Raw genomic sequence first — 115,343 nt, 5'->3', positions numbered from 1 at the left:
TGATGCGTACGTTCGATAAGCTCTACAAACTCTTCTAGCCGACGTTCAGGGTTTATCGCTAAGTCAGGGTTTACATCATAATAGTCTTTAACAGCATAAGGTGAACCTGCTCGGCCTTTTACAACGTCAGGATCATCTTGCGATAAGCCGTAGTGTGTATAGTCAGTCACTAACGCATGACGTGGTACGCCAGTGTACCAAATGTGGGTAGTACCAAGCTCTTTTATTCCCTTTAATGCTGCGTCATCAAAATCAGCAAATTTACCCACTCCGTTTTCTTCAAGCGTCCCCCATGGTTTATTTGTGGTGTTGGTATTACCAAATAAGCGGGTAAACACCTGATATACGACGGGCTTCGACACTGTTGCATGTGTTTGCTGTTTTTGTGTGTGCTGTTGTGTTGTTGCTTCATTACCACAGGCTGCTAAACCTAAAATAGAAGCCACGACTAATGCAGTTAATTTATATGTTGTCATCACTACTTCATTATTCTGTAAATATCAGTTAATACTAATGTTAAGGGCTACTCACGGACAGTAAATGCATACGTATTCACCCTAAAACTCACAATTATTCAAGTTCAATTAAGCGTGCTTGCATGGCTTTTAAGCGAATAGGCACAGTTAAAGTAACTGATTCGTTACTCATTAAGTCGACCCCCGTTTGAGTGTTTTTAAGTACTTCTTGCATATAACTGACATCCCACTCAAGGTCATGTTGGTTTTTATTCAATAACACCACAACTTTTTCACCATTGTGCTCGCGCACATAGCTGTAAACACCTTGCTTAGGTGAAAAATGCATTAAACTCCCTTCACTAAGCGCGGGCTTTTCTTTGCGCAGCTTCAGCAATGTTTGCATTGTGCTTAACATGTCTTTTTGGTCTTTAGAGAGTCCTTCACCGGTAAAGGCATTGACTGTATGTGCTCTAAAACCACCCGGGAAATCAATTCGAATATCACCATGGTCGTTACTTGGGGTATTATCTAATAGCACCTCTGTGCCGTAATAAATTTGTGGAATTCCGCGTGTAGTCAACAGTAATGTCATTGCCAATTTTGTTTTAACTAGATTTTGACCCAGCTCTGTATAGACACGGCTCATATCATGATTGTCGGCAAACACTAAAATATTATCGGTATCTGCATATAAAAAATCATTCGCAAGTGATTGGTATACCCTGACCCAGCCCGTGTTCCAGCTTTCTTGTTCATTCAGTGCTTTAATAAGCGCCTCTTGCAATGAAAAATCCATGACACTGGGTAAGTCTGAGGTATAACCATCTTGATTTATTTTTCCGCGTTGCCAGTACGATGCAATTGCAGGATTACTTGTCCACTCTTCACCCACAATATTAAAATTGGGGTATTCGGTCATAATCGCTTTAGTCCAATCTGCTAAGAACGCTTTATCTGAGTATGAATACGTGTCGACGCGAATGCCGCTCAAGTTAGCGTATTCAATCCACCAAATGGCATTTTGAATAAGGTAAGTCGACAATAACGGTTGACGCTGATTTAAATCAGGCATCGACTCAACAAACCAACCATCATTAAATTGGCGCTTATCGTATTGGCTCGCATGTGGGTCTTGAATTGTTTGACGGGCATGCGTTGTGGCATTTTTACCTTTTTCAAACTGACCATCAAAGTTAACCCAATCAGCTGTTGGCATATCAGACATCCACTGGTGCGATGAACCAAAGTGATTAAGAACCATGTCCATCACTAAACCGATACCATGCTCTTTTGCTTTCACTGATAGCGTTTTATAGAGCTCATTACTGCCCATACGCGGGTCGACCTTGTAAAAATCTGTGATTGCATACCCATGATAAGAGTAACTTGGCATATTATTTTCAAGTACAGGTGTTAGCCAAAGTTGAGTGACGCCTAAATTTTCTAGGTATTCAAGACTATTAATCACACCTTGAATATCACCGCCATGGCGACCGCCCTTAAACTTAGGGTTTGCTGCCTCTTGCATTGAAGCGATACTATCGTTCGTTGGATCACCGTTAACAAATCGGTCAGGATTTATTAAATACAGTGTGTCTTTATTTGTAAATCCTGGGCGCTTTGCACTGTTTTTATTGCGGGTATTTAACCGATATGTAAAGACAGTTCCATTTGACGCTTTAAAGCTAAGTTCACCTGCTTTTGCATTATCGCTGATGTTTAAATTCAGAAATGCGTAGTTAGCATTATTCGTTGTTGTAACCCCTTTAAACTCAACGCCTTTGTAAGGCAACATCTGCCAAGTTTGTTTCGCAATGTTGCCCTCGTGAAGCATAACTTGTAACGATTCGTTCTGCATGCCCACCCACCAGCTTTCTGGTGAGGCAGTGATTGCATAACTCGCTGTCGAATTTAAAAGCGTTAATACGGTGCTTACTGCAAAAATTGTATGTGTTTTTTTCATAATTAATTTTGTATTTTTTCTAAAAATTCACTGTGGCTGGGCAGCTGCTCAACCGTGCTATTAATCAAGGTTTTTAAATTGCTAAATAGATCATTAAGCTGATTATCTGTTAAGGCATTTGTTAAAGGATGATAATCTTCAGCAATCAGGCCTTGCCCTATCAACACTTGTTGCCACGCGACTTCGGCAAATAACTCATCGTCTTCACGCACTAGCTTACCGCTGGTTTTATATAGTGCTATTTTCTTAGCAAGGCTGCTTGGAATATCCATGCCCTTACAAAGACGCCAAAATGGACTGTCGTCTCGCTCTGTAAGTTTGTAGTGGAGAATAATAAAGTCACGAATTCGCTCAAATTCTGTTTTACTTTGTTTGTTAAATTCATCCACTAAGTTTTGCGTAATACCTTGATGTGGAAAAAACTTAATCAACCGGATAGCTGCACTTTGAATTAAATGAATACTGGTTGACTCTAAGGGCTCTAAAAAACCACTCGATAAGCCAATCGATACTACATTTTTATGCCACTGCTTTAAGCGTCGACCCGTTTTAAATTTAATAATTCGTGGCTCAGTTAAGGGCTTAGCTGGCAAGTTGTTTAGCAGCTGCTGTTTTGCATTTTCATCTGATAGATATCGACTTGAATACACCAAGCCATTACCAACACGATGTTGGAGTGGAATTTGCCATTGCCAACCTGACTCTCTAGCGATAGAGCGGGTATAGGGAATGGCGTTGCTTGCAGACTCACTTTGGACAGCTACAGCGCTATCACACGGTAACCAGTGCGACCAATCTTCAAACCCCGTATTCAGCGTTTGCTCTATAAGTAATGCTCGCAGGCCGGTGCAATCAATAAATAAGTCCCCTTCAATCAGGCTACCATCTTTTAGCTTTAACGCATTGATAGACCCTGTTTGATCGCATTGACTTATCGTTTCTATTTTTCCTTCAATGCGATTAACCCCCCGCGATTGGGCTAATTCTTTTAAAAATTCACCATAGCGTGTCGCATCAAAATGATACGCGTAATGTAAGCCCGCTAATTGGGTATTAGGAATGTTTTTGAGATGGGCAAATTTATGCGCTTTTGCAGCTTGGTAGTTGAGAGAGAAATCCCAAAAGTCAGGGGCGTTTTGTGTTTGGTTTGCTTTCAACCAAAAGTGATAAAATTCGCAAAACGGGAAGTCCTTACCTATTTCGCCAAAAGCGTGCATATAACTGTGCCCTTGGCTACGCCAGTTTTCAAACTCTATCCCCAGTTTAATGGTTGCACCAGTCGCCTTGATAAATTCTTTCTCTGAAATACCAAGAGCCCCATTTAAATGCGAAATAGGGGGAATACTTGCCTCACCAACGCCAACAGTGCCAATTTCGGCAGATTCAACGAGAGTAATATCAAGTGATTTTCCAAGCACTTTGTTGAGTAGTGCGGCGGTGATCCACCCAGCAGTTCCACCACCGGCAATCACAACTTTTGTTATTTTTTTTGCTTCCATAGTACACCTAACACCAATTTCAATTCATTGAGTGTAGCCCACTGATATAAAAAAGCCCTTGTAAAACAAATCACAAGGGCAATTTTCTATCGCTGTTTAAGCTAATTACAGCTTGTAGCTGAAACCTAACAGGAATGTACGACCGTAGTCTTGGTAATCACGTACTTGCAGTGCGTTATCACCTTGTAGAGACGTGAACGGCTCTTCTGTGATGTTTTGCACTTGGAAAGTAACACTCAAGTTTTCGAGACCTTGGATACCAGCTTCTGCAAAATCATAGCCGATTTGCGCATCCCAAATTGTTTCGCCTTTGATATCAACTTGCGTTGTTGCAAAGCCTAAACCATAAACATCGCCCTTAAAGTCGCTACGTTTACGCATGCTAGTACGCGCTTGGAAACCATTACGTTCAAAGTACACGGTCAAGCTATCGATTTGGTCCGATAATCCAGGTAACTCATAATCATTACCATTTTGGTCTGTAATATCCTGCTCAACACCAGTATGGCTTGCGATTAAACCAAAACCATCCAGTGAATCACTAAACATAGTGAACGGTAGTGTTAATGAAAGCTCATAACCCCAAAGATCACCTGACCCACCATTAACTTTACCAGAACCTGTACCTGTAGATGAAGCTGGGATTTCACCCGTAGATGGGTCCGCCACACCACTCATGTCGATTTCATATGTACCATCAAAAATCCACTGAGTGATATCTTTGTAGAAAAATGCTGCTGCAAAGTACCCTTCTTCATGGAAGTAGTTTTCGTAACTTAAATCAAAACCTGTTGCCTCTTTTGGCTCAAGTTTAGGATTACCACCTGACACATTCCAAAAGTTGCCATTTTCATCTGGCTGTTGACTGTAAGATGCGTTCACTGATGCGTTCATTTCATCTAGACGCGCACGAGAAATCGTTTTCGCAGCACCAAAGCGTATTGTTTGCTCTTCATCAATTGCAAACGATAAGTTTAAGCTTGGTAAGAAATGACTGTAGTCATGACTGATGTCTGTTGGCGTAACAACAACGAGTCCATCCACCGTGTTTGCAGCAAAACCTTGCGAAGATTGCTCGGTTCTTACATAACGAGCACCAATATTACCTGTTACAGGAATAGAGCCAAGTTCAGCATTAATGTCAGCTTGCGCAAAAATGGCGGTTACTTCTTCTTGCACTGTCCACGATTGTGTTTTGTGTTTTTGATCCGTTAAACTTTCTTGTAAAAGGTTATAATAACCATCATTTACTAAGCCGTTCGTATCGTAAGCAACCATGTTACCCATGCCGATAAAATCAAGGCTTGCACTTCCTAAACGATACTGTTCAGGAATTGATAACATACCTGGATTGTCTAAAGAGAAGTCTTTTAATGTCATGAAGTAACCTTCAGACACTTTACTCTTCTCACGGTCACGGTAAGACATACCAAATGAAACACGGCTGATATACGCGTTATCTAACACCTTGCTTGCAGCAAGTTTTAGTGTGCTTAATTCATCGTTGATTTCTGGTGCATTGATAAAACCATCTTGGGCTGTATTCTGATATGGCGTATCTGTCAAACCATACTTGTCATTCAATGCAGCGCTTGCACCCCATGATAAAGGACCACCTAATTGAATTAGATCATAATCACTGTAATCAAGATTATGTGAGAACTGCGCTCCGGTATTGCCACCGTCAAAAACATAACCAATCGTATCAGCAACACCATTTGCATCACCGCGGCCTGTACCTGAATAACTCTCGATACTCCAAATTTGACGCTCAACTTCTGAACGACTCGCATCAAACTCAACTGACCATTCGTCATTAATATCGTATTTAGTATTGAAACCAAACTGGGTTAGTTCTGCATTACGCTCTTCATAGTCGTTACGAACAACAACACGCTGGCCTTCTGTTACTGCACTTGTGATAAAACCAGAATCTGCATCTACAACTGCAGAGCTAGGATCGATTGTTCCTTGACCCCAAGCGAATGGTACTTCAATACCACGAAGGATTTTCTCGTCAGAAAAATCTACGTAAAGAGCATCAAATGTCATATTAAGGCGGTCATTCGGTGCTGCTTCAATAACGAGCATTGCTGAATCACGCTCAAGCGTTGATGAACGTACGAAAGGCTTTGCCCCACCTAAAATAGAATAAGTGTTACCATCTTCACCCGTAAATTCTGGATAACCCCATGAATTCCAGCGTTTCTCTTGGTTAGGTGAGCTCATTGTGTTGTAAGCAAATGCAACACCGATGGTGTCATCAGCAAACTGATCAATGTATGAAACCGTACCACGGAAACCTTTATCGTCACCGTCTGGGTTTAATTTATCAAAACCTGTTTGCTCATATTGACCATTAAACATGATAACTTGCTCGCCTTTACTTAAAGGCTTAACAGTTTGCATGTCGATTACACCAGCAATACCTTCCGCTTCGATACCTGCGCTTGGTGTTTTGTATACCGTTACGCCGCTCATTATTTCTGATGGGTAAAGGTCAAACTCAACACCGCGGTTATCGCCAATTGATACTTGCTCACGACCGTTAAATGTTGTTGCACTTTCGTTTTCACTGAAACCACGCACACTTACGCGACTAGCACGACCATCTAGACGTTGTGCTGTAAGGCCAGGAAGGCGTGCGATTGATTCTGCAATTGATGAATCAGGTAATTTACCGATATCTTCTGCTGAGATTGACTCAACAACTTCAGGAGTGAAGCGTTTCGTGTTAATAGATTCTACAACACTGCCACGAAAACCTTTTACTTCGATAACTTCAACGTTATCGTTTTTTGTTTTTTGGTCTTCTTCTGCAGCATACGCTACAAAGCTATTTAAACCTGCGGCTGTTAAAGCCAGAGTTAATATACTTGGTTTGAACATAGACATGATGTTTTCCCATTACCCAAATTGTAATGTCAACGCCTTGCAGTTATTCATGATAGCAATAGCTGTTAATCGCTGACTGATTTTGTTGTCAACACGAATATTAACGCTCAGATTATTTTCTTAACAAATTTATGCATACGTATTCAGACTAGACGATGCAAACAAAAATTAACAACAAATTTACACGCAGATGTTGTAATGCATTGTTTATTAATCGTTTATTTATAAAACAGAGACGTCAGATGTGAATGAAACATTTTTTATCCAACGTCGTATTGTATTGGGCACAAATACGTATGGAGTACGCCTCTACCTAGTTTATATAAAAGTTGAATGTCATTTAAAAAAGGTAAACGAACGCAAAGTGTTAATTGGTCTTACCAAAAACATTTTGCACCTTTATGGTGAAAGCCAATTAAATTATGCACCACGTAGGCGCGTTGTTTGGTATCACTCTAAACGGCAAAAATTGGTAAATAATTTACTCTTAAAAATAATCGCTGTAAAAGTGGACTCAATCCCTTAGTTTTACAACGCTGGCAGATGAAATTACCGTGCATACGTATGCAGAGTTTTTACAGCATCCCACCCTTCACGTATGCTTTTGACATTCTGGCAACATATTAATACGCGTTGCCCTAGGGTTTACATACACTGAGTGTCACGATGGAGAAAAACATGGCTCAAAAGCAGTGGTATAAAGGTGCGGTTATTTATCAGGTTTATCCGCGCAGTTTCCAAGACACCAATGGCGACGGCATTGGTGATATCAAAGGTATCATTGATCGCATTGATTACATTAAAAGCTTGGGTGTGGATGCTATTTGGGTTTCACCTTTTTTTAAATCACCCATGAAGGACTTCGGATACGACATTAGTGATTACCGCGATATCGATCCTATTTTCGGTAACCTAGACGATTTTGATGAATTAATTGCCCAAGCGCATGAGCGCAATATTAAAATCATCATCGATCAGGTATTGAGCCACACTTCAGATCAACACCAGTGGTTTCTCGATAGCCGTGAAGATAAAAATAATGATAAAGCTGATTGGTACGTGTGGGCTGACGCAAAACCTGACGGTACTCAACCAAATAACTGGCTGTCTATTTTTGGTGGTCCTGCATGGCAATGGGAGCCACGTAGAGGGCAATATTATTTACATAACTTTTTTGCTGAACAGCCTGATCTAAACTTCCATAACCCTGAAGTGCGTAAAGCCGTCCTTGATAACGTTGAGTTTTGGCTGAAAAAAGGCGTAGATGGCTTTCGTTTAGATGCCATTAACTTCTGCTACCATGATGCATTATTACGCGACAACCCCGCTAAGCCACCTGAGAAACGTCAAGGTCGAGGTTTTAGCGAAGACAATCCATATGCATTCCAGTACCACTATTACAATAATACACAACCTGAAAACTTAAGCTTTATGCAGGATATCCGTGCGTTATTAAATAAATACCCTGGCACAGTAGCCCTTGGTGAAATTTCATCTGAAGACTCACTAGCAACAATGGCTGAATATACATCGGGTGGCGATAAGCTTCATATGGGATATAGCTTTGAATTACTAACAAACGATTACAGCGCTGAGTATATTCGTAACACAGTAAGTACACTTGAAGAACGAATGACAGAAGGCTGGCCATGTTGGGCGTTTAGCAACCACGATGTTGAGCGTGTTGCGAGTCGCTGGAGCAAAGGGGATAACATCAACCCTGACCAATGCAAAATGTTAACAGCACTTCTTGCATCACTTCGCGGTAGTGTATGCATGTATCAAGGCGAAGAGCTTGGATTAGGCGAAGCAGACGTTGCATTTGAAGACCTACAAGACCCATACGGGATAACTTTTTGGCCTAATTTTAAAGGTCGAGATGGTTGCCGCACCCCTATGCCATGGGATGCAAGTGATATAGAGCAAGCGGGGTTTTCTACAACAAAGCCGTGGTTACCTGTGGGTGAGCAGCACAAAGCAGTTGCTGTAAGCGCACAAGATAATGACAACAACTCCATTCTAAATGCATACCGTGAGTTTATGGCTTGGCGTAAAGCGAAAGATGTACTGCTAGAAGGAAGCATCGAGTTCATTAATACTGATGAGCCAGTACTTGCATTTTATCGCAGCCTCAACAGCACTAAGATGCTATGTGTGTTCAATCTAAGTGCACAACGCGCTGAATTTACAACTACTGATGTAATAACGCAGCAGCACAATGAACTATCACATCACACTGCTGAATTAACAGATAATACAGTTACTCTGCCCGGGTTTGGTTGTTTTTATGCAACTCTGAGTTAATCATCAGTTGTATTGTGCGAAGGCCCTGCATTATGCAGGGCCTTTTTTCTTAATGATTTGTTGTTTTACTATTAATATAATCTGTCAGCGCGAATAGCACGCCCGAAACAACAAAAGTAACATGTATTAAAACCTTCCACAGTAATTCATCCGTTGAATGATTGGCCGAACTTATAAACACCTTTAAAAGCTCTACTGCTGATATAGCCACAATAGCGCTTATTAATTTCATTTTTAGGCCAGAGAAGCCCACTTTACCCATCCAAACGGGTCTGTCTTCATGGTTATCTATATTGAGTTTAGAAACAAAATTTTCATAGCCACTAAAAATAATGATTAATAATAATCCCGCTAATAAAGCGGTATCAACCAGTGTCAAAATACCAACCAAGAGTTCCTGATTGCTCGCTGTGAATGTATTTAAGGCCATGCTGTATAAGTATTTAAAAAACTTTAATAGTAGAATCACAACCGCAACTAACAAACCGATAAAAAACGGGGCTAACAACCAACGAGAGCGGAAAATAAAAGTTTCTACGACTCGCTCTAGTGTTGATGGAACTTTTTTAGGTTTTGTTTGCGACACTGACTCTGACATAACTACACGCTCATTTTATTTTTAAAATTATGTGGATAATACGTGGTTTACAATGCCAATGACTAGTTTCTACAGACAAAAAAATGATTATTTTTTGCTTATCTTAACGATAAAAATATTTCGTTATCTTTTTTAGATATTTAGTTTATAAATTCACTCAAGCAAAGTGGATAACAGTTTGCGTTCCATTACTGCGCTTTTCGATGGCAGTAACTATTAATTATGTTGATTAGGAATAATTAAATGAACAAAGCATTGCTAGCACTAATTTTGGCACCTGTATTAAGCGTGTCAGCGTCATACGCAATCGCTAACGAAGCACCTGAAGCGTCACCAGAAATGATCAAAGAATTCACTGAAATGTGTTTAAACTGGGCAAAGGACGACGATATCAGCAATGAAGAATTAAAACCATACGTATTAAAATGTGTTAACGATGAACTTGAAGCTGAAGGCTTTAAGAAAGTAAAAGACGTACAAATCTAATTTATCGTTGATAGCTAATAAAAAACCGGAGTTGACACAATGATGTGCGCTCCGGTTTTTTATGTTCAGCTATTCTATTGCTTTAACAGACAGGCTACTTTTTAGCCTTTGTTGCAGCTTTCTTTTTAGCGGGGGCCTTCTTCTTACTTTCTTCGACCCATTTTCCACCTTGATAATGAGCTGTCCAGCCTGTTGCTTTGCCGTCTACCTCTGTCATCACATACTGTTCTTTATTTTTACGGCTATAACGAACAATTGATGGGTTACCATCTGGATCATGCGTAGGAGCATCTGCTAGGTAATAAAACTTCTCAGAAATACGGTCTCTAAAACGTTTTAATTCTTCAACTTTAGGAGCTCGCGTTTCCCGTGATTTCGGGAATGTATTCGCCGCTAAGAAAATACCCGACGCACCGTCACGCAGCACAAAATACGCTTCTGACTTTTCACACTCTAATTCTGGTAAATGAACAGGATCTTCTTTTGGTGGCGCAGCTTCACCATTTTTAAGTAGTTTACGGGTATTTTTACAATCATCGTTACTACAACCAAAATATTTACCGAATCGGCCAGATTTTAGTTGCATATCAGCACCGCATTTATCGCATTCGATTATTGGGCCGTCATACCCTTTAATTTTAAACGTGCCTTGCTCAACCACATAGCCTTTACAGGCTGGGTTATTACCGCAGACATGCAGCTTACGGGTTTCATCAATTAGGTATGAATCCATAGCTGTTTCACAGATAGGGCAACGCTTCATTTGCATCAACGTTTCTGTCTCGACGTCTTCAACATCGGCAGCAATGGCTTCATCACCAGATACAAGATTCATTGTCGTAGTACAGCGCTCTTTGGGCGGTAAGTTGTATCCTGTACACCCTAAGAAAACACCAGTCGATGCAGTACGAATCCCCATTTTACGGCCACAGGTTGGACAATCTATATCTGTTTCAACCATTTGGTTCTGACGCATACCACCTTGTTCTTCATCTCCTGAAGCGATTTCAAGCTGTTTTGAAAAGTCTGCATAAAACTTATCGAGTACTTGCGTCCAGATGCGCTCGCCTTCAGCGATATCATCTAGGCGACCTTCCATTTTTGCTGTGAAATCGAAGTTCATTAAATCTTCAAAGTTTTCAACTAAGCGGTCAGTAACGATCTCTCCCATTTTCTCAGCAAAGAAACGACGGTTTTCAACTCGCACATAACCACGGTCCTGAATGGTTGAAATAATTGAGGCATACGTTGATGGACGCCCAATACCTCGTTTCTCAAGCTCTTTAACCAAGCTTGCTTCACTAAAACGAGCAGGTGGTTTTGTAAAATGTTGTTTCGGGTCAAGCTCAACTAAGCTCAGAATTTCACCTTGCTTTACAGCGGGGAGAGACTGATCTTCTTCATTTTTCTTACGCACAGCAGGCTGTACTCTTGTCCAACCATCAAAACGAAGGACACGGCCTTTTGCTTTTAATTGGTAATCACCCGCGCCAACCGTTAAGGTTGTTAAATCATATTCAGCTGGCACCATTTGACACGCGACGAATTGACGCCAAATTAACTCATATAATTTTTTCGCATCGGCTTCAACACCGTCTAAATGACCCGACAATACAGAAACACTTGAAGGACGAATCGCTTCGTGCGCTTCTTGTGCATTGCCTTTAGAGCTGTAGCTAATAGGTGCTTTTGGTAGGTACTTATCACCAAACTGCTCAGCAACATAGTCACGGCACATTTCAACCGCATCTTTTGACAAGTTGGTTGAATCAGTACGCATATAGGTAATATGACCTGCTTCATACAAACGCTGAGCAAGCATCATGGTCTTTTTAACACCATAGCCTAAGCGAGTGCTCGCGGCCTGTTGCATTGTCGATGTAATGAAAGGAGCACTCGGTTTGCTTTTACTTGGCTTTTCTTCAACGCTTACAACTTCATACTGAGCTTTCTCAAGGTCACGAACCGCAGACATTGCTTGCTGCTCGTTAACAGGCTTAAATGCCTTATCAGCGTGTTTTGTAACTTCAAGGCGTAAGGCAGACTCACTATTTTTAACATCGGCATGCACATCCCAAAACTCTTCAGGAATAAATGCTTTTATTTCACGTTCACGTTCTACCAGCAAACGAACAGCAACAGACTGAACACGGCCTGCAGAGAGACCGCGTGCAACTTTGGCCCACAACAACGGCGAGACCATAAAACCCACTACTCGGTCAAGGAAACGGCGTGCTTGTTGCGCATACACCATATCGGTGTTTAATTCACCGGGTGTTTCAAAAGCTTGCTGAATCGCATTTTTGGTAATCTCGTTAAAAACAACACGCTTATATTTCTCTGGCTCACCACCGATAATCTGTTCAAGGTGCCATGCAATCGCTTCCCCTTCTCTATCCAAATCGGTTGCGAGATAGATTTTATCGGCATTTTCTGCAAGCTTCTTTAATTCTTGAACGACTTTCTCTTTGCCAGGCAAAACTTCATAATGGGGTTCCCAGCCTTTCTCAGGGTCAATTCCCATACGTGCAACAAGATTTTTGTAATCTCGTTGTTTTTTATACGCAGCTTTTTCTTCTGGTGACATTTTTCGAACCTCAGCAGGGGTTTTCGTTGCTGCTGTTTTCGTTTTGCCTGAACCTGAAGTCGGTAGATCACGTACATGCCCAACACTGGACTTGACGATAAAATCGTTACCTAAGTATTTATTAATTGTTTTAGCCTTTGCTGGAGACTCTACAATTACAAGTGATTTGCCCATAGCTGCCTATTTCTGACCAAGAATTTTAAAAGTTTTTTGCCCTTATAAATGTATATCTATCACATCAAACAAATTAGTATGATTTATTAACATCGGAGCACGAATATTTATAGGTATATCTACAAACACCAATTGTTACAAGCTTTTAATCGAAACTTTTAACCATTGACTGAATAATTGAACAATTTTTGCTGCTAAATTAGCCAAAATGATAATTTGCTGTATTTTTATGGGGAATATATAGAACAGCAACAAAAATGCCAACCTTCTGGTTGGCATTTTTTTAAATTTAAACAATTAAATACTTGTTAACCATCATCACTGATTGCGATTTGAGCTGGGGTAACTAAGCCTTTACCTGTGGTAAATTGAACAACTAGGTTCCCCTCTGCTTTTTTATTTGCTTCAGCCTCTCTACTAATTGTTAAACCAAAAGACATGGCTGACGTTTGACTAGTATTAGGCAGCTCAAAGCCAGATGTTCCACTGTAATCACCATTATCAGTGCTCACTGAAACCGCCGTACTCGCTGGTAATGGGTTATTGTAAACATCTGAAAAATAAAGCTCGAAACTTAAAGCAGCCAATTGGTTGCCAACCATCGCTGTGGTTATATTTATTGAACCTAAATCACAGTAATCAGTGTTATCTGTAGGTTCTAAGTCCAAAATAATGGGAGTTGATGAGTTACCAGCTTGACGATAAATCGTATTACACTGCGCTATATCAACCCCTAATTGCATTGCATTGTCAGTAAAAACTGTTGGGTCTGCTGCAGTTTTTTCATTGAGAGCCGAAGCAAATCGATTACGTAACTCAGCTTTCGTAACGACAAAACGAGTGTAGGCTTCACTGCCTGACATAACAATTTCAAAAGTATCGCGAATATCAATGACTTCTTTGGTACATAAACTTTCAAACGTTGCTCCCACGGTTGGGGTAGTCGCGCTTTCAGTACACACTAAACCATTGTATTTACCATCAGCAAGCGTATGCATTCCATTTAAGTCAATATCCCAATTTTCCTCAAATTGTCCTGCATTGGTATTTGTTGGGCTACAGGGATCAGTTGCATCACCTTCTTGGCAAAATTCAGCTGACTTCGTCACAGTGCCACTCACTGGGTCGTAAATAGCTGCTAAACCGTCATAGAAACCATTTTCATTATGGTCGATAAAAGCTTCTGGTAAGTCATAGCCACTGTAATATTCATTAGTATCAAAGCGGCCATTCCCATTAATATCAATATATGATTCTTGACCCTTTGCTGTCACCAACACCGTCGAACGTGCGCCTAATGGTACACCATCGTCAAAAAACGCAGCGTTTCTAATTCCAGCCATACAAGGGGCTGCGGAACCAAAATAAAGGTCACAATTGATAACACCTGTTTTCGGGTTGATACTGTTGATTTTATTGCCCCACTTATCCTCGGTAAATGGCTTTGGATTCTGTGAACGCCACTGCGCAACACATTGACCATCAACTGTATTACACTCAAGCTGAGGGTTAAATTCACCACCTTCAAGAGTGCCAACCGCCCCACCTTCTGTTGTTAAATACACAGCCGTACCATCTGGTACAGGGTTATTAAAGTGATCAGCTAAATAAACAGAGATATCCGTGGTATCACCAATATAATTAAGTGCTTCTATGTTAATTATAGTAGGGCCGGCTGTGAAACTATTACCATCGGGTAAACCTGAACTAATAGAGACTAAATCTGATACACTCACCACTTGCTCATCAAGTGACACTAATGTTAACTCACCTGCAGGACACGATACATTATCATTACGTTCCGCTTCTGCTTTTTGACATTCTAAATACAACTCCTGCCAACACGTGACATTATTATTTTGATCAGCAGGTATGAGCTCTTCAGGTATATAACACGCCTGTACACGGACTGCTTGTGGCACAAAGCCAGCGTTTACTTGAATGCGAGCAAGCCCTTCAGAATCGGTAGAGACACTTGCATGTGAATAGCCACCCGCATCTGTTACCTCAGATAGTGAAATACCACCGTTGGTTGAGCTTAAGCGGAAATCCATTCGCTTTTGTTTTGCAGCATTACCGATTTCATCCGTTAGCTTAAATGTTAATTGACTGATTTCCTTACGAGATACGCCACCAGTTCCTTTTAACGCTAAAACATTTTCAGTGGCTTCAATAAATTCTATAGAGCTAACTTCTGCAGCAGAAACGGGTACATTCACGCTAACCACTTTGGCTGTGCCACCGGTGAGCACTGTGGCTGTCACAGTATCTCCTTGCGAAGTATTACATCCATTGGTTCTGTATGTAGCCGTTGCAACCCCGCTAATACTGGTTGCTTTTGAGTCCATTACAGCCAATCCCGACTCTACGCAACCAGACGTAAACTCTACATCAAGCGGTGTTACAATCGGGTTTCCGTTGCTATCAAAAATCGAAACGGTGATCACCGTAGTTGCACCAGCAGCCAATGGAACATATTCACCGTCGATTGGGTTACCTGATGCATCAAGTTTGTTGTATAGGCCATTGGTGATTTCAACATTAAGTTCTGCGGTGGCGATTTCAAATGCTTTTGAAAGAGTCACTGACTTTGCTGTAACCGACACTTCACCTGCACCACTGTTTGCGCCTGGTTGTAGTTTTAAAACAGCGAAACCATAAGGATCCGTTAATGCTTTGCCAGACTCAGGTAATAAACGACCTAGGTCAGTAGATAACTCAGCAATAATCCCTTCGATTCCATCACCTGAGCTGGTATCAGTAATTTTAACCAAAACGTCAATGAGTTGATCAGATGAAAACTGATTAACAACAACACAGCCCGATGATAAATACGTTGTTTCTAATGAAGTCGAATAGCGATTAGCATCCCAGTCTGCCGCACAACCTTTTAAAAGCTTAATATCAAGTGCGGCTTCTGCATTTTCGATTGGGGCATCATCACCGCTCGAAATAAAACCGGCGACTTTAGTAATTGTGTTACCACTTTCATCAGTGTATGTAGCTACAACTTGACCCGCGCCTTTTGAATTACCGCTACTTAAAGTAACAAATGCTTCGCCGTTGGCGTCTGTAAGCGCCGTCCCTAATACAGGCGTAATTTTACCTGTATAGTTGGTAGAGAAAGAAATCAGTTGACCTGCTAAAGGCGTCTCATCGTCTAATAGAGTGGCTGTTACTGTTCCTTTATTATCTTTACTTACTGGGTTTTCTACACTGAATGGGAGGCCTGAGGCATCAACAATAGAAACACCCAACGTCACTGTGCCACTCACACTTGAATCATCTGACTCAGAACCGTCTGATGTAAATGCAAATGTATCAAAATAGGTTTCGCCACTGACAGTATAAGAGGCTGTCACAATACCCGCACCGGCAACATCACCCGCTGTAAGCGTCATGAGTGCGTTACCATCGTTATTTGTTAATGCTGTACCTGATGAAGGCGTTAGCGATCCAATATCATCGGCAAGTGTGAATGTAACTCTTTGACCCGAGATAACTTCATCATCACGTTTTAAAGTAGCAATTAGGTCTAATGGTGCACCAGCGGTTACTTCATTATTGCTAGTTTGAGTTCCTTTAACAAAACCATTTAATGTAACCGTGAAAGTTTGATCGCCTGTTTGCGCATTGTCGCCCGCTGTTGAAAAGCTAAAACTACCGGAGAAAACAGTGCCTGAGCTTGAGGTAAAACTGGCAATAATTTCATCTGCGCCAGCTTGGGTGCCTGCGTTTAATTTAACTTCAGCATTACCTTCACTATTCGTCAGCGCTGAGGGTTGATCTAAAGTCCCCAAGTTATCCGCTAATGAAAATGTTATTTTTTTACCTGTTACATCTGAATTGCTACTCGTTAAAGAGGCGCGAATCATTAAGGGCTGATCGGCTGTTACATTATTCGATTCAGTACCATCAGCGCTATACCCTTGCACTGTTATTGTATAAGTTGGGTTATCAGTAGTATTCCCACCGTCTAATGAACCCCCTTCTTTCTCAAGTGATCCACCACCGCCACAGGCGACTAAAAGTGAGCTGAAAACTATAACACTTAGCCATCGCAATAAAGGCATTGACCTCTCCCTAGTTAGCTATTTTCATATTTACATTATTGTTTACCTGATATTAACCTAAAATCTGGACGAATATCATAATTATTTTATCTGAATTGCATCGAATTAATTCTAATATTTATCGAATTTTTCTGTATAAAAATCTTCATGCTGGTAGGCTATGGCAAAATTTATAAAAATATAGATTAGGTGTATGTCAAAAGTCCGTTCATTGAGTCTCACATCTCGTATCATGATTGGTATGGTCTTGGGTGTGATCGTTGGTTTTATCTTCCAAGCAATTTTAGCGGGTGAAGACGATTTCCTTATTCCACTAGGGTTATTCTCTTTGCCAATTAAAGCATTTTTCGTTGATGGTATTTTCCACATTGGTGGTCAAATATTCATTGCCAGTTTAAAAATGCTCGTCGTGCCCCTCGTATTCGTTTCCTTGGTGTGCGGTACGTGTAGTTTAAGCGATCCAAAAACACTGGGCCGTTTAGGGGGTAAATCAATTCTACTTTACTTGGTTACAACAGCGATCGCGATTACTGTTGCGATCACACTTGCGCTGTTATTTAATCCTGGCGAGGGTATAAATTTACCGTCAGATGCAACCTACAGTGCGAAAGAAGCCCCGACTCTTGCGCAAGTTATTATTGGGATGTTCCCAACCAATCCAATTGATGCAATGGCAAATGGAAATATGCTACAAGTTATTGTTTTTGCCCTTCTTTTTGGTGTGGCAATGGCTTTAAGTGGTAAAGCAGGTAAGCGAGTTGCTAGTGTATTTGAAGACCTTAACACTGTTATTTTAAAGCTTGTAACACTGCTAATGAACATTGCACCTTATGGCGTGTTCTTTTTAATGGCGAAACTATTTACAACCATCGACTTTAAACTGATTAAAAGCTTGGCACTGTATTTTAGTATTGTGATGCTGGCATTATTTATCCACGGTTTAGTGAACTACAGTATTCTTTTAAAAGTGTTAACAGGACTAAACCCAATAACGTTCCTAAAGAAAATGAAAAATGCGTGTCTGTTTGCATTTAGTACATCAAGTTCAAGTGCAACGATGCCAATCACTCTGGAAACTGCCACTAAAAAATTAGGAGCTCAGAACTCAGTAGCTTCATTCACGGTCCCATTAGGCGCGACTATTAATATGGATGGCACCGCTATCATGCAAGGTGTTGCGACTGTATTTATTGCGCAAGTATTTTCTGTTGATTTAACTATATCAGATTACTTAATGGTTATTTTAACTGCGACTTTAGCCTCAGTTGGTACTGCAGGTGTACCCGGTGTTGGTCTGATTATGCTAGCGATGGTGTTAAATCAAGTAGGCTTGCCTGTAGAAGGTATCGCTATCATTATCGGTGTTGACCGTTTACTTGACATGACGCGAACAGCTGTCAATGTAACTGGTGACTGTATGGTGACATGTGTGGTAGCAAAATCGGAAGGACAGTTCGATGAGAAAGTCTTTAACGACCCTGACGCAGCCAAAGACCTAGAAGATTATCACAAATCAATTAAATAAATTTGGTCAATAAAAAACCCGCTCCTGAAGCGGGTTTTTTATTCGCTGTCATGCAAATAAATTTAAGGATTCATTCCTTTAAAACGTGACATTAAACTTACCCCTGCTTGACTGATACTTGAGCTCAGACCCACCGCGAGTTTATCCGTTAAGTTCTTTTTAACTTTGTACTTTACTTTATAGATTTGGCGTTCATCTGCTTGGTTTAGCAAGATATCATCACTGGTTTCAATTTTGTCCACTAAGCCTCTATCAAAGGCCTGAGTTGCAAACCAATGTTCACCTGTGGCAACCGAATCGATATCAAGTGAAGGACGTTGTTCACTCACGAAGGTTTTAAATAAACCATGTGTTTGTTCTATTTCCTCTTTAAACTTCTCACGGCCCTTCTCTGTATTTTCACCAAAGAGTGTCAAGGTGCGCTTGTATTCACCAGCAGTGATTTGCTCAAAATCCACATCATTCTTCTTCAAAATTTTATTGAAGTTGGGTATTTGTGCAATAACCCCTATAGAACCGACAATTGCAAATGGCGCAGCAACAATTTCGTTGGCAACGCACGCCATCATATAGCCACCACTGGCTGCAACCTTATCAATTGCTACGGTTAAATGAATACCAGCATTGCGTAAGCGTTGCAGTTGAGATGCAGCAAGCCCATAGCCATGAACCACTCCACCACCGCTTTCTAAGCGTACCAATACTTTGTCTTTTTCTTTGTCAGCAATAGTAAGAATTGCAGTGATTTCTTCACGTAAGCTTTCAACTTCATGGGCATCTATACTTCCATTAAAATCAATCACATATAATCTTGGCTTAGGGTCTTTATCTTGCTGCTCTTTTGCCTCAGCTTTTTGTTGTTTAAAGTAGGCCTTAAGCTCTTTTTTAGAGAGCGTATTTTCAATAAAGTTTTGCTTAAGATCAGCCAATTGCTCACTTAAATCATCAATGCTTATCTCGCCTTTCTTAGCCTTTGGCTTAACAGCAGCACCCACAATAATCGCAACGATGGCAGCAACAGCAACCACAAAAGTAAGGGTTTTGGCAAAAAACAAGCCATATTCATATAAAAATTCCAAACACTCTCTCCATTAATTGTTAATTCGCCACAATTTATCATGCTTTAAGGCAAAAAAAAGCCACATTATGTGGCTTTTTACTTAATTGGCGGATTTCACTTATTCTGTGACAACATCCGTATTCGTAACCTGTAGAAATTGACCGCGAGCTGCTAAGAAAGTCCCTATTTGCAGCTGCATTTCAGTGGTCGCTGCTGCACTCTCTTGCGCTGTTGCACCTGAGTCTTCAGTAGGCACAGGTGTTAGCACAGAGCTGTGATGTCCTTTAGTAAACTTAACTACATAACTCATAGGATCTGCGGTAGGCGCTTGTGTTTCAGCCACTGTCGTTAACCCCATAAGCTTTGCAAGAGGCAGACTCCCTGCAATTGGGTTGCTTGCAACCATCGGTGGAATAACTTGGTCTGCTTTATTATCTGCACCATCACCCACAACAACACTCATGTATACTGGTGTACCAAGCGCTGCAACTGCAGATGCATAGTTAGAGGGATCGCCACTGTCTAGTGCGGTTTGTGCTGCAAACGCAAATTGCGTTACTACGCCTTGAATATTAGCAAGTTTTTCGGTTTCACCAGCCATAGTTAATGAACCCACATACTCTTTATAAGCACATGTTACAAAAGCCGTTTGATTAGCCGATAATGCACCACAGTTTGAAAGTGCTTCATTTTGTGAATACGCACTAAACTCAGCCGACTCTTCAATACCAGCAGCAAGTAACACTGAACCTTGTACAAATGGGCCAAACGTTGCTGATTCGATTAAGAAACTTGCAAGACCACCGCCACCACTGGCCAGTGCAACGCTTTTTACATTAAACAGTGGATCAACTTGTTCATCCAACGGTGAATTAGCAACCGCGACAAATGCAGGCGCCACTACAGAGCCCAGTGAATGGCCAAGGAAAGAGACATCTTGTGAATTAAGATCAGCTTGGCCTGTGAAGTTCAAGCCCATACGTAAACCTAACAAATCAGCTACCGATTGACGTAAGCTATCACGTGCAACTAATAATGACTGCAAGTTCATATAGCTTAACACCGACCCAGTCGATGCATTAAAATCATCGGTGCCATCGCCATTAACATCAACACCGCGCTCACCATGTCTTGGGTGGTCAATTGCTACAGTCGCAAAGCCTTGAACTGATAACTGAGCCGTAATGGCTAACATGTCTTCTTTTTTAGACGTAATACCATGTTGTAAAATAACAATTGGCCAACCACCCTCTGGCATTACAAGCTCATCTTCTCCTAATTGCGCTCGGACAGCATTAATTACAGGCAAAATTGGCTTCGTAATTTGCACCGGTACATTAGCAATGCTCTGTGTTTTTGGAATGGTATTGTACTTAGTTAGATGTTTCGTTTGGTCAAGCCCTAAATCACGTAATTTACCACCACTTAGCGCCATACAAAGACCATCATTCTCGCTAATTGGATCCGTTGGAAATGATGCTCCCGCAGACGACGCATAACCAAGCACTGCCACACCACTGTCACACAACCCTTGCCAATAGGTTGCCGACAAATCACTGACATCAGTCCCCGTCGGTGTACCTAGGTACATGGGTAGCATCACGCTGCCTTTTTGATATTGCACCCCAGCAAAAGCTGGCGATAAACCAGTAATGCCTTGTGATGCAAATACTTGTTCAACCGTAATAACGGGTTGTTCTGGAATTTGCACTGTAGGACGCGGTAAAGCGTCTTGGGTTAGGCTGGCAGCTAGCAGTTGTTTCACAGTGCCTAATACTTGACCTGCTGATTGCATTGTCATTGCCGCTGAGTAAATGATGTCATCTTTACTGATTTGACCACCTGAAATGACAGCATTTTCATAGCTGTTAATGACTGCTTGAAGTGACTTTTGAGAATCAGTAATAAGCGGTGCTTCTTCACTAACAAGCGCATACGTAGACGAAGGCTCAATTGAACGACCTTCAGAGTCCAACAACGACGTCGTTAATACATTTATATATGTACTACCCGCTTTAAATGGTTTTAGCGGAATAACAGCGACAGAATCACGCGAACCTTGCGTAATAAAATCAACACCAAAAGTGAGTTCTGATACCAGCTTACATGCAATACCTGCAGGTACTTGTGAACAGGTATCATCAGTTTGACTTGCACCCATCACAACTTCAAAAATACGTACAGCACCAGGCCCGCCCGCCGAAGCGGCATCAAGCGAAACACCTGGAGGGAATGCGAGGTCGATTTTAAACGGAGTCTGTGTTGACCAACCATCGAGCGCACCCAATGCAAGTTGAGGATTAGCATACGCGGCACGAGGAACACTGACATTGTTGTCATCTAATTCGCCAGGGATATTCAGTGTACCGTCTAGTGTGCCACTCATTAATAAGTCATTTGGCACAGAGATAACACTGTTGGCAGGGTCAAACTTAACTGTCGCGCTAGGGATGATAGGAGGGCTGTCATTTTTTACATCTTCTAATGTTTCTCCTCCACCACAGCCGGTAATGACTGATGCAATGGCTAGTGAAAGTAGCAATTTTTTCATAATTTCGCTCCGCGCAAATCTTATTGTTATTGTGTGTTCAAGTATAAAAGTAGTCGCTAGACTGCCTTTAGTTAAGTTAATTTAATGTAATTAGGTTATTAATAAGACATTAGACCAGTTAAAGTTAACGTAAAGTTTCAATTTTCGCCACCTTAATTTGCAATAAATTCGATAACTTGGCTTTTTGCTATGGTAAAATAGAAAAAAATGTAATCAATGGTACTTTTATGCACACATATAAAGCTGCTGAGAATGCGCTAAAAGACAAAGTAATTCTAATAACAGGTGCCGGTGATGGTATTGGTCGCGTTGCCGCATTAACCTATGCAAAGCAGGGTGCCACTGTTATTTTACTTGGAAAAACAACCAGTAAACTTGAAGCTGTTTACGATGAAATTATCAATGCGGGTGGTCCACAACCTGCTATTGTGCCAATGGACTTAAAAGGCGCAACTAAGCAAAACTACCGTGATCTAGCTGCTACTATAGAACAACAATTTGGTAAATTAGATGGACTACTCAATAACGCTGGAATTTTAGGGTCGCTCGGCCCGCTTGAGCACTTTTGCGTTTCAACTTTCGAAAATATCATGAAAGTTAATGTGACAGCGCAAGCAATGATCACTAAATATATGTTCCCAGTACTTCGTAAATCGCCGAGTGCTTCTGTGATATTCACATCGTCAGGCGTTGGCCGTAAAGGGCGTGAGTTTTGGGGAGCATATGCTATTTCAAAATTTGCAGTTGAAGGGATGATGCAAACATGGGCATCTGAAGTGGGTAAAACTAATATCCGTATTAACTGTATTAACCCTGGTGCAACGCGGACAGCCATGCGCGCGTCTGCCTACCCAGGTGAAGACAGAGATAAATTGGCTACTGCAGAAGATTTAATGCCAACCTATTTATATCTGATGAGTGATGATTCTAAAGAAGTGAATGGTCAATCACTTGATGCACAGCAAAAATAAAAAACGCGGGTATTAAACCCGCGCTTTACTGTTCATTAACGGCGCTTAGTTTGTTTAACGCGGTGATTATGCTTTTTAACCGCTTTACGAATTTGATTAATCTTAGCACGCTTCTCTTTACGCTTATCTGGGATTGCAGATAGCTTAGTTTGTGTCTCACGGCCTAGCTGTACTGTTTTACGCAAATAATTCACTGTGTCTAGGTCAAGCTCTGCCCATCCACCTTGCGGTAAACGTTTATCAAGTTCTAACTTACCATAGCGAATACGGATCAAACGAGACACTTCAACATCTTGTGACTGCCACAAACGACGCACTTCGCGGTTACGACCTTCAGTTAATGTCACATTAAACCAACGGTTAATGCCTTCTCCACCCATCGGCTTTATATTTAAAAATTTCGCAGGGCCATCTTCAAGCTCAACCCCTTTGGTCAAATTTCGTAACGTTTCGTTAGTAACTTCACCAAATACACGCGCCGAGTACTCACGCTCTACTTCATAACTTGGGTGCATCAAGCGATTAGCCAGTTCACCGTCATTGGTAAACAACATTAAGCCAGCCGTATTAATATCTAGGCGCCCGACCGCAATCCAGCGATCACCATCAACACGAGGGAGACGATCGAATACTGTGCGTCGGCCTTCTGGGTCTTTACGTGTACATAACTCACCTTCTGGCTTGTTATACATTAATACACGACAAATACGCTCTGCCTTATCTTCAATTTTTACTACATGACCGTCGACACGAATTACATCAGTTGGTTCAACACGATCACCTAAACGGGCAACCTTACCATTTACACTCACGCGATTTGCATCAATGTATTTTTCCATTTCGCGGCGCGAACCCACACCCGCTCTCGCCAACACTTTTTGTAACTTTTCAGTTTCTACTGTACTCATTCAGATAGTTCTCTCACAGAAGGATCACTCAATAGCTGGTTGATTTTACTTTCCTGAGTGTCAGGCAAAGGCGGTAACTCATCTAAACCAGCTAATGAAAAATAGTCTAAGAAAGTGGCCGTCGTTGCATAAAGCGCCGGGCGCCCTGGCACTTCTTTGTGCCCAACAACTCTTATCCACTCTCTTTCTAATAACGTTTTAATAATTCCTGAGCCCACCGTTACACCTCGTACTTGTTCAATTTCGCCACGGGTGATTGGTTGTCGATAGGCAATCAGAGATAATGTTTCTAACAGCGCTCTTGAATATTTAGGCGCACGTTCTTGCCATAAATTCGCAAGCCAAGGCGCAAGGCTTGCACAGGCCTGAAAGCGATACCCACTGCCAACAGCAACAAGTTTTATGCCGCGAGTTTGATAATGCGTTTGAATCTGTTCAATTGCATTATTAATTCTGGGCATTGATACGCTTAACTCAGCTAAAACCGTTTCTTTTAAATGACGTTTAGACAGCGGTTTTCCAGCAACAAAAATCGCGGCTTCTATGATTTCGACAAGCTGTTCATCACTGATACGTTTTGTAGCCATTGCACCTAAAGGTCATTTTATTTCACTAACGCTCTATTATGACAGAAGTCACTGAAGGTTGGAAAATTTATTACTAAAAACCAGCGTAATTTACGCCATGCTTTTGCAGCGTGGATAAAACAGAGACCTTTTTGACAGTTTTAGTCATTAAAAAAGCGCTACAAAGAGCGCTTTTATCATTCAGAGTAAGTTATTGCGTCATTCAGCAACACTCACCTGTTTTATAAACAGTTATTTTTATTAAATTGCTGCGTTTTGGTAGCGTTTTACAAAGTCTGTCACCGCTTCGCCATTACATTTTAATGAATTTAAGTTACCTATTTTCTCACGTACAGGAGTTAAGCCTTGCTTAAGTGCTGTAATACACAGCTGAGTTTCTTTTTGCTGGTTTTTTGCAAAAACTTCAACCTGCGCTTTTTTTGGAACATGCTGTGAAGGTGCTTTTTTAGCGAGCTCACGAATGTCAGTTCCATTGCATAAAATACTTGGTGAAAAACGTGACATTGCGATGCCATGTTTTGCTGCTTCTTTACGAGCAGCGGTAAACCCTTCATTTGCACTTAAACTACATAACTTAGATTCGATACTGTTGTCTGCAGAAAAGTAGCTCGGGTTGCTTGCTAATGTGCCAAATGAGATAGACGCAATTGAAAGCATCACTAATTGTTTTTTCATGGTTTACCTTTAAGTAGTACATAATTTGAACGGGTGTGTTCGCGCATTATATAAACAAAAATAAGCAGATCAACCGAATTATTTATTTAATTTAATAATTAATAATGAGTTAACAATACCTTTAAGAAGTTAATCAATTGTGCAACATTTATTCATAGTGTTTTTCAAAATTTGCTCATGAATAGCCGTTAGTTTGATGGTAGAATTAACCCACTCGTTCTAAACAAAAATAACTTATAGGTGCACGATGAAGGTAATTTCATTCAACATTAACGGGCTGCGTGCTCGTCTACATCAATTGCAAGCCGTTATCGATAAACATCAGCCTGATATCATTGGCTTACAAGAAATTAAAGTTCACGATGAAGCCTTCCCTCTCGAAGACGTGCAAAAAATGGGTTATCACGTTTATTTTCATGGTCAAAAAGCGCATTACGGTGTAGCTATGCTGTGTAAGCAAGAGCCAAAGTCTATTGTTAAAGGTTTTGCGACTGATACAGACGAATCACAGCGCCGTATGATCAGCGTAACTGTGGCGCAAGAAAATGGCCGTGACTTAACGGTAATGAATGGTTACTTTCCGCAAGGAGACAACATTGCTCATGAAACAAAATTTCCTTATAAACGTCAGTTCTATAAAGATTTAATGACGCATTTAAATGATAACCACACGCCAGATCAAGATGTAATCGTGATGGGAGATATTAATATTTCACCGACTGACCTCGATATTGGTATCGGTGAGCCAAATCGTAAACGTTGGTTAAAAACGGGTAAATGCTCATTTCAACCTGAAGAGCGTGAATGGCTAGCCACGTTATTAAATTGGGGTTTTAAAGACACGTTCCGCGAGCTTTACCCTGAAAAAACAGAGCAGTATTCGTGGTTTGATTACCGCTCGAAAGGGTTTGATGACAACCGAGGACTGCGTATCGACGTTATTTTAGCAACTCCAACCCTTGCTGAGCGTTGTGTCGAATCTGGTATCGATTACGAATTACGTGGAATCGAAAAGCCATCAGATCACGCCCCTATCTGGTCTTCTTTTGACGCATGATAGAGCAATTGCAATGGCAGCTCCCTTTGTGGAGCTGTGTGGCTTTCATACTTTGGCTTAGCTTTGATAAAAACAGCTTTGCACAGCTATTGGCAACGCCAATCAGACAAATAGGTGTGCTTGCCTGTGCACTTGTGCTTGCTGTGCTGTGGCGTATAAAAGCCGGTATTTTACCAGGCCTCGAATTGCATATACTAGGGGTCAGTGCCGTTACCCTTATTTTAGGCTGGCGGTTGGCAATTTTTGCAAGTGTACTGGCAAGTGCCTTGTTGATTTTAGTGGCTCAGTTGCCCATAAGCCTTCTGCCGATTCACTTACTTTTCACTGCCTTTATACCCATTTCGCTCAGCTACCTGTGTTTTGTGCTTTGCTATACCTACTTACCAAAACACTTTTTTATCTATATCTTTTTCTGTGCCTTTTTAACTGCTGCACTCATCGCCTGTATTAAAATACTCACCAGTGGCATGCTCTATTACGTTATGGGTGAATATAGCTTGATTGAAATTTCGCAAAACTACCTAATTTTATGTGCCATAATTTGGTTTCCTGAAGCGATGCTCAATGGCATGGCTATTACCTTATTGATCACCTATCGCCCACATTGGGTTAAAACCTTTTATGATAAGGACTACTTAGACTCATGAGTCTTCACTACCACTGCCCGCTTTGCAAACACGCACTGACTTTAACTGATAAAACATATCGCTGCGTGAATAATCACAGCTTTGATATTGCCAAAGAAGGCTACGTAAATTTATTACCCGTACAAAATAAAAAGTCGAAGCAACCGGGTGATAACCTCGACATGGTACAAGCGCGCCGCGCCTTTTTATCTGCTGGCCATTATGGCTTTTTACAGCACGCTATTGCACGCTTAGTCTCTAAATTAAAACCTGTGTCAGTAATAGATCTTGGCTGTGGCGAAGGGTTTTACTCCCAAGCGATAGCGAACTCATCGAATGCAACAGTGTATGGGGTCGATATTTCGAAACCGGCAGTGAAATATGCCGCAAAGCGCTATGAAAATGCCCATTTTAGTGTCGCATCAATTAGCCAATCGCCCTTTGCAGATAGTGAAGCTGATGTGTTGATAAGTGTCTTTGCCCCGCTTTTTGCAGACGAACTCGCGCGCCTAGCAAAACCCCAAAGCACATTGATTGTGGCAAGCCCCGGCCCATGGCACCTTAAAGAGTTAAAGTCGTTTATTTACGCAGATGTTAAACCACATACCCAGATAGAAGCGCCCAATGGTTTTAGCGCAAAATCGACAGAGCTACTTGAGCAACAAACCGTATTAAGTGTTGAAGACATTAAGCATTTGATAATGATGACGCCATTTGCGTGGAAATTTCGCCCTGAACATTGGCAAGAAATAGAACAAAAAGGCCCACAAACAGTGACATTATCATTTTATGTGAGCCAGTTTATTCGTGACTAAAAGTGTTCTTTTGTGAAGGCTTTGTCCATTTTTTCGAACATATCTTTTAGCAGTTGAGCCAAATCAGAATAGCGTGGTTTTTCAGTCGTTAATTGCGACTGGTAACCATGCGCTTTCATTTTACTATGAAGCTCTGTGTACCAGTTAAACATTGCAGGCTCTAACCGAGTTTCTGCGCGCTTACCTAACCACAACAAACCTTGCAATGGTAATGACAGAAAAAATAATGCAATTGTAATTGCTTGTGGGAAAAATTCACTGCCTAAGTAGTTTACTTGCATAAACACAGTCAGCATTGCCAGTATAGGCATTACTGTAATGGCAAGCTCAGTGGCTTTTATCACTTTAAATTCAGCAAACAAGGGAGCAAGCTCTTGTCGCATAGGCCACTTTTTGGCGTATTGGCGACCTGTTTGCACTTGTGACATGACACTTTTTTGCATCATCACTCCTAGGTTTTCATACTGTTTCACATGTGAGTGTAACACACTCCCGGACACAATCCCTGCAAAACCTGTCCTAGTTTTTTGTTAATCAGGCTAACGTTTAACAACTAAATGAGATAAAATACTATCGGCACAAGTCAACAAGACTTTAGTATAATTACGACCTAACTCTGTTAAGTGTAGCAACAAAATATGTTTTTACTATACTGGCACAGAACACTAATTATCAAGCCGTACTCACTCTGATATTGTATTTTTAGGACTCAGCTATGCCTTTGCAACCTTGCTCACCACGCCATGTTTTAGTATTAAACTGTGGTAGTTCAAGTCTAAAGTTCGCCATTTTAGACGCCAACACCTCCGACGAAATAATTTCTGGTCTTGCTGAACGATTAGGCTCAGAAACACCTTCAATTAAGTACAAATACAAGGGCAACAAGCAAGTTATTGAACTAGCAAATGGTCAAGCACATGATGCGGCAATCGCTGAGTTAGTTAATCTGGTGAATAGTTTAGGTTTAGCAGACAACCTAATTGCTGTCGGGCATCGTGTTGTTCACGGTGGAGAACATTTCACCGAGTCAGTGCTAATCGACAACGATGTATTATCTGCGATTGAAAAAACGGCAGCCTTAGCCCCCTTGCATAACCCTGCAAATTTACTTGGTATTCGTACTGCGCAGCAGGCATTTTCAACGCTGCCACAAATTGCAGTATTTGATACCGCTTTTCATCAAACAATGCCAAATATTGCTTACTTGTACGCCCTACCTTACTCGTTATACAAAGAGCATGGCGTGAGACGATACGGCTTTCATGGTACCAGCCATTTCTATGTAGCGGGTGAAGCGGCAAAATTACTTGGCAAAGAACGCGAACAAACCAATGTGATCAGTGCTCATTTGGGTAATGGCTGTTCTGTGTGCGCCATTAAAGATGGCAACAGTGTTGATACCAGTATGGGCCTAACCCCTCTTGAAGGCCTTGTGATGGGCACGCGAAGCGGTAGCATTGACCCGGGTTTATTTACGTTTTTAACCCAGCAACTTAACTATTCTGTACAAGAAATTGATGATCTACTAAACAAACAAAGTGGTCTATTAGGTATCAGTGAGTTATCTAACGATTGTCGCACAATTGAAGAAGCGGCTGTTGCTGGTCATCAGCAGGCTAATCTTGCGCTTGATATTTTCTGCTACCGATTAGCAAAACAAATAGCCGCATTTATGGTGCCTTTGCAGCGCCTAGACGCGCTGATTTTTACCGGGGGTATTGGTGAAAACTCAGATATCATTCGCAAAAAAGTGATCACACAATTAGGCTTTTTAGGCCTTATTTGTGATGATCAAGCAAATTTAGCCGCACGCTTTGGTCACGCAGGCTTAATCACACAAGGTGATGCCTTTACAAAAGCCTTTGTTATTCCAACCAATGAAGAATGGGTAATAGCAAACGACGCAGCACGCATTGCGAAGGAGTGTTAATTATGGCTCGCAGAATAATGTTGATCCCTATTTCAACAGGGGTAGGTTTAACATCCGTTTCGGTTGGTTTAGTACGCGCACTTGAACAAAAAGCGTTAAAAGTAAACTTTTTTAAACCGATTGCACAGCCTCGTTCAGGTGATACAGGCCCCGAGAAGTCAACACAAATTGTGACTCATGGCTCCCCCATCACTCCACCTAAGCCTTTTGATTTAGCCTATGCTGAGCAAATGATTGGGGATGGTAAGGGAGATGATCTACTTGAAGAAATTGTTGAACGCTTTGAAAACACCATAAAAGAAGACGAAATTGCCATCATCGAAGGCATGGTGCCAACGCGACGCCAGCCTTATGCTGGGCGAGTAAACCGTGAGATAGCTCAAACTCTTGGGGCTGATATTGTCTTTGTGCTAACCCCAAGCAACGACAGTAATGACCAAATTGAAGACCGCTTAGAAATTGCTTCTGGTAACTACGGCGGCGTCAATCACCCTCGCGTATTAGGCTGTATTTTTAATAAAGTGAATGCCCCACTTGATGAAGAAGGCCGCGCACGTGCTGACCTTGTTGAAGCGCATGAACCTGAGCAACTTGAAAACGAATTAAACCGTTTAGCTTCATTGCCGATCTTTAGAAAACACCCATTTAAATTACTTGGTTCAATTCCGTGGGATTTTGACCTTGTTGCACCTCGCGTTAAAGATTTATGTGAATACTTAAAAGCAGAAGTCATTAATGAAGGTGATATGGCACACCGACGTTTACGTCACGTTACTTTTTGTGCTCGCACGGTCTCAAATATTTTAAACCATTTTACCCCAGGCGTCCTTTTGGTTACGCCCGGTGACCGCTCCGACGTACTCGTTGCTGCGTGCCTATCGGCAATGAATGGTACAAAAATTGGCGCTATATTACTCACCGGTGGTTTTAAACCTGAAGACCGTATTATGCAGTTATGTGAGCAAGCAATGGACACTGGTTTGCCTATTATTGCCACAAAAGAAGACACTTGGCGCACTTCATTGCTGCTGCACAACTTTAATATGGAAGTGCCGTGTGATGATGACCAACGTATCGATAAAGTGAAGCACCATAACGCTAGCCACATCGACTCTGACTGGCTAGACAGTCTTGCGAAAAGCGTCGGTCGCACCCGAAAAATGTCACCGCCAGCGTTCCGTTTCTTATTAACAGACAAAGCACGCCAAGCGAACAAAACGGTTGTGTTACCCGAAGGTAATGAGCCACGTACAATTAAAGCTGCCGCAATTTGTGGCCAACGCGGGATTGCCAAAACCATTCTCCTTGGTGATAAAGAAGAGATTTTACGTATTGCACAACAGCAAGGTGTTGAGCTTAACGACCATGTAACCATTGTTGAACCTAAAGATGTGATCAACGAGTATGTTGCACCAATGGTAGAAATTCGTAAAGGCAAGGGCCTAACAGAAGTCGTTGCACAAGAACAACTGCTTGATAACGTTGTACTTGGTACGATGATGCTCGAACAAGGCAAAGTAGATGGATTAGTATCAGGGGCCGTTAATACCACTGCTAATACGATTCGCCCGCCATTACAACTTATTAAAACAGCACCAGGCTCGTCATTAGTATCATCCGTGTTTTTCATGTTGTTACCTGATCAAGTGCTAGTCTATGGTGACTGTGCTATTAACCCTGACCCAACGGCTGAACAACTCGCCGATATTGCGATTCAATCAGCTGACTCTGCCGCTGCATTTGGCATTGAACCCCGTGTTGCGATGATCAGTTACAGTACTGGCACATCAGGTTCAGGAGCTGATGTTGAAAAAGTGCGTGAAGCCACCAAGTTAGCGCAGCAAAAACGCCCTGATCTCATCATTGACGGTCCTCTTCAATACGATGCCGCAATTATGGAAAATGTCGCAATTAAGAAAGCGCCTGACAGCCCTGTTGCGGGTAAAGCGACTGTCTTTGTGTTCCCAGATCTTAATACCGGTAATACAACCTACAAAGCAGTACAACGAAGTGCAGAACTCATCAGTATAGGACCTATGCTGCAAGGTATGCGTAAACCTGTGAATGACTTAAGTCGCGGTGCATTAGTTGACGATATTGTCTACACAATTGCCCTTACGGCGATTCAAGCAAAACAGGCAGAAAGCTTACTAAAATAACCCCTCAAAAATTAGGCTAGTTTATAATTCACTTATAAATTAGCCTGTTACCTTCTTTATACTGAGCTATTCCCATATTTATCCACAGATTCTGTGGACAACCTTCCAGCCCCTCTTTGACTAAAAACACGGCAACTAAATTTATTGCGCTTTAACTTACTCGTATTTATATATACTATAAATTTAAAGGCGACCTAGATAGGATTACAGATGTCAAAACAAACGCTACAGCTTCATAGTACAGAACTTACGATTCATAGCCTTGATGTCAATGACACAATTGATCCTGCCTTACTTCAACAAGCCATTTTTTTTATTGCTAAAACTGCTGACGAATTATCGATTGTTTGTCCGAGTAGTTTTGAACTTCAAAGCCTTGATCAAGAGACTGATTGGCTAGCACTTGAAGTGATTGGTCCATTGGGCTTTTCACTAACGGGGATAATGGCAAATATTTCTGGGGTATTAGCAAAAGCCTCTATTTCAATTTTTGCGTTATCAACGTATGACACTGATTATGTATTGGTAAAAAAACAAAGTATGCCAAAAGCCATAACTGCGCTAAAAAAAGACGGCTACCATGTACTCGGTGAGCAAAAGTAATCCCATGAGTAACGACGTAAAATACTTGCCTGAACGTACGCTAAGAAAAAGCCAAATAATGGCCATTAAAAGCCCTTTTAGCGGTCGGGTAAAACCAATAACAGAACACCCTGAGCCCTTTTTTCGGTTTTCGACATTGGGTCCGGGGATTTCTGTTGAGCTCACAAGTCATAACATTATTGCACCGTTTGATGGCACCTTATTACAAGTTAAAAATGCGGGTAAAGAATACCTATTACAAGCAAACAATGGCCTGAAAATTTTAATAAATTTATATTTTTCATCTGAAGATGATCACATTAATCACACCAACATTGCTAAATTAAACGGCAATAAAATTTCCCAAGGCGAACGCTTAGCGTATTTCGATTTACGTGAATTAACGCGCCCAATGATAGGCACACTGTGTGTGTTGAATGCAGCAAACCTTGGACCGCTTTATTTTTCGTTATCTCAGGTCACCGCTGGGGTAGATACATTACTAACAGTAACTAAAAAGTAGAATTTATGACGATCATGTATGGTATCAGCAATTGCGATACAATTAAAAAAGCCAAGAAATATTTATCTGATAAAAATTATGACTTTACTTTTCATGACTATCGAAAAGACGGCATTAGTATCGACCTTATCACCGAATTCGCACAACATATAGATTGGCAAGAACTCGTCAATAAGCGTGGAACAACCTACCGTCAACTCACTGATGAACAAAAACAAAATTTAGATAAAGAAAGCGCTTTAGCACTCCTTGTCGCGCAGCCAGCAATGATAAAACGTCCAGTACTGATTCATAACGGTCAGTATCATTTAGGGTTTAAAGCTGCTCAATACGACGAGATTTTTGCCTAATGACTGATTCCGTTATTGAATTAGCCCAAGCACTCATCCAACGAGAATCGGTCACCCCTGACGATGCAGGCTGCCAAGCGCTTATGAACGAACGCTTAGAAAAGCTAGGGTTTAATATTGAGTCGCTATTTTTTACCGACACGCTTAATACGTGGGCAAGAAAAGGGACTGAGTCTCCCCACTTTTGTTTTGCCGGACATACCGATGTTGTCCCGACAGGCCCAGAAAAAAATTGGCAATTCCCACCTTTTTCAGCCCTTATTAAAGACGGTATGCTTCATGGGCGTGGTGCTGCAGATATGAAAGGCTCTTTAGCAGCAATGGTTATCGCAACTGAGCGCTTTGTTGCTAAACACCCTGACCATAAAGGCTCCATATCATTTTTAATCACCTCTGACGAGGAAGGCCCATTTATCAATGGTACAACCCGAGTGATTGATACACTCGAAGCACGTGGTGAAAAGATTGATATGTGCTTGGTCGGCGAACCGTCTTCGCGTGATGTGCTCGCAGATGTTGTAAAAAATGGCCGCCGAGGCTCTCTGACAGGGTTTTTAACTGTCAAAGGAGTGCAAGGACACGTTGCCTACCCTCACCTTGCTGAAAACCCCATCCATTTAGCTGCCCCAGTTCTTGCAGAACTGAGCCAAACTCAATGGGATGAAGGCAATGCGTTTTTTCCAGCGACCAGTTTCCAAGTATCAAACATTAATGGTGGCACCGGTGCCGGCAATGTCATCCCTGGTGAGTTAGACATTCAATTTAATTTTAGATTTAGCACCGAAGTAACCTATGAAGAACTACAACAACGCGTTGTTAAAATTGTTGAAAAGCATGGCTTAAACTACGAATTAAGCTGGATTGTTAATGGCTTACCTTTTTTAACCGACCACGGTCCGCTCGTCGACGCAACGGTAAACGCCATTAAACACGTTACGGGTCGCGATACTGCACTTGAAACCACAGGCGGTACGTCTGATGGACGTTTTATCGCACAGACAGGTGCCAAAGTCATTGAACTTGGTCCTCGCAACGACACAATTCATAAAGTGAATGAATGCGTGAGCTGTGACGACCTCATTCAACTTGCAAAAATATACGAAACCATTCTCGAGCAATTGTTAACATGAGTCAGCCCTATTTACTGCAATGCGTTACAGGGTCAAGTAGCTCACATTTAGTTGAGCTGCAGAACCACCGTTTACATGCAGATATTGTTACCGACTTTTTAGCATTACAACAAGGCGCTAAAAGGGCTGGAATTGAGCTTAGAATTGCCTCAAGTTTTCGTGATTTTACGCGCCAAAGTGCAATTTGGAATGCTAAATTTAAAGGCCTTCGCCCTGTTTATACCCTTGAACAAGAAACCGTTGACCTATCGGCATTGAGCGATGCTGAAAAATGCCACGCAATTATGCTTTATTCAGCCTTACCCGGCGCGAGTCGACATCATTTTGGTACCGATTTAGATATTTACGACACTGCAGCCATCAGTGATAGTTATCAACTGCAATTAAGCCCCGAAGAGTATTCAACTTCGGGGCCATTTGCTAGATTAACAGCGTGGCTTGATGATAATCTCGAGAAATATGGCTTTTTTCGTCCATACCGAGAGTACATGGGTGGCGTTGCACCTGAACCATGGCATATCAGCCATATAGCGCAGTCAGCAAACATGATGAAGTACCTTTCTATCGACACATTACAACAGCGCATAACTGAGAGTGACTTATGTGGCAAAAAAGCCATTTTATCCGAGTTAAACAGTTTATATGAACGCTACGTATTAAATGTAAATAGCCCACAATAAGTTACGTTCTCACTGGCCTTTTTGCTAATAAAAACACCATAACAGCGCCAAGAATTAAGGCGCTGGCTATCACTAACCTCATGGTTAATAGCTCATTTAAAAATACCACACCAGCAAACGTTGCTAGTACAGGCACAACAAGTTGAACAACGCCTGCTTGACTGCTTTTGAGTTTAGGTAACACTAAGTACCAAATACTATACCCAACCCCTGATGCCAGTGAACCCGAGGCTATAGCAAGCCAAATGCCGGTAGGTGATACAGCGTGCCATTGCATCGCCACTAACAAAATGAGTATGGGTACGAGCATTAAGCTCCTAAGAAAGTTATACGCGGTTGCTTGAAGAGGCGCTTCGCATGTTTTTCCTCGAATACTGTATATTCCCCAAGCAACACCACTGACAGCCATTAACACCGCGGGTAATAAGGATGGAACCGTTGCAGAGGGTAACATTAGATACACAAAGCCGGCAAAAGCAACGATGAGTGCGCCCCACTGTAATTTACGCAATGGCTCTTTGCTAATAATACTGTGCCCTATCATCGTCAATTGCACTGCTGAGAATAATATCAGCGCCCCCGTTCCCGTGTTTAAATTAACGTAAGCAATTGAAAAGCACAGCGCATACACAAACAAACTCAATGCACTTAGGTTATTACCTCTGTCCACAACGGTCATCGATTTAACTGATTTAACCTGCCATTTCATTAACAAAAATAAGGTTAATGCACCACTGACTAAACGAATGGCAGTGAAGCTCAAAGGGTCAATATCACCACTTTGTAAAGCCATTCTGCACAATAAAGAATTGGCGGCAAAAGCGCACAAAGCCATCAAGGTATAGAACACAGTGGTTGGCAAAATACAGATATCCTTTTGATAATAAAATACAAGACCGTTCTAAACGTAAATCACTTACGATTTTTTACATAATTTATCATAGACGGTTAAGTCGCGTATGCTACTCTGATTACATTGTCTTATAGGAGTATTCAGTGCATCGACATTTATTTATTGGAGCTGTTTTACTGTTATCTGGTTGCAGTACCATAGGTATTACTGATCTATTCCAAGATTATGCAACACAGCTAAGGCCAGTGCGCCAAGCTGTCAGCCAAAATGATATCGACACAGCCAACCAACTATTACCTAGTAACAGTTCAATGCACAGTAACTATTTGTTAAATCAGCTGGAAACTGCGCGGTTAGCGTTTTTATCAGATCAGCACTCTGAGGCTAACAGCACATTTGAAGCTGTTTATATGAATATGGAAAAAAAGCGCCAAGCTGCAAAACTACAAATAAGCGCAGGTCTTGAGCAAAGTAACGCATTATTAACCAATGATTCAGTCATTAGTTATGAACCACCCGCGTACGAAATGACTATGTTGCATAGCTATAAAGCGCTTAGTTATGTATTTGAAAACCAATTAGAATCGGCTTTAGTAGAAATAAGGCGTGCAAACAAAGTACAAGAAGATGCACTGAAAGATAATCAAGCTGAGCTCGATAAACGCACTGAAGAAGCCGCCGCTGGCTACCCCGACATGACCACGCTAATTGGTGATGTGAAGAACGGTTTTCAAAATGCTTTTACGTTTTATTTATCGGGTATGCTTTATGAGGCGAATAAACAATTTGATGATGCCTATATCGATTATAAAAAAGCCCTAGAGATAAACACCGATAATACATATTTACAACAAAATGTATTACGACTCGCTAAAAAACAAGGTTTTGATCAAGACTTTGAAACTTTTAGTCAGCGTTTTGGTAAGCTCAATGAGGTCAACGCCAATCAAGGTCAGGTTATTATTATTGCCGAGCAAGGCCTGATCCCTGCTAAGCAAGAATATAATTTACGGTTACCCATTTATACTTCGCGTGGCGATGCGCGTTTTTACAGTATCGCCATGCCCGTATACAGCGACGTGCCTTATGTGAGCTCACAAAAAAATATCACGGTCTCGGGTGAAAGTTTAACACTCACGCCGATAGTTCGGCTTGAGTCACTTGCAGCGAAAACATTGAAAGATCAAAGTGCGGGCAGAGTTTCACGACAAGTTTTGAGGTTAGTGGCAAAAGAAAAAATGCGTGCAGAACTTGCCAGAAGTGGTGGTGATGTCGGCAATATTTTAGCGAATATATATAACCTTGCCTCTGAGCAAGCAGATACGCGCAGTTGGTTAACTTTACCAAATCAGTTAAGTATCGCACAAACAGCAATGACCCCTGGTAATCACTCTCTGTGGGTGTCAGGGCACGGAAAAATTGACTTTGCGGTTAGTAAGCAGGGGTTAACCTTTGTCTACCTAACCTTTATTAATAACTACTTTGACTCACATGTAGTCCAACTCTAGGAGCAATAATGAAATATTTAGTGCCATTACTAACCCTATTACTCGTTGCGGCTTGCTCCTCTCGCCCAACCACCTCTGGTATCGGTGTCGAGCAAGCATCACAACAATATAATCAACAACTTATTGTTAATAACCCTGAACTTGGTAACAAGCTTGCGATTTCTGATGTAAAAACTCGCCAAACCAATGGCTTAACCGATGTGGTTGTGACATTAGCAAGTCAGTATAAAAAGTCTCAATATTTACAATATCAATTTACTTGGTATGACGCCGATGGGTTTGTCATAAAAGGCAATCACTCACCATGGCAAGCAATTACCTTGTTTGGTTTTGCAAAAACACAACTACCGGGCTTAGCCCCAACATCTGATGCAGTCACCTTTTCGCTTGCTGTTCGTGAAGTCTCAACAGAAGCACAAGAATTCGAAGATTAAGGAAGCCACAATGAAATTATATTCAGTGAAATCAGCCACCGCTATCGCAATTGCAACATCGTTACTGTTATCTGGGTGTGCCAACAAAGCAGTTGTCAGTTATGGTGATGCTCAGGCTGTTGAAACAACCGATATCAACTTTGGTTCAACTGATTTGCAAAAGGTCGCCAGCCAAATGACAGATTCGTTATTGGCATCGCCTGTTGTGGGGACATTAACAGCAAATTCGCGTCCTATCGTGTTTGTTGAGCGGATAAAAAATAAAACCAGCGAGCATATTGATACAGAATCAATCACTGACTCTATTTCGACACAATTATTACGCAGCGGTAAATTCCGTTTTGTTGATATGACGCGTGTCGAAGCGGTGCGCGAACAGCTTAATTTCCAAAATGTCGACCCACTCGTCAATCCCAATACTGCAATCGCATTTGGTCAGCAAGTGGGAGCGCAATATATGTTATACGGTAACCTGTCGAGCATTGTAAAATCTAATGCAGATAAAGCCGATGTCTATTATAAATTCACAATGCGTTTAATGGATTTAAAAAGTGGCCTGATTGAGTGGGCTGATGAAACTGAAATCCGTAAAACACGCGAAAAATCTACTTTTGGCTGGTAGCCAGGAGGTTATATGAAGTACCTTATTAGTTTATTTAGCCTATGTTTACTGCTCAGTGCGCCGAGTTACGCAGATTATCAGCGTAATAAAGCGGTTCCCGTGCAGCAAGTTTTGTTTGGTTCAGTGCAGTCAGTTCGTAATATTACCGAGCAAGAACTGGTTAAAGACCAAACAAATGGCTGGAAAACCTTTGGCGGCGCACTATTAGGCGGTGTTGTAGGGAATCAATTTGGCGGCGGAAGTGGTCGAACTGTGGCAACTATTCTTGGTTCAATGATTGGCGGGTCGATTGCACACAACCGTCAGCAATCAAGCCGTTATATTGAATATCAACTTGTTGAGTTAATGATTCAAGTAGAAAGTGGCGAGCAATACATGGTCGTTCAAGACAAGGATAGTCGGATGATATTTAATCAAGGTGACAAAGTTCGTCTTGTTTATTTAAGTGATAACACCGTTCGCGTAGATAAGGCTTTTTAATAGTAATACCAATTTGCTTAATTAAGTAATCTATTTTGAGGCAATAAAACCGCGTTGATAATAAGGCAAAAATGTCGTTATTTAGGTGTTTCCTGCATCCAAGCAGTCGTAAGTCAGAGATTTTTAACGCGGGTAGCGACAGGTTTAATCCCTCAAAATGATTAAGTATTATTGCGAACTAGTAAAAGTAACAGCGAGCAATCGTTACTCCATAAAAAGAAATGCCGCTCACCTAAAGTGAACGGCATTAGAGCCTTAGCTCGCTGTTATGAGCGCTGATTTTAGCTCTGTTTGTAATCTGCAAAGAATCGTTGCATCTTACCCATTGCTTCAGTTAAATCATCTTTGTTCGGTAAAAACACCAATCTAAAGTGGTCAGGCTCAGGCCAGTTGAATGCCCTGCCGTGCACGAGCAGTATTTTTTCGGCTTTCAGCAAATCTAAGATCATGCGTTCATCGTTTTTAATCTTAAACTTGTCGGTGTCAACTTTTGCAAAGGCATACAGTGCGCCTTTTGGTTTTTTACAACTAATGCCGTCTATCGCATTTAGTCCTTGCCATGCAATATCACGTTGCACACACAAGCGCCCACCGGGGTTAATTAGATTATCGATTGACTGTACACCACCCAATGCTTGCTGAATCGCATATTGTGCAGGTACATTGGCACACAGGCGCATAGACGCCAACATATCTAAACCACGCACTAAGTCTTCCATTACACTTGTACGGCCACTTAATACCATCCAGCCCATACGCAAGCCCGCTGCTCGGTATGTTTTTGCAAGGCCGTTAAAGGTAATAATAGGCACATCATCACACAACGCCCCTATTGAGGTATGTGTGGCGCCGTCATATAAAATTTTCTCGTATATCTCATCACTTAATAACAGCAACTTATGCTCTCGCGCAATATTAATAAGCTCCATTAATAAGTCATCACTGTAGACAGCCCCCGTTGGATTGTTCGGGTTAATCAGTACCAGCGCTTTTGTCTTTGAGGTAATTTTACTTTTTATATCAGCAATATCTGGAAACCAATCTTGTTCTTCATCACATAAATAATGAACAGGGTTACCACCCGCTAATTTAACAGACGCGGTCCATAGTGGGTAATCAGGTGCTGGGATCAGTACTTCATCATCGTTATCAAGCAATGCTTGAGTCGTCATTTGAATAAGCTCGCTCACCCCATTACCGATATAAATATGGTCGACATCTAGGTTGAATAATCCACGTTGCTGATAGTGTTGATAAACAGCCACACGGGCAGAGTAAAGGCCTTTAGAGTCACAGTAGCCTTGGGCTGAATACAAGTTACGGATGATATCGCGGTGCATATCTTCAGGCATATCAAAACCAAAGGCCGCAGGGTTGCCAATATTAAGCTTGAGAACTTTTTGACCTTCATCTTCCATTTTTCGAGCTTGTGCAAGCACAGGCCCACGAATGTCATAACAGACACCGTTAAGTTTGTGACTCTTTTTTATTTGTGACATGGTTACCTCTACTATTAGACCTTAAGACTAACCTAGCAGAGGCTAACCACGCTAGTGGATTTTTGAGGTTATAACTGAAATAAATTCAAGTTATTAGCGACCAGCAAACCAGGCCTGTAGTTTTTCAACTGAACCTGCAACTTGCGCGTCAAGGTTTTGTGACTTTTCTATTGCTGTATCCACATGCCCCTCGTTTAACGCCTGTTCAATTTCGCGAGCAACATCAGATAAGCTCGATGCACCGAATTGCGCAGCATTTGACTTTAAGCTATGTGCATGACGCGCAGCAACTTCATTTTCTGAATCCAAATTCGCTAAAACTTCACCACTCAAGCGTTGAAACTCACTGCAGCAAAAGGTTAAGGTGTCGGCAAATTGATCACCCAAAAGCGATTCCATACCTTCAAGTGCACCTTCATCTATTGTGATCGTCGTCATGTTTATCCCTTGATCAAAAACGTCATCATTTAAATCGCAACTCTAGCTGTTCATTGTAAAAAAGCAACCCTATGACCAGAGCTCATGTATAATAGCCATACTTTAATTGTATGCTAGAAGTTTAATATGGCTAGAGAACTGTGTTCGGGTTGTGGCTTTTCAGTCAAAACCTGCTTATGTAATGCGATAAGCATAATTAATAATAAACTAAAAATCATTATATTACGTCATCCTAGCGAAGAAAAAGTAACTAAAAACACAGCGCACCTGCTTAAATTAGGTTTAGCGAACTGTATTATTTTGAGTGGCGAGTCTGAGCAAGACTTTCCTGAACTCGCCTCATTGCCAACACAGAGCACGGCACTGTTGTATCCCGCCGATAATGCAATTATGCTTGATAAGTGCACTGATGCAACATTAGACTTTAAACAACAGCTTACTCATTTAGTGGTGCTTGATGGCACATGGAAAAAAGCCTACAAAATGCTGATGCTGACCCCAAGTTTGCAGCACTTCAAGGCTGTCAGCTTCGCCACTTTACCAAAAAACAAATACGTGATCAGAAAAGCACCTCGCGCCGATAGCTTGTCGACATTAGAAGCCGTTGCACAGAGCCTTAATTTAATAGAGCAGTGTAATGTTGACCCGCTTTATCACTTACTCACGGCGCTTGTTGAAAAACAAACTCAGCACATGCCTCAAGCAGTCAAGGCACGTTATTTATAATGCGAGTGTCTAAACGTTTAAGTGCGGGGTTTAGCCGCCAAGGTCCCGATTACCGTTTTGATGACCAAGTTGATTTTGACGATATTCGCGACACGTTCGGATTTCGTACCCTCGTTGTGGGTCATTGGGTTACCAAGCAAGAACGATTATTAGCTGCAAATTTAATTTATGACGCGCTGGCAGATCTCGCACAAATACTGTCATTACCGCCTGTGGCAATGGGCCTTCGTGGCAAACTGAATTTTGCTTTCGGTCATGGCGGTCAAAAAGGAGTGCAAGCACATTATAATGCACAAAGCCAAACACTTGCTCTGGCAAAAAATGCCGGAGGAGGAGCCCTCGCACATGAGTGGTTTCATGCCTTTGATCACCATATTTGCCAGCATATGTTCCCACACAGACAACCCATGCAGTTTTGCTCATCATTGTGGTTAACCCAAACACCTGATTTAACACACCCGTTAAATCATTTCCTCAATCAGTTTTTTCATCAGGTTTTTTTAGATACTCAAGGTAATAACCCAAACGAGTTCGTCACACAATCGATAGCCTTTGATAAACAACGACAGCATATTTATATGAGCATGCCAGAAGAACTTGCGGCACGGTGTTTTGAGCAATGCATTGCTGTCCATCCTGCAATTAAAAATAGTTTTTTAGTGAGTGGCTTAAATGACGGTGGTTTAATTTACCCAAGCATAGAGCATACATCACGCTGCTCAGACGCATTATTACGGTATTTTAATCAACTAGGTGTGCTTTTACATCGTGGCTAACATCGACCGACTTAAAGTTCTTGATCCACAGTAAATAATCGTCAGCTTCAAGCGGTTTAGAAAAGTAATATCCCTGCCCTATTTGGCAGCCATAACGTTGTAAAATGGCCAAGCTCTGCGGGTCTTCAATGCCCTCGGCCACCACTTTGGCACCGAGCGTTTTAGCAATATCACAGGTTGCTTTACAGATACTTTGATCATTTAACGAAAAAGCGAGATTAAGAACAAACTGCTTATCAATTTTCACCTCATCAAAGCCCAGTTGACTTAAATAAGCGAGTGAAGAGTAACCTGTACCAAAATCATCAATGGCGAGTTTCACACCAATTAAGCGATAATCGTCCAGTGTTATTTTTATATTTTTACTTTCTTCCAGGGTCGCTGATTCTGTTAACTCAAGCATCACAGAATCAGCACTTACACCTAGCTCATTTAACTTAGTAATAAACAGCACAGGTAAATCTTTATTGAGCAAATCTTTTGCCGAGATATTAATAGAAATGACATGCTCAGGTATTAACTCACAAAACCTTGCTTGCCATTCTATGCCTTTCGCAACGACCCACTCGGTAAGTTGATTAATGACCCCTGAGGACTCAGCAATCGGAATAAAGGTATCAGGGCCGATTGCTCCAAGTGCAGGGTGATGCCAACGAAGTAGCGCTTCGCAACCAACAATATCACCCGTTTCTAAACATATCTGTGGCTGAAAATGTAAGTTTAATTGGTCTTCTTCAATCGCTAATTTTAATGATGCGGCAATGAGCAGCCTTTGCTCAGAGAGTCTCGCACTTTCTAAATCAAACATACGCCAGCGCTCACCTTGCAGGCGCTTTTCACTCATAGCTTGAATCGCGCACTGTAGAATTTGTCTGGCGGTATTACCATGTAAAGGATAATGGGCAACACCAATATCAACACTATCAACTAATTTTACATTGTTATGCGTGATGCCCTCTTCAAACACTCCATGAATCAAACAAGCAAATTGCTCTATATGACTCAGTTCCAACTCCCCCATTACAACACAAGCAAAAATACTGTCATCAACGCGTGCTATCCAGACACCTTGATCAACATGGGTTTCCAGCCTTAAAGCATTAATCGATTCAAGCTGTTGGGTAAGTACATCCAGCGTAGTCACAATGCAGTTATTAGCATGCTCATAGCCAAATGTTGCTCTGGCATTTACCAAGACATGGGGCCTGAACAACATCACAGAAAAATGTTGTTTGTGCGCTACTTTTTTCATTATTTCACTCAGTAGCAATTGTTTATTGGGTAATTTTGTATCCGCATCATGTGTCATTGAATAATTAAATGATGAAATTCTGTGTCTATCTTTAAGTAACAACAATGAACTAATAGCTAACGATGTGAATAATACAATGACATTTTGCATGGTGTGATTACCAACACCAAAGCCATTCCACACCAACCAACTAAACGCTTGAACAGACAACGTAAGCACCATTAATAATCTTAAACGCATACGCTCACCTTTTCCTTTATACAAAATAGTAATCGCAATACCTGCGAGCATTAAAAAGACGATACAACTAAAAATGTACGACGATTGCAGATTGAGTTGTGGCAATAACGAAGCCATTATTGCAGTAATAATTGACACACTTAATAAAGCGATCCACACCGATTTATAGTGACTTTTAAGTCTGTTTATTGCAGCAAAGTGATACAAAAAATAAGCACCAAAACACAATGCATACTGGTTTATAAGCCACTTAGCGCTCCACTCTAACCCGCTAACAAAAAAGCTCGTTAAACCATTATCTATCATAAATCCAATGGTCACTAAAACGAAGTAAGCATTTAACGTCAGATACTTAAAGCGTTTCGATATGAAGTAATACACCCCACATACAAACATGCATAAAACCAAGACACCCAAGATAGCGCCATACCCCAAAATTGTTTGGTGTAAATTAACTTCAAACGTTTTAGCTGAAACAACCCCGACTTCAATTGATATCGCATGCTCATGTTGGAAGTTAAGAAGTGCCCAGCGATTTTGACGATTGTGATCGACTAACCAGTGTGGTCGCACACTCGATAAGCTGACTAATGATGCCAATCTATCTTTATTTTGAATTTGTAATAAATCATCAAGAAGATAAAACTTTTTCCACGTTAAGTTGGGTTCAGCAATATACACAACGTAGTCTTGATTACTTGGTAACTTATTTAAGTCGATGACAAGCCAATACGAACTGTGTGCTTTTAAGCGAAGTGTTTTGGGTTCAAGCATATTTACTTTATGCTTATCGTCTAATTTCTGCTGCAGTGATTGGCTAACAATAAAAACTGGGTCGTCAGTGTTTATCAGCCAAACAGGGAGTTCAGCCGCATTTAAGGTCGCTGTAAAGGTATACAAAAAAAGACAACAAGTAGCAGTTACCAGCTGTTTATAAAACGTAAGGATGCACCTGCTGATTGAAAGCATTTTAGCTCCGTGCCATTAAACACCAGCTAAAAGTATGGGGGGGAACAGCGTAAATTGCCAACTTTTGGGAACGATTTGCAATTAAAGTACTGTGGCCCGAAGGCCACATAAGAAAAGCTTACTTATTATCGTCGCTAATACGACTCGCTACCGCCGAGTTTTGGTCTTTATATTTCGCATCTTTACGGGTATTGTAAGGATTTTCGGCTGGGCTGGTCATGGTCTCAAAACTCATCGCCCCTATTTTCATCATGGGTCTTAATGCCAAAGGCAATTTACCCGAGTTATAAAACTCAAGCACAATATTACCTGACCAACCTGGGTCAATTCGGTGTGCCGTTACGTGCACCATTAAACCAAGGCGAGCGAGTGAGGAGCGGCCATCTAACCAACCCACAATATCAGCGGGTAACGTAACTTTTTCATGCGTAATCGCCAAGGCTAATTCGCCTGGGTGAAGAAAAAAGGCTTCTTCTTCCGCTAACACGATTTCGTCGCTCATAATCGATTCCATCGCTTTATTAAGTTGATCTTTCGGACCGCTTAAATCAACGTAAGCTGCGGTATGATCTTGAAACACTCGAAACTTATTGCCTAAACGTAAGTCTACCGTCACCCCAGAAATCATGTCTTTACTCGGTGAAGGTTCTATAACGATACGACCCTCGTTAATATATTGCTGAATATGGGTATCTGATAATCTCATTTATTATTCTACCTAAAACAGCCAAACAGTTATTATCAACATGTTGCGCTGTAAAAATTATCTTGCTTCACGTTAGTTCATGCATTTAATGCAATCAATAAGCGTTAAAGCTCACAGTATGCTGGGATTATTGTGACACAAAACTCACTTATCAAGTTAGTCTTACAGACATTTCTTCATGAATTAATTTTTTTATACTCATTTAAACCGTTAAGAATAACTTTTACGCTTAGTATGGGGTGAAATGATTTTTTTAATACAATGAATGTATAACAAGACGTGACATAAGCTGAGAAAATATGAACCTTCAAATACGTTAACGAGTTCGTACTCTCGCGATCTTAGTGCGCAAAATAGTAAATAAGCCGCTCAGAGAGCGGCTTTCATGTCTTGGGAGATAACGTGTTGTTTAAAATCTGTAGCGTGCACCAATTGCGTAACGAGCGCCGTATTGACGAGCAAACAAAAACTGCTCTTCGTAACGGCCATAACCGCGCTCGGTTTCATTATTGAGGTTAATTCCCTCAAAGAACACCGTCATGTTTTCGTTTATATCGTAGTTTACGCTTAAGTCCCACTGCCCGAATGTGTCACCAAACTGTGGTGGTGCATCCGCTGAGCCTTGTGATTGACCAACACCAATCAAGTAAGCGTCACGCCATGCGTAGGTCACTTTTACCGACAAACCGTCTTTGTCATAGAAAGCTTGGAAGTTTGCAGAATTACTCAAACCTGGTAGTGGCGACTGTTGTGTTAGGCTGTCTACGTCAAATTCAACATCACCATCAACAAATGTCGCGTTCACACCTAAGCCAAAGCCGCTTTCACCAAACAAGTGCTGTATCGCAACCTCTACACCATCAACTGACTTACTGTCCGTGTTTTGCGGCTGGGTAATATTCCACACTATTAACGGGTCTGAACTACTTGGTTCTATTTCACCATCAGCATTACCATAGCCAAGGGCAATCATTTCGTTAAAAATGGCTTTGCTTGTGACTTGCTCATTACGCGCTTCAATAGCCGCAATGGCTTCTTGATAACGCGGCCCGTCTAAAATATCGTAAAGGCCATCGATTGTCGTTTCAGTGATTTGACGTTGAATAAAGTTATCCACGTCTTTTTTAAAGTAACCAACAGACGCATAGCTACCTTCGCCGTAGTAATATTCAATAGACACATCCAAGTTTGTAGACTCAAATGGCAACAGGTTCGTGTTACCTTGCCCACCCGTGCGAGCACCCGGTTTTGGACTGCCGGTCAGGCTGCGTCCACCCGCTAAATCGCCCAAAGGAGCTCGAGCCATCGTTTTACCCCACGAAACACGGCCAACGAGTTCATCGGTTAACTCTACTTTTACATCAATATTAGGTAACCAAATATCATAATTGCCTTGTTCTTGGTAAAAGTTATCGGTGCCGCCAGCTTCATATTGCATGATCCACTCTGATTCACTCACCCAATTCACTTGTTGTTCAACACGTTGGCGTACCGTGCTGGTGACATCTGTTTCTTCATAGCGAAGCCCAGCATTAATTTGTACAAAGTGATTAGCGACATCAAATTCCCACAACGTATTCACGTAGACGCTTTGCGTTTTCTCTTCAACATAACTTTCACTGTCAATGCCATCGAAAAAGGGATCGATTGAATAGTAGTTATCACCTAAAAGATCTTCGTTTAAGTAAGCGAGTTGCCGGGCTAAAGCCTCTTCAAAACTGTAGGTATAGTAATAGTTCGGTTGTAAATCACTGCCTCCCCCCTCAAATTGATCTAACATGTCACCCGTTTCCTTGTAGGTGAACATGCCATCAGGAAAGATTTCTGTGAATGATGGATTAAAGCCAGGACCCCCTCGCAAACCACTCCATGCAGTGAACCCACCCATGGTTTGTTTTGTATGTGCTGCACCAAATTTCACTTTTACCAATGGGATTTCAAAACGCTCATTAAACCAATGTGTATGCAACTGCGCTTGCTCAACGTTCGACTCACCCGGAGAGTAAATAAACTGGCTGAAATTTGAGTCAATCTCGCTTGGGTCTAGTACCGTAGTCCCGTTGTTCCAATTAACGTAAGCATGCGGGATCTCACCTGTACGGTAATCGTAAACCTTACTACGCAATTGATCTGAACCGAGGATGATTTGCCCCGATGAACCTAATCCGTCATCAGCACCGTTGTCTATTTCATTTTTAGAGTCGTGGTAGTCGAACTCTACTTCCCATTCATTGTTAATTTGCCACTCTAGGTTTAAACCAATTGAGCGTGCTTTAACTTCAGTGGTTTCTCGATTTGCTGTGAATGAGCCATCGTTGCCACTAATATCAGCGAATAATGCAGTACCGTTTTCATCCAGCTCATAGCGATTGATGTTACCACCGAACTCGTTCCAGATACCCCAACCAACGGTATTAACGCCTGTGATTGCTCGGCTTGCTGTGTAATCAAGCGTAGCAACAAAGTTATCAATGGGCGCATACTGCAAAGTCACTTGACCATTTGTACGTTCACGTTCTGCATCCGCAATGCTGTAGTTCATATCTTTCGGGAAGAAATGATTACCAACACGTTTACCTTCGCTGTCGACTGCACGCGGGTCGATAAATGCCCCCTCATCTAGCGTCGGTAAATCGACATTGGCTTGCCAACCCTGAATATTGGCATTTTGCTGTTGAAAATCACGCTCTTGATGAGAAAACGATACCGCAAAACCAACAGAATCTTCAGCGTAGGTATTACTGTACATGGCAGAAAACTCAGGAGTTACATCATCACCTGCCTCGTTTGACGAATCGTGAATAGCCTTAATTGAGGAACTAAATTTTTCACCAGGGCTATTCAATGGGCGAGTCGTGATAATATTGACCGTCGCCCCCAAGCCCCCACTTGGCACATCAGCTTGACCTGACTTAGCCACTTCGAGCGCACTGACACCATCTGCGGCAATATTTTCAAGTGCGTAAGAGCGGGTATAACCCGTCCCCGGCATTTGACGTCCGTTTAACATGATAAGATTAAACTCAGGGCCAAATCCCCGTACTGTGATTTCACTCCCCTCGCCATTCGAGCGGCTGACAGAAACACCCGTTATACGTTGTAATGACTCGGCCAAATTGGTGTCGGGAAATTTACCCATTTCTTCTGCTGAGATGGCATCAATCACTCCCGTTGCGTCTCGTTTCATGTCCATGGCACGGATCATACTGCCACGAATACCTTTAATCTCGATGACTTCGATTTCGTTATCAACTTGCTGTTGCTCATCTTGAGCATACGCCATTGAGAGATTGCCAAACCCTGTTGTCAGGATCATTGCGATTGATGCTGCAAGAGGTGTTTTAATTAATTTTGTGCTTTTCATGATTACCTGCTTTTGCAAAAAATTGTCATGTAAAATGGGTGCTGTTTTGTGTGCACCCTAGCCTGTTGTCAGATGAAATTATGGGTTTGTAATCACGGCATTATCAATACGATAGACCGCACCTTCTCCCATGCCCCACGAGGGAAATACCATGACAACGTCTATTGCACTAATATCAAGACCTGCACTGAGCAAGTCAGACAATGTATAGGTGTAAGTTTGCCATTCCCCGACCACAGGCTCGACGCCTTCTTGGCTTGCACTTAGCGCAAGCTCAACAGCTTGACCTGCATCATTCGATTCGATTTTGAACAACCACTGCGCATCTTGATTGCTGGCATTTGAAACCAGTTTCATTTCAAAACGAACAACCCCTTCAGAAACCATATGAGAAGCATCAAAACTCACGCCATCAGCAGCTAAAAAGCCCATAACAGTAGCTGTTGCACCTATTTTAAACTCAGCTACAGCACCATGCGCTTCATCATCCGTTTCAACTGTTGGTGTACTGCCTGCGCAGCAATCCCAAATACTCCATTGCTCAGCGACATTATCAGCAAATAATGTGAGATCAGACTGTGGTTCTGGTGCATAAATACGTGCATTATCTACACGATATACAGCCCCTTCACCTTGACCCCAAGCAGGGAAAATCATGATCACATCAATAGCGCTGACATCTAAGCCTGCTTGCAGCAACGTACTAATAGGGAAAGTATAGGTTTGCCATTCACCCGCAACAGGGTCAACCCCCTCAACACTGGTGTTCAGATTAACCTCCACAGCGGTTGTACCGTTGTCTGATTCAACTTTTAGCAACCACGCTGCCTCTGGTGTGCTCGACAGAGATATCACTTTCATTTCGAACTGCAACATCCCCTCGTCCACAAGCGCTGTCGCATCAAATTGTGAACCACTACCACCTGATGATGTCCGGTTGATAAAGCCCATAACTGTCGGTTGAGCACCGATAGAAAACTCTGCTGTTACCCCGTGAGCCTCATCATCCATGACTTCAATTGGCGTTGAGCCACCACAACAATCCCACAACGGCCAGTCAATGTTCGTTTCATCTGTGAATAACGTTAATGAAGGTAAAGAGGTCGATGCGCCGTTTGTAATTTCAACATTATCAACACGATAAACTGCACCCTCACCTTGACCCCATGCAGGGAAGATCATGATGACATCAATAAGTGACACATTTAATCCTTCATCTGCAAGTGCTTGCAGTGGAAAGGTGAAGGTTTGCCATTCACCGACGACTGGTTCAGCACCTTCAGCACTCATGTTAAGGTTCATTTCGACTGCAGAACTGCCCTCGTCACTTTCTATTTTAAAAAGCCAAGGAGCATCTGGCGTGGCAGGTAATGACATGATTTGCATATCAAATCGTACGTAACCATCCTCCAACATAGCACTTGCATCATAAGGTGAAGCAACACCATTTTCGTCAGTGATAAAGGCTTCACGACTAATAAATCCATTCACTGTTGGCTGCGCACCAATATTAAACTCAACTACTTCGCCACGCTCTACATCTTCAACAAGGGCGGGTGTAGAACCACCACAGCAATCCCATGCAGGCCAATTTGGATTGAAGCTACCATCAAAAATGGTAAGCGGCGTAACCGTGCCATCGCTTGGCGGCGTCGGGGCTGGTGCAGCACCTTCTACCAGTGCACCTTCTACGCTGTCATACCCTGGGCGGACAGTTTCACAGCCTTTACCCGTGTCTGGATTTTGAGCACACTCATAAACTCGTACATAATCAATTTCGAACGCTTGACCATTTTCGAATGCACTCGTATCTATGCCCGTCGCATTAACGTTTTCTGGCCAATCACCACCAACTGCAAAGTTTAATATCAAGTAAAACTCTTGATCATAGGGTGAAGCATCCCAAAATGTCGTTAGTTCACCCGTTGTTTGGTCGAAATATTCTGAATACCATCCTTTATGCTTTAGCGCTAGCGCTTCGCCGCTGGCGTTATAAAGCAGTTCAGACTTTCGCTGAGTCGCGTAGAGGTAGTCATCAACATACCAGCGAATTTCTCCCTCTTGCCATTCTATTGCATAGGTATGGAAGTCATCTGCAGGGTTTGACGCCTGATCAAAGGTATACGCTTTGCCGCTTTGATCGTTATTTGGCCACTCTTTACCATAATGCAATGTTCCGTAGATGTTTGATTCTAGACCATCATCGGTAGGCACTTTAAGGTTCACGGCTTCAACAATGTCAATTTCACCAGAGCGGGGCCAACCGCCGTATACTTCGTCTGTGGGCATCATCCAAAAGGCAGGCCATGCACCTTGACCACTTGGCAGTTTAGCGCGCATTTCAAAGCGTCCGTATTTAAAATCAGCTTTATAGCGAGTATTTAGACGTGCTGAGGTATACGGTTTAGTCGCACCTTCCTCTGCGGGCAGTGCAACAATATTTAGAATGCCATTTTCAACAAAAGCATTATCTTTGTTGTCGGTGTAACATTGTTTTTCGTTATTACCCCCACCGGCACAATCAACTTCGAAGTTCCATTTACCATCGTCAATTGAATCGCCATTAAAGTCATCCTCCCATATCATCACCCAATCAGAAGTGGGTTCACTTGGGTTGATAGTGTCGATTTTTGTTTCTGTGGCAGAGCCACCGCAGCCAGCTAATGTCGCTACAGAAAGCGCCATCGCAAGTTGTGTTATGTGTGTTTTAATTCTGTTCATTACATTGAACCCTAACATGAGTGTTTGTTAGTACTCAGCTGATCGGTATAAGTATTTTTTTAATCAGCCAATTGTAAGCGCTTACATTTAAGGACAAATAAAAAGCCAAACAATGTAAGCGCTTACAAAAGCGTATGTCAGGGTTGTAAAAAGGTCAATAAAATATTAACAAAAATCGAACATTTGTGTCTTTTAAGTAGACAGAAAACACTCTAAAGGGCAGTAAATGCACTGATTAAGCACAAAAACACAAATACCTCATTGTCACAATGAGTAATAAACAACAAGAAATTAACATTTTTTTCTGTGTTTAATCTTCTGTTATCAGTATTTCTACCGAACTATTTTGTGTTTGCTGGTAATGCAAGCTGCTGGCTAGGACACGTGCAGCATTTTTGTAGGTAGCGCTGATTGATGCTGCATTATCTCGAGAAATTACCTGCCCTTGCTCCGAGCTTTCACGTATTTCAATCGCAAGAGGGATGTTGGCTAATACAGGCACACCATGGCGGTGGGCTAATTTTACAGCGCCATCTTTGCCAAATACATGATTGGGTTCGCCGCAATGACCACATAAAAAGTAACTCATGTTCTCAATAAGACCCAATACTGGAATATTGACCTTATTAAACATAGCAATCCCCTTTTGTGCATCAGCTAGGGCTAAATCTTGCGGTGTTGTAATAATTACAGCGCCACTAGCAGGTACTTTTTGACTCATGGTTAGTTGAATATCACCGGTGCCGGGCGGCATATCAACGATGAGGTAATCAAGTTCACCCCAATCGGTCTCATTCATAAGTTGATTAAGCGCCCCCGATGCCATAGGGCCTCGCCACACTGTTGCATCATCACTCGGCACTAAGAAACCAATTGATTGCGCTTTCAAATTATGTGCTTCAAATGGTAATAAGTTTTTATTATCCAGTGTTTTAGGCTCAGCACCCTGCAGACCTAAAAGTAAAGGGATCGATGGGCCATAAATGTCAGCATCTAAAATCCCCACTTTAGCTCCCTCTTGCTCAAGTGCTGAGGCAAGATTCACAGCCGTTGTCGACTTACCCACTCCCCCTTTGCCAGATGCAACAAGTACAATCTGCTTAATCTGCTTAAAGCAGCATTGGTTGGGTAATGACACCTCGGCGTCGATGCTCACCGATGTTGAGAGCTTATTGCTAACAAACTCTTCGATTTGTGCTAATTCTCCCTTGCCAGCAAAGGGTAATTCCAGCTTAACCTTAAAGCTTTTGTCGGTATTTATTGTTATTTCTTTTACCCATTGGGCTTCAATCCCAATCGCAAATGCGCTGCTTCTATAAGCAGCTAACGCATCAAGTAGCGGTTCTTTTTCAGCCGATTTACCAGAGAATAATTTTGACAGTCCAAACATAGCAATAAAATAGCGTTTCTTTGATGAAAAGTGCTTCGGAATTATGTAACATTCAAGGCATTAAAACCAGACAATTAGATAATATCATTGCGTTGTTTTGTATATAGGCAACTCGCAATGAATTAAATAATGATATTCATGCATTTTTGCAACGAACTATCCTCAATTCGGAATGATTATGGCACAGCGAAAGATCCTGATTACTAGCGCATTACCTTATGCCAATGGCCCGACTCACTTAGGTCATTTATTAGAATACATCCAAACTGATATTTGGGCGCGTTTTCAAAAGCAACAAGGTCATGAGACCTATTACGTGTGCGCAGATGATGCTCACGGCACCCCCATTATGCTTAATGCGCAGAAACAAGGGATCACGCCAGAGGAAATGGTTAAAAATGTCAGTGTAGAACGCCAACGCGACTTTGCTGATTTCAACATAGAATTTGATAACTATCACAGTACTCACAGCGAAGAAAACAAGCAGTTAAGCGAGCTTATTTATAACCGCTTAAATGATGCGGGCCACATTAAGAAGCACACTATTTCTCAGCTTTTTGATCCAGAAAAAGGCATTTTCTTACCTGACCGTTTTGTAACAGGTACTTGCCCAACGTGTAAGTCTGAAGATCAAAACGGTGATAGCTGTGACGCATGCGGTGCAACATACAGCCCAACTGAACTTATCAATCCACGTTCTGTCATGTCGGGTGCGGAGCCTGTGTTAAAAGACTCTGAGCACTACTTCTTTGACTTGCCAGCCTTTGAAGACATGCTAAAAGAGTGGTTACACTCTGGCACTATCCAACAAGAAATGGCTAACAAGTTAGACGAATGGTTTGCAGATGGCCTGCAGCAGTGGGATATCAGTCGTGATGCACCTTACTTTGGCTTTGAAATCCCAGGTGCTCCAGGCAAATACTTCTACGTATGGCTAGATGCACCCATCGGTTACATGGCCAGCTTTAAGAACCTATGTGACAAGAAAGGCATCGACTTTGATGCGTTCTGGCGTGAAGACTCAGAAGCCGAACTTTACCACTTTATCGGTAAAGACATCATTTACTTCCACAGTTTATTCTGGCCTGCCATGTTAGAAGGGGCAAACTTCAGAAAACCAACGAATGTATTCGCTCACGGCTTTGTCACCGTAAATGGCGCAAAAATGTCTAAATCTAAAGGCACTTTTGTAAAGGCACGTACTTATCTAGATAATTTAGACCCTGAATATCTCCGCTACTATTACGCGGCAAAACTTAACAACGGTATTACTGATTTAGATTTAAACCTTGAAGATTTTGCCCTGCGTGTAAATTCAGATCTGGTTGGTAAAGTGGTCAATATTGCAAGCCGTTGTGCTAGTTTCATCACCAAGAAATTTGACGGGAAACTAAGCGACACAGTGATGGATGAAGCGTTACTAAGTGAATTCCAAGCGGCATCAGACAGCATTGCTAATCATTACGAGAATCGTGACTATAGCCGTGCTATTCGTGAAATTATGGCGCTTGCAGACAAAGCCAACCAATTTATTGATGCTAAAGCTCCTTGGGTGTTAATTAAAGACGAAGCAAAACAACAAGAAGCGCATGACGTGTGCTCACTTGGCCTCAATATGTTCCGTGTGCTTATCACCTACTTAAAGCCTGTTTTACCAGGAATGGCTGCCAATGTTGAAGCCTTTTTAAATGACGCATTAACATGGCAAGGTGTGCAAACAGCACTTGTGGGTCATGCTATTAATAAGTTTAAACCGTTAATGCAACGCGTTGAAATGGATAAAGTAAATAAAATGATTGAAGAATCAAAAGAAAGCCTCGTCGCTGAAAAAGACAAGATTGATCCTAATAGCCCATTAGCGAAAGAGCCAATCAGCCCTGAAATCGAATTTGATGATTTTGCTAAAGTTGATTTACGTGTAGCGAAAATTGCAAAAGCAGAACACGTTGAAGGTGCTGATAAATTATTAAAATTGACGTTAGATTTAGGTGGCGAAACTCGCCAGGTATTCGCCGGTATTAAATCTGCGTATGCGCCTGAAGACATCGAAGGCAAGCTGACCGTTATGGTAGCGAACCTTAAACCACGTAAGATGCGTTTTGGTATGTCTGAAGGCATGGTGTTAGCAGCAGGCCCTGGCGGCAAAGAAATCTATATTCTTAACCCTGATGAGGGTTCAGAGCCAGGCATGCGTGTCATGTAAGGTAAAACCTTATTGTAAAAAAACCGTTGTGTGCAAACACAACGGTTTTTTTATATTCGGCATTTATGTTTTTGGGCATGCGGGGTGTTCGGTTAATACTTGGGTAATAATTTGGCCAAATACTTGGTGCTGTTGCTCAGTAATAGGGAAAGAGGCGCTGTAAGAAAGCGTATCGGCAAGCTCTCCGGTAATAATTTCATAAAAGGTCATCGCAGTTAGCAAATGCCCAGCATCCGAGGCATGATTACCGTCACTATGGTATAAATTCACTTCTGGTAATCTTGCTATCGCTTTGTCCCACACTAAACCGATGGGCGCAACACAGCTCGTTTCTTTATCACTAATGGATAAATGTAACTTATAAACCGCTTCACCTTCTTTGCTATCCCCCCTTTGTGGGTGTTCAGGGAATAGAATTGGCGTGATTCCCAGCACTTTTGCATTCGCAATTAGACGCTCGGTTTCTGCCGTAGAATAATTTACAGATCCCGATTGAGAATACTTTTGCCCTTGAAAAATCGCATGACTCCACTTGTTTTGTTTTAGCTTTTCGATATTCCCGGGTGAATTCACTATTTCATCCAAAAAACGGCCACTCACCGTGAGGGTCGCAACCTGACTATTACTTAACTCACTCGAAATTAACTGCTCAAGCAAGGTCGCAAGTTTTGCGCTATGACTATTGCCATAAATGATAATGTTATAATCAGCACTTGCGCTATTATCAACAATGTCGGTGCTATTATTAGGAAGTGAGCTGTCAGGCTCGGTTGCGATTGGGTTTTCAGTCTTTGAACTCGAACCACATGCAACTAACCCAACAAAACTCATCAATAAAAAGTAAACAATAAAAGGCTTAAATCGTTTGCTGTCCGTCATTGATTATTCCTTATTTAGACGTATCATTTTTCATGTAGTCAATATTGAGACACAAAACGATAAATAGCCAATTTTTATCTGACGCTTACTCACACTTAACTATTTCATCTTCAGGGTGCTAAATATAAATCTTTAAGAAACCGCTCTTTGCGGGGTAAGTAATGATCATCATAATCAAGCGACACCAGCACCCTTTTTGCTTTTCCTAACAGCTCACTACGCGGCACTAAACCGATTACACGCGAGTCTGCACTGTTATCACGGTTATCTCCCATCGCTAAATACATATCTGCAGGGATAACCACTGGCGCAAAATGCTGCATCACAGAGGGGGTCTTCGACACCTGAATTGCATGTTTAATACCCGCAAGATTTTCTAAATACGTTTGCTGCCCTGCTTCATCATCCACTAGCGAGTAATCAAGTGCTTGACCATTAATAATCAATTTATTATCAACTAACGTAACCGTATCACCCGGCACTGCAATCACACGTTTGACTAAGCGGTTATTAGCAGCAGTTGAATCAAATACAATGATATCGCCCGCTTTTGGCTCATCAAGGCGCGCCAGTGAGATATGACTAAATGGTAACCGTAAATCATAGGCCATTTTATCGGTTAAAATACGGTCTCCCTCAACAATTGTCGGTTTCATAGACCCTGTGGGTACTTCATACCAATCAGCAACAGCACTCCTAAATACACTCATTAAGCAGATGAATACAATCAATGAACGGTTATTTTTCCATACGTTAGCAAGCCAATTCATATTCGTTCCTTCTGTTGTTAGTTTCATTAAGAGTCTTTGCCGTTCAAATTAGTTCTTAGCTAAATGTAACGAAATACTTCAAAGATAAAAATATCATACATGGTGTTAAAAATATTTGACACAATCAACAATGAGTAGTTAACTTAACACCAAGTCAAATATTTTTTACACTGGATGATAAAAGATGAGCTACAAAGAACTGACAATTTGGGGCACGTTGGGAGTGACTATTGGTTTGTTAATTTATTACCTTACTGGTATTAACTCATTACAAACAAACGGAAACCTAAGCCAAGATACAATGGTTTCTTACTTATATAAGGTCGTAATTACTGCGGTGATACTCGAAATTATTATGCAATCAGTGCTTGCAGGCATTAAGCACAAAGAAGCAGATTTAGGTGATGATGAGCGCGATAAACTCATTGAACTTAAAAGCGCTAAGCTTGGCCATTGGTTAACTTCAGCAATTATTTTAATGTGTGTATTTTTAGCCACTCAAATAGAGCGTGTATCTGGTCGCATGTTATTACCTGAAGTTTCAGATTTATATAATATAATGCACTACCTCATTATAGGCTTTTTGATCAGTGAGATTATCACGACAGCCAGTAAGGTGTATTTCTATCGAAGAGACAGCTAATGAAAAAACAGCTCAGTAATACTATTCGAGAATTACGATTTCATCACAATGAAATGACGCAGCAAGCTCTGGCCGAAGCCGTCGGTGTTTCAAGACAAACAATTGTCGCCATTGAAAAAGGCAAATATTCCCCTTCACTTGAAGTGGCTTTTAAGATTGCTCAATTGTTTGATAAGAAACTCGATGACGTTTTTTCTTATCAATAGCACGCTTGCAATAAAAAAGGTTAGCATGCAGCTAACCTTTTTTATTCTATTTAAGACTGTTGATTTTTAAACTGTGCTTTCGCTTGTTCAACTTCGTCATTACTGATACCTACTGACTCAGCCGCTTCTTTTATTAAATGGGGTTGTGTCATAACCAACGCCATCAGTTGTTGAAGTTTTTCGGGCGGGATCCCGAGTTGCTGAACTAAGCCCATAGCCATCATTGGGTTTTCCATAAATGCTTGAAAAAGCTCACGTACTTTTTCGTCACTCACGTTATGCTCTTTCAGCATTGCGATAATTGGGTTCATACTAACCTTGATTAATTTACTGCTAATAAGCTCAATAATGTGGGCAATTTTTCGTTATTCAACCAGTAGCACCACTTTACCCGAATTTTCATTATTATCTAAAATGCGGTGAGCCTCAGTTGCATCCTGCCAATGCAGGGTTTTATATATATTAAAGTCAAATTTACCCGCAGCGAGTTCGCCATAAAAGCGAGCTATAAACTGTGCTTTTAGTTCACGTTTAAAAGCAATAGAGCGGTTTCTAAGTGTAGAAGCATGAAATGAAATACGTTTACTCAGCAAACGTGCGAAATCAACCTCAGCAAAGCGCGCATCTAAAAATGCCAACATCACAATTTGGCAATCCATTGCAGCAACAGCAGCATTTTTATTTAAATAATGCCCTGCAACGGGGTCGACAATTGTATTTGCTTGTAACTGATGTGTCTTCATATACTCCACAAAGTCGGTGGTTTTATAATTTATACAGTGATCGGCACCCAACTTTTTTGCATGCGCGCATTTTTCATCGCTCCCCGCAGTAATGACTACCTGAGCCCCAATAGCTTTTGCCATTTGAATAGCGGCACCACCCACACCACTTGCACCAGCGTGTATAAGTGCAGTTTGCCCAGCTTCAAGCTTGCCAAATTGAAATAACGCCGAAAATGCAGTGAGATAAACTTCACTCACCGCAGCCCCTTCAGCCATACTCATTGAGTCAGCAAGCGGCATCACCTGTGCTGCATCTACCGCAACATACTCACTGTATGCGCCTCCGGCACACAAAGTAAAAACGGGTTTATTAAGCCAATCAACCTCAACGTTTTCCCCTTGTGCGACGACAGTGCCAGCACACTCTAGACCTAAAATCTCACTGTCGCCTTTAGGAGGTGGGTATTTATCTTGCCTTTGTAAACAGTCAGCACGATTAACGCCTATTGCGGCGACCTTAATCAGTACCTCATCGTGTTTAATATTCGGCTTTTCAATTTCTGCAAACGTTAACTGTGAATTTTCGTGCTTAATATAACGCATAACACCTTCTATTTAATTCGCTGCCAGATTTCAGCTTCCACCAATTTACCATTTTCATATAAAGTATGATGCCATAAATCACCGTCTACTTTGTAATCAAATGCCATGGTTTTACCTTGTAATGAAGGCACATTACCATAAGAAAAAGTCTCGATAAATTGCTGGTCTTGCAAAACATATTTGCCGCCACCCGCATAATGAAAATTGCCATTTTTCTGCGTAATATAACTAAAATGAGTATCGGTAATTAGCTTTACCGAGGTTAATTCGGGTGCTTTTGCCGTAACATACCCTTCCTTTGTCGCATACTTTCCTTCAACAAACTGCCAACTCCCCACCAGCGGGTTCGCATTCGCGAATGAGGCTAGCAACAAACTTGAAATGCCGAATATTTTTAGCATAGTGTACTCCCTTAATTGTTCGTATTAGCATACGCCAATACCGGATCCTGATGAAGGACTACGTGGTTGAGATTTTTTCACCCCTGTTTTGCTCTCATTTCACTAAATCGCCACGATTGTTTATACGGATACACATCCAATAATTGTCCCTCATTAATAGCCGCTTGCAGTCGCTGCCACATAGCAACACTGAAAATGTCGTGATGCACAGCATTAAAAAATGAAAATGCCGTTTTATTTGCACTGAAAAATACCTTGAATTGGCTCGGAAACACATCGTTTTCAGCAATATCAAAGTAACTCTCGCTGCTTAACTCTTCTAACGAGTCAGCACTTTTTGGTAACTCTCGAAATTGACACGCCGTCATCGGGCAAATTTCATCGTAATCATAAAACACCACTCTTCCCCAGCGGGTCACACCAAAGTTCTTCATCAACATATCGCCTGGAAAGATATTTGCACCTGCCAGCTCTTTGATTGCTTTACCATAATCAATCATAACAAGTTCAAGTTTTCGTTCATCACACTGATTAATATATAAATTAAGCGGTGTCATTTTCCGTTCAACATACACATGACGCAAAATAAGCGCATTACCCGATATAATTAAACTGTCGCCAATTTGGCGCTGCATCGTAGTGAGTAATTCTTCACTAAATCGACTTAAATCAAACGCTAAATAACGAAATTCATGGGTATCAACCAAGCGCCCCACGCGATCGGCTTGCTTTACAAAGTCGTATTTCGCCATGACATGTTGTTTAGTGGCGGTTTTTGGTGCGCTAAATTTATCTTTAATCACTTTGTACACATAATCAGAGCCAGGTGTCGTAAATACCAACATCACCATGCCAGGCGTACCTGGAGCAATAATGTATTTATCATCAGGAGGGCTATTTTTAGTGGTATCAACTTTATAGCGATAAAACTCGGTTTTGGCATGCTTGATAAATCCTATCGCGTTAAATAACTCAAAACGTTGCTTATGGGGCATCAGCACGCTGAGGTAATCAACGTAACGCGCAGGTTGGTCGGTGTCGACCATAAAGTAGGTTCGCGCAAACCCAAATAGCAGACTAAGTTGATCGGCACCCATCATGACAGCATCAATGTGCAGCCCTTTTTCACTATTTAGTAAGGCTATGGCAAACGGCATATTATCACCATTTTTAGCAATGCATCGCCCAATGATGTAACACGCTTTATTTCTGAAAAATAATGAATTAGCGTATTCGATATACCCATCATTCAGTGCTAACAGCTCATAAACCTGTGGGCACTGTTTTTTTGCTCCTGCGATTAAAGTACGCTGCAAAATGTCAATATCATCAGTGAAATGTGCATAATCGGAGCGAAATACATGACGACTCACAAGGGTTTTTATCGCATTTTCAAAACCACTTTGTAACGAGATCCGACTTACCAGAGAATCAAACGGACGAGGCCCTAAGCGGTACCGTGCCTTTAAAACAAACAAATGAACATTACGGATTTTACGTGAGTCCCAAATAGCCCCAAATGTCGAGTTGAAAAACGTATGTGCAATAGGCTGGTTTTCGTGATTTTTCACCATTTCTGCATAAATTTGTTTTGCTAATAACCACAGAGCAGGATCGTTAACTTCGCTGTAAGCTATGATCTTTACAGCTTCACTTACTTTTTTTACTTGGCCTTCGTAAACCTGTAACCGTAACTTCATTGCTGTTTGCACTTGATGCCATTGACGTTGTTCAAACCGACTTTGTGCCCCTAAAGTGATATTCAAAAACTCTGCAAACATGGCCTCAAACCCTGCATACACAGCGCGGGCTAGTTTCGTGGCAATAATATTCTTTAGTTGTTCCGACTCTGTTTTTTTACGAAAAATTGCATCGTGTTGAGGCATTATTGATATCACTTATGCTGATTATTTTAGTTGCCGTGTTTACACACAATAGCAAGCACGCTTTAATTTAGGTAATTAATAAAGATAATAAATAAGATTGATCAGATGAATATTAGGCATGTCGACCTAAATCTATTGGTGTATTTAAATGTACTGATAGATGAGCAAAATGTATCAAAAGCAGCCAATAAACTTGCCTTAACGCAGCCTGCGATGAGCAATGCATTAAAACGGTTACGTGATTTATTTGACGATCCCTTGCTCGTTCGAGCCGCTGGCACAATGACACCCACAGCCAAAGCGCTGAGTCTCAAGCCTGAAATTGAAGCACTGCTAAAAATGGCCGAAGAAATCACGCAACCAAGTGAACTGTTTGACCCAAGCACTGCAAATATAACGTTTCGGATCATGGCAAATGATTATCTAGAATCAACCTTAATAGCCCCTTTTATCACCCAACAACTGGCGAAAAGCCCCGGCCTTAATTTTGATATTTTGAGTCCAAGCGACGTCAACTTACACGATATGGAAAAGGGCACAATCGATTTAGCTATAAACCGCTTTAATGGTTTACCCCGTTCATTTCACCAAGCCAGTGTCTGGCGCGATAACTATTGCTGCTTAAGTCACCCTGACAATCCTTATCTACAACAGCAAACGCTTGAGAACTACCTTGCACAAGAGCATATTTGGGTAAATCGGGCTGGCTGGGGGGTTGAAGCAGCGGTGACTAATAAATCTGGAAGTCAAAAATTAGGCTGGGTAGATGAAGCATTATGGCAGCTCGAACAAACGCGTAATATTCGTGTATTCACTCGCCATTACATGGTCGCAAGCTTGCTCTGCCAATCGCCTAAATTGATAGCCACGCTGCCTCGACGTCAAGCGATGTTGCTCGCAAAACACACCGATTTAGTCATAAGTCCAGTGCCATTTCAAATTGTTCCCATTGAAGTAAAAATGCTGTGGAGTCCATTATTACACCATGCAAACCCGCACCAATGGCTGCGTCGAGAACTATTAGCTTTTGCAAATACAGTGGCCGACAGGTAACAAATTAAGAATATTGATAAAATCAATATCAGTTATTGAAAACAACAATTTCATTAATAATGAGTGTCAGGCTAGAGTGAAGTTAAGCACATAAACAAAGAGAACTTGATATGGAAACTTCAGCACAATTCACTCAACAAGACGGCCTTTACATTAATGGTCAATTACATACTTTTATTGAACAGCAACTTTGTAAAAAAAGCGAAATTGCGTGTGACGAGATATACCAGATTCTTGCAACACTGGTTGATGAATTTGGGTGTCAGTGTCGTAAAACGAAACACCAAGCAGATGATGTTTTACCAACAGAAACACTGTTAACTGCCTACAGCTCTGTACGAACTCATCCACATTGTCATGTAGATGCTCAAACGACGACGGCTGTACTTGATGAGTATTGCTGCCAAGTACCGGCTATTTTAGTGGTTGCTCTTATGGATACGCTAACAGGTATTACAAGCGACGAGCCTGGTGCAAAGCACATTTACCAACGTGCCGCAGCACTGACAGGTAAACCATGCGTGTACGCCATTAATAGCGCACACGCTGCTTAATATGCGCATTACTTTGAGTTACTTATTCGAGCGATGATGCTTTTTGCAAAATCACTGCAATTAAGCATCGTCGCACCGGTGACATAGTCAGCCAAATCAAAGGTAAGCTCTTTTGCCAATAATGTTTCTTCCAGAGCTGATTCCACTTTTTGTGCAGCCTCCTGCCACCCCATAAAACGCAGCATCATTACTGCACTTAAAATACTACTGCTTGGGTTCGCCGTGTTTTCACCCGCTATCCGGTTAAAAGTGCCATGTGTTGGCTCAAAAAAAGCCACCTCATTATTTAAATTTGCTGCTGGCATTATACCAACGCCACCGACTTGTGCAGTCAACATATCGGCCAAATAATCACCATTTTGATTGGTGGTTACGACTACATCAAATTGTTCTGGTGTAAGCAACGCCTGCTGAAGCATATTATCGGCAATCACTTCTTTAATGACTAAATCGTCCTGATTGTCACGCTTTACTAGCAACCAACGGCCATTCTCATGGGCAACTGCATTAAACTCTTGCTCTGCTACCGCAAAGGCCCAGCGTTTAAACGCTCCTTCTGTAAACTTTAATACATTCCCTTTATGCACCACAGTTAAAGATTTACTTTGTTGTTTTAGTGCATAATTGAGTGCATATCGCATCAAACGCTCGGCCGCTTCTTTTGAGCTATTTTTAATGCCAAGCCCACACTGGGTATCAAAACGTAATCGTGTCACCCCCATTTCTTGACATAAAAAGTCGAGCATTCGCTCGTTGTCAATACTGCCAGCTTGCCATTCAATACCCGAGTAAACATCTTCTGAACTGTCGCGAATAACGGTTATGTGGGTTTTTTCAGGCTCTTTTAATGGTGAGGGTAAATGCGGATAACTGCGGATAGGCCGCATATTAACGAATAAATCCATTTCATGGCGAAGTGCGACGTTCAAAGAACGAAAGCCCCCACCCAAAGGAGTGGTTAGTGGACCTTTTATGGCAATTTTAAACTGCCTTACGGCATGGAGTGTTTCTTGTGGAAACCAATCTCCGTCGTAGAGTGCGGCCGCTTTTTCACCGTTAAACACTTCCATCCAGTGAATCCGACGCTCTCCCTGATAAGCTGCCTCAATAGCAGAATCAACGATACTTCGCATAACGGGGCTAATATCTTGCCCAACACCATCCCCTTCAATGTAAGCGATTACTGGATTGTCAGGAATACACCACTGGCCATTTTTATCGATGGTGATTTGTTCACCCTGCTCTGGCACTGAAATATGTTGATACTGCATCATAACGTTTTAGCAACTAGTCGGTTGATTATGCTTTGTGAGTATCTATTAATACCAAGATTTGTCTGCACTGTCTGCGTATGTATGGAAATACCCATTATTCAAATCATTAATGACACACTTTGTCTATTTCGTCTTCCATGGCCTTAAATAGCGAGGCAAACAACTGCGTGTCTAGCGTTACGGTGTCATTTTTTAATGCACTATCAACAGCAAGTGCTTTGATATAAAGCGTCTCGCACTCAAACATGTTGGCTGCGCCCTTTAACATGTGCACATTTCGACTTAAGCCTTCGATATCCATTTTTTTATATTGCTTACGCATATCGGCATATTGATTTTTAAGTCCTTTGATATAGTCATCCTTAAGCAGTTGGAATTCGTGTTCAGGTAGCTTTATATCAGCTAATTCATCGCAGTCTAGGTAACTGGCAATTTTATGACTAAATGCATTACGGTCTATGGGCTTTGCAATTAAATCGGTGAAACCTTGGTTCATGTAACGCTCTACTTCATGCTTCATCGTGTTCGCGGTTAAAGCAATAATGGGCACCGAGATCCCCGTCGCATGCATCATTTTCAGTGCTTCTTGACCATCCATAATTGGCATTTGAATATCAAGTAATATTAAGTCAAATGTGTTCTCAAGCGTTTGCTGCACGGCATCTTTACCGTTTTCAACCGTTGTGACTGTTAGCCCCATACGCTCTAAAATACGTGCAAATAAACGTCTGTTGTCAGGGTGATCTTCAGCGAGTAACACCCGACCTTTTAAATTTTCTGGCGCATCAAGTTTACTAAACGGAGAGGTTTCGACTAATCTAACTTCACTCATATCATTGAGCCAACGCGTATTGTCTGTTGTGTACACAGCGATTGTTAAAGTAAACTCACTACCTGAGCCAACGTAACTTTTTACACTGATATCACCATCCAGTTTTAGCGCTAAACTTTTAGAAATATTAAGACCCAAACCTGTGCCACCATACTGACGAGAAATACTCGAATCCGCTTGGTAAAAGGCACTGAATAACGACTTTTGTTCAGAATCTGTCATGCCAATACCGGTGTCTTTCACACTGATCGCTAAGGTATTATTCTCACAACTCACCGTAAGCGTTATTCGCCCAACCTGAGTAAATTTTAGTGCATTGGTCGTCAAATTTAATAATATTTGCCTTAATCGGCTAGGATCGGTCACGATGTAATCAGGCAGAGGGAATTGATAATCAACGCTAAATTTTAAGCCTTTATCACGTATTTGCTTACCAATAAGTGATTCAATATTCGCTATCGTGGCAAATAAATCGGTTTCAATTAGATCAATTTCAAGCTTATTCGCCTCTATTTTCGACATATCCAAAATATCATTAATAAGGCCGAGTACATGGCGACTATTTTGTAAAATGACACCGATGCCATGATTTCGTTCATGAGGCTTAATATCACCAAGCATAATGCCATCAGCATAGCCAATAATCGATGTCATGGGTGTGCGTATTTCGTGGCTAATATTGGCTAAGAAGCGACTTTTAGCTTCATTTGCGTCTCGTAATTCATCGGCTAATTCTTCAAGTTCAAGTGTTCTTAACTGTACTTTTTGCTCGAGGTTTTTATTAAGCTCAACATTGTCCTCATGCAACAACCTAAATTTATCAGCGACAGCAAACGCAAGTAGCATAGCATCCATCGCGGTGCCAATCAGTCCTAATAAATATAAATTCATCGACGTGGCAGGCAATAATCCTAAGTTTGTAAGATTACCCACCATGTTAGGCACCATCATGGCAACATAGGCCAGTACAAAATAACGTGCAGGTTTGAAGCCAATCAACATACAACGTACACCGATATACAAGCCTAAACACAAAGCGACACCCGTTACTAATGTTGACCAATAAAAACCAAAGCTAGGCCACACAACACAAAATGGGATCCCCAATGTTGCGATAACCCCGACAGTCAGAGACAGCTGCGCTAATTTCGGAAACGTTTCCTTTAACTTAAGGAGATTATTGTAAAATAAAATGTTGGTCAGTGGCGTGAGTGCAAAACCTAGCCAATGTAAGTGCGGGTTGTAATACCCAAACAATTGATCCGAAATATGAAAGAAATGACTCCATGCGAACACCCACGAAGCGGTGAATAAAGCATAATATAAATGCGTGACGTCTTTAGACACTAAATAAATTAACAGGTTATACAAACCAAGCGCTATACCGACCCCAAAACACAGCATGATGATTACATTTTCGAGCGTGATAATTTCGAAATAATCTTGATACGGCGTTAACACTAACTTTGCAGGAGTATAAAAATAATCGCTTTCAAAATGTGTGATCAACGTATAGCGCTTGCCTTTTTCAAGGTTTAGGCGGTTTCCATAGTGAAATGCAAATTGGTTTTTTTCGACGCCACCTGTCACAAAACTTCGTACAGGTTGAGAAACATCGGTTAGGTCATAAATCCGACTTTCTATTTTTGAAACCAAGGTATTGTAGGGGTACAGGACAAGGTCTTCGATATCACTTTGATTTTCTATATCGACAATCAACCAGTAACCGCCCCCAATAGAGCTGATACGTGATTGTGGCCTTTTTGAGGCACGCCAGCGTTTAATATCAGCCGCAGATTGAGGAAATCGATTGTCTCTCGCAGCTAATATTTGCCCGACATCATGTAGGTTCTGCTCAAAAGATGCGTCTGTATATATAAACGCTTGTTCGGCGCACACTGAATACGTTGAATAAAATAGAAAAAGCAAACTGCCTAAGAATAGCTTTAACCGCATTCACAGCGCCCCTAATAAACAAAAGTCATAAATCATCAAAATTGAAAAGCCACATCAAAGCCATAACGTCGCCCTTCTCCTTTAAAGTCTTCTAACATACCCAGAAATGAACTCAAATCGAATTTTAACTGACTGTACTCTGTATCAAATAGATTTTTTCCCCATAATATAAACGACCAGTTATCTACATCATATTTAAAGTGTGCATTAACAAGGCTGTAGCTTTCTTGACGGGCGTACGGGTTCATATTTTGATCAAAGTAAAATGCTGACTGATAGTCAACCATCACATTGGCTGAAAACGGGTTATTCATTAACCGCGTATCATACTGCAGCCCTGCCGATACATTCCATTTTGAAGTAAAAGGTAATTGATTATCGGTGATACTATTACCCAATGGATCGACATACTCTTCGTACTCTGCATGAGGAATATAGCCCACTGATAACTGCATAGCGAGTTGTTGGGTGGGCTGATAATTTATTTCACTTTCGAGACCATAAATTATAGAGTCGGCTACATTTTCAAGCAATTGAACAGGCGGCATTTGCGGTGTTTCAGAGGCTTGATTCATAAACACTTGCTGGTCATTATAATCATAATAAAACGCAGCCCAGCTCATTCGTAATCGTTGTTCCGGCCAATACGTTTTCAGGCCAACCTCATGGGCATTTAAACGCTCCTTGCCGTAATCAGCTAAGATTGCTTGTTCTTCAGATGATAAAAAGCCGCCATTATACCCGCCACTTTTGCTGCCATTAGCAAAACGATAATACAGGTTCGCTGTGTCAAAATACGTATAATTGAGAGCAAACTGACCGGTAATGCCATTATCGGATTGCTTATCAGAAACTGTGTAAAATGGCACTAAAACCCCTGCTAAATCATTGGGGTTGACTACCACATTTAAGGTTGATGTAGAGCTGTATTCAAGTGATTCATAATCGTAACGTAGACCTGCAGTGAGCAACCAACGCGTGGCTAATGGCACTTCAATTTGGCTAAATAGCGCTACGTTTTGTGTATCGATATGATTATCGTAATAAAATGTGGCCGTTAAATCTGCAGGCAAAATACCACGAAAGTCGCGTAAAATATCATTGATGTTATCTTGCTTAATCGTTTCATCAGCAAAATACACCCCACTGGTCAGCGTGTAATGAGTAAATTCATTAAGGACCCTAAACTCTTGACTGAATAAATGGGTGTCTAAACCTAACACTCCTTCGCATAACCTAGCAGGTGAGCCATCGCAATTAAATGCATGGCTTCGCTCTAAATTATTAAAACTACTTACGGAGGTCACCGTTGTGTTATCACTCGACTGCCAATTTAATTCGCCGATAAAGCCATAGCCGTCTGATTTATGCGGTGAGTCATTGTTAACACTCACAGTAAAAAAGTCGTCACTCCCATCGTTAAACCCAAAGCTATCAAAGCACCGTGTTGAACCCGCATCGGCTGGCGAACATAATTCTCCCGTTAATGGGTTTGCTATAATACCGATACTCCCCACTGGCTGCGAAATGCCATCCCAATCTTCAATATGTGCTTGCAGGTAAAGCTCTACGTTATCCCATTGACTTAACAGTGACAGCCGTGCATTTTTTTGCTCCATGCCCGCGGTCGGTGATGCAGAAAAATTATTTTGTGTCGAATAGTCATAATCTTGATAATTGAATGCTAACCGCATCGCCGTTTCATCGCCCAGCGGTTGGTTCCACATCCCCTCTAAGCTACTGGCGTTATTGTTGGCAATACCCAGTGTTAACGACCCTGCTTGCTCAAACTCAGGCCTATTTGTGCGGATTAAAATTGCCCCACCGGTTGAGTTTCGACCAAATAACGTGCCTTGCGGGCCACGCAAAATATCAACATGCTCTACGTCATACAGGTTAATAATTTGGTTATTTGCCGAGCCAACCGCCACGCCATCAAGGTACATAGCTACAGGCGATGTATTCGCAGTATTGTAATCAAGTAAGCCAATTCCCCGAATACTGACGGCGGGAGGTGTGCCCTCGGCCGCGTTTTGCGTTATTTTCACGTTCGGTGCAAATAACCCTATTTCGGTTGAATCTTTAAAATGCTGCGTTTTTAAAAGTTCGCCATTCACTTGGCTTACCGCAACACTGACGTCTTGAATTGATTGCGGACGCTTCTGTGCATAGACACTAATAACTTCCATGTCCTTTTCAGCCTCTGTATTTTGCGCTGAGGCATTACCCATGACACATGCCGCTAAGCAGCTACTCGCGAGCATAGTGAGTTTAGGATTGAATTGATAAGGACGTTTCATTCGTTTTTAGACCTTAAAAAGAGGGACGTATGTTAAATTATTGTAATTTCCAGTAAGTATAGACCAAACAACGCTGTAAAGTCGCATAAAAAGCAGAGGGTTAACGGCTTTTATGCCACATTAAAGTCGCTGTTGACTAAACATTACCCTTTTTCAAAAGCGTGTTCGCCGCTAATTTGACTTGGAAAGCCGCAGAGTGAGCGTGACGTTTGCATGCCAGCCATCACCGCCGCTTCAACACAGCCAGCATTAACGCCTGTTTTTATCCAATCGCCAGTAAGGCGTAAGTTTTTATAGTGGCTGCCATCAGTCGCTAATCTAAATTTGCTCGACCCTGTAACAGAGAGTACATAACGCTCACTGGGATCAATATTTACCCGCCAATACTGTTGCTCTAAAACAGGCAAAATACTGTGTGGATCTTGGTAAAACACCTGCCAGTCAAACTTATTATTGGTATAAGCGTGCGGCCACAATGCTTGCATATCAATGCTGAATAAATACTGCATATTTTGTTTAACCTCAGCTTTCATTTGCTCAGGAAAATGATGTGCCGTAGCGGGTGGATAATGCTCACACGTAAAAGCGCTACAAAAGTAGGCAATATTAACGGGCGGATCACTGTCTGGCCACGCCTCTTTGTCAACGAGATTGCTCATTGCAGCCCATGTATCGAAGGGCTCAACAAAACCACTTAATATAGGCCCTTCTTGAGCCGAATTGGTATCGGTAAAGCCGAGTTGTTGATCAGTTTTATTCAACCAAACTTGGCAAGCTTGTGTCGCAACACTCTTCACTTTACTCGCTTGTAAAGCAAGGGCATTATCGTCGCTAAGTAAATCTGCCGCCACATGCTCAAGCGAAGCAACAGATACCCCCAATATTAGGGTATCAAAATCAACTCCATGCACTAACGTAAGACTTGGAAGTGGCTGCTTAAAATGCGCTTCATATACTTCTGGCCAGTCACTCCAGAACGACTCTAAATTAACCTGATATTCTTGCAACAAATGCGCTTGTAGCGGGTTTATTTGGTCTAAGAGCGGCTCACTTGGCCAACAAGGCAGCTGCTTTACATTGATAAGCGGCGCATATTCACCCGAATTTAAGCTGACCTGCTGACGCAGTTCAATATGCGATACCACAGCTTGCCCATGAGAATCTTGACCCGGCGTTAATTGTGTAAGCTGGTGGAAAAATTTAAATTTTACACCGCGTTTTTTGAGTAGCTCATAAATAGGAGCAAAAATGACATCTCCCATGCCTGCTTGCATTTTCCACATCACTCCCCCTTTATAACAAAGGCCAATTCTTAGCATGGCAAGTGCTGCAACACCTGCCTCGACATTAGGCTTGTTAAAGTCGCCATTGGGGTATGCAAACACCAAGTCATAAAAACCTCGTACAGGAGCAGAATTAACGCTATAGGCACTATTTGCACCATTTTTTTCGAGCCATTGACGAAAATCATAGCAATTAATTACCCCAAAACCATCGCGATAAACTTTATCTTTTATCAGACCTGTCAGCATCGCAATAGCCAGATCGGCACAAATATAGAGCCTGCGCAGTTGTGCATTATCATCCAGTAACTCTATTACTTGCTCTTTAAACCAACGCTTTAATTTGCGAACGATATACCAAATCACTAAACGATCAGCTTGCTTGTCTGTGTGGGTTGTTTGCTGTGCGGTAAACTGTTGTAAGTGCGTAAGTAAAGAGCGAGGAGTGGAGATAATCTCGGCCGCATCCGATTCAATGTCATCAATAAACTGTTTTGCCGAGGTAACCTGAGTATCAATATTCGCTTTTATTTGCTGATAGAGGTGCTTTAGTAAAAACTGATCTCGTGGCTTTTTAGTAACTAATGTGGTTTTTGCGTGTTGCTTACAGACATCTTCAATGTCTTCGGTCCATTTTTTCAGCCAAGCCAGTGTCATCGTAACAAAATCCCACACTGTAATATCCAAGCTTCCATCTGCTGGATTACCCGCAACGGTTGGGAAATCTATCGGCCATGTTTGCCACTCGTTATCGATAAACTCTTGTAATGCAATAAAACTATGCGGCTTAAACGCCTGTTGCCAAGTTGCAAGCGGTGAACTCGCTGGCCTGTCCAAATTATTGTAGACCCCTTGCAAAGTGCGAAAGCTATTTACATAAGCACCAAACCACACATGCAAGCCATGCTCTTCAATACGTTGACCAAAGTGCTGATTGCGACCACTTGCGCCTTTGCCTCCTAAGCGCCACCCTTGTTGATAAACGGTTATTTCGCGATGTTGCTGCCAATCTTCTTGCTCGGTTAGATACACCGCGGCAGTCATTGCAGCAACGCCACCCCCTACGATTGTGATTTTTTCTTTGCTCATGGTCATCCTTTACGCAGGTAAAACCTGGCTTGCGCCAAGTTGATCAAAGTCCATATTGATGTAAAAAGGCAAATGTACCGCTTGGCTTCCTAATTGAATACCAAACATATCGTGCAACGGAAAACTCGCCACTGACTTCACATCAAGGGTAAAATTATTAGTTAACAACTTAAGTTGGTGAATTTTTTTTATCACTGATGGAGAATGCACAACAGAGCGATAAACGGCACTTGTACCCTCTCCATCTGGGAATTGCTTAAACAATATTTGATCCATTTGCGGGTGAATAAACCCCTCAAACAGTTGCTTAATTAATGAAAAATCCACGCCTTTAACTTCATCATCAAAAAAATCAGCCACTCGCTTCGAAAAAAGAGCAAGGTTATCTAATAAGTTTTCTGATGTGTTGATATTGTCTTGTTCAATTGATAATAGTTCATGCATTGCAAGCTTTGAATTAGCCGAGAACACATCAAAACACGGCAATGAAATTGAAAAACGTGATGTTTTGTTCGCCGGTGTGGGCATGTCATAGTCACATAAATATTTGTTGTAACCCCATACCTCACGCCCATTTATTAGCGCATAAATATTATTCACACTAATGAAGGCGGGATACCAATACAGGTGGGCAATATCACCATTAACCACTTTAGAAACAGGTAACCAAATAATAATGTCGGTTTCTTGCATCCAGCCCTGTTCAGAAAACGGAGGGGTCAGAGACGATATTTTTTCAATATCAGTAAACGTGAGTAAACACACACTGCCTAACACATTGAATGACACAGAATCATTTGCAACTGTATTGAGTGTCGCATCGACATATTGCTGCATTTTTTGCTCACAAGCAGACACGAAAAAACCATACATTGCCGCGTTAATCATGCGGCATGGCGGCTTAGCAACGGGGTTTGATAAAAAGTGGCAGTATTTATATGGGTTAGTCATAGTCATTAACTAAATTGTTGTTTACTCATGACTATAGACTAGTTTTACTAGTTCGTTACAAGTTGTTCATTGCATTTTTTGGTGAAAAGTTGCTCTATATACGCTTGGTAACCAGCATGATCAAAATTATCAGATAACGGGTTCATAAAACCATGGGCATACTGTGACACTTCACAGCTGACATTCGGTTTATCTCTGAGTGTAGCCACCACCGGTTCAATATCAAAATGTGCTTCACTGTGCGCAAAAATAAACTGACAAGGCACTGTCGCCGATAAATCAAGGTGATTTCTAACTTGTGATGGGTAAAATGCAATAATTTTCTTTATGTAGGGGTTTTGTAATTCTGCTTGCGCTCGCCAAACTGCTGATGCTCCCGCACTAAAGGCAATGATCGTAGTTGGTCGCTTAATAGCGGCCATTTTAATGTAGACTCGCTCAAGATAGGTGTCGTGACCACACTGATTCAAAAAGTGTTGATATTGAACGTGCTCAGAAACCGGTGTTTGTATTTCTCCTAAATAAGGTTCACACAAACTGACTTTGCCACTAAGCTGCTGCGCAAGCTGTGATAAATGTGCTGTATTTCCGAATATATCTGACACCAAAAGGTAGTTCATTTATGTACTTCTGTGTTGTTATTATTGTGCCCGTAAAGAATACGCGTGTTTCAAATAAACATCCAGAAAAATAATACTTGCGTTTAAATATTTATTGCAGTAGTCTACTCGTCTGGTTTTTATAAACCTCGCGGTTAACCCCTTACCTTGATCCAGTAATTCCCGCATATTCGTATAAATACTTGCACCTGTGTGACTCAATGACATTTTGATGAATTTTAAAATTATCACCAAACTGTCACAAATATAGTCAACACTGTAGGCAAGACAACAAATGTCAGTCTGTATTATAAGTTCCCTTACAAAGCTCTACAGAACACTGACAAAAAGAAAGAGTGAGTTTTATTATGTCATACAAATACAATGGATCTTTGATCCAAATAGCACATCCAGTGCAATCAATTTCGGTTAACAAACAGCGTGTAATTTTTAGCGACACGCAAGGCCTAAAGAATGCCATCTTCCAAAAGGCGAGCGATGCACGCCAATTTGTAAAATGGTTAAAGGCCAACTAAACCCAAACCGAAAAAGCGCCAGCATACCACGCTGGCGTTTTAGTTTTTAACTTTCTTACGCTTATCTAAATTCCTGCTACACTTATATTTTTAACCTACGAATAGGTAGTGAAAATGCGTTTGGCATGGTTTTTTTTACTATTTTTTTTGTGCCCTTTTGCAAATGCAACTAATCAATCTAAAACGATTGAATGGATCGTAGTTGATTTTGCCCCCTACTACATAATGAATGACCGTTACGAAGGCATGGGACGTGACGAAAGTGTCATTAAACTGCTTAAAAATGCTCTACCCGATTACACTTTCACACGCACTTTATTGCCTGCTAGTCGTGCCATTCATGAGCTATCAAATCCACACAATAATTACTGCATGTTGTCTCTATATCAAAGCGAACATCGCAAACAACACATTGCATTTACAACACACACGTCCACTGTAGGTTTGTCACCCTCCATTGCGATTCGTAAAGAGCTAATTGAAAAACTTAATTTAGATCCCTCTAAGCCGATATCACTAAAGTCATTACTTAACGACAAACACCTTGCATTAGGTGTATCAATGAGCCGCTCATTTGGCAGTAATATAGATAACGTAATTAACTCAAGCCATGATGCAAATATTATCTCAAGACCAGGCCGCGATACCCTTGCAAGCTTAACTTATATGCTACACAAAAAGCGCATTGATATTTTATTAGGATACCCAAGTGAGCATTATTATTTGGCGCACTCGATGGGATTCGAGAATGAATTAACCCAACTAACACTCTCTGAAGCGCCTAAATTAAGTGTTGGTTATATTGGCTGCACAAACAATGAACAAGGCCATGCAATGATTACCTTGTTAGATAAAGCGCTGGAGGAAATAGCGCATACACAAAATTTTGAAGATATCTTAGTACGATGGTTGCCAGATAACTTAAAACCAATCTTAGAAAAAAGGTTAAGAGATAGAAATGAAAGTGCCGCTCATTAAGCGGCACGTTTCGTGTAGTCGTTACTTACGAATACCTTCGATGAACAGCCCAATATCAACATGAGTTGATGCTGGGCCTAAGTTGTAATCAATACCATAATCAGCCAGTTTTAAGCTTGTTTCACCTTCAAAGCCAACACGGTAACCACCCCATGGATCTTTACCTTCGCCAATTTTATCAATTTCAAAAGTAATCGTTTTTGTTACACCGTTAAGTGTAAACTCACCAGTGACATCGGCTTCATCGCCTTCTTCATCAAACTTGATTGATGTGCTTTTAAACGTCGCTGTAGGGTATTTATCTACATTTAAGAAATCTTTACCACGTAAGTGCTTATCACGTTCAGCATGGTTCGAATCGATACTTTTTGTGTCAATAGTGACATTGATCTTTGATGCATCCGGTGCTTTGTCATCGTAACTAAAATCACCTGAAAACGTATTAAAACGACCGTGTAACCAGCTATAGCCTAAATGTTTGATTTTAAATGTAACAAATGCGTGAGCACCGTCTGTATCAATCACATAGTCTGCGGCATTTGCATTCGCTGTAGATAAAAGTGCAGCGCTTAGTGCTGTGCTTAATAATAATTTTTTCATATTAATCATCCTTCAATGGTTTGATCATTCTAATTAAGGTTTTATCTTTATCGATAAAATGATGTTTTAGTGCCCCTAAAGCATGTAAAACAACAACACCTATTAGCCCATACGCGGCATAAAAGTGAATTTTACCTGCAATATCTTCTTGATTAGCCACCGACTCGGGTAAAGCCGGAACAGCAAATAAGTTAAATACGTCGATCGCACGGCCATCAGCCGTCGAAATTAAGTAGCCAGATGTAACAATGACAATAAGGGCTAAATAAATTAATTTATGTACAGAGTGCGCAGCCATGTTTACCGCTTTAGAGCTTCCTGCAACAGGGTCTGGTTGCGTGCCTAATAAACGCCAGCCAAATCGAAACAATAATAAAGCAGCTAAGGTAATGCCAACGCTTTTGTGTAAATCAAGAGAGCCTTTGTACCACGTATCGTAATAGGTTAACTCAACCATATAGACACCTAAGCCAAACAGACCAAATACCCCAAGTGCCATTAACCAGTGAAGTAAGATAGCTACCCAGCCGTAACTTGACTTTGAATTCTTTAACATACTCATTTCCCATGAGAACCATGAAACTAAACACAGCTTAGCTCAGCTGTAATACAATGAAAATAGCGTAAAACAAACAGCTTCTGTGCGTATACGCACAAGTAACATTAGAATAGTCAGTGGTTAGTGGATTAAAAGCTTCTCTCAGTAAAACGGGTGTCTAAACTCTGACAGCTTTAAACTTTAACTTTCTTCCACCAGCCCTACGTAAATCTGGCTATTGGCATCAACTTGAAAGCAGCTAATGAGGTTTTCTTTTACCAGCTCTAGCATAGCGATAAAGCTTACAACGACACCGCTTCGGCCTTCTTCAACAGTAAACAGCGTATGGAATGGTAGTTGTGATTGGGCTTCGGATAGCTTGTCTAAAATTAAGCTCATGCGCTCACGAGTAGACAGCGCTTCTGCGGTGATATGGTGATGTTCAAATGTTTTAGCACGTGCCATTACATCGCTTAATGCAAGTAACAAGTCTTTCATTTCGACGTCTGGTAATAGCGCTTCACGCTCGCTAAACTCGGGGGCTAATGCCTCTGCTACAAAAATATCACGACCTTCTCGAGGGATCTCGTCAAGGTTTTCTGCTGCTTTTTTAAATTGCTCGTATTCTTGTAAGCGTCTGACTAGCTCTGCGCGCGGATCGTCGTCTTCTTCCAGTTCCTCATGTTTTGGTAACAGCAATCGTGATTTAATTTGTGCTAACAAGGCTGCCATCACTAGGTATTCACCCGCAAGCTCGAGTTGAAACTCACTCATCATTTCAACGTAGCGAACGTATTGTTCCGTAATACTAAAAATCGACAGCTCTAGTACATCTAATTTATGCTTTTTAATTAAATACAAGAGTAAGTCGAGTGGACCTTCAAAGGTCTCTAAAATAACCTCAAGTGCATCGGGTGGAATGTATAAATCTTCAGGCTTGTCGACCACCGCTTTGCCATGCAAAAAAGCCAGTGGCAGCTTTTGCTGCACTGGCTCTTGTATGTCGTTTGGGGCATTACGCTCTGAGCTTGTCAATGATGTCTCTATATTTCAAACGGTTTAGTATCGCCACAACCAACACGTAAAATTTCGATATCATCATCTGATAAATCAATCACTGTAGTGGCCTGTTCAGGAAGATAACCACCATGAATAATTAAATCAACTTGCTTTTCGATGCGATCCCGAATTTCATCGGGATCAGCTTCGGTGAATTGCTCACCCGGTAAAATTAAGGAACACGACATCAACGGCTCCCCTAATTCAGCCAATAAGGCACATGTAATCGGGTGTTCAATAACGCGAATACCAATGGTTTTTTTCTTTTCGTTTAGTAAACGCTTAGGAACTTCCTTGGTTCCTTTAAAAATAAAAGTGTACGGTCCTGGTGTGTTATTTTTAATCAGCCTAAACAGCTGATTGTCTACACGTGCATATGTTGAGAGCTCAGATAAATCGCGACATACCAAGGTAAAATTATGGTGTTTTTCAATGCCTCGAATACGTTCTATGCGCTCTTTTGCTTGTTTATTACCAATACTGCAACCAATCGCATAACCCGAATCAGTTGGGTACACGATAACTCCACCTTGTTTAATAATATCAACAGCTTGACTAATTAATCTCGGTTGTGGATTATCTGGATGGATATGAAAAAACTGACTCATTACACGCTCCTATTGCCCTTCCCACGCTTGCCAAACACCTTGGCAATCTTTGGGTAAGTATAAATTTTTTCCCAGCTCCAACCAGCTTGTAGGAAAATGAAAGTCTGACCCCTGTGAGGCGAGTAAATCATATTCTCTAGAAAGCTCACCTAAAAACTGGCGTTCACTCGGTGCTTGCTGGGGTTGTGCAACTTCCATTGCATCGCCCCCCGCGTTTTTAAACTCGACTATCAACTTACGCAACCACTTATTCGACATTTGATAACGACCGGGGTGCGCCAGCACAGCCACCCCACCCGCTTGATGAATAGCCGCTATCGCCGTTTGCATATTGCACCAGCAACTTGGTACATAGCCTGTTTTGCCACGGCCTAGGTATTTTTTAAAGACACCTGGAAAGTTTTTGGCCACGCCGCGCTCAATAAGTGCACGAGCAAAGTGCCCGCGGGTAATTTGGGCATTGTCGGCAAATGCTTTCGCTTCGTCATAAATACCTTCAAAGCCATTTTTTGCGAGGCGATGACCTATTTCGATAGCACGTTCTTCACGCTTCGCCTGTTGCGAGCTTAATAGCGAAATCAAGGCTTCATTCTCATCGTCGATATTTAAACCAACAATATGAATTTCAAAGCTTTCCCACTTAGTTGACACTTCAACACCGGCAATTAATTTAAGCGGTAAATCGTCATTCGCAATGATGTCACGTGCAGGGGCTATCGCCGCCAATGTGTCGTGATCGGTAATTGCGAACACATCTATATTTTTTTCAACCGCGCGGTGTAATAGTTGCTCGACTGATAGCTGACCATCAGAATATGTGGTGTGGCTATGTAAATCGTATTTTATCAAAGGAAAAGACTGCTTAACGTAAGTTCTTGAATCATTGATAGGAGTATAACAAAGATTTTATACTAATTGTTGTAAATTAATGCTTGACAGTATCGGCTCAGGTACGCTTTACTGTATGCACTTTAAGACACGTTGAAAAAGAAATAACAATGAACAAAACAATTCAAATCACAATTTGGTGGTGGCACTCGTAACTAGCGGGTGACGAATTGTCGTGTCTATACGATTTCAAAACCCGCTCATGCAGCGGGTTTTTTTATATCTAAATTTTAAGGTTTTATAAATGAATAACATAGCAACTCTTACACATCATTGGTGGTGGCGCCTGGCTTAGCGGGACGGTAAGGGTCTATCTAATTTATAGACATTATTATACGAACCCCGCTTAAGCATCGCTTTGCGGGGTTTTTATTTTTGGGAATGAGGGAGAATAAGGTTTGATTTTTAGTCATATAACAACGACACCGGGTGAGGTAACCAGTATCACTCAAGTGCGTGACTACATTAGTAGCCCACTTGCGTTATACAGTTTACTCGATAAACCCAATTCACTGCTGTTAGAGTCTGCAGAAATTGACTCTAAAGACAGTGTCAAAAGCCTAATTTTGGTTGACTCAGCGCTACGTATTGTTTGCCATGGTAAACACGTCACACTGACAGCACAGTCAAATAACGGTAAACAATTACTACCTTATTTACAAAGCCATGTGCAAAACTGCGATGCAGTGCTTATTGAAGACACACTCACATTGACCTACAACGAAGTAGCGAGCGATATTGACGAAGCCAGCAAACTGATTGCCGACAATGCTTTTAGCGCTCTTCGTAGCTGTATAAACAGTATAAAAAGCACCACAGACAACCCTTTTTCAGTCTTTCTTGGCGGGGTGTTTGCCTACGACATGGTCGCAAATTTTGAAACGCTGTCTGACGTACCTGAAGGTGAAAACAGCTGCCCAGACTATGTTTTCTATTTAGCCGAAACACTTGTGATAATTGACCATCAAGCCAAAACCACCGAGTTGATTGGTAATGTGTTTAACGGCCCAGAAGTGCACGCCAACTGCTTCGAAGTCGGTCAGCAGCTAGAACGCTTGAACAGCGTATGTGACAACGCAGCGCAATACCAAGGACAAAAGCAAAACGGTGCAAGCCCTGTCTCGGTTGATGTCAGCGATGAGCAATACTGCGAGCATGTCATCAAATTAAAAAAGAACATTGTCGATGGCGATATCTTCCAAGTCGTACCATCACGTACTTTTTCTCTTGCCTGCCCAGATTCACTTCATGCCTACAGCCAACTTAAGCAACAAAACCCCAGTCCTTACATGTTTTACATGCGCGACGAAGAGTTTGTGTTATTTGGTGCATCGCCTGAGTCAGCACTTAAATATTGTGTTGATAGCAAGCAAGTTGAAGTGTATCCAATTGCAGGTACCCGCCCACGCGGTAAATTTGCCAATGGACAAATAAACCCAGATTTAGACAGCCGCATTGAACTTGAACTACGTAACGACCAAAAAGAGCGCGCCGAACATTTAATGCTGGTCGATTTAGCCCGTAACGATGTCGCCCGTATAAGCGTGCCGGGTACACGCCATGCCAAAGAGCTATTAAAAGTAGACCGCTACTCACAAGTGATGCATTTAGTTTCACGCGTGGTCGGTACATTAAAACCTGAACTTGATGCTCTGCATGCGTATCAAGCATGTATGAATATGGGCACCTTAGTCGGTGCTCCCAAAGTACGAGCCGCTGAACTTGTACGTCAAACAGAACAAAAGCGCCGTGGTAGCTACGGTGGTGCAGTTGGTTATTTAACCGGTGATGGTGCGATGGACAGCTGTATTGTAATTCGCTCAGCCTTTGTGAAAAACGGCATGGCTTATGTACAGGCAGGTGCTGGCGTGGTGTTTGATTCAGACCCGCAGTCAGAAGCCAATGAAACGCGTGCTAAAGCACAAGCAGTGATTACCGCAATTCAATCGACTTATGAGGCACAATAATGAACACACCATCAGCCTATAAAATCTACTTTTTAGATAACTTTGATTCATTTAGTTATAACTTAGTCGATGAACTTTCTATGTTAGGGTGCGAGTTAGTGGTATACCGTAACAATATCAGTGCACAAAGCATTTATAACAAAATGTGCCAAGAAACTGTGCCAATATTACTCGTGTTATCACCTGGGCCGGGAGCCCCCTCAGATGCGGGCTGCTTAATGGCATTAATAGAGCTTTGTAAGGGACGTTTCCCAATGCTAGGTATTTGTTTAGGCCAACAAGCATTAACACAAAGTTATGGTGGCGTGATTGGCCATGCAGGTGAAACCGTACATGGTAAATCGTCGATTATTGCGTTGTCTGATCATCCTGTATTTGCAGGGATGGGTGAAAAAATGCCAGTAGCGCGTTATCACTCACTCATGGCAACTAAAGTGCCAGACGCAGTCGATGTCATTGCCTCGTATGAAAATATTCCAATGGCAATTTATCACCCGCAAGATAATGCACTTGGTTACCAGTTTCATCCAGAATCGATTTTAACGCCAAACGGCGCCTTGCTATTACAGCAAAGTATTGAGTTTTTAACCGCACGCGTGCAGTAGAGGAATAACATGGAAGCAACAACCCTATCCCCGTTAAACCAATTATTGGCCAATCAACACTTATCGTTTGAGCAATCAAGTGCCTTATTCGATGCAATAATGAATGGCCAATTAAATGATATAGAGCTAACTGCTGCACTTATCGCGTTAAAATTTAAAGGTGAAACGAGCGACGAAATCGCTGGCGCTGCAGCATCTATGCGCGCCAACGCAGTGCCATTTACCACCAGTAAAACACTGTTAGCCGATAGCTGCGGTACCGGTGGCGATGGCTCAAATACGATTAATATAAGTACCACGGCTGCCATTGTTGCCGCAGCCGCGGGTATCAATATGGTAAAACATGGCAACCGTAGCGTATCGAGTAACTCGGGGTCAGCTGATTTACTAAAAGCCTTGGGCATCAATATTGATATGAGCCCAGAGCAAGCTGCCACATGCTTAGAAAACACTGGCTTTGCATTTTTATTTGCCCCGCATTATCACAGTGGTGTGCGTCATGCGATGGGGGTACGTACTGCCCTGAAAAGCCGCACTATTTTTAATATTTTAGGTCCGCTTGCCAACCCAGCCGCACCCCACGTGCAATTGCTTGGTGTCTACGATGCATCTCTTTGCTTACCGATGGCCGAAACCCTAAAAACCCTCGGCACACAACGCGCTATGGTAGTGCATGGAGCCGGTACCGACGAAATTGCGCTACACGGCGAAACCAACGTCGTTGAGCTCAATGATGGCAAGCTAACCGAGTATACGCTGACAGCAAACGATTTTGGTCTTGCAAACTATTCACTTGAACAATTAGCAGGTCAAGGCCCAGAATATAATGCGAAAGCCAGTTTAGCGATTTTACAAGGCCAAGGGGAAGACGCTCACAACGCAGCCATTATTGCCAACGTTGCAGCGCTACTTTACCTAACAGGCAAAGCAAGCGACTTAAAAACAGCCGCGAAACACGTAACCGAGTTGTTAGCATCTGGCAGCGCGATGAACACATTGAACGCAATTATTGAGGTAAGTCATGGCTAACGTATTAGACAAAATTGTTGCCGACAAACGTATCGAACTTGAAACCAGAAAAGCACAGCGTCCACTTACATCATTCATTGCGGATGTTGTGCCAACCACCCGTGATTTTGAAGGTGCGCTGGCAGCAAAAGGCACACAATTTATTTTAGAATGTAAAAAAGCATCGCCTTCTAAAGGGCTTATTCGTGAACCGTTTAACTTAGATGAAATTACCGCGGTCTATAAAAAATACGCAACCTGTATAAGCGTATTAACCGACGAGAAATATTTTCAAGGAAGCTATCACTACCTTGAGTATGTGCGTAGTCAGGTTGAGCAGCCGATTATTTGTAAAGACTTTTTCATCGATGAGTACCAAGTGTATTTGGCACGGTTATCAGGCGGTGATGCCATTTTATTAATGCTGTCAGTACTCAATGATGAGCAATACTTAGCACTGCATAACGTCGCAGATACTTTAAATATGTCGGTGCTGACTGAGGTTAGCAACGAAGAAGAAGTGAGCCGTGCACTTGCACTGAATGCTCGTTTGATTGGCATCAACAACAGAGACCTGCGTGATTTAAGTACTGACTTGGCAACCACTGAACGCTTACGCACCTTAATACCAAACGACAAAGTAGTTATTTCAGAGTCTGGTATATACACACACAACGATGTAAAACGCCTTGCTCCTTTATGTGACGGTTTTTTAATTGGCAGTTCACTCATGGCTGAACGCGATTTAGACGCAGCTTGCCGCAAGGTGATTTTAGGTGAAAATAAAGTGTGCGGTTTAACCCGTTCACAAGATGCTGAGGCTGCTTATCAAAGTGGTGCGGTGTATGGAGGGTTAATTTTTTACCCTAAATCGCCTCGTTATGTTGATATTGACTGCGCAAAACAAGTGACACAAAGTGCCCCGCTTGCCTATGTTGGCGTGTTTGTTAACGCACCACTTGAACAAGTCGTTGACTACGCACAAAGCCTAAAATTAGCCGCCGTCCAATTACATGGTGATGAGAATAGCGAGTATATTCAAAGTCTCAGAAAGCAGTTGCCACTTGGCTGTGAGATTTGGAAAGCGCAAGCGGTAAATGGCACGTTACCAAAACCGCTGGAAGGGGTTGACCGCCACTTATACGACACATACAGCAAAACCCAAAAAGGTGGCACTGGCGAAGCCTTTGATTGGTCAATATTAGACACAGCCACAGTGCCATTTATGTTAGCGGGCGGCTTAAATCCAGAGAATATTCATGCAGCGCTTTATCGCGGTGCCAAGGGGCTTGACCTAAATTCTGGCGTAGAAGCGTCAGCAGGTAAAAAATGCCCAACAAAATTACACAATGCGTTTTCGCATATCAGAAATTATTGAGGTTAGAATGCAAAATCCAGCTTATTTCGGTGAATTTGGTGGTATGTTCGTACCACAACTGCTTGTACCAGCACTTAAGCAATTAGAAGCAGAGTTTAATAAATCACAAAACGATCCTGCTTTTCAGGCAGAATTTGAAAAATTATTGAATGAGTACGCAGGTCGTCCAACGCCATTAACGTTAACCCGAAACTTAATAAAAAACCCCAAGGTTAAATTGTATTTAAAGCGTGAAGATCTCCTTCACGGTGGTGCACACAAAACCAACCAAGTACTGGGCCAAGCGTTATTAACAAAACGCATGGGTAAAAAAGAAGTGATTGCAGAAACAGGGGCTGGTCAGCACGGTGTTGCAACAGCACTTGCGTGTGCCCTACTTGGTTTAAAATGCCGCGTTTATATGGGTGCAAAAGATGTTGAGCGTCAGCAGCCTAACGTGTTTCGTATGAAGTTAATGGGCGCAGAAGTTATACCTGTAACAGCCGGTTCTGGTACGTTAAAAGACGCAGTAAACGAAGCACTTCGTGATTGGTCTGCAAACTACAAAGATGCCCATTATTTGCTAGGTACAGCAGCAGGTCCGCATCCATTCCCGACCATGGTTCGCGAGTTCCAAAAAATGATCGGCGAAGAGGCAAAACAGCAAGTATTAAAAGCAGAAGGCCGTTTGCCTGATGCCGTATTAGCCTGTGTAGGGGGTGGCTCAAATGCCATTGGTATGTTCACTGATTTTATCGATGAGCCAAGTGTAAAACTCATTGGTGTAGAGCCTGCGGGTAAAGGCTTAGATACCCACCAGCACGGTGCTACTTTATGTAAAGGCACGAAAGGTATTTTACACGGCACCTATACGTACATTATGCAAGATAATGATGGCCAAATTGAAGAGTCTTACTCTGTTTCTGCTGGCCTTGATTACCCTGCTGTAGGTCCTCAACACGCTCATTTACATGAAACAGGCCGAGCTCAGTACGTCGGTATTACCGATACCGAAGCACTTGAAGCATTTCAGCTCCTTGCTAAAAATGAAGGGATCATCCCTGCGCTAGAATCGAGTCATGCACTGGCTTATGCACTGAAATATGCCGAGCAACAAACCGAAGACACAATTTTAGTGGTTAATTTAAGTGGCCGAGGCGATAAAGATTTGGCTCACGTTCACAGTGTTTTATCAGAAGGAGGCGCGCTATGAGCCAAACTAATCGTTACGGACACATGTTCGCCACATTAAACGAGACAAACCAAGGTGCGTTTGTGCCCTTTGTCACCATTGGCGATCCTAATAAAGAGCTCAGTGTTGAAATCATCAAAAGTTTGATAGATGGCGGCGCAGATGCGCTTGAGCTAGGTATCCCGTTTTCAGATCCAATTGCCGATGGCCCAGTTATTCAAGCAGCGAACATTCGCGCACTTGATGAGAACATAAATACCCAAGACTGTTTTGATATTATTAAACAAGTACGTGAATACAATGCCGACATTCCCATCGGTTTATTACTGTATTCAAACCTTGTGTTTAAACGGGGCATCGAAAAGTTCTATCACGATGCAAAAGACGCCGGTGTTGATTCAATTTTAGTGGCTGACGTGCCGCTGCACGAATCAAAGCTGTTTCGTCAAACGGCAATGAAAAATGGCATTGACCCAATTTTTATCGCAACCCCGAATGCCGATGACGACACCTTACGTCAGTGTGCATCTTATGGCCGTGGTTATACCTACTTGCTTTCACGCGCGGGGGTTACGGGCACTGAAACCAAAGCACAAATGCCTGCTGATTCATTGGTTAAAAAGTTAAAAGAGTACCATGCAGCCCCTGCTTTGCTCGGCTTTGGTGTATCAACACCTGATGATGTGAAATCGGCGCTTGAATCGGGTGCTGCTGGTGCAATTTCAGGCTCTGCGGTTGTAAAAATCATCGAAGCATACCTTGACGACCAAGCAGCAATGCTAAGTGGTTTAAAGGCGTTTGTTGCCAGTATGAAAGCGGCAACGAAGTAACGCGCAACCAATATTAAAAAAGGGCCCTGTGGCCCTTTTTTGCTGCTTATGACTAATGATGACGATGAACGCCTTCTTTTATTTCCTCAATAAACTTACGATTGAACGCCTCTAAGTCAGCAGGACTGCGGCTTGTTACAATCCCTTCGTCGACACACACTTCTTGGTCAACCCAATTGGCACCAGCATTAATTAAGTCGGTTTTAATGCTCGGATAAGAGGTCACTTTCCGATCACGTAATTTGTTAATCTCGGCTAATAACCATGGGCCGTGGCATATCGCCGCAATCGGTTTGTTCTTACCGGCACTGAAGAAGCCATCCACAAATGCTTTTGCATCGCTATCTTGTCGTAACGTATCTGGATTAAATAATCCACCTGGCAGTAATAACGCGTCATACTCCGTTGAGTCAGCTTCACTCACAACACGGTCTACAGTGACACGCTCCCCCCATTGATTTTCATTCCAGCCTGTAATATCCCCACGTTCAAGAGATACCACTTCGACTAGCGCCCCAGCTTCTAATAAAGCGCTTCGGGGTGACAGTAGTTCGCTTTGTTCAAAGCCATTGGTGGCTAGAATTGCAATCTTTTTACCATTAAGTTGGCTGTTTAAATCTGACATGTTACCTCCTTATTACTGTGAAACTACACCAGTAAAAGCAGACAACATGCCAAGCTTAATGCATTGATATTATTGAAATTAAATTAAATGAGTTGCGACAAGCTCTGTAAATACTACAGTGCCTTTGCAAATCCTACTTAAAGAATATCCTTTAAAGCTTTAGCAGGCTTAAAAACAGGTTTATTTGCGCCTTCAATTTCAATTTCTTCACCCGTTTGTGGATTGCGGCCTTTACGTGCTGGGTAATAACTTAAAGCAAAGGTACCAAACCCGTTAATTTGTACTTGATCACCTTCTGAGAGTGATTTTTCAATGGCATTTAACATACTATTCAGCGCTGCTTGGGTGTCTTTTTTAGTTAATTCACTGTGGGCTGCCATTTGTGACACTAAGGCGGCTTTATTCATAAACTGCTCCAAAATACGCCGCTTAATCATCTAAGGTTAAGCGGAAAAAGATAAGGTAAAACAACCTAAACACGGGTTTAGGTCAAATTGGCTCGGCAGGCTAAGCGTTAAGGAAAGCTAAGTCAACCTTGTATCTTAGCCAATATATTGATACAACCCATTATCTTTTTAAATGAGAGCATTTTAAAATCTATGCATGCAATTATTGAATATATTCCGCTGATTCTGTTTTTTGCGGTTTTCAAACTCGTTGATATTTACTGGGCAACAGCAGTACTTATGCTAACTACCTTGATACAAGTTGCGTATTGTTATTTTAAGGAAGGTAAAGTACCGACTCGCCACTGGGTCTTTTTTGCTATTGCCGTCGTGCTAGGAACATTAACGTTAGTTTTCCATGATGAGCAATTTGTAAAATGGAAAGCCACAATTGTATACGCAATTTTAAGTTTCACCTTATTATTTAGCCGTTATGTACTTGGTAAAAACCTCGTAAAAAAAGCATTGAGTTCAATTTTAGAAAATGCCTCAGAAAGTAAACAAGAAGTCATTGTTCCCGACTCCTTGTGGAATAAACTAAATTTATTCTGGGTGGCTGTTACAGCGGGTATCTCAGCACTTAATATTTATATTGCTTATAATTTTTCACTCGATTTTTGGGTTAACTTTAAAGTATTTGGTTTAATGGGTATCACCTTTGTTTGCGTACTTGCGACCATTATCCTGCTGTTCAAATACTTACCCGAAGATGACGAAAACACCGATACGAAAGAACTGTAATGTCATAAAACTGTCGTCTTAGCTTGGTAAGGTAAACAAAAAACGCGCTGAGACGACATTGAACGCCAATCAATACCGCTGGTTTGAATTTACCCTCATATTTGTTTCGCTTCCGCTTTTAGGCTTCTTGTTACGCGCACACCTTGCGAATTGGCTGATACCCGCCCTAATCATTTTAATGAGTGTCTGCGGGATGTTACTGTTATCAGACCCCCACTTTAAGCGCTTTCGTTTAACCAGTCTTGGTCAATTTAGTGCCGTTAAGCGCAGGCTATTTAGCTTTTTCTTTTTAGGTGCACTCTTTTCAGGTATGTTTTACGGCATCATAAATCAAGAAAATTGGTTTTCATTACCCCGAAACTCATTCAACGACTGGCTGTTATTGTTGCTGCTTTATCCTATTTTATCTGTGATGCCACAAGAGCTGATTTTTAGGACGTATTTTTTTCACCGTTATAAACGCATTATGCCAAGCAAAACAGTGCGGATTTTTGTGAGTGCTTCAGTCTTTGCCCTCGCTCATATTGTCTATGCCAATGTACTTGCGGTACTGCTTGCCTTTATGGGCGGCCTGTTGTTCTCCTATACATATGCGAAAAGCCGCTCCACTTTTGTTTGTGTTATCGAGCACAGCTTATGGGGGCTTTGGATGTTTACTTTGGGACTGGGTGATGTTTTAGATGCAGGGGCTATTTAGCGAATATAAAAAAGCCGCGCAAGGTGCGCGGCTCAATAACGAACGGGTTTTTAAAATCCGAAAATACTAAATGCAAAGAACTTCGTTGCGACAGTATTTACAAATATAAGCAGTAAAATAGCCGGAATAAATGTTGATAAAGAGAAGTTCACATACTTTTCTGTAAAGCTGCCTATATAACCTTCACAACCTTGGCTTAACTCTTCAGATAGATTTGCTTTTTTCCAGCGATACATAACGAACAAGCACACCATTAAACCATTCAGCGGCAAAATAGTATCGTAGAACACGTCATAAACAATATCGAATAAGCTTTTATCTGCGCCACCATAATTTACAAACGACGTTAACGACTCCACCATACCAAACGACATGGTGCATAAAACCGTTAAAACACCTGTTGAAAGCGTTAAAATAGCTAACGCTTTTTTACGGCTAATACCTTTACGATCGCTTAGCGTTGCTGTTGGTACTTCAACAATTGAAACTAATGACGTAATTGCGGCAAAAAACACCAATAAGAAAAATACAAAAGCAACGACCGACGCACCAAAGTATCCGATGTCAGCTTGAAGAGCTAACAGAATTTTGGGTAAGTACACAAAAATCATTGATACTGATGAGTCTGATAACGTACTTGGATCTGTATTTGGGTTAAAACTAAAAATAGCAGGTAACACCATAAGACCAGCAATAAATGCCACTAATGAATCCGTGACCGCGACCATTTTTGCACTGCCAACAATGTCATCTTTCTTAGAAATATACGACGCATAGGTCATTAAGATACCCATACCTAACGATAAAGAGAAAAACGCTTGAGCCAATGCCCCATTTAATACGCTAGCATCCATTTTACTAAAATCTGGAACGATGTAATATTTAACACCCGCCATAGCATTATCAAGGGTTAATACATAAACAACTAAGGCCGTTAAAAGTACAAAAAGCGCTGGCATCATAAACTTCGCGGCTTTTTCAATACCTTCTTTAACACCACCCACCAGAATTAAATTTACAATAATGGCGACAACAGCCATGTAACCAAACACAGTATAACTGTTTATAAACGTGCCAAAATTATCTGGCTGAGCGAGTGCATCTAAATTACCCAATGCGGTTTGCGATAAATAACCAAAAATCCACACTGTGATTACCATATAAAAAACAGCAATCATAAATGGCGTTAATACTGCTAAAAAGCCTGCAAAGTTCCATTTAGGATCATTACCCGCTAAAAGCTTGTACGAACCAAGGGGATCTTTTTGCGCCTTGCGACCCATTGCCATTTCGGCCATCATTACCGGTAAACAAATAAAAATGACAAACAGTGCATAAACTAAAAGGAAAGCGCCACCGCCATTTTTAGTTGCCGAAACTGGAAAACCCACTAAGTTACCAATTCCTACAGCAGAACCCGCTGCCGCTAAAATAAAACCGAGGCGGGAGCTAAAATGCTCGCGTTTTTCGCTCATTTAAAAACCTTATTATTATTTTTTCAATCCCGCGACTCTACCAGTGTTACACCGCGTATTTCAAGCTTTATAAGTTAAAGCTATATGCCCAGCTGTAAAGATTATTACGCGAATAACTTCTCGTCTATTGACAAGAATATGCTACTATTTTCAAAAATTACTTTGGGAACACACCATGTTGTATATGATTTATTCAACAGATGTTGAAAATAGTTTAGAGGCACGTAAGTCTGCACGTCCTGCTCACTTAGCTCGCCTGCAAGAGTTAGCCGATCAAAACCGATTATTCACTGCAGGCCCATTGCCAGCAACTGACAATGAAGATCCTGGCGAAGCTGGATTTACTGGCTCTTTAGTCGTTGCAGAGTTTGAATCATTAGAAGCGGCTCGCGAATGGGCAGCCAACGATCCTTATATCGCTGCGGGCGTTTATGATAATTCTGTGGTTAAGCCGTTTAAAAAAGTATTTGGTTAAGCCCTTTTAGGCCTGAACTTAACTGAAGCAACAATTCAGTGTTTGTTCACTGCTTATTAACTAAAATTTGCTCGTTGAATCACTTAATTTAACGTTTTTACTTGAGTTTTAGTTAATTGGTTAATTAAACTAAAAGGGTCTGGTTTAGGAGTTCCCCATCATGCGCGTATTGTTAGCCTTCAGTTTTAGCCTACTATTTGCACTTTCAAGCTATCAAGCTGCTGCAAATAACAAGCAACCTGCTGAGGTGACTAAAAAGCAAGCTGTTGTTATAGCTAAAAAAGCTGAAGATGGCCGAACCCTCAAGATCACAGAGCAAGAAAAAATATATACCGTGAGAATTTTAAAAACGAACGGCCATGTGGTTGATGTCCACGTGAACAAAAAAACTGGCGAAGTGAAAAAGGATTAAGAATGCGAATTTTAGTAATTGAAGATGATTTACATTTAGCAGACAACCTTCGTAATGCTCTAGAAAAAGAGCGTTATAGTGTAGACCTTTGTCACGACGGTGAAGCTGGTTTATTTCATATTACAGAGTACCCGCTTGATATGGCTGTGGTCGATCTTGGCTTACCAAAAATTGATGGTATTGAGCTAATCAACAAAGCACGTGCTCAGGGTATTACAATCCCTATTTTGATTTTAACAGCACGTGACCGTTGGCAAGATAAAGTAGAAGGCTTAGATGCTGGCGCAGATGACTATTTAACAAAACCATTTCATGTTGAAGAGTTAATTGCCCGTTGTAATGCACTTATCCGCCGCAGTGCAGGTAAAGCAAACCCAGAAATGACAGCCGGCCCGATAAAAATCCATACCCGCTCACAACAAGTCTGGGTTAATGACAGAGAATTAAGCTTAACGGCATACGAATACAAAGTGTTAGAGTACTTGATGGTTAATCCGCAAAAAGTGATCTCAAAATCTGAGTTAACTGAGCATATATACGACCAAGACTTTGACCTTGACTCAAACGTTATCGAAGTTTTTGTTTTACGTTTGCGTAAAAAGCTTGACCCTGAGGGTACATTGAACCCTGTTGAAACATTACGCGGCCGTGGTTACAGGCTTAAAAGTCAGTGGTAGCATCGCAAATTCCGCTTAAAGTAAGGCAAGGATTTATCCTTGTCTTTGTTTTATTGGTCGCTTTACCCATTTTATTTTTCTCAATTGGTAAAGCTTATTATGCCTCCTTAGTCGAAGCGACCGAAAAAACCCTTGAAGCTCACCTTTACTCATTGATCTCTGAAGTTGATTTCACCGAGCGTGGTATTGTGATGCCAAGCACAATTTTAACGCCAGAATTAAACCGATTAAATTCAGATACCTATGCAATGATTTACCGAGGTGATTTACCCGTCTGGTATTCTGAGTCAGCCACAAATATTAATTTTATTCCCGATAACTTTGAAGCGCCTGCAGGCTCCGCTGATTTTCGCCGTGTAGAGTACAATAATGTTGTGTACTGGCAATTAACGCTCACCGTTATATTAGAAAACATCGATCAATCAGAACATGCTCGCTTCATTTTGCTCAAACGCAACGACGCCCTATTGCGTTTAATGGATGGTTTTAAACAAACACTCGTCAATTGGATGTATGTAATGGGGGTAGCCATTGCGGCATTGATGGCAATCGGCTTTGTTTGGAGTGCGCGACCTTTACAACGGTTAGATAAAGAAATTAAAGCGATTGAATCGGGTGATAATCAACAAATAAGAGGGCTTTACCCTGTTGAGCTACAAACAATCAAAGCCGATTTAAACCTTTTGCTTGAATCACAGCAGCGACAAAAAGAACGTTACCGTGCTTCACTCAGCGACTTGGCGCATGCCCTAAAAACACCGTTGGCTGTATTAAAGTCGAGCCCTTTAGCCAATGACGCAGATGCACAAGAACAGCTAGACCGCATAAATGTGATGATCGAACATCAATTAAAACGCGCTGCAACGGGAGCATCTGACACGTGGAAAAAGCAAACCCACATCAAACCTGTTATTGATTCTATCCTAAGTGCAATGACTAAAGTGTATCGTGATAAAGATATTATTTTTACTTCAGAGGTGAGCGAAAAAGATTACTTCTTAGGGGATAAAACTGATTTAATGGAGCTACTTGGGAATTTAATTGATAATGCATGTAAAGCCTGCCGTTCTCAGGTCGATATAAAGGTTATACAAAATAAAACGTTAACTGTGAGTATCTGTGATGACGGCCCGGGTGTCCCACACGATAAGCGTGAATCGTTATTAACACGTGGCACACGTCTAGACACTTACGAGAGCGGTCATGGGGTGGGTATGGCCATCGTTTCCGATTTAGTAAACTCCTACAATGGCACACTAACAATCAGCGATGCTGAAAAACTAGGTGGTGCAGAGTTTATCTTAGAGTTTAATTATCATGATAAAAAATAGAGCTTCTTTATTCAGTTCATCAGCCCTAATAAGCTTACTCGCCCTCAGCTCGCATGCAATCGCAGATCAAAACTGTGTGCTTAAAGGCAATCATCCTGATGAAACTAGGCATTATATTCAATGCTTAGATCAAACCATTGAAGATTTACAACGTGACCATAAAATGTGGGTCAACAAACTTACAATGGATATCGAAAAAATTAAAGAAGAGACAGGTAATAGTCAACTTTTGCCTATTTTTCAGCGTAGTTTAAAAAACCAAGAACGTTATTTAGAAGACAGCTGTCGTTGGCGCTACTTACAAAAAATGCCAAATGCAACAACAGCGGCAATTACCTATAAACACTGTGAGATTGAGATTTTAGAAAATCATATTAAAGTTTTACAACGACCATTAAATTAAAAAAGGCGCTTAAGCGCCTTTATTAATCTTCTAGTTTTAACTCTTCACCATTACCAAGCAAAGTAGCAAGCCAGCGTCCTTCTTGACTTGTCTCTAGCGCAATTTTAACGATCATCGTAAGCGGTACCGACAACAACATACCTACAGTACCCATGAGCCATCCCCAAAATATTAACGATAAAAAAACCACCAGCGTTGATAAACCTAGGCCTTTACCCATAAATTTTGGTTCAACAATATTTCCCATTACAGTGTTAATAACGAGATAACCACCGGCAATAAAACTGGCCACCAGCGGGCCTTGGGTTATCAGCGCCAATAATACTGCAGGTATCGCGGCAATAATCGACCCTATATTAGGAATGTAGTTAAACATGAAAGCAACAACACCCCACAGCACAAAATAATCAACATTAAGCGCCCAAAGCATAAAACCAGCCAGCAGACCCGTGCCTAGGCTCACCATCGTTTTTATGGCTAAATAGGAGTTAATAGAGTCTAAGAAACGGTCAATTTGCTTCATTTTCATTTCGGGGTCATCTAATGCCAAATGTATCTTTTTGCCCAACATAGGGCCTTCAAACAGCATGAATACTACGGTTAGAATAATCAAAAATAGATTTGCCATTACACCACCCAGCCCCGTTAGCATGTTAGTGGCAACATCGATTATTTTACCTGGATCAAACAGTGATATTATTTGTTCTTTGTCTATCAAAATGTTGTAACGCGCGGCAACATTGACTACCCACACAAATTCTTCTTTTAATTGCGCTTTATATTCTGGGAGATTTTTCGAGAAATCTGTCATCGATTGCCCAACCAACCCGGCAAGACTGATCCCCACACCAACAATTATCATCATTACAAATATCACTGCTATCGCTTTGGGGATGCCATATCGGGCAAAAAAACGAATTAAGGGATTACATATAATGGCAATAAATGCCGCCAAGACAAATGGAATAACAATCACACTTGCAGCTTTAATTCCTGCTAGAACAATAACTAATGCAGCAAATATCACTAAACTCTTATTAACACCCGTCAAACTCGACAAAATAAAATCCTTGTAAACTATTTCCCCCAGTGTAAGTGAAATGAGCAACAAAATAAATCACAACGCACTTGGCATAATAAGTGCTTAGCATATGTACGAAATTTGTACAAATTATAATATTGAGTTACCATGCGTTGAAGGCGCTTAAAAGGAGTTATAAATGTCACATTTATCAGAACAAGAGCTCTCTTTTTTCAACAGCCTATTTGAGGCAGAACACGGTGTAAAAGATTTAACAACCGACACTAAAATCTCTGTTAACTTTAATTTACCCGACAAGCTGAATGGTCTGTTAAACAATGCCAAGCTAACCTTACTTGCTGAAGTGGGTATTTATCAATTGTGGTTTCCACTTGAGTTTATTGTTGACGACAAAGGGCAAGTTACCCCCACGTTAAGTGCCCCCGAAGTGATCGATACAAAAGGAATTGAACGCAGCTGGCGTACCCCCAACCTAGAATTGCAAACAGAACAATACCTGATTATTTCACTGTCTAGCACGGGCGTATTGTTGCAAGCCAAAAATGCTGAGGAAACGCTCGATAAAGAAATTTTACTCGCTTTTAATCTGCCTAATAATGAGCATGTCGTCATTAGTGCAAAACCTGTGCGTGTCACAAGTAATGGCGTTGCAGCTAAAATAGAAAAAATTTGCGAAGGTGAAGACGCTATGCGTCAATACTTGTTTGATATTCATAAGCATCATCATGCAAAACTGTATGAAGAGGAAAATATTTCCACTGACCTTATCTAGTTGCAGGCTATGCTGAGCTTCGTTAAGCTTGGCTTTTTTGCACCTAAATCCAAAAAGGTATTTTATGAATTATCCTATCGGAACCCCTGGTAAGCCATGGAACGACGCAGATAAAAAAGCATGGCTTGAGTTACAATCTGTCAAGCGAAGCTACCAAGATGATGTTGTTTCACAATTAGACGCTTTATCAGCTCACTTCGATATTGAGCAGTATGGTGCACTAAGTTATGACACCGAAAACTACCCTCTTTACATTCTAAAAAGTAAGCATTGGCAAGCAGATAAACCGTGTGTGCTGATAACCGGAGGTGTTCATGGCTATGAGACAAGTGGCGTTCATGGTGCACTAGCCTTTGCTAAAACAAAAGCAGCTGACTACCTTGAACATTTTAATATCTTGGTTGCGCCGTGTATTAGCCCATGGGGTTATGAAACAATCAACCGCTGGAATCCGAACGCAACAGATCCTAATCGTTCATTTTATAAAAATAGCCCCGCAGAAGAATCAGCAGCTATTATGTCTTTTTTAGCAGAGCATGATATCGCGCCGTTAGTGCATGTTGATTTGCATGAAACAACCGATACCGATAACAGTGAGTTTCGTCCAGCGCTGGCAGCCCGAGATGCAAAAACCCACGATAATTGGAACATTCCTGATGGTTTTTACCTTGTTGCAGACAGTGAACGACCACAGGATGCCTTTCAAACAGCAATCATTAAAGCCGTTGAAAAGGTAACACATATTGCTCCAAGCGATGAAAACAACCAGCTCATTGGTGTTGTACAAACTCAATTTGGCGTCATAAATTACGAGGCGAAAAAACTGGGTTTATGCATGGGTTTAACCAATGCAAAATATGTTACTACCACAGAGGTATACCCTGACAGCCCACACGCTAACGATACAATTTGCATCAATGCTCAAGTCGCTTCTATTACCGGAGCACTTGATTACGTTGTTAATAATTAGTTAGTTATAAATCAATTATGTTGCATATAAATTATACACATACGGACGTAATACAGGTAAATTATTAATTAAAATAAACAATAGCGAAAAAGTTATGCTTTTTCGCTATTGTTCAAAAAATCGCTAGACACGCACTGCAGATTGTATAAAATTCGCGCTCTTTTAATTAGATAGGGAAGCAAATTGAATTTTAAGAATCACTATGGCAGTGTCGCTATAATCACTGATGGCCCCATTATTATTGGGCAATTTTCTGGTAATATTAATGCACGTTTGGTCAACGACTTCGCGGCTGGATTAAAAAAACATATTTGCGATTTAGCTGGAAAACCGTGGGCATACATTAGTCATTCAACAAATTTATATGCAACTACCCCAGATGCTGAGCACGGTTTTGTCAGCTTATTAAAAGAGTTGAAAGATACCAATTGTAAAGCCACCGCGTTTATATTTAGCTCATCCATTGTGCTAAACCAAATGAAGCGTGTAATTGCGCAAGCACAATCACCGATTCAAATTCTAGACTGTTTATATGATGATTTAGACAGTGCAAAGGCCTATGTTCTAAAACAACTAGAGTTAGCAGAAATGGCTTGTTAAAAACAAGCCATTTAATACCAATGTGCAAAAATACTTAATCTTTTTGAGTGATTAAACCAGTCGCTACTTGCGTTAAAAATGTCTGGTTTCAAGCAACTAAATAACTAAATTTTTGCCTTGTTATCAACGCGGTTTTATTGCCTCAAAATAGACCACTTAATTAAGCACAATGGTATTGGTAGCCACTGTTTAATCTCTGTAGAATTTACTGTCTTTCGTTATGCCAATACTCACATCTTCCAGTGCTTGTATATGAAAACGAATTGATGTCACTTTTGATTTTAACCCATAGCCATCTGCAACAACGGTCACTGGCACTCGCTTCATTTTACCGGCTTCAATTAAAATTGACTCTGGTACTTGCAACACTGCCCCATCAATTCCTGAAATGCCAATCGTATAATTTAACGGCTGCTGTGTTTTATTGATAATCGACAACGTGTAAGGATTCTCAACTAGCCCTTCAAAGTTAACCCGATATAAAGCGTTTCTATCCCTTATCACTGATGCTTCGATTGGCGTACGCATTGCTGTCCATACAACCATAGCTAAAATAAACAAAGCTGTTAGACCACCATAACCAAGTAGCTTCAACCTAAATGGATTTGTCGTTTCACCATCCATTTGCTTTTCAGAAGCATATTTTATTAACCCTTTTGGATAGTTAAATTTTTCCATTGTACTATCACAAGCATCAATACATAACCCACAGTTGATGCACTCGTATTGCAAGCCATTACGAATATCGATGCCAGCAGGGCAAACTTCAACACATAAATTACAGTCAACACAGTCACCTAGCCCAAGTGCTTTAGGGTCGGCTTTACGTTTACGTGCACCACGTGTTTCTCCCCTTTGTTGGTCATAAGTTACCACTAACGTGTCTTTATCAAACATCACTGATTGAAAACGAGAGTAAGGACAGGCGACAGTACACATTTTTTCACGTAAAAAACCCGCATTGCCATACGTACAAAATGCAAATAAAAACACCCAGAAGCTTACAATACCTGACATTTCAAGCGTAAATAAACTCATGTATAACGACTTTGCAGGAATAAAGTACGCCATAAAAGACATCGATGTGATTAATGAAATAAGTAACCACGCAGCATGTTTAATCACTTTTTTTTGTACTTTTGTTGCCGACCAAGGTGCCTTATCCATTTTTATACGTTGGTTTCTCGATCCTTCTATTTTTTGCTCAACCCATGTAAACATTAACATCCAGATTGTTTGCGGACAGGTGTAACCACACCATACTCGCCCTAACCAATTCGTAACGAAAAACAAGGCAAATGCACCAGTCATAAATAACATAGCTAAAATCATAAAGTCTTGGGGTAATAGCGTTAGGCCAAACAAGCTAAACTTTTGACTCGCAACGTCTAATAGCACTGCTTGGTGACCTTTATAAGGTATCCATGGAATCGCTATAAATATAAGCATTAAAACCCATCCAAGGTATCGACGAATACGTTGAAAACGGCCTTTTTGCTCACGAATATAAATGGGACCCTCTTGATTATAGGGCTTGATGATTAGGTCTTGCTCTTTGATTTCTAATTTCATTTTGCTACTTACTGTTAGTCTCGGTTCTAACAAGTAAGAGCAACAATCAGGCCAACAGCAAAACACACGTAAAACATTGAAAAATAACGATATTAAATATATAGAACGCCTTAATTTCGCGAAATACCGCGAGCTTGCGTGATATTTCGCGCCTTAGTATTTAATACCTAGCTTTTTCATTTTTGATCGCAGAGTACTTTCTGGCAATTCAAGCAATGTCGCAGCACCATCCTCACCAGAAATTTTGCCATGACACTGCTTGAGTACAGTACAAATATGCTGTTTTTGCGCGGCATCAAGTGAAAGTACCACACCAGAAGCAGGGTCTTTATCACTCAACGCAGATGATAATTGCAGAACATTTTGTTTTGATAGAATTGCTTCACGCTCAAGTATGTTTTGTAATTCACGAATGTTGCCAGGCCACTCGTAGTTAGCAAGCTGTGCCAAGGTTGTTTTTGTAAGACCTTTAAAGTGTTTGCCAAGACGCTTATTAAGCTGGTTAATAATATTAGCAGCAAGCAAGGGGATATCTTCTTTTCGCTCACGCAATGCTGGTACGCGAATAGGAAATACATTTAATCGGTAATAGAGATCCATACGGAAACTTCCCTGCTCTACCATCTGCCATAAGTTTCGATTTGTGGCTGCAATAACACGAATATTCACAGTTAAAGTGTGTGTTCCCCCTACGCGCTCAAACTCATGTTCTTGTAATACTCTCAAAAGTTTACTCTGTAATTCAAGCGGTAGCTCTGCTATTTCATCTAAAAAAAGCGTTCCGTTATCAGCTAACTCAAAGCGACCTTTCCTGCGTTCATTCGCGCCTGTAAACGCCCCTTTTTCATGACCAAATAATTCAGATTCGATCAAATTTGCTGAGAATGCAGCACAATTTACTTTGATAAAAGGTTGCTCAGCTCTCGTACTCAAACGATGTAAGTTACGTGCGACAAGTTCTTTACCTGTGCCATTCTCCCCCAAAATAAGCACTGTGCTGTTTGTTTGGCTGACAAGGGTAATTTGTTCAAGCATCGTTTGAAATGAGTGACTTTTTCCAACAAGACCCGAATCTTGCCAATCTTCATTTAACTCAGAAATAAGATAAGCATTCTCTTCTTGTAATTGTTCAGATAAATGCTGTACTTGCGCCAATGCATCACGCAAAGCGAGTTCGGTTTGCTGTTGTTTTGAAACGTCGCGAAAAATCGCGACAGCCCCTATCAGCTCACCATTCTTATAGACAGGTGTTGAGGTGTATTCTACTGCAAAATGGCTTCCATCTTTGCGCCAAAACACCTCATCGGTTACATGCCGATGCTTGCCATCAAACATGGTGCAATATATCTGACATTCGTCGGCAGGATAAGGCGAGCCATCTTTTCTAGTATGATGATGATATTGGTGAATTTTTTTACCTAATAACTCATCGGCATGCCACCCCGTCATGTGCTCTGCGGCAGGGTTAACAAACACCGCATTGCCCGATAAGTCAAAGCCATAAATCCCTTCACCTACCGCATTGAGTAATAATGTTGGGTCGTTTAAAAATTCCTTAATCATACATAGGTTCCACTCGCGAAATATCACGAGCATTATGACAAGCTTTTAATTAGCAAACAAGTAAAGTAATAAAGGACTGTTATACCAATTGGCTTAATTAAGTGGTCTATGTTTAGGCAATAAAACCGCGTCAATAATAAGGTAAAAATGTCGCTATTTAGTTGTTTTCGGCAATTGCTCCTGCATTGCTCTGCATCCATGCAGTGGTAAATCAGACATTTTTGTCGCAGGTGGCACAGGTTTTATCACTCAAAATGATTATCTATTTTTACGGATTGGTGATAGTCAGTTGGCAACTAAGTTTAACGTTTACAAAATTACACTGACGTTTTCAGAAAAACGACTTAACTATTTTTAAATTGACGCACTCAATACATTAAAAAAGCGGCATTTTGCCGCTTTTTACACTGCTTGCTGATACCCTTTCTAGAGAGTAGGTACTAAGAGAATTTCACCCTGTGATACTTTCATATCCAAAGGTAACTTACTTAGTAGTGCCACTTTAGGGTCATTCATATTTAGTTTATAAACTGGATTAACGGCTAAAAAGCTATTTATAACTTGCATCGCTTGCTCATCTAGTAAGTTTAAATTACCTTTAAACCCAGCAGTATCGACCGTGGTGTCTATTAATTTCACATTACGAAGAAACACCGCTTTTTTCTCACTGTCATAGAAAGGACTGCCCTCGATTTTTAGTTTTAATCTTACTGGGTATTTAAGTGCAAACGCTTTAATCACTGCACTTGAGTCTGCGCCTAAAACGACTACGTCGCGTTTATCAGGACCAACGTTAACACTTAAGTCATTCACTGAAAAATCAACTGGTAAACCCATTAACTTAATTTGTTCACTGAGTTTTGGTAACTGATTTGCAAGTGCAGTTTCTATTTCAGAATTTGTAAATGAATAAACAGAGACACCTTGATCTGTGCTCTTACACGCCCCTAAAAATAAACACGTAAGTAATATTAAAATTCTCATTTTTTTTCCTCAAAAAAGCCGCTTTAAAAGCGGCTTAAATCAACCATGTTAACTTATTTAATCTTTCAATAATCAAGATAAGTAGGATATGACACCCCACTTATCTTGAGAGAAAACTAAATACCTTAATCGATTGCTATTAATCGTTAAATTGCGAATATAACTTTAAGCCTAGCTAGTGTGTCAGGTGAAACTGAACCTTCACTGACCGCTAAAAGTTGTTTTAGATAGTAGTAAACATCAGCCTGTTCGCCACGATGCTTATCATCAAGCATTGCAACTTGCTCTGTCATACGTAATTGGCTATCGGCTGATTCAACCCCTGCTAAAATTTCAATACGTGTCAACAACTGCTGCGCAGTTAATGCTGTTGTTAACGAAACCTGAAATTGAGCCGGTATAGTACTGCCCTCTTCTAGGGCACTAAACAAAGCAGCTAGCTTTGATTGTTCAGCTTGTTTACCAAGCACCTCTGTTTTCGCCGCGATGGCACTTTCTAATTGCGCAACTCGACCACTAAGTGATTTAGAGTAGTCTAATGCCGATAATTTAGCCGCTAAGTCTTTAAGTTGTGCTAAGTGAACCACACTGCCTAACGCAGACTCAAGCTCGGTTAATTCCACTGCAGCGACTTCATCATTCTGCTGTTGAGCTTGCTTTTGTATTTCAAACTCTGCGCTACGCTTTGCAAATGTCTCATCGTTGACACGTCTAAATTGCTGCCATAACGTGTTTTCTGCTTTCATGCCAGCAAAACCAATTGTTTGCCATGTTTGTTGCAATGCCTTTAATTGCTGACATGCGGTTGCAAGGTCGTCAGATTGAGAAAGTAGTGTTGCCTGCTCAACGAGGGCACTTTTCTGTTCCGCATTGGCTTTGTGAAATGCAGCTAACCTCGCATTCACTTGCGACTGAACCGTTTTGAACTCGCTGTGTAATTCACGATACGTTTTAGGGTCTACATTACCCGCAGAACGCCATGATTTACTGATGCGGTTATACTTACTTTCAAACTGTTTCCAGTCAAAATCATCGGTCTGTGCATCAAGCTCAGCTAATTGCTGCATTTGTGCAATAATATCTAAACGCTGTGTTTTTGCGTGCTCGCGCAACTGCTCTTGCTCTGCAAAATACTCACGACAAGGCGTGAACAACACTTCAATGTGTTGATCAAAAAGTTCACCCTGCTGTTTTTCAGCATTAGTATCTAAGCGACCTAATTCATTCCAACGACGGCGTAATTGTTTAACTTGCTCAGCACGCTGTTTAGGATCGGTACATGGCGTTGCAACAAGCTCACTGACCTCTTGTAAAATAGCGTCGCGCTTCGGCGCCGATGCATATTTTTGCCAGTCTTTCGCTTCTGCTAGCTGTGCCTCAAGATCTGCTTTTAATGTATTTAATGGCTGCTTATAAGACTCGGTTAATGTCTCATATAACTCTTCAAATCCTTTAAAAACACCAAAGGCAACATTAAAACGACCTTGATCAATCAAACGTTTAACATCACGTGCTTTGCGCTTCGCGGCTTGTTGGTTTTTGTCAAACTTACTGGTTAACGGCAACATGGCATGTTGCCACGCTTTCACACATTCCGTTAAGTTAGCTTTAAAACGCCCTTGTAGGCGAGACGGGATATGCGAGAGTTTTTTTCGCGCGAATTTGCTTTTCTGCTCAAACTCTTTATTTAGCGTATCAAACTGTGTTTCATCGTCGCTTGTCGTAACCGCAGATAAAGCATCGAATGCCGCTTTATAGTCAGCAATCGCAGCAACTAACTGCGGTAACTGCTCCACTTGTTTAAACAAATTCGATAAATGCTGTTTCACATCACGTACATTTTGATTGTCAGCAAGCTCAGTCTCAGCAAGTGCCTCTTTTGCTTGACTTACTTTAGCTTCAAGCCAATCTTGCTGTATTTGTTCTGGGGTCTCTAGACCGAGCTGTAATGCATTTTCAATTTCTTCGCCTAGCGCTTCTAAAGTAGCCAGTGCCAACACTTGACGCTGTTGCTCTGCAAGCTTTTGCTGCTGCGCCTGATGCTCTTTGCTAAGCATCGCAAGATGTGTATCTAACTTTGCGATAATGGCTGAGTATTTTTTATCTAATAAGTTGACTTGTTCATCCGTTAGCCACTTTAACTCGATGGCCTGCCATTGCTGTAGTAAATCAGCATGTTGCTGAGATACTAGGTTGAAATCACTTTTTTCACGCAGTGCATTAAGTTTAGCAAGTACAATTCGGGTATCAGCTTCAACTTTAGCCGGCATTTCAGCGGCTAAACGCTCATTTTCTAAATGGGCAGCAAGTTGCGTATGCGCTTCACCTTTAGCATGTTTCAAAAGTGGTTTAGACAGTTGGTGTTGAATTACAAGTTCAACTAATTTGAGCTGTAACTCTTCGCTTCCTTCTTTGAAAGCTTTATCAACTAGGTTTGGGTTAGCTAAGCGTTTTAGTAACTTAACACGCACTTGAATTTCTTTTTCTGCAAACGCGAGTTTTTCAAGTGTTTTAACGGGTGCAAAACGTTCAATGAATTCGTTTTTTATGCTCTCATCAAGCTGACTGTCGGTGTTTAACACCGCTTGATTTATATGCTGTTCGGCAATCTCTTTTAATGCCTGATCTTGTTTATATACTTGCCACCATAAAACAATATCATTTACTTTATTCAATGCTTTTTTACGGATTTCTGCTGAACTGTCTTCAAGCGCGATGCTATTCAAAATGTTGACATCACGTTCTGAGTCAAGGCGTTCAACAGCAGCCAAACGAACTTGGCTCTTAGGGTGTTTCCATTTCGGTGTAAATAGGTGTTTAAAGATCATTTTCACTAAACCTAGCTATTTCATTTTCAGATGCGAATTCTTTTTGCAATTGAGCTTTGCTCTTTTGCACCATTTCACCATTGGCACCAATGGTAAACTGCTCATTGGTCTGCGAAACTTTAGCTTGATAAAGCATCACGAGTTGAACGGTTTGTTGTTTTTGCTCTTCAGTCAATACCGTGCCATCAGGCCATTTGCCTGTTGATGCGCCATACTGAAGACGTTCAAATACTTCTGGGGTGATATTCTTAACGATGTGATCAATATTCATGTTACTTTTTCTTTTTTAAAACAACTAAATAGATACGGCTTACAATATACCATACAAAGCCTACTGCCATGGCTGCCGAATAGGCATACCACTCTAAAGATTCTGCTTCAGGGTGAATAAAGTAATAACAGAAAAAGCCCCCTAAAAATAAAATCAGTGCGAGGAAAGAATGATTCATAAACTTTTGCTGTTTACGAATGCGCGTTTCTTTTTGCATTTGCTGCAACTGCTCATTGCTCAGCTCAGTGACTTGGCACTCACAATGAGGACATTGTTTATGTTTGTCAGATATTGATTTTGCACATTGCGGGCAACTAATAATCGCCATATCTTTCTCCATACTACGCATAAAAAAGGCGCCTTTAGGCGCCCTTTATTGTACTTGTTTTATGAGTCGATGTCTTTTTCGAATTGCATTCAATCGTGAAGATTCGAAAATAGTAATAACTAAGACGCTCTAACCCACACTTTAAGTTTATTGCTTTAGCAACTTATAATTTATCTTTTGCCTTTTGTTCAAGGCGTTTTTCCCAGAATGTGGCATTTTTAATCCCTAACTTAATAGGGTCAAATGTAATTTCGCCACCGGCTTTCTTTTGCTCTTCATAATCGCGTAAACAATTAAGCGCAGGCTTAGCCACGAAAAAGATAGCTAAAATGCCCACAATATTAATCCACGCCATTAAGCCAACACCGATATCACCAATAGCCCAGATATACCCAGAGCTATTAACCATACCGTATGCCACCATAAACATAATAACGAGCTTTACAAGAACAAGTGGAATGCTCCCCTTGAAGTAACGATTTAAGTAAGCAACGTTTGTCTCTGCGATATAGTAATAAGCAAGAATTGTCGTAAATGCAAAGAAAAATAACGCAATACCAACAAACGCCTGGCCAAAACCACCAAACACACTAAATAATGCCATTTGTGTAAAGGCTGCTGAGCCAATTTCAGTTGCTGCATCAACGTTTTGAACAATAAATTGCCCTTCAGGTAATTCACCTACGATATTATATTGTTGAGTAATTAAAATCATTAATGCCGTTGCTGTACATACAAAGATAGTATCAACATAGACTGAAAAAGCTTGCACTAACCCTTGTTGTGCTGGGTGATCAACCTCAGCGGCTGAAGCAGCATGCGGCCCCGTACCCTGACCCGCTTCATTTGAGTATATACCGCGTTTTACACCCCAACCTATCGCTGCACCAAAGCCCGCTTGAGCCGTAAATGCGTCAGTAATAATAAGTGAAAAAATACCCGGTACTTTATCAAGGTTTATAAATACCACGATTAAAGCAAGAACAATGTAACCAAGAGCCATAAATGGCACAACGATTTGAGTAAAGTTGGCAATACGTTTAATGCCACCAAAAATAATGAACGCTAACACAATCAAAATGATCGCAAGTGCAACCAGTTTAAAGCTACCAACATCACCAAAACTTGTGCTCACTAATGTACCTTCGCCAAACACTTGGGTAAATGCGTTACCTACCGCATTCGCTTGTACACCTGGTAAAAATACACCGCATGCGATAATTGCCGACACAGCAAATAGCACTGCTAACCACTTTTGTTGTAAGCAACGATCAAAGTAATAAGCAGGGCCACCGCGATACTGGCCATCTTCTTCTGATTTATAAATTTGACCTAGTGTTGATTCTGCATACGCGGTACTGGCTCCTAAAAATGCCACGACCCACATCCAAAAAATAGCACCGGGGCCACCAAAACCAATTGCTGCAGCTACACCTGCGATGTTACCAACACCAACACGGCCTGATAACGAAACTGCCAAAGCTTGAAATGATGAAATACCGGTATTAGAACTGTTTGAGCTTAGTAGCAACTTACACATTTCTTTGAAATGTCTAACTTGAGCAAAACGGGTTAAAACGGAATAAAACAGACCTGCGCCAAGACATAAATAGATGAGTGCACTACTCCAGACTACGTCATTAACGGCGCTTACAAAAGCTTCCATGGATATCCTCTATGATTATATTTTTTATTGTTAGTTACGATACTCGGCGTTAGCTTGTGAGAATGCGCGACATACATATAGATGCGAGAAATAAATACTAAGATTAATTTACTTCTCAGCTAAACGTATTGAATATTAACTTAAATCAACCAACCTTGTTAACAGTTAATTTTCAATATAACAAATCTAATTACGTGATATGTAGCAGAAACAAGGACGGGCATCAGTATTCGCTGATGCCCGTCATTGGATTAGACTCGTTATCGTAATTTATCGACAACGTTAACAATGGCCGCTAGTGTATCTTGACCAAATTGATACGAGCGACGATCTGACCAGCCATAGTCAGGATCTGGTAAATCGTTATTATCTTTAAATGGCATTTCAACAGTGTACGCCAAAGCATTAAACTCATGTGCAACTGCAGAAGAACCAACCGTTAAGTTCGCTTGGCCTGGTTCATCTTTCGGATAACCGTGCTCATCTTGGAATTCAGGTGTCACTGTTAATAGCGCTGCTTTGAAGCTGTCTTCAAGCTCTTTTAAGCGGTCATCGTATCCCGGAATACCTTCGCTGCCCGCAACAAAGTTATATGGAATAGCTTCGTCACCATGAATATCTAGGTGCATATCAAGGCCTGTTTCACGCATTTTATTTAGCACTAAGAATACTTCAGGGCTATTTTCCATGCTTGGCGTTTGCCATTCACGATTTAAGTTCACGCCTTTAGCATTGGTACGCAGATGACCACGAACGCTGCCATCTGGGTTCATGTTTGGCACAATGTAGAACACCGCTTTTGATAAAAGTGCAGCGGCATGTGGGTCTTCATCATCAAGTAATTTATGAAGTAAACCTTCAACGTACCACTCAGCCATCGTTTCGCCTGGGTGTTGGCGTGCAGTAATCCAAATTGTTTTCTTATCACTGCTTGGAATACCAACACGTAGCACGCTCATGTCACGACCATCTAACGTTTCGCCGAGCGTTTCAAGCTCACAAGCGTGCTGGCTTTGTGCCCATGCTAATAAATCTAAATGACGGTCATAGCTGTATGGCGCAAAATACGCGAAATACACGCTGCCACACTCTGGTTCCATTTCAAATGATAGTGTGCCATTTGCGTACTCTGAAGGGACACGGAACCACGTTTGACGGTCGTAAGACGCAACAGCATGGTAACCTTCCCAACCATCTGGGTAGGCTGAATTTTCTAAGTTGTTGATATGTAACTTGTGGTTTTGAAATGGGGTTGTTTCTAGACGAAAGTGAAACCACTGGAAAAAATCAGACTGATTATCTTTATTGATTTCTAATTGAATATTCAGCGGGTCAACGGCTTCAATAACCTTGATGTTACCACTGTCAAAATTGCTGGTAATTTTCATTCTATAAACCTATTGCTTAAAAATAATTCTTAACGGCGTAGTCATTCGATAAGAATTAAGTCAACGCACCGATTAGGACGTTTTGTTAGTAATATGTAGCAGACTAAATACAGCCTACCACATGCAGAAAATTTGCAAAAACTTTCACGACTAAAAAAGCCAGCAATATGCTGGCTTTTAAATTTATCACGTTAGGTATTAGCGAGGTAAGCTTGGGAACGTTACTTCAGCCATATCACGCATACAACGTACTACTTGGCAGCTATAACCAAACTCGTTATCGTACCAAACGTAAAGTACAACACGGTTGTCATCAACAATCGTCGCTTGTGAATCTACAACACCTGCATAGCGGCTGCCCACTAAGTCTGTAGATACGATTTCTGTTGATGCTGTGTAATCGATTTGGTCACGTAAATCTGAATGCAGCGCAGTATCACGTAAGAAAGCATTTAATTCTTCAACGGTTGTGCCTTTTTCAAGGTTAAGGTTTAAGATAGCCATTGATACGTTAGGTGTAGGTACACGGATAGCGTTACCCGTCAGTTTACCTTCAAGTTCAGGTAATGCTTTTGATACAGCTTTAGCAGCACCTGTCGAAGTGATAACCATGTTAAGTGCCGCAGCACGACCACGACGCTCAGCACTGTGGTAGTTGTCGATTAAGTTTTGGTCATTTGTATAAGAGTGAACCGTTTCAACGTGGCCATTCTTAATACCAAACTTATCGTTTAATGCTTTAAGCGTTGGTGTGATTGCATTTGTTGTACAGCTTGCTGCACAGACAATTTTATCTTCAGGCTTGATATCTTTGTTATTTACACCGTAAACGATATTTTTAATATTACCTTTCGCAGGCGCAGTTAAAAGTACTTTTGAAGCGCCTTTTGATTCTAGGTGAAGTCCAAGGCCTGCTTCGTCTTTCCAGATACCAGTATTATCAACGATAAGCGCGTTGTCGATACCGTATGCAGTGTAATCAATTTCGTTAGGTGAGTTAGCATAGATAACTTGGATGTAGCTACCGTTCGCTTTAATTGCATTGCGCTCTTTATCAATCGTAATAGAACCATTGAAAGGACCATGGATTGAGTCACGACGCAATAAACTTGCACGCTTTTCAAGGTCACCGTCTTTACCGCCACGTACAACTATCGCGCGTAAGCGTAAGTCTGCATAAGGACCTGATTTTTCAATTAATAAACGAGCTAACAAACGACCAATTCGGCCAAAACCATATAAAACAACGTCACGTGGCTCTTTGCGCTCTGCATTCGCAATTTCAGCAAGCTCTTCAGTTAAATACTCTTCAACAGAACGGCCTTTAGCGGCATCGTTATATAAATAACCGTATGCTAATTTACCAATATCGATGCGTGCCGAGTTTAAATCCATTTTGCTGATGGCTTCTAAAAATGGGAAGCTCTCGCGCAAACGTAATTTAGTGCCTTCAAACTGAGCAACAGTTTTGTGGGCTTTGATGATATCGATAGGGCTAGCATTAACAAGCGGGCGGCCATAAACAGCAATTTCGATACCGCGGTTACGGTATAGGCGACCAATAATTGGTTGCATGCTTTCTGCGTAATCTTGGCGTTCTTGCCAGCTGTTTGTGTATTCTAACTCGTGAGATGAGGTCATTTTTTTTACCTAATTAAACAATTTTGAACGGATAGCCTTAAAAATATGCTGTGATTTGAGAGCAACACATCTCAGGCAGGGGTATTCTAATTTAAACTCAAATGATTCTCCACTGTTACAGAACAATTCATTGCGCTAGAATAAAGTCGTATTTATTAACTCGAGGTTAAGGAATGTTACTAAGAGCAAGCGTTTTGCTTGGTTTATTGGCATTAACAGGGTGTGAAGATCCGCTTACACTGGCTAAAGTGTGCGACGAAACACCGGGTTTTTGTAGTGATCTAAACAAAGATAGCCACTGCAAAGAACAACGTGCCGATGTGATAATTCAACGTTATGTTGAATATAAGTCACCCACTGACGAAAACAAATATCAATTATTGAAAGACTTTGAAAAATATAATCAATGTGTGTCTTTGGCAGCAAAAATTGAGCATATTAAATTAAAAGAAAAAACCACATCTCGTGTGGAAGGTCATTTAACCAGTATTAAAGAAATGACACGTATCTTCCAAGACACTAAAGATACCAATCATCCAGGGCTACTCTATTACCATTGGTCACGTAATAACGACCAATCAGCGTTATCAAAATTACTTGCTTTAGAGAACAAACAAGATAAACGCGTAACAGAAAATGCAGAAATACAATTTTTCTTAGCCAGTTACTATGTCAAGTTTGACGATGAAAAAACCATTGATCTGCTCTACAAAACATTAGAGCTTAATAAGGCGGGTCAAACACCTAACCCAGAAATTTATCCAACACTTGTAAGCTTATTTTACAAACACGAAAAATATAAGCACGCTTACACATTCGCACGTGTTGCACAATTATCAGGGTTTGAAAATGTTGATATTTTGCCGATTGAGCACAAGCTCACCGTTTCTGGTAAAAGTCTCGACAGCCTCAATGAGCTCGCACAAAAAACTTACGACAGCATTCAAGCTGGCGAATTTGTCTCGCCCCGAGGCTTTTAAAAATAAAAAAGGCAGCGAATGCTGCCTTTTCTTATTTTGATTTGCTTGTACCAACTTCCACACGAGTTTTAAGCTTCTGACCTGGTCTAAAGGTCACAACTCGGCGTGCCGAAATAGGGATGTCTTCGCCTGTTTTCGGATTACGGCCTGGACGTTCTTTTTTATCTCGAAGATCAAAGTTACCAAATCCAGAGAGCTTAACCTGCTCGCCTTTTTCTAGCGCTGAGCGGATTTCTTCAAAAAACGCTTCAACTAAATCTTTGGCATCTTTTTTATTGATCCCGAGTTTTTCAAATAGGTGTTCAGCTATGTCGGCTTTAGTAAGCGCCATATCTAGTCCCTCAACGATGCGTTAAATTGTTCGGCCAATGCGGCCACCACATTATCAACTACTTGATTGATATCTTTCTCTTCGAGCGTTCTATCAACCGCTTGCAGTGTTAGAGCAATCGCCAAACTCTTATAATTTGGCTCAATACCTTTGCCCTTATACACATCGAATAAGTTTAGGTCAACCAATTGATTTCCGCCAACTTTTTCTATGACCTTAAAAATATCACCCGATTTCACGTGATCTTCCACTAAAATCGCGATATCACGGCGGTTTGACGGGAATTTCGACACTGCAACTGCTTCAGGTAATTTTCTTTTTTCAAGAGCCGACATTTCAATTTCAAACACGAATGCTGTGTTATTGATATCTAGCGACTTTTGTACTTGTGGATGAACCGCACCAAAGAAACCAACCTTTTTACCATCAGCATAAATAACGGCAGATTGACCAGGGTGTAAGCCATCTGACTGTTCTGCTTTTATCTCAAAACGTGACATATCGTTGCTAATAGCTAAAAGTGCCTCAACATCGCCCTTTAAGTCATAAAAATCAACAGGACGCTTTTCTTGAACCCAATGTTCACCGTGAGCAAGACCCGAAATCACACCACCGATTACCGCAACTTGGTTTACCCCGTTTTCGGCCTGTTCGTCACGTAAGAATTTTAAGCCATGTTCAAACAAACGAACACGCGGTTGCTGACGATTTTGGTTATACACCAATGATGCCAACAAGCCAGGCATTAAGCTTACACGCATCGCTGACATTTCAACTGAAATTGGGTGAGGTAATATCAATGCATCACTTTGCGGATGCAGAATTGCTTGTGCTTTAGGGTCTACGAAGCTGTATGTGATAGCTTCTTGATAACCACGTGTCACTAAAGTATTACGGAATTTAGTAACCGCAACATGTGATTCATTGTGGTTAGTCATTTTTAGCTTAGCTGTCGGCGCTACGTTTGGAATGCTGTTATAACCAAACACACGCGCCACTTCTTCAATTAAGTCTTCTTCGATACGGATATCAAAGCGGTAACTAGGTACATCAGCGCTCCATACACCATCGACAATTTTCACGTCTAAGCCTAAACGCGTTAGGATATCAGTAACTTTTGCATCATCAATGTGATAACCAATGACACGGTCTAAACGCTCACGGCGTAAACGCACTTCAGTTACTTTTGGCAATTTATCATTTGCAACCGCTTCAACGACTGGACCTGCTTCGCCACCTACAATATCAAGTAACAGTGCTGTTGCACGCTCCATTGCATCTTTTTGCAAGGCAAAGTCAACACCGCGCTCATAGCGATGTGATGCATCTGTGTGAAGACCGTAACTACGTGCTTGGCCCGCAATAGCAACTGGGTTGAAAAACGCACTTTCTAATAAAATATCAGAGGTTGATTCTGTCACACCTGACTTTTCGCCACCAAAAATACCTGCAATAGCAAGCGCTTTGTTGTGATCTGCAATAACAAGCGTAGACTCATTCAGTTTAGCTGTGTTGCCATCAAGAAGGACCAACTCTTCGCCCGCATGAGCGCTGCGAACTTTAATGCCGCCTTCAATCGCATTTAAGTCAAATGCGTGCATTGGGTGGCCAAGCTCTAATAACACGTAGTTTGTTACATCAACCACTGGGTCGATTGAACGAATACCACTGCGACGCAGCTTTTCTACCATCCAAAGTGGTGTCTGTGCATCTAAGTTAATTCCCTTGATTACACGACCTAAATAACGAGGACAGGCATCATCGTTAACAAGTTCAATTGAAACTTTGTCGTCGATCGTTGCAGCAACTGGCGCAATATCAAGTGTATTAACATCAATACTGTTTAGAACACCCACTTCACGGGCAAGACCTTTTATGCCTAAACAGTCACCACGGTTTGGTGTAAGGTCAACATCAATGATGTTGTCATCTAGGTTTAAATACTCGCGTAAATCTGTACCGACTGGTGCATCAGCTGGCAATTCCATGATGCCGTCGCCTTCTTCGCTGATCCCTAATTCAACGAATGCGCACAGCATACCATGTGAGGGTTGACCACGAAGCTTGGCTTTTTTAATTTTAAAGTCGCCAGGTAAAACTGCACCAACCGTGGCGACAGCTACTTTTAGTCCTTGACGGCAGTTTGGTGCACCACACACGATATCAAGAAGCTCATCACCGCCAACATTTACTTTAGTCACACGTAGTTTGTCTGCATCTGGGTGCTGACCACATTCAACAACTTCACCAACGACAACACCGGTAAATTCTGCCGCTGCGGGCTCCACGCCATCCACTTCAAGACCAGCCATTGATAACTGTTCCGAAAGAGCCTGCGTGTCGATTGCTGGGTTAACCCACTCTCTTAACCACTTTTCACTAAATTTCATTTTATTTCTTCACTCTTAACGGAACTGGTTTAGGAATTTTAAATCGTTTTCGAAAAATGCACGTAAGTCATTCACGCCATAACGTAACATTGTTAAGCGCTCTACACCCATACCGAATGCAAAGCCGGTGTATTTTTCAGGATCGATACCTACTGATTTAAGAACGTTAGGGTGTACCATGCCACAACCAAGTACTTCTAACCATTTACCGTTTTTACCCATTACGTCAACCTCTGCTGATGGCTCGGTAAATGGGAAGTAAGATGGACGGAAACGAATTTCCATATCTTCTTCAAAGAAGTTACGTAGAAAATCGTGAAGAATACCTTTTAACTCTGTGAAACTAACATCTGTATCAACCATCAAGCCTTCCACTTGGTGGAACATCGGCGTGTGCGTTTGGTCATAATCGTTACGGTATACACGACCAGGAGAGATAATACGCAATGGCGGCTGTTCCGTTTCCATAGTACGAATTTGCACACCACTTGTTTGCGTACGTAGCACAAGCTTAGGATTAAAATAGAAAGTATCGTGATCCGCACGCGCTGGATGATGCTCAGGAATATTTAATGCGTCGAAGTTATGAAAATCGTCTTCAACTTCAGGGCCTGATTTAACCGCAAAACCTAATTCGCCGAAAAAGCTCTCAATTCGCTCAATTGTACGAGTTACTGGGTGTAAGCCACCTGTTGGCATAACACGACCAGGTAATGTTACGTCGATCGTTTCTGCGGCTAGCTTTTCTTCAAGAGCCTTACTTGCTAGTAACTCACGCTTTTCGTTGATTGCTGTTTGTACTTCTTGTTTTGCTTGGTTAATCACTTGACCCGCTTCTTTACGCTCTTCAGGGGCAATCTTGCCAAGCGTTTTAAGTAAGTTGGTGATTTCACCCTTTTTACCAAGGTAATTAACCCTGATATCTTCTAATTGCGCGATTTCACTCGCACTGGCTACTGCCTCAAGTGCTTGCGCTAAAATATTTTCTAAGTTCATTGAGTACCTGGTTTTTCACAGAGGATTTTGTAATAGCTAATGATAACTGAAAGCAAGGACTAGATTCTAGCCCTACTAAAGCTTTAACGTTGATTTTATGAAAGGAATAGTTAATTTTCTTTGTGCAGCCATCGATGCATGGTCAAGTTTGTCCAATACATCCAATAATGCTCGCATATCACGACTTAATCGGGTTAATAAAAAGCGGGCACACTCATCGGTTAATTCAAGGCCACGCATATGAGCACGACGTACTAGCGCTTCTGCTTTATCATCATCGCTCATAGAACGAATTTGCAACGTTGTGCCCCACTTTAAACGCGACTCCAAGTCGGGCAAATTAATATGCAACATGTCTGGAAGCAAATCAGCCGTTACCACTAAAAACTTGCTCGGCTCGTTAAAGCGATTAAAAAAGTTAAAAAGGCCTTTTTCCCACGCATCATTCCCTGCAATAAGGTGCAAGTCATCAATACATAGAACATCGAGCGTTTCTAATCCTTCGAGCACAACTGGACCAAAATCAATGACCTCTCGCATCGATAACAACATCGTTGATAGACCCAGTTCTTGCGCGTGAATACAGGTTGCATAAAGTAAGTGTGACTTGCCTGAGTCACCTAAACCACACAAATATGTGTATTGAAACTTGCTATTTAACTTAGTAAAAGCATCTTTCAAGTGGCTGACTTCAAGCGAGTTTTCACCACCAAAATACGATGTAAATGTTTCATCATCAGGCAACGTTACTGGCAATGCCATTTGCATAGGTTCTTGCACGAGTGTTAAAGCCCCTGCCATTGATACTCTAGTTCATCGTTGTTGACGACTTGATAAAAATCTCTTGGGTTTTGGTAGGCTTTAAAAGCACTATCAAGTTCTAATGCTTTTCTAAAATCATTCATACTGCCAGTGTGGTTCACAACAAATTGTACGGAGTCAGGAGTACGAACAGCAATTTGTGCTTGTGTAACAACACTTAAACTTTCTAAGCGACGTTTTGCAAACTCAATATCAACAAAGTTCGTAATTCCTTTTAAATGAAAGGTTGCGGTTGCGAGTTGCCCAATCATGGTAGGATCAATGGCGTACTCAAGCGCTAAGCCGCCTGCTAGGCTATCAACCATATCAGCCACAATTTGTTGCTTATCACCCACCAAGCGATTCGATTCAAACAATTCATCATTGGTAAACCGCCAATCAAGCACCCACGTTTCAGAATCCTGCTGTTTATACATGCGCGCAGTAATACTTCTTTCAGCACTGTAACGACTTGAAGCTCGTTCTACAGGGTCTGAAAAGTTCCCCCATACTTCTGGTATACCGACAATGGCTCGATCTTCTAAATCAAGCAATGGCACAACAACGGGTAAACCGCGGCGACCTGCTTTATCATATATAAGCTGTTCAAGCTGAGGGTAACTTTCTTGTGTCACAAGTTCGCGACGCCAGTTATCTTCAATTGCAAGCCAAATTGCCACCAATGGACGACGAGTCCCCCAAAGTGGAAGATTTAAGTCTTTAATTAACGCATTGATTTTATTCGCTTCAAATTTTACGACGAGATTTAAAGTGCCATCTGCTTTTTCGTCGTATTCGAATTTAAGCATGTAATCTGAAATGTCTTTCGTGCGCTCTTTCGCGGTTGGATTTTGATCCGCACTCGTGTCGCCACTCACTTTAACCAATACATTCAGAAGCGCTTCACGGCTTGCTGCTAGGCGAGCATCGCGTGATTTATCAGCCACTTTAAGGGTATCTTGGTATAAGTTGGTTACTTCAACTGCAAATACTGACGCACTCGAAAAAAATAATAATAAACAAATAAGTAATCTAGACACTGGCTATTAGTTCTTGCTTTTAAACTCATTTGATCCTAAATCAAAGCCATAAACAAAGCAAAGTTAATTTACTGAACGGTCGCTGATCATAAGGTGATTCATCGTGCACAACGCTGTTAGAAGACTCTTTAATAAAGGACGAATCAGCGCTAGGCGAAGTAGACAGCTTTAAAGATTTCAGCCCACTCTTCCCCTTTGATCGATACATCGTGATTAAACACCGTAGGAGATTTATGGACTCCCATAAAATAATGACACTGCGAGTAATCGTATGCGTTTTCGTGCGTTTGGTTCTTTTCGCGAAAGCGCTAAAAGCTGTTCAGCTATGTTTTGGTTCAATGTTATTAACCGGTGATTTTATATAGCCTATATTAGATCAGA

Annotated in this window: 99 protein-coding genes (1 of these 99 running past the window's edge); 43 read left to right on the top strand and 56 right to left on the bottom strand. The window is 41.4% G+C overall.

Features of this window, described 5'->3' with window-relative positions:
- The 4 genes from ACSSVW_RS12385 to ACSSVW_RS12370 form a co-directional block, all read right to left on the bottom strand.
- On the bottom strand, window positions 1-476 hold the 5' portion of the coding sequence (locus tag ACSSVW_RS12385; protein ID WP_454179425.1) for an alpha-amylase family glycosyl hydrolase. It extends 1,390 nt beyond the left edge of the window; 476 of the gene's 1,866 nt are visible here — the first part of the coding sequence; its start codon is at window positions 474-476; its stop codon lies off the left edge, out of view.
- 94 nt (window positions 477-570) lie between these two features.
- A complete protein-coding gene (locus ACSSVW_RS12380; RefSeq protein WP_454179424.1) occupies window positions 571-2,421 on the bottom strand; it encodes an alpha-amylase family glycosyl hydrolase in 1,851 nt (616 codons plus the stop codon).
- A gap of 2 nt (window positions 2,422-2,423) precedes the next feature.
- Entirely contained in the window at window positions 2,424-3,920 is a 1,497-nt protein-coding gene (locus ACSSVW_RS12375) for a tryptophan halogenase family protein (RefSeq protein WP_454179423.1), read from the bottom strand.
- Between the two features lie 105 nt (window positions 3,921-4,025).
- Window positions 4,026-6,815, bottom strand: coding sequence for a TonB-dependent receptor (locus ACSSVW_RS12370; RefSeq protein WP_075593643.1), 2,790 nt, complete (start codon window positions 6,813-6,815; stop codon window positions 4,026-4,028).
- 678 nt (window positions 6,816-7,493) lie between these two features.
- Here ACSSVW_RS12370 and ACSSVW_RS12365 point away from each other — a divergent pair.
- A complete protein-coding gene (locus ACSSVW_RS12365; RefSeq protein WP_182396297.1) occupies window positions 7,494-9,119 on the top strand; it encodes an alpha-glucosidase family protein in 1,626 nt (541 codons plus the stop codon).
- Between the two features lie 49 nt (window positions 9,120-9,168).
- Here ACSSVW_RS12365 and ACSSVW_RS12360 read toward each other — a convergent pair whose 3' ends face one another.
- Window positions 9,169-9,717, bottom strand: coding sequence for a TIGR00645 family protein (locus tag ACSSVW_RS12360; protein WP_036968856.1), 549 nt, complete (start codon window positions 9,715-9,717; stop codon window positions 9,169-9,171).
- Between the two features lie 243 nt (window positions 9,718-9,960).
- On the opposite strand from ACSSVW_RS12360, the gene ACSSVW_RS12355 reads away from it, so the two are divergent.
- A complete protein-coding gene (locus ACSSVW_RS12355; RefSeq protein ID WP_036968859.1) occupies window positions 9,961-10,203 on the top strand; it encodes a hypothetical protein in 243 nt (80 codons plus the stop codon).
- Window positions 10,204-10,297: 94 nt separating this feature from the next.
- Here the strand turns inward: ACSSVW_RS12355 and topA are convergent, their stop codons facing one another.
- Both topA and ACSSVW_RS12345 read right to left on the bottom strand, forming a co-directional pair.
- Complete coding sequence (gene topA, locus ACSSVW_RS12350; protein WP_036968862.1) at window positions 10,298-12,964, bottom strand: type I DNA topoisomerase; 2,667 nt, start codon at window positions 12,962-12,964, stop codon at window positions 10,298-10,300.
- Between the two features lie 308 nt (window positions 12,965-13,272).
- Window positions 13,273-17,037, bottom strand: coding sequence for a hypothetical protein (locus ACSSVW_RS12345; protein ID WP_454179422.1), 3,765 nt, complete (start codon window positions 17,035-17,037; stop codon window positions 13,273-13,275).
- Between the two features lie 193 nt (window positions 17,038-17,230).
- On the opposite strand from ACSSVW_RS12345, the gene ACSSVW_RS12340 reads away from it, so the two are divergent.
- The gene (locus ACSSVW_RS12340; protein WP_036968865.1) at window positions 17,231-18,562 is read left to right on the top strand and encodes a dicarboxylate/amino acid:cation symporter; all 1,332 of its coding nucleotides are present in this window, start codon (window positions 17,231-17,233) and stop codon (window positions 18,560-18,562) included.
- Between the two features lie 62 nt (window positions 18,563-18,624).
- On the opposite strand, the gene sohB is transcribed toward ACSSVW_RS12340, so the two are convergent.
- Window positions 18,625-19,641: a protease SohB gene (sohB, locus tag ACSSVW_RS12335; RefSeq protein ID WP_454179421.1), complete on the bottom strand. Its 1,017-nt coding sequence runs from the start codon at window positions 19,639-19,641 to the stop codon at window positions 18,625-18,627.
- A gap of 99 nt (window positions 19,642-19,740) precedes the next feature.
- Window positions 19,741-22,173 carry a VolA/Pla-1 family phospholipase gene (locus tag ACSSVW_RS12330; RefSeq protein ID WP_454179420.1) on the bottom strand — a complete coding sequence of 811 codons (2,433 nt, stop codon included), beginning with the start codon at window positions 22,171-22,173 and terminating at the stop codon, window positions 19,741-19,743.
- Window positions 22,174-22,400: 227 nt separating this feature from the next.
- Between ACSSVW_RS12330 and ACSSVW_RS12325 the strand changes: the two genes are divergently transcribed.
- Window positions 22,401-23,144 (top strand): YciK family oxidoreductase, encoded by a 744-nt coding sequence (locus ACSSVW_RS12325; protein ID WP_036968874.1) that lies wholly within the window; start codon window positions 22,401-22,403, stop codon window positions 23,142-23,144.
- A 35-nt stretch (window positions 23,145-23,179) separates the two neighbouring features.
- Here the strand turns inward: ACSSVW_RS12325 and rluB are convergent, their stop codons facing one another.
- From rluB to ACSSVW_RS12310, 3 genes are all read right to left on the bottom strand, one after another.
- Window positions 23,180-24,052 carry a 23S rRNA pseudouridine(2605) synthase RluB gene (rluB, locus tag ACSSVW_RS12320; RefSeq protein WP_036968876.1) on the bottom strand — a complete coding sequence of 291 codons (873 nt, stop codon included), beginning with the start codon at window positions 24,050-24,052 and terminating at the stop codon, window positions 23,180-23,182.
- Entirely contained in the window at window positions 24,049-24,639 is a 591-nt protein-coding gene (gene scpB, locus ACSSVW_RS12315) for an SMC-Scp complex subunit ScpB (RefSeq protein WP_036968879.1), read from the bottom strand. The genes rluB and scpB overlap by 4 nt, the downstream gene beginning before the upstream one ends.
- Window positions 24,640-24,879: 240 nt before the next feature.
- The gene (locus ACSSVW_RS12310) at window positions 24,880-25,314 is read right to left on the bottom strand and encodes a hypothetical protein (protein ID WP_036968882.1); all 435 of its coding nucleotides are present in this window, start codon (window positions 25,312-25,314) and stop codon (window positions 24,880-24,882) included.
- Between the two features lie 247 nt (window positions 25,315-25,561).
- Here ACSSVW_RS12310 and xthA point away from each other — a divergent pair, with 247 nt between their 5' ends.
- The 3 genes from xthA to ACSSVW_RS12295 are packed head-to-tail and all read left to right on the top strand — an operon-like array spanning window position 25,562 to window position 27,812.
- Window positions 25,562-26,371, top strand: a complete 810-nt coding sequence (gene xthA, locus ACSSVW_RS12305; RefSeq protein WP_065979830.1) for an exodeoxyribonuclease III — start codon at window positions 25,562-25,564, stop codon at window positions 26,369-26,371.
- Window positions 26,368-27,018, top strand: a complete 651-nt coding sequence (locus ACSSVW_RS12300; protein WP_454179419.1) for an energy-coupling factor ABC transporter permease — start codon at window positions 26,368-26,370, stop codon at window positions 27,016-27,018. Before xthA ends, ACSSVW_RS12300 begins: the two co-directional genes overlap by 4 nt.
- On the top strand, window positions 27,015-27,812 hold the full coding sequence (locus tag ACSSVW_RS12295) for a putative RNA methyltransferase (RefSeq protein WP_454179418.1): 798 nt from the start codon (window positions 27,015-27,017) through the stop codon (window positions 27,810-27,812). The genes ACSSVW_RS12300 and ACSSVW_RS12295 overlap by 4 nt, the downstream gene beginning before the upstream one ends.
- On the opposite strand, the gene yfbV is transcribed toward ACSSVW_RS12295, so the two are convergent.
- Complete coding sequence (gene yfbV / locus ACSSVW_RS12290; RefSeq protein ID WP_036968894.1) at window positions 27,809-28,255, bottom strand: terminus macrodomain insulation protein YfbV; 447 nt, start codon at window positions 28,253-28,255, stop codon at window positions 27,809-27,811. The genes ACSSVW_RS12295 and yfbV overlap by 4 nt on opposite strands.
- 272 nt (window positions 28,256-28,527) lie before the next feature.
- Between yfbV and ACSSVW_RS12285 the strand changes: the two genes are divergently transcribed.
- The 7 genes from ACSSVW_RS12285 to ACSSVW_RS12255 all read left to right on the top strand — a co-directional run bounded on the left by ACSSVW_RS12285 (window position 28,528) and on the right by ACSSVW_RS12255 (window position 35,166).
- Complete coding sequence (locus ACSSVW_RS12285) at window positions 28,528-29,742, top strand: acetate kinase (RefSeq protein WP_454179417.1); 1,215 nt, start codon at window positions 28,528-28,530, stop codon at window positions 29,740-29,742.
- 2 nt (window positions 29,743-29,744) lie between these two features.
- Window positions 29,745-31,901, top strand: a complete 2,157-nt coding sequence (pta, locus tag ACSSVW_RS12280) for a phosphate acetyltransferase (RefSeq protein WP_278369639.1) — start codon at window positions 29,745-29,747, stop codon at window positions 31,899-31,901.
- A gap of 210 nt (window positions 31,902-32,111) precedes the next feature.
- Complete coding sequence (locus ACSSVW_RS12275) at window positions 32,112-32,504, top strand: ACT domain-containing protein (RefSeq protein WP_036968903.1); 393 nt, start codon at window positions 32,112-32,114, stop codon at window positions 32,502-32,504.
- A 4-nt stretch (window positions 32,505-32,508) separates the two neighbouring features.
- Complete coding sequence (locus tag ACSSVW_RS12270) at window positions 32,509-33,006, top strand: PTS glucose transporter subunit IIA (protein WP_075593652.1); 498 nt, start codon at window positions 32,509-32,511, stop codon at window positions 33,004-33,006.
- A gap of 5 nt (window positions 33,007-33,011) precedes the next feature.
- A complete protein-coding gene (locus ACSSVW_RS12265; RefSeq protein ID WP_036968906.1) occupies window positions 33,012-33,356 on the top strand; it encodes an ArsC family reductase in 345 nt (114 codons plus the stop codon).
- Entirely contained in the window at window positions 33,356-34,486 is a 1,131-nt protein-coding gene (gene dapE, locus ACSSVW_RS12260; RefSeq protein ID WP_454179416.1) for a succinyl-diaminopimelate desuccinylase, read from the top strand. The genes ACSSVW_RS12265 and dapE overlap by 1 nt, the downstream gene beginning before the upstream one ends.
- Complete coding sequence (locus ACSSVW_RS12255; protein WP_454179415.1) at window positions 34,483-35,166, top strand: M15 family metallopeptidase; 684 nt, start codon at window positions 34,483-34,485, stop codon at window positions 35,164-35,166. The genes dapE and ACSSVW_RS12255 overlap by 4 nt, the downstream gene beginning before the upstream one ends.
- 1 nt (window position 35,167) lies before the next feature.
- Here the strand turns inward: ACSSVW_RS12255 and ACSSVW_RS12250 are convergent, their stop codons facing one another.
- Window positions 35,168-36,028 (bottom strand): DMT family transporter, encoded by an 861-nt coding sequence (locus ACSSVW_RS12250; protein ID WP_454179414.1) that lies wholly within the window; start codon window positions 36,026-36,028, stop codon window positions 35,168-35,170.
- A gap of 134 nt (window positions 36,029-36,162) precedes the next feature.
- On the opposite strand from ACSSVW_RS12250, the gene ACSSVW_RS12245 reads away from it, so the two are divergent.
- The 4 genes from ACSSVW_RS12245 to ACSSVW_RS12230 are packed head-to-tail and all read left to right on the top strand — an operon-like array spanning window position 36,163 to window position 39,063.
- The gene (locus tag ACSSVW_RS12245; protein ID WP_065979824.1) at window positions 36,163-37,527 is read left to right on the top strand and encodes a COG3014 family protein; all 1,365 of its coding nucleotides are present in this window, start codon (window positions 36,163-36,165) and stop codon (window positions 37,525-37,527) included.
- A gap of 8 nt (window positions 37,528-37,535) precedes the next feature.
- On the top strand, window positions 37,536-37,961 hold the full coding sequence (locus ACSSVW_RS12240) for a YcfL family protein (RefSeq protein WP_036968913.1): 426 nt from the start codon (window positions 37,536-37,538) through the stop codon (window positions 37,959-37,961).
- A gap of 10 nt (window positions 37,962-37,971) precedes the next feature.
- Window positions 37,972-38,583, top strand: a complete 612-nt coding sequence (gene lpoB / locus ACSSVW_RS12235) for a penicillin-binding protein activator LpoB (RefSeq protein ID WP_036968915.1) — start codon at window positions 37,972-37,974, stop codon at window positions 38,581-38,583.
- A 12-nt stretch (window positions 38,584-38,595) separates the two neighbouring features.
- Window positions 38,596-39,063: an outer membrane lipoprotein gene (locus ACSSVW_RS12230; RefSeq protein WP_036968917.1), complete on the top strand. Its 468-nt coding sequence runs from the start codon at window positions 38,596-38,598 to the stop codon at window positions 39,061-39,063.
- Window positions 39,064-39,344: 281 nt separating this feature from the next.
- On the opposite strand, the gene ACSSVW_RS12225 is transcribed toward ACSSVW_RS12230, so the two are convergent.
- On the bottom strand, window positions 39,345-40,562 hold the full coding sequence (locus ACSSVW_RS12225) for a pyridoxal phosphate-dependent aminotransferase (protein WP_036968919.1): 1,218 nt from the start codon (window positions 40,560-40,562) through the stop codon (window positions 39,345-39,347).
- A gap of 93 nt (window positions 40,563-40,655) precedes the next feature.
- Entirely contained in the window at window positions 40,656-41,000 is a 345-nt protein-coding gene (locus ACSSVW_RS12220) for an Hpt domain-containing protein (protein WP_065979823.1), read from the bottom strand.
- 126 nt (window positions 41,001-41,126) lie between these two features.
- On the opposite strand from ACSSVW_RS12220, the gene ACSSVW_RS12215 reads away from it, so the two are divergent.
- Both ACSSVW_RS12215 and ACSSVW_RS12210 read left to right on the top strand, forming a co-directional pair.
- Window positions 41,127-41,726, top strand: coding sequence for a tRNA-uridine aminocarboxypropyltransferase (locus tag ACSSVW_RS12215; protein WP_454179413.1), 600 nt, complete (start codon window positions 41,127-41,129; stop codon window positions 41,724-41,726).
- Entirely contained in the window at window positions 41,723-42,502 is a 780-nt protein-coding gene (locus tag ACSSVW_RS12210; RefSeq protein ID WP_371915637.1) for a CLCA_X family protein, read from the top strand. Before ACSSVW_RS12215 ends, ACSSVW_RS12210 begins: the two co-directional genes overlap by 4 nt.
- Here ACSSVW_RS12210 and ACSSVW_RS12205 read toward each other — a convergent pair.
- The 5 genes from ACSSVW_RS12205 to apbC form a co-directional block, all read right to left on the bottom strand.
- Window positions 42,468-44,894: an EAL domain-containing protein gene (locus tag ACSSVW_RS12205; protein ID WP_454179412.1), complete on the bottom strand. Its 2,427-nt coding sequence runs from the start codon at window positions 44,892-44,894 to the stop codon at window positions 42,468-42,470. The two genes, ACSSVW_RS12210 and ACSSVW_RS12205, sit on opposite strands and share 35 nt — an antisense overlap.
- A 187-nt stretch (window positions 44,895-45,081) precedes the next feature.
- Window positions 45,082-45,669 (bottom strand): dCTP deaminase, encoded by a 588-nt coding sequence (dcd, locus tag ACSSVW_RS12200; RefSeq protein WP_036968938.1) that lies wholly within the window; start codon window positions 45,667-45,669, stop codon window positions 45,082-45,084.
- Window positions 45,670-46,078: 409 nt separating this feature from the next.
- Window positions 46,079-48,985: a TonB-dependent receptor gene (locus tag ACSSVW_RS12195; protein WP_454179455.1), complete on the bottom strand. Its 2,907-nt coding sequence runs from the start codon at window positions 48,983-48,985 to the stop codon at window positions 46,079-46,081.
- Window positions 48,986-49,111: 126 nt separating this feature from the next.
- Complete coding sequence (locus ACSSVW_RS12190; protein ID WP_454179411.1) at window positions 49,112-51,754, bottom strand: glycoside hydrolase family 16 protein; 2,643 nt, start codon at window positions 51,752-51,754, stop codon at window positions 49,112-49,114.
- Window positions 51,755-52,064: 310 nt separating this feature from the next.
- Complete coding sequence (gene apbC, locus ACSSVW_RS12185) at window positions 52,065-53,144, bottom strand: iron-sulfur cluster carrier protein ApbC (RefSeq protein ID WP_454179410.1); 1,080 nt, start codon at window positions 53,142-53,144, stop codon at window positions 52,065-52,067.
- Between the two features lie 178 nt (window positions 53,145-53,322).
- Between apbC and metG the strand changes: the two genes are divergently transcribed.
- Window positions 53,323-55,347 carry a methionine--tRNA ligase gene (gene metG, locus ACSSVW_RS12180; protein WP_036968946.1) on the top strand — a complete coding sequence of 675 codons (2,025 nt, stop codon included), beginning with the start codon at window positions 53,323-53,325 and terminating at the stop codon, window positions 55,345-55,347.
- Between the two features lie 63 nt (window positions 55,348-55,410).
- Here metG and ACSSVW_RS12175 read toward each other — a convergent pair whose 3' ends face one another.
- Entirely contained in the window at window positions 55,411-56,226 is an 816-nt protein-coding gene (locus ACSSVW_RS12175) for a hypothetical protein (protein ID WP_257473692.1), read from the bottom strand.
- A gap of 110 nt (window positions 56,227-56,336) precedes the next feature.
- Complete coding sequence (gene lepB / locus ACSSVW_RS12170; RefSeq protein ID WP_454179454.1) at window positions 56,337-56,996, bottom strand: signal peptidase I; 660 nt, start codon at window positions 56,994-56,996, stop codon at window positions 56,337-56,339.
- A 184-nt stretch (window positions 56,997-57,180) separates the two neighbouring features.
- Here lepB and ACSSVW_RS12165 point away from each other — a divergent pair, with 184 nt between their 5' ends.
- Together ACSSVW_RS12165 and ACSSVW_RS12160 are read left to right on the top strand one after the other, a co-directional pair.
- Window positions 57,181-57,639, top strand: a complete 459-nt coding sequence (locus ACSSVW_RS12165; protein ID WP_036968948.1) for a hypothetical protein — start codon at window positions 57,181-57,183, stop codon at window positions 57,637-57,639.
- On the top strand, window positions 57,639-57,845 hold the full coding sequence (locus tag ACSSVW_RS12160; RefSeq protein WP_036968951.1) for a helix-turn-helix transcriptional regulator: 207 nt from the start codon (window positions 57,639-57,641) through the stop codon (window positions 57,843-57,845). Before ACSSVW_RS12165 ends, ACSSVW_RS12160 begins: the two co-directional genes overlap by 1 nt.
- Before the next feature lie 50 nt (window positions 57,846-57,895).
- Here ACSSVW_RS12160 and ACSSVW_RS12155 read toward each other — a convergent pair whose 3' ends face one another.
- The 4 genes from ACSSVW_RS12155 to aceK form a co-directional block, all read right to left on the bottom strand.
- Window positions 57,896-58,156 (bottom strand): DUF2999 family protein, encoded by a 261-nt coding sequence (locus tag ACSSVW_RS12155; protein WP_036968953.1) that lies wholly within the window; start codon window positions 58,154-58,156, stop codon window positions 57,896-57,898.
- Between the two features lie 54 nt (window positions 58,157-58,210).
- Complete coding sequence (locus ACSSVW_RS12150; protein WP_036968955.1) at window positions 58,211-59,173, bottom strand: zinc-binding dehydrogenase; 963 nt, start codon at window positions 59,171-59,173, stop codon at window positions 58,211-58,213.
- Between the two features lie 8 nt (window positions 59,174-59,181).
- Entirely contained in the window at window positions 59,182-59,574 is a 393-nt protein-coding gene (locus ACSSVW_RS12145) for a hypothetical protein (protein WP_036968957.1), read from the bottom strand.
- Between the two features lie 77 nt (window positions 59,575-59,651).
- Complete coding sequence (gene aceK / locus ACSSVW_RS12140) at window positions 59,652-61,460, bottom strand: bifunctional isocitrate dehydrogenase kinase/phosphatase (protein WP_454179409.1); 1,809 nt, start codon at window positions 61,458-61,460, stop codon at window positions 59,652-59,654.
- 105 nt (window positions 61,461-61,565) lie between these two features.
- Between aceK and ACSSVW_RS12135 the strand changes: the two genes are divergently transcribed.
- Together ACSSVW_RS12135 and ACSSVW_RS12130 are read left to right on the top strand one after the other, a co-directional pair.
- Window positions 61,566-62,513, top strand: a complete 948-nt coding sequence (locus tag ACSSVW_RS12135) for a LysR family transcriptional regulator (RefSeq protein WP_036968959.1) — start codon at window positions 61,566-61,568, stop codon at window positions 62,511-62,513.
- 110 nt (window positions 62,514-62,623) lie between these two features.
- Window positions 62,624-63,067 carry a hypothetical protein gene (locus ACSSVW_RS12130; protein WP_036968961.1) on the top strand — a complete coding sequence of 148 codons (444 nt, stop codon included), beginning with the start codon at window positions 62,624-62,626 and terminating at the stop codon, window positions 63,065-63,067.
- Between the two features lie 8 nt (window positions 63,068-63,075).
- Here ACSSVW_RS12130 and icd read toward each other — a convergent pair whose 3' ends face one another.
- The 6 genes from icd to ACSSVW_RS12100 form a co-directional block, all read right to left on the bottom strand.
- On the bottom strand, window positions 63,076-64,338 hold the full coding sequence (icd, locus tag ACSSVW_RS12125; protein ID WP_454179453.1) for an NADP-dependent isocitrate dehydrogenase: 1,263 nt from the start codon (window positions 64,336-64,338) through the stop codon (window positions 63,076-63,078).
- 109 nt (window positions 64,339-64,447) lie between these two features.
- A complete protein-coding gene (locus ACSSVW_RS12120; RefSeq protein WP_454179408.1) occupies window positions 64,448-67,129 on the bottom strand; it encodes a 7TM diverse intracellular signaling domain-containing protein in 2,682 nt (893 codons plus the stop codon).
- Window positions 67,130-67,164: 35 nt separating this feature from the next.
- Window positions 67,165-69,429: a TonB-dependent receptor gene (locus ACSSVW_RS12115; protein WP_454179407.1), complete on the bottom strand. Its 2,265-nt coding sequence runs from the start codon at window positions 69,427-69,429 to the stop codon at window positions 67,165-67,167.
- Window positions 69,430-69,572: 143 nt separating this feature from the next.
- Window positions 69,573-71,801: an NAD(P)-binding protein gene (locus ACSSVW_RS12110; RefSeq protein WP_454179406.1), complete on the bottom strand. Its 2,229-nt coding sequence runs from the start codon at window positions 71,799-71,801 to the stop codon at window positions 69,573-69,575.
- 9 nt (window positions 71,802-71,810) lie between these two features.
- Window positions 71,811-72,752, bottom strand: coding sequence for an acetoacetate decarboxylase family protein (locus ACSSVW_RS12105; RefSeq protein WP_143474478.1), 942 nt, complete (start codon window positions 72,750-72,752; stop codon window positions 71,811-71,813).
- A 47-nt stretch (window positions 72,753-72,799) separates the two neighbouring features.
- On the bottom strand, window positions 72,800-73,372 hold the full coding sequence (locus ACSSVW_RS12100; RefSeq protein ID WP_454179405.1) for a hypothetical protein: 573 nt from the start codon (window positions 73,370-73,372) through the stop codon (window positions 72,800-72,802).
- A gap of 629 nt (window positions 73,373-74,001) precedes the next feature.
- Between ACSSVW_RS12100 and ACSSVW_RS12095 the strand changes: the two genes are divergently transcribed.
- A complete protein-coding gene (locus ACSSVW_RS12095; protein ID WP_421419572.1) occupies window positions 74,002-74,865 on the top strand; it encodes a TIGR02285 family protein in 864 nt (287 codons plus the stop codon).
- A 21-nt stretch (window positions 74,866-74,886) separates the two neighbouring features.
- Here ACSSVW_RS12095 and ACSSVW_RS12090 read toward each other — a convergent pair whose 3' ends face one another.
- The 5 genes from ACSSVW_RS12090 to rnm form a co-directional block, all read right to left on the bottom strand.
- Entirely contained in the window at window positions 74,887-75,465 is a 579-nt protein-coding gene (locus ACSSVW_RS12090) for a YceI family protein (RefSeq protein WP_036968973.1), read from the bottom strand.
- Window position 75,466: 1 nt separating this feature from the next.
- Window positions 75,467-76,021: a cytochrome b gene (locus tag ACSSVW_RS12085; RefSeq protein WP_036968975.1), complete on the bottom strand. Its 555-nt coding sequence runs from the start codon at window positions 76,019-76,021 to the stop codon at window positions 75,467-75,469.
- Window positions 76,022-76,204: 183 nt separating this feature from the next.
- Complete coding sequence (locus tag ACSSVW_RS12080) at window positions 76,205-77,038, bottom strand: segregation and condensation protein A (RefSeq protein ID WP_268260788.1); 834 nt, start codon at window positions 77,036-77,038, stop codon at window positions 76,205-76,207.
- A gap of 8 nt (window positions 77,039-77,046) precedes the next feature.
- Window positions 77,047-77,670 (bottom strand): L-threonylcarbamoyladenylate synthase, encoded by a 624-nt coding sequence (locus tag ACSSVW_RS12075; protein ID WP_036968977.1) that lies wholly within the window; start codon window positions 77,668-77,670, stop codon window positions 77,047-77,049.
- A 9-nt stretch (window positions 77,671-77,679) separates the two neighbouring features.
- Complete coding sequence (rnm, locus tag ACSSVW_RS12070; RefSeq protein WP_065979809.1) at window positions 77,680-78,519, bottom strand: RNase RNM; 840 nt, start codon at window positions 78,517-78,519, stop codon at window positions 77,680-77,682.
- A 437-nt stretch (window positions 78,520-78,956) separates the two neighbouring features.
- Between rnm and ACSSVW_RS12065 the strand changes: the two genes are divergently transcribed.
- Genes ACSSVW_RS12065 through trpA form a run of 6 tightly spaced genes read left to right on the top strand, consistent with a single transcriptional unit; the run spans window position 78,957 to window position 85,517 of the window.
- Window positions 78,957-80,525, top strand: coding sequence for an anthranilate synthase component 1 (locus ACSSVW_RS12065; RefSeq protein ID WP_036968981.1), 1,569 nt, complete (start codon window positions 78,957-78,959; stop codon window positions 80,523-80,525).
- Window positions 80,525-81,130, top strand: coding sequence for an aminodeoxychorismate/anthranilate synthase component II (locus tag ACSSVW_RS12060; protein ID WP_454179404.1), 606 nt, complete (start codon window positions 80,525-80,527; stop codon window positions 81,128-81,130). The genes ACSSVW_RS12065 and ACSSVW_RS12060 overlap by 1 nt, the downstream gene beginning before the upstream one ends.
- Window positions 81,131-81,139: 9 nt before the next feature.
- Window positions 81,140-82,159 (top strand): anthranilate phosphoribosyltransferase, encoded by a 1,020-nt coding sequence (trpD, locus tag ACSSVW_RS12055; RefSeq protein ID WP_074988339.1) that lies wholly within the window; start codon window positions 81,140-81,142, stop codon window positions 82,157-82,159.
- Complete coding sequence (trpCF, locus tag ACSSVW_RS12050) at window positions 82,152-83,516, top strand: bifunctional indole-3-glycerol-phosphate synthase TrpC/phosphoribosylanthranilate isomerase TrpF (protein WP_118844200.1); 1,365 nt, start codon at window positions 82,152-82,154, stop codon at window positions 83,514-83,516. Before trpD ends, trpCF begins: the two co-directional genes overlap by 8 nt.
- Before the next feature lie 7 nt (window positions 83,517-83,523).
- Window positions 83,524-84,708, top strand: a complete 1,185-nt coding sequence (trpB, locus tag ACSSVW_RS12045; protein WP_036969276.1) for a tryptophan synthase subunit beta — start codon at window positions 83,524-83,526, stop codon at window positions 84,706-84,708.
- A complete protein-coding gene (trpA, locus tag ACSSVW_RS12040; RefSeq protein ID WP_454179403.1) occupies window positions 84,705-85,517 on the top strand; it encodes a tryptophan synthase subunit alpha in 813 nt (270 codons plus the stop codon). The genes trpB and trpA overlap by 4 nt, the downstream gene beginning before the upstream one ends.
- Before the next feature lie 52 nt (window positions 85,518-85,569).
- Here trpA and ACSSVW_RS12035 read toward each other — a convergent pair whose 3' ends face one another.
- Entirely contained in the window at window positions 85,570-86,142 is a 573-nt protein-coding gene (locus tag ACSSVW_RS12035) for a type 1 glutamine amidotransferase domain-containing protein (protein ID WP_036968990.1), read from the bottom strand.
- 137 nt (window positions 86,143-86,279) lie between these two features.
- Window positions 86,280-86,549 carry an HU family DNA-binding protein gene (locus ACSSVW_RS12030; protein ID WP_065979805.1) on the bottom strand — a complete coding sequence of 90 codons (270 nt, stop codon included), beginning with the start codon at window positions 86,547-86,549 and terminating at the stop codon, window positions 86,280-86,282.
- A gap of 192 nt (window positions 86,550-86,741) precedes the next feature.
- Here ACSSVW_RS12030 and ACSSVW_RS12025 point away from each other — a divergent pair, with 192 nt between their 5' ends.
- Both ACSSVW_RS12025 and ACSSVW_RS12020 read left to right on the top strand, forming a co-directional pair.
- Window positions 86,742-87,329 carry an inner membrane-spanning protein YciB gene (locus ACSSVW_RS12025; RefSeq protein WP_036969278.1) on the top strand — a complete coding sequence of 196 codons (588 nt, stop codon included), beginning with the start codon at window positions 86,742-86,744 and terminating at the stop codon, window positions 87,327-87,329.
- Window positions 87,330-87,387: 58 nt separating this feature from the next.
- Entirely contained in the window at window positions 87,388-88,026 is a 639-nt protein-coding gene (locus tag ACSSVW_RS12020) for a CPBP family intramembrane glutamic endopeptidase (RefSeq protein WP_036968994.1), read from the top strand.
- A gap of 50 nt (window positions 88,027-88,076) precedes the next feature.
- Here ACSSVW_RS12020 and ACSSVW_RS12015 read toward each other — a convergent pair whose 3' ends face one another.
- Window positions 88,077-89,501, bottom strand: a complete 1,425-nt coding sequence (locus ACSSVW_RS12015) for a sodium-dependent transporter (protein WP_036968996.1) — start codon at window positions 89,499-89,501, stop codon at window positions 88,077-88,079.
- A 175-nt stretch (window positions 89,502-89,676) separates the two neighbouring features.
- Here ACSSVW_RS12015 and ACSSVW_RS12010 point away from each other — a divergent pair, with 175 nt between their 5' ends.
- The 5 genes from ACSSVW_RS12010 to ACSSVW_RS11990 all read left to right on the top strand — a co-directional run bounded on the left by ACSSVW_RS12010 (window position 89,677) and on the right by ACSSVW_RS11990 (window position 92,799).
- Window positions 89,677-89,976 carry a YciI family protein gene (locus tag ACSSVW_RS12010; RefSeq protein WP_036968998.1) on the top strand — a complete coding sequence of 100 codons (300 nt, stop codon included), beginning with the start codon at window positions 89,677-89,679 and terminating at the stop codon, window positions 89,974-89,976.
- A gap of 160 nt (window positions 89,977-90,136) precedes the next feature.
- Window positions 90,137-90,388 (top strand): PepSY domain-containing protein, encoded by a 252-nt coding sequence (locus tag ACSSVW_RS12005; protein ID WP_036969000.1) that lies wholly within the window; start codon window positions 90,137-90,139, stop codon window positions 90,386-90,388.
- A 2-nt stretch (window positions 90,389-90,390) separates the two neighbouring features.
- On the top strand, window positions 90,391-91,065 hold the full coding sequence (locus ACSSVW_RS12000; RefSeq protein WP_036969002.1) for a response regulator transcription factor: 675 nt from the start codon (window positions 90,391-90,393) through the stop codon (window positions 91,063-91,065).
- Complete coding sequence (locus tag ACSSVW_RS11995; RefSeq protein WP_074988346.1) at window positions 91,059-92,396, top strand: ATP-binding protein; 1,338 nt, start codon at window positions 91,059-91,061, stop codon at window positions 92,394-92,396. The genes ACSSVW_RS12000 and ACSSVW_RS11995 overlap by 7 nt, the downstream gene beginning before the upstream one ends.
- Window positions 92,383-92,799, top strand: a complete 417-nt coding sequence (locus ACSSVW_RS11990; protein WP_454179402.1) for a hypothetical protein — start codon at window positions 92,383-92,385, stop codon at window positions 92,797-92,799. Before ACSSVW_RS11995 ends, ACSSVW_RS11990 begins: the two co-directional genes overlap by 14 nt.
- 22 nt (window positions 92,800-92,821) lie before the next feature.
- Here the strand turns inward: ACSSVW_RS11990 and ACSSVW_RS11985 are convergent, their stop codons facing one another.
- Window positions 92,822-93,859 (bottom strand): AI-2E family transporter, encoded by a 1,038-nt coding sequence (locus ACSSVW_RS11985; RefSeq protein WP_036969008.1) that lies wholly within the window; start codon window positions 93,857-93,859, stop codon window positions 92,822-92,824.
- A gap of 160 nt (window positions 93,860-94,019) precedes the next feature.
- Here ACSSVW_RS11985 and ACSSVW_RS11980 point away from each other — a divergent pair, with 160 nt between their 5' ends.
- The 3 genes from ACSSVW_RS11980 to ACSSVW_RS11970 all read left to right on the top strand — a co-directional run bounded on the left by ACSSVW_RS11980 (window position 94,020) and on the right by ACSSVW_RS11970 (window position 96,183).
- Window positions 94,020-94,613 carry a hypothetical protein gene (locus tag ACSSVW_RS11980; protein ID WP_454179401.1) on the top strand — a complete coding sequence of 198 codons (594 nt, stop codon included), beginning with the start codon at window positions 94,020-94,022 and terminating at the stop codon, window positions 94,611-94,613.
- 64 nt (window positions 94,614-94,677) lie between these two features.
- Window positions 94,678-95,583: a M14 family metallopeptidase gene (locus ACSSVW_RS11975; protein ID WP_065979803.1), complete on the top strand. Its 906-nt coding sequence runs from the start codon at window positions 94,678-94,680 to the stop codon at window positions 95,581-95,583.
- 183 nt (window positions 95,584-95,766) lie between these two features.
- The gene (locus ACSSVW_RS11970; RefSeq protein WP_036969014.1) at window positions 95,767-96,183 is read left to right on the top strand and encodes a hypothetical protein; all 417 of its coding nucleotides are present in this window, start codon (window positions 95,767-95,769) and stop codon (window positions 96,181-96,183) included.
- Between the two features lie 189 nt (window positions 96,184-96,372).
- On the opposite strand, the gene ccoG is transcribed toward ACSSVW_RS11970, so the two are convergent.
- The 9 genes from ccoG to ACSSVW_RS11925 form a co-directional block, all read right to left on the bottom strand.
- A complete protein-coding gene (gene ccoG, locus ACSSVW_RS11965) occupies window positions 96,373-97,755 on the bottom strand; it encodes a cytochrome c oxidase accessory protein CcoG (RefSeq protein ID WP_454179400.1) in 1,383 nt (460 codons plus the stop codon).
- A gap of 153 nt (window positions 97,756-97,908) precedes the next feature.
- Complete coding sequence (locus ACSSVW_RS11960) at window positions 97,909-99,318, bottom strand: sigma-54 interaction domain-containing protein (RefSeq protein ID WP_454179399.1); 1,410 nt, start codon at window positions 99,316-99,318, stop codon at window positions 97,909-97,911.
- A 426-nt stretch (window positions 99,319-99,744) separates the two neighbouring features.
- Window positions 99,745-100,302: a DUF1439 domain-containing protein gene (locus ACSSVW_RS11955; RefSeq protein WP_036969019.1), complete on the bottom strand. Its 558-nt coding sequence runs from the start codon at window positions 100,300-100,302 to the stop codon at window positions 99,745-99,747.
- Window positions 100,303-100,448: 146 nt separating this feature from the next.
- Window positions 100,449-103,130 carry a DUF349 domain-containing protein gene (locus ACSSVW_RS11950; protein WP_454179398.1) on the bottom strand — a complete coding sequence of 894 codons (2,682 nt, stop codon included), beginning with the start codon at window positions 103,128-103,130 and terminating at the stop codon, window positions 100,449-100,451.
- Window positions 103,120-103,401, bottom strand: a complete 282-nt coding sequence (locus tag ACSSVW_RS11945; RefSeq protein WP_036969024.1) for a YeaC family protein — start codon at window positions 103,399-103,401, stop codon at window positions 103,120-103,122. The genes ACSSVW_RS11950 and ACSSVW_RS11945 overlap by 11 nt, the downstream gene beginning before the upstream one ends.
- A 1-nt stretch (window position 103,402) precedes the next feature.
- Complete coding sequence (locus ACSSVW_RS11940) at window positions 103,403-103,729, bottom strand: hypothetical protein (RefSeq protein ID WP_036969280.1); 327 nt, start codon at window positions 103,727-103,729, stop codon at window positions 103,403-103,405.
- A 163-nt stretch (window positions 103,730-103,892) separates the two neighbouring features.
- On the bottom strand, window positions 103,893-105,395 hold the full coding sequence (locus ACSSVW_RS11935) for an alanine/glycine:cation symporter family protein (protein ID WP_065979799.1): 1,503 nt from the start codon (window positions 105,393-105,395) through the stop codon (window positions 103,893-103,895).
- Window positions 105,396-105,655: 260 nt separating this feature from the next.
- Window positions 105,656-106,783 (bottom strand): M14 family metallopeptidase, encoded by a 1,128-nt coding sequence (locus ACSSVW_RS11930; protein WP_074988356.1) that lies wholly within the window; start codon window positions 106,781-106,783, stop codon window positions 105,656-105,658.
- Window positions 106,784-106,981: 198 nt separating this feature from the next.
- Complete coding sequence (locus ACSSVW_RS11925; protein WP_036969029.1) at window positions 106,982-108,424, bottom strand: glyceraldehyde-3-phosphate dehydrogenase; 1,443 nt, start codon at window positions 108,422-108,424, stop codon at window positions 106,982-106,984.
- A 173-nt stretch (window positions 108,425-108,597) separates the two neighbouring features.
- Between ACSSVW_RS11925 and ACSSVW_RS11920 the strand changes: the two genes are divergently transcribed.
- Window positions 108,598-109,404, top strand: a complete 807-nt coding sequence (locus tag ACSSVW_RS11920) for a DUF2989 domain-containing protein (RefSeq protein ID WP_036969031.1) — start codon at window positions 108,598-108,600, stop codon at window positions 109,402-109,404.
- A gap of 31 nt (window positions 109,405-109,435) precedes the next feature.
- Here the strand turns inward: ACSSVW_RS11920 and ihfA are convergent, their stop codons facing one another.
- The 5 genes from ihfA to ACSSVW_RS11895 all read right to left on the bottom strand — a co-directional run bounded on the left by ihfA (window position 109,436) and on the right by ACSSVW_RS11895 (window position 114,962).
- Window positions 109,436-109,735 carry an integration host factor subunit alpha gene (gene ihfA, locus ACSSVW_RS11915; RefSeq protein WP_036969033.1) on the bottom strand — a complete coding sequence of 100 codons (300 nt, stop codon included), beginning with the start codon at window positions 109,733-109,735 and terminating at the stop codon, window positions 109,436-109,438.
- 2 nt (window positions 109,736-109,737) lie between these two features.
- Window positions 109,738-112,125, bottom strand: a complete 2,388-nt coding sequence (gene pheT / locus ACSSVW_RS11910; protein WP_036969035.1) for a phenylalanine--tRNA ligase subunit beta — start codon at window positions 112,123-112,125, stop codon at window positions 109,738-109,740.
- A gap of 15 nt (window positions 112,126-112,140) precedes the next feature.
- Entirely contained in the window at window positions 112,141-113,121 is a 981-nt protein-coding gene (pheS, locus tag ACSSVW_RS11905) for a phenylalanine--tRNA ligase subunit alpha (protein ID WP_074988360.1), read from the bottom strand.
- A 75-nt stretch (window positions 113,122-113,196) separates the two neighbouring features.
- Window positions 113,197-113,922 (bottom strand): DnaA regulatory inactivator Hda, encoded by a 726-nt coding sequence (gene hda, locus ACSSVW_RS11900; RefSeq protein WP_213019300.1) that lies wholly within the window; start codon window positions 113,920-113,922, stop codon window positions 113,197-113,199.
- Window positions 113,907-114,962, bottom strand: a complete 1,056-nt coding sequence (locus ACSSVW_RS11895; protein ID WP_036969039.1) for a DUF2066 domain-containing protein — start codon at window positions 114,960-114,962, stop codon at window positions 113,907-113,909. The genes hda and ACSSVW_RS11895 overlap by 16 nt, the downstream gene beginning before the upstream one ends.
- Between the last annotated feature and the right edge of the window lie 381 nt (window positions 114,963-115,343).

The sequence above is a fragment of the Pseudoalteromonas sp. MBR-15 genome (genome assembly GCF_053628915.1).
This window is presented reverse-complemented; position numbering and strand designations above follow the sequence as displayed.

Excerpts from the sequence above, each read along its gene's own strand:
- ACSSVW_RS12265 (WP_036968906.1), top strand. The coding sequence starts at position 33,012 with ATGACGATCATGTATGGTATCAGCAATTGCGATACAATTAAAAAAGCC.
- ACSSVW_RS12100 (WP_454179405.1), bottom strand. The coding sequence starts at position 73,372 with ATGAACTACCTTTTGGTGTCAGATATATTCGGAAATACAGCACATTTA.
- ACSSVW_RS12130 (WP_036968961.1), top strand. The coding sequence starts at position 62,624 with ATGGAAACTTCAGCACAATTCACTCAACAAGACGGCCTTTACATTAAT.
- ACSSVW_RS11945 (WP_036969024.1), bottom strand. The coding sequence starts at position 103,401 with ATGAATATTGATCACATCGTTAAGAATATCACCCCAGAAGTATTTGAA.
- dapE (WP_454179416.1), top strand. The coding sequence starts at position 33,356 with ATGACTGATTCCGTTATTGAATTAGCCCAAGCACTCATCCAACGAGAA.
- pta (WP_278369639.1), top strand. The coding sequence starts at position 29,745 with ATGGCTCGCAGAATAATGTTGATCCCTATTTCAACAGGGGTAGGTTTA.
- ACSSVW_RS12150 (WP_036968955.1), bottom strand. The coding sequence starts at position 59,173 with ATGCGTTATATTAAGCACGAAAATTCACAGTTAACGTTTGCAGAAATT.
- ACSSVW_RS12005 (WP_036969000.1), top strand. The coding sequence starts at position 90,137 with ATGCGCGTATTGTTAGCCTTCAGTTTTAGCCTACTATTTGCACTTTCA.
- metG (WP_036968946.1), top strand. The coding sequence starts at position 53,323 with ATGGCACAGCGAAAGATCCTGATTACTAGCGCATTACCTTATGCCAAT.
- scpB (WP_036968879.1), bottom strand. The coding sequence starts at position 24,639 with ATGGCTACAAAACGTATCAGTGATGAACAGCTTGTCGAAATCATAGAA.
- xthA (WP_065979830.1), top strand. The coding sequence starts at position 25,562 with ATGAAGGTAATTTCATTCAACATTAACGGGCTGCGTGCTCGTCTACAT.
- ACSSVW_RS12345 (WP_454179422.1), bottom strand. The coding sequence starts at position 17,037 with ATGCCTTTATTGCGATGGCTAAGTGTTATAGTTTTCAGCTCACTTTTA.
- ACSSVW_RS11940 (WP_036969280.1), bottom strand. The coding sequence starts at position 103,729 with ATGGCGATTATTAGTTGCCCGCAATGTGCAAAATCAATATCTGACAAA.
- ACSSVW_RS12105 (WP_143474478.1), bottom strand. The coding sequence starts at position 72,752 with ATGACTAACCCATATAAATACTGCCACTTTTTATCAAACCCCGTTGCT.
- ACSSVW_RS12195 (WP_454179455.1), bottom strand. The coding sequence starts at position 48,985 with ATGATCCTGACAACAGGGTTTGGCAATCTCTCAATGGCGTATGCTCAA.
- topA (WP_036968862.1), bottom strand. The coding sequence starts at position 12,964 with ATGGGCAAATCACTTGTAATTGTAGAGTCTCCAGCAAAGGCTAAAACA.
- dcd (WP_036968938.1), bottom strand. The coding sequence starts at position 45,669 with ATGAGATTATCAGATACCCATATTCAGCAATATATTAACGAGGGTCGT.
- aceK (WP_454179409.1), bottom strand. The coding sequence starts at position 61,460 with ATGCCTCAACACGATGCAATTTTTCGTAAAAAAACAGAGTCGGAACAA.
- ACSSVW_RS12360 (WP_036968856.1), bottom strand. The coding sequence starts at position 9,717 with ATGTCAGAGTCAGTGTCGCAAACAAAACCTAAAAAAGTTCCATCAACA.
- ACSSVW_RS12120 (WP_454179408.1), bottom strand. The coding sequence starts at position 67,129 with ATGCGGTTAAAGCTATTCTTAGGCAGTTTGCTTTTTCTATTTTATTCA.
- pheS (WP_074988360.1), bottom strand. The coding sequence starts at position 113,121 with ATGAACTTAGAAAATATTTTAGCGCAAGCACTTGAGGCAGTAGCCAGT.
- ACSSVW_RS11925 (WP_036969029.1), bottom strand. The coding sequence starts at position 108,424 with ATGACCTCATCTCACGAGTTAGAATACACAAACAGCTGGCAAGAACGC.
- ACSSVW_RS11955 (WP_036969019.1), bottom strand. The coding sequence starts at position 100,302 with ATGAGAATTTTAATATTACTTACGTGTTTATTTTTAGGGGCGTGTAAG.
- ACSSVW_RS12255 (WP_454179415.1), top strand. The coding sequence starts at position 34,483 with ATGAGTCAGCCCTATTTACTGCAATGCGTTACAGGGTCAAGTAGCTCA.
- ACSSVW_RS12325 (WP_036968874.1), top strand. The coding sequence starts at position 22,401 with ATGCACACATATAAAGCTGCTGAGAATGCGCTAAAAGACAAAGTAATT.
- ACSSVW_RS12370 (WP_075593643.1), bottom strand. The coding sequence starts at position 6,815 with ATGTCTATGTTCAAACCAAGTATATTAACTCTGGCTTTAACAGCCGCA.
- lpoB (WP_036968915.1), top strand. The coding sequence starts at position 37,972 with ATGAAATTATATTCAGTGAAATCAGCCACCGCTATCGCAATTGCAACA.
- ACSSVW_RS12240 (WP_036968913.1), top strand. The coding sequence starts at position 37,536 with ATGAAATATTTAGTGCCATTACTAACCCTATTACTCGTTGCGGCTTGC.
- ACSSVW_RS12295 (WP_454179418.1), top strand. The coding sequence starts at position 27,015 with ATGAGTCTTCACTACCACTGCCCGCTTTGCAAACACGCACTGACTTTA.
- ACSSVW_RS11935 (WP_065979799.1), bottom strand. The coding sequence starts at position 105,395 with ATGGAAGCTTTTGTAAGCGCCGTTAATGACGTAGTCTGGAGTAGTGCA.
- ACSSVW_RS12275 (WP_036968903.1), top strand. The coding sequence starts at position 32,112 with ATGTCAAAACAAACGCTACAGCTTCATAGTACAGAACTTACGATTCAT.
- ACSSVW_RS12015 (WP_036968996.1), bottom strand. The coding sequence starts at position 89,501 with ATGAGCGAAAAACGCGAGCATTTTAGCTCCCGCCTCGGTTTTATTTTA.
- ihfA (WP_036969033.1), bottom strand. The coding sequence starts at position 109,735 with ATGGCGCTTACTAAAGCCGACATAGCTGAACACCTATTTGAAAAACTC.
- ACSSVW_RS12175 (WP_257473692.1), bottom strand. The coding sequence starts at position 56,226 with ATGACGGACAGCAAACGATTTAAGCCTTTTATTGTTTACTTTTTATTG.
- ACSSVW_RS12035 (WP_036968990.1), bottom strand. The coding sequence starts at position 86,142 with ATGTCAGATTTAAACAGCCAACTTAATGGTAAAAAGATTGCAATTCTA.
- ACSSVW_RS12190 (WP_454179411.1), bottom strand. The coding sequence starts at position 51,754 with ATGAACAGAATTAAAACACACATAACACAACTTGCGATGGCGCTTTCT.
- ACSSVW_RS12220 (WP_065979823.1), bottom strand. The coding sequence starts at position 41,000 with ATGACGACGATCACAATAGATGAAGGTGCACTTGAAGGTATGGAATCG.
- ACSSVW_RS12300 (WP_454179419.1), top strand. The coding sequence starts at position 26,368 with ATGATAGAGCAATTGCAATGGCAGCTCCCTTTGTGGAGCTGTGTGGCT.
- ACSSVW_RS12340 (WP_036968865.1), top strand. The coding sequence starts at position 17,231 with ATGTCAAAAGTCCGTTCATTGAGTCTCACATCTCGTATCATGATTGGT.
- ACSSVW_RS11990 (WP_454179402.1), top strand. The coding sequence starts at position 92,383 with ATGATAAAAAATAGAGCTTCTTTATTCAGTTCATCAGCCCTAATAAGC.
- ccoG (WP_454179400.1), bottom strand. The coding sequence starts at position 97,755 with ATGAAATTAGAAATCAAAGAGCAAGACCTAATCATCAAGCCCTATAAT.
- ACSSVW_RS12365 (WP_182396297.1), top strand. The coding sequence starts at position 7,494 with ATGGCTCAAAAGCAGTGGTATAAAGGTGCGGTTATTTATCAGGTTTAT.
- trpD (WP_074988339.1), top strand. The coding sequence starts at position 81,140 with ATGGAAGCAACAACCCTATCCCCGTTAAACCAATTATTGGCCAATCAA.
- ACSSVW_RS12380 (WP_454179424.1), bottom strand. The coding sequence starts at position 2,421 with ATGAAAAAAACACATACAATTTTTGCAGTAAGCACCGTATTAACGCTT.
- trpA (WP_454179403.1), top strand. The coding sequence starts at position 84,705 with ATGAGCCAAACTAATCGTTACGGACACATGTTCGCCACATTAAACGAG.
- apbC (WP_454179410.1), bottom strand. The coding sequence starts at position 53,144 with ATGTTTGGACTGTCAAAATTATTCTCTGGTAAATCGGCTGAAAAAGAA.
- ACSSVW_RS12010 (WP_036968998.1), top strand. The coding sequence starts at position 89,677 with ATGTTGTATATGATTTATTCAACAGATGTTGAAAATAGTTTAGAGGCA.
- hda (WP_213019300.1), bottom strand. The coding sequence starts at position 113,922 with ATGGCAGGGGCTTTAACACTCGTGCAAGAACCTATGCAAATGGCATTG.
- pheT (WP_036969035.1), bottom strand. The coding sequence starts at position 112,125 with ATGAAATTTAGTGAAAAGTGGTTAAGAGAGTGGGTTAACCCAGCAATC.
- trpCF (WP_118844200.1), top strand. The coding sequence starts at position 82,152 with ATGGCTAACGTATTAGACAAAATTGTTGCCGACAAACGTATCGAACTT.
- ACSSVW_RS12330 (WP_454179420.1), bottom strand. The coding sequence starts at position 22,173 with ATGAAAAAATTGCTACTTTCACTAGCCATTGCATCAGTCATTACCGGC.
- ACSSVW_RS11975 (WP_065979803.1), top strand. The coding sequence starts at position 94,678 with ATGAATTATCCTATCGGAACCCCTGGTAAGCCATGGAACGACGCAGAT.
- ACSSVW_RS12355 (WP_036968859.1), top strand. The coding sequence starts at position 9,961 with ATGAACAAAGCATTGCTAGCACTAATTTTGGCACCTGTATTAAGCGTG.
- ACSSVW_RS12060 (WP_454179404.1), top strand. The coding sequence starts at position 80,525 with ATGAACACACCATCAGCCTATAAAATCTACTTTTTAGATAACTTTGAT.
- ACSSVW_RS12310 (WP_036968882.1), bottom strand. The coding sequence starts at position 25,314 with ATGAAAAAACAATTAGTGATGCTTTCAATTGCGTCTATCTCATTTGGC.
- lepB (WP_454179454.1), bottom strand. The coding sequence starts at position 56,996 with ATGAATTGGCTTGCTAACGTATGGAAAAATAACCGTTCATTGATTGTA.
- icd (WP_454179453.1), bottom strand. The coding sequence starts at position 64,338 with ATGCAGTATCAACATATTTCAGTGCCAGAGCAGGGTGAACAAATCACC.
- ACSSVW_RS12110 (WP_454179406.1), bottom strand. The coding sequence starts at position 71,801 with ATGAGCAAAGAAAAAATCACAATCGTAGGGGGTGGCGTTGCTGCAATG.
- ACSSVW_RS12270 (WP_075593652.1), top strand. The coding sequence starts at position 32,509 with ATGAGTAACGACGTAAAATACTTGCCTGAACGTACGCTAAGAAAAAGC.
- ACSSVW_RS12085 (WP_036968975.1), bottom strand. The coding sequence starts at position 76,021 with ATGTTAAAGAATTCAAAGTCAAGTTACGGCTGGGTAGCTATCTTACTT.
- ACSSVW_RS12115 (WP_454179407.1), bottom strand. The coding sequence starts at position 69,429 with ATGAAACGTCCTTATCAATTCAATCCTAAACTCACTATGCTCGCGAGT.
- ACSSVW_RS11980 (WP_454179401.1), top strand. The coding sequence starts at position 94,020 with ATGTCACATTTATCAGAACAAGAGCTCTCTTTTTTCAACAGCCTATTT.
- ACSSVW_RS12160 (WP_036968951.1), top strand. The coding sequence starts at position 57,639 with ATGAAAAAACAGCTCAGTAATACTATTCGAGAATTACGATTTCATCAC.
- ACSSVW_RS12165 (WP_036968948.1), top strand. The coding sequence starts at position 57,181 with ATGAGCTACAAAGAACTGACAATTTGGGGCACGTTGGGAGTGACTATT.
- ACSSVW_RS12145 (WP_036968957.1), bottom strand. The coding sequence starts at position 59,574 with ATGCTAAAAATATTCGGCATTTCAAGTTTGTTGCTAGCCTCATTCGCG.
- ACSSVW_RS11960 (WP_454179399.1), bottom strand. The coding sequence starts at position 99,318 with ATGATTAAGGAATTTTTAAACGACCCAACATTATTACTCAATGCGGTA.
- ACSSVW_RS12075 (WP_036968977.1), bottom strand. The coding sequence starts at position 77,670 with ATGAGTCAGTTTTTTCATATCCATCCAGATAATCCACAACCGAGATTA.
- ACSSVW_RS12095 (WP_421419572.1), top strand. The coding sequence starts at position 74,002 with ATGCGTTTGGCATGGTTTTTTTTACTATTTTTTTTGTGCCCTTTTGCA.
- ACSSVW_RS11930 (WP_074988356.1), bottom strand. The coding sequence starts at position 106,783 with ATGAAAATTACCAGCAATTTTGACAGTGGTAACATCAAGGTTATTGAA.
- ACSSVW_RS12230 (WP_036968917.1), top strand. The coding sequence starts at position 38,596 with ATGAAGTACCTTATTAGTTTATTTAGCCTATGTTTACTGCTCAGTGCG.
- ACSSVW_RS11950 (WP_454179398.1), bottom strand. The coding sequence starts at position 103,130 with ATGATCTTTAAACACCTATTTACACCGAAATGGAAACACCCTAAGAGC.
- ACSSVW_RS12135 (WP_036968959.1), top strand. The coding sequence starts at position 61,566 with ATGAATATTAGGCATGTCGACCTAAATCTATTGGTGTATTTAAATGTA.
- ACSSVW_RS12285 (WP_454179417.1), top strand. The coding sequence starts at position 28,528 with ATGCCTTTGCAACCTTGCTCACCACGCCATGTTTTAGTATTAAACTGT.
- trpB (WP_036969276.1), top strand. The coding sequence starts at position 83,524 with ATGCAAAATCCAGCTTATTTCGGTGAATTTGGTGGTATGTTCGTACCA.
- yfbV (WP_036968894.1), bottom strand. The coding sequence starts at position 28,255 with ATGCAAAAAAGTGTCATGTCACAAGTGCAAACAGGTCGCCAATACGCC.
- ACSSVW_RS12090 (WP_036968973.1), bottom strand. The coding sequence starts at position 75,465 with ATGAAAAAATTATTATTAAGCACAGCACTAAGCGCTGCACTTTTATCT.
- ACSSVW_RS12215 (WP_454179413.1), top strand. The coding sequence starts at position 41,127 with ATGGCTAGAGAACTGTGTTCGGGTTGTGGCTTTTCAGTCAAAACCTGC.
- ACSSVW_RS12225 (WP_036968919.1), bottom strand. The coding sequence starts at position 40,562 with ATGTCACAAATAAAAAAGAGTCACAAACTTAACGGTGTCTGTTATGAC.
- ACSSVW_RS12025 (WP_036969278.1), top strand. The coding sequence starts at position 86,742 with ATGCATGCAATTATTGAATATATTCCGCTGATTCTGTTTTTTGCGGTT.
- ACSSVW_RS11920 (WP_036969031.1), top strand. The coding sequence starts at position 108,598 with ATGTTACTAAGAGCAAGCGTTTTGCTTGGTTTATTGGCATTAACAGGG.
- ACSSVW_RS12030 (WP_065979805.1), bottom strand. The coding sequence starts at position 86,549 with ATGAATAAAGCCGCCTTAGTGTCACAAATGGCAGCCCACAGTGAATTA.
- ACSSVW_RS12375 (WP_454179423.1), bottom strand. The coding sequence starts at position 3,920 with ATGGAAGCAAAAAAAATAACAAAAGTTGTGATTGCCGGTGGTGGAACT.
- ACSSVW_RS12000 (WP_036969002.1), top strand. The coding sequence starts at position 90,391 with ATGCGAATTTTAGTAATTGAAGATGATTTACATTTAGCAGACAACCTT.
- ACSSVW_RS12155 (WP_036968953.1), bottom strand. The coding sequence starts at position 58,156 with ATGAACCCAATTATCGCAATGCTGAAAGAGCATAACGTGAGTGACGAA.
- rluB (WP_036968876.1), bottom strand. The coding sequence starts at position 24,052 with ATGAGTACAGTAGAAACTGAAAAGTTACAAAAAGTGTTGGCGAGAGCG.